This is a genomic window from Prevotella sp. P3-122 (assembly GCF_002251365.1).
In the GTDB taxonomy this organism is placed as follows: Bacteria; Bacteroidota; Bacteroidia; order Bacteroidales; family Bacteroidaceae; genus Prevotella.
Map to the genome: position 1 here is coordinate 1 of NZ_NPJH01000044.1, position 80,747 is coordinate 80,747.

The following is an 80,747-nucleotide window of genomic DNA, read 5'->3' on the forward strand; positions in this document are numbered from 1 at the left end:
CCGTTCGCTGTAGGATGCTGATAGCTCCCTCGTCGGCATCGGGTGCATCATCGTTTCCTGCCATTCCCTTTTCGAAAGCGAGAGTCTGCTCGAGTCCCGCCTGCATGTCGGTGTCGTCCTTCTGGGAGATGTCGTAGAACACGAATCCCCGTTCCCATAGTGGGCTGATAGCCTCTATTCGCTGGAACTTGTCAGGTTTCTTGCGTGTGTCGCCGGTTATGGGTAGCTGGTATCCTCTGTTTTCTCCCTCTGTTGCGAAGTCGTCGAGAATGAGGTCCTGCATGAATGACGCCTCCATGAAGAACTGTATTGCTATGGCTTTGTCTTGGCTCCACTCGAAGAGGTCGTAGCACCATCTGACGAGCTCTGCAATGGATGCCTTCCGGACGAATGCGCGCAGCTGCCATAGTTCTGTTCCGTGTTTTGCCCAGAGCTTGGCCGCCTTGGTGTCGTCGGTTCGCTTGGACTTCCATGAGGGGTCGATGTAAAGTACGAGCTGTGAGAAGCTGCTCCATGCTGGTGGCTTCTTCCACCTTATCCACTCCTGTCGGAAAACGGTACCCTCGACGATTGGGTTGTGCATCATCTCCTTGTTCCATGCGCGGTATCCGACGAAGTCCCTGTACTGCTGTGCCTCCTGCTTGTTCCACTTCTCCTTCCAGAGAGGTTCTCCTTGGTTGTCGACGGCGCAAACCTTTGAGAGATGTACTCCCTTGGTGTGGCTTATTTCGGCGAGCACAGAAGTCTTTGAGATAAGGTTTCCGACCATGATGAATCGTCCTCTTCCGACATCGAGAGCCCCGAATAGCGCTTCCTTAACCCAGTCTGTAAGCTCGCGTACCCTCCTTGGGTTGCGGCATAGCTCGTCGTCGTCGAGGTCGTCGATTACGATGTAGTCCGGCCTTGCCTCCCGTTTTCTGAGACCACGTGGTGACTGTCCGCGTCCACATGCGAGGAAGCATACTCCGTTCTTGGCTGTGAACTCTCCGTCTGTCCAGTTGCCGACTGACATCTGTATACCGAAGTCGTCGATGAGCCTTCTGTTGTACTGCAGCTCAGCCTGAATGTCGCCGAGGAGCCTTATTGCGGCATCCTCAGACTTACCGACGAGGACCATGAAGTTGATGAGCCGTTTCTGCTGGAAGATGAGGAAGAGTGGTATGAATATGTCGAAGTGTGTAGACTTGGCGTGTCCTCTGGGCCACATGAAAACCGCCTTGAGGTTGGTTGAGTTCTTGACAACACGTGCGGCATCGTTGTGGAATGGTGCGTTGTGTATGGTTCTGATGACCTCTCCTGTGACCTTGTCGCGCAGTGTGAGGAAGTGTGGGAAATAGTACTCGCAGAATGCGGCATAGTTGTTTCGGAGGCGGTATATCCTCTGCTCCTTCTGCCTTGCGGTCTCCTGCCTGAGTGACGCGGTGGCTGTGAGGTTCTGAATCTGGCGGCAGTGCTCCTGCCACTCTTCTTGTAGTTTTTTGAGTTCAGCTGTGGTCATTGAAAGTTGAAAGTTGAAGGTTTATAGAGGAGATAGAGGAGATAGATGAGATAGAAAGCCCCCTGCCCCCCGGTGGGGGGATGCTCTGTCAGAGTGCCGATGGTGTTGCCATCTTCTCCATGAGGAACTTGTTCTGGTACTTGTTGATAGCCTTGATGAGCTCTGGTGTGATTTCGGGGTCGTATGACGCCTGGTCCTGAATCCATCTGTTGAACGCCATGAAGACCTCGATAGCGTCGACGACGTTGGCCTTCTTGTCGAGCTTCTCGATGGTAGCGGAGAGTTTTGAGAGCTTGTCGGCGAGTGTTCCGATAGCGTTTGGGTCTCCGCTTTCGTTTACCTGCGTGATGAGGTTGTCGATAGCGAGCAGGAGTTTGTTGACGAGTTCGGGCCTGGTGACGTTCTTTGCCGCCCTTGCCTCCTTCCATCCGCCTTCCTTGACCCATCTTGACAATGTTACCCTTGACACATTGACCTTTTCAGCTATTTCCTGGAGTTCCATTCCTGATAGATATAGCTGTCGTGCTACTGACTTGAGCCTTTCGATGTCGGCTCTTGTTTTTTTCTGTTCTGCCATGTTGTATGCATTTTTTTGTTAGACAAATATCTGTATTTGTTGCAAAATTGCAACAAATTATGCGTGCTGACAAATAAGCGTGCAGTGGTTTCAGCGAAGTGTGCAGTGGTTTCGCGGAAATTTGGCGGCATGGAAAAATGTAATTAATATTGCATCGGAATTGAATTACTGACACTCAGAATTATGAACTATGGCAAAGAGAGTTAGACTGACAAGTGACATTTTGAACAGCTACGGCTCGCGTGTTCTGACTGCTGGCATGGACATTGAGCAGTACAAGCGCAACCCTGTGTTGCTTTACATGCATGAGCGTGGTAACGTGATAGGCTACCTGAAGGATATCGAGAAGAGTTCTGGCGAAGTTACGGCAGAGCTTGTTTTCGACGAGGCATCGGAGCTGTCGCGCCGTTGCAAGAAGCAGTGGGAAGTAGGTAGCCTGCGTATGGTTAGCGTAGGCATCGACATCCTGGAGACGAGCCGTTCGAAGGCTGTGACGCTTGAGGGTCAGACGCGTGAGACGGTGACTCGAAGCAAGCTTTACGAGGTGAGCCTTGTAGACATAGGCTCGAACGACGATGCGATACGTCTGATGCGTGACGGTAAGCAGATAACACTTGGGAGCGCCGTCGAATGCGGTCTGCCCCTTATCAATAACCCAAAAAAAGAAAAAGAGATGGAAACAAAGACCATTGCCCTGTTGCTGGGGCTGCCGGAGACGGCGAGTGAGAGTGAGTTGACGACCGCCATCAGCGGCCTGATGTCGATGAAGAAGGAGAATGCAGAGCTGAAGCAGCGTCTGAGCAAGTTGGAGGAAGCGGGCATCGAGCATGCCGTTGACGCAGCGATAGCTGACAAGCGCATCGAGCTGTCGAAGCGTGAGGAGTTCGTTGAGCTTGGCAAGAAGATCGGTGCTGGTGACCTTGTGAAGCTGTTTGCGAGCATGTCACCGCGAACGAAGCTGTCTGACATGCTGGATGGTGGTCAGCCGTGCGGCCCCGTGACCTGCGAATACAAGAAGCTGAGCGAGGTGCCTTCGGAGAAGCTTGCTGAGCTGAAGGAGAAGGAGCCGGAGAGGTACAGACGACTTTACAAGGCTGAGTACGGGATGGATATGTAGGAAGCCCCCCTGCCCCCCGGTGGGGGGTATAGAGGAGATAGAAGCCCCCCTGCCCCCCGGTGGGGGGTATAGAGGAGATAGAAAAGATAGAAAGTTTAATTAATTAATAGAAAGTTATGAGACTAAGAATTGTATCGATTATGAGTGCGCTGCTTGTGAACAGCATGATGGGCGCAATGTTTGCGAGCGGGCTTGACGTGAGCCCTGTAGCAGGAGCAGTAGTGATGAATGTTGCCGGGATGGTTCTCGGTAGTGTTGAGAGTGCGTGTTGCCTTCGTGCGGGTGTGTTCACTGAGATCTGGACTGGTGAGCTGGTGAAGCGCCTTCGCGGTAGCATGGACGGGAGCTGGCTTGACGGCGTTCCGGACAACTCGAGCATCGTGAACAATGACACTATTCACCTTGTAGACGTAGGCGTGGACCCCGGTGTGCTTATCAACAACACTACTTACCCGATACCTCAGGAGGTTCTGCAGGATGCAGACATCGCAGTCAAGCTTGACAAGTTCCAGACGAAGGTGACTCCTATTACGGACGATGAGCTTTACGCTTCGAGCTACGACAAGATGGGTCGTGTGACGGAGTCTCACGGCAATGCCATCATGGACGCGAAGTTCATGAAGGCGGCCCACTCCCTCTGCGCTACGAAGAACAGTGGTACAACTCCCGTGCTTGCGACGACTGGCGCACGTGACTCTGCTACTGGCCGTGTGAAGCTGTGCATGCAGGACGTGATTAACCTGAAGCGCAGTTTGGACAAGCTGAAGGTTCCTGTTACTGGTCGCCGTCTGGTTCTTTGCCCCGACCACGTGAACGACCTGCTGGAGACCGACCAATCGTTCAAGGAGCAGTACAACATAGACCGTGGCACGGCAGTGATAGGTCGTCTGTACGGTTTCGAGATATTCGAGTACGGTGGTACTCCGCTGTACACTACAGCGGGTGTGAAGAAGGCAGTTGACGCGAGTGCGTCGACCGGTGAGTTCGCGTGCTCTTTCGCATTCTACGTTCCTCGTGTGTTCAAGGCTACGGGTTCTACGAAGATGTACTTCTCAGCCGCGGAGGGCGATCCCGAGAACCAGGCCAACAGAGTGAACTTCCGCCACTACTTCCTGGCGATGCCTAAGAAGGAGGATGCCGGAGGCGTGCTATACAGCGCATACAAGGCGAGTGAGTAAGAAGCCCCCCTGCCCCCCGGTGGGGGGTATAGAGGAGATAGAAGCCCCCCTGCCCCCCGGTGGGGGGTATAGAGGAGATAGATGAGATAGATGAGATAGGGATTTAGGGTTAAGTTTCTTTTCATAATCATATAATGTAAGTTTGGTATGATGGGTGGCATGGAATTGGGTGATGTTCTGAACATTGTTCTTGGCGGCGGTCTGGTTGGAACAATCGTTGCGATAGCCTCTCTGCGTGAGACGCTGCGGAAGGCGAAAGCCGAAGCTGCGCGTGCAGAGGCCGAAGCCGAGACGGTGCGCATGGACAATACCGACCATGCTACCCGGATACTTGTTGAGAACATTGTCAAACCCCTGAAGGAAGAACTGAATGAGACACGTAGATACCTTGATGCGAGCAAGCGCGAGATGGCCCGGCTTCGCAAGGCCATTGACTCTGCGAACAGCTGCAAGCATCATGACAACTGTCCTGTTCTTGTCGGGATGCAGGACAAGCCTCACGGAGAGCGCGAGCGCAAGCCTATCGTGCGCAAGCCGTTACGACAGTCTGTCGAAGACGATACATGTGATGACGACGGAGCCGGTTCCGAGGGAGCAGGCAGTGCTGCGGATAGCAGCTGACAGCCTCTGGCGCTTGCCGGAGCGTGCGGTATACACAGAGAGTAGCGGCAGGGCTACTGCAACGTTGAGCCGTCATGGTGATACGATAGTGGTATATGCCGACTGCGACAGTCTTCAGCGTTTAGTGGAGTGGTACAGCGTGGAACTCTCTGCCCTGTACGCCCGACATTTGTCTGACAGCGTGTCGGGAACGACGAAAGAGCATACTAACGTCGTTCGAACACCGTTGGAACGGATGTTGGAAGAGGCTAAGGGAGTGATTTTTTGGTTATCAATAATATTTTTAATGGCGGTATGGCTGAAGCACCGCAACAAAAAAACAGAATGACATGGGAAAGAAAGTATTTGACGGTTCCGACCTTATACTGAGTATAGGCGGAAAGGCACTTGGCTACAGCAGCGGGTGCAAGATAACGACAACAGTGGAGACAGGCGAGCGTGTGACAAAGGAGTCTGCCAGCTCGAAGTGGAAAGAGAAGTACGTGAAGAGCTTCTCAGAGAGCATCAGCGCTGATGGTTTTGTGCTGCTTGACGGCGGTGCCGAGATGCCTACGTACGACCAGCTGAAGGCAATGCAGCTGGCTGGCGAGCCTGTAGAGGTGAACTACAACATCAGGGAAGGCGCAGGGCGCGAGGGTAAGTCCGAGGGCGGCTATTCAGGCAACTACCTGATTACGTCGCTGGAGCTTGACGGCCAGGCGAGCGATGACGCGAAGTACAGCGTGCAGCTGGAGAACAGCGGTGCTGTGACGAGTACGGGCTTCGGTGTGAGGGCATCGTAATGAGAGGGGAGGTTGAATGATGAAGACTTTCCATATTACGATAGGCGGCATCAGTTACCCCGTGCGTCTCGTGATGGGTGCTTTGCTGCTGTTCAAGCGTGAGACGGGTAATGACGTGAACACTCTTCAGGCCGACGACCTTGAGGGGATGGTGCGTCTGATATGGTGTTGCGTGAAGTGTGCGAGCCAGGCTGAGGGTCTGGACTTCGGCTACGACTTCGAGACGTTCTGCAACCTGATTACTCCCGGGGACCTTGAGCAGTGGAACGCGAACCTGACAGATGAGAAAAAAAAAGTGTCGGCGGAGCAGAGGGCGTAGAAACCGACGTTGAGAGCCTTTTGGGCATAGCGTTGGGGTGCATGGGCATGAGTATGGATGACTTCTGCCGTTGCACCCCTTCTGAGTTTGCGCAGGTGTGGTCTGCCTGGAACGGCATGGAGCAGTTGCGTGAGCGCGGTGCTTGGGAGCGTATGCGTATGGAGTGCATAGCGAGTCTGCAGCCTTACAGCCGCAAGACGCTGCGACCTGCTGACGTGATGCCTCTGCCGTGGGACGTTGATAAGGAAGATGAGAAGAGGAATGAGGATGAGGAACTGACAAGAGAGGAGCTGTTAAGTCGAATGGAGGAGGTCAAGAAGCGGTACGGGCTGAGGTGAGGGATGAAAGTATAAGGTTTATAGAGGAGATAGAGGAGATAGATGAGATAGAGGGGATGGCGGGTTATGGTTGGGTGTCGTCATCATCGTCGGCAAAAGAAGGAGTGTCGATGGCAACGCTGACTATATACCATATAAACATGGCTGCGAACAGGAGGAATGCAAAATCGCACACAGCCATGAGCCTGTACCATCCGGCTGAGGTACATACAAGGGATGCAATGAAGGCATAGAGCGCCATTTCTCCCGTCCAGGATCCCCTTTTCTTTATTTTCTTCATTTTCATAATGTTGTCCCTCATATGATTTGAACAGGTTGCAAATATAAACAAAAAAAGTGAGACGGCAATGGACAAAGAGGTAAAATTTACGATAAGAATGACAGTCGACGGCAGCCAGAAGATAGTGACTGCGACTGCAGACATAAACAAGTTCGCCGAGGAAATAGAGAAGGCAAGGACATTGTCTACCCGATTGCGTGATGAGCTGGTGAAGTCAGTTCAGACCGGTGAGTTATTGAAGAACGCCCTGTCGGGTCTGGAACAGGTGAGAGGCTACCTGCTTGAGCTGACAGCAGCAAGTGCGCAGCAGTCAGAGGCAGAGACGAAGCTTGCGAACAACATGCGCAACACTATGGGTGCGCGTGATGAAGAGATAGCGAGCATAAAGGCTCTATGTGCTGCCCAGCAGGAACTTGGTGTCATAGGTGACGAGGTTCAGCTGGCAGGTGCGCAGGAGCTTGCCACCTATCTTGAGGAGAAGTCGAGTCTGGAGAAACTCATTCCGGTGATGAACGACATGGTTGCGCAGCAGTACGGTCTGAGCGCCACTCAGGAGAATGCTGCTAACATCGCTACGATGCTGGGCAAGGTGATGGACGGCCAGACGGAGGCTCTATCACGCTACGGCTACAAGTTTGACGAGGCTCAGGCTCAGATACTGAAGTTCGGAACAGAGGAGCAGCGTGCGGCCGTTCTTGCTGAAGTGGTAGAAAGCGCAGTAGGCGGCATGAATGCGGAACTGGGTCGGACTGAAGCCGGAAAGGCTAAACAGGCAGCCAACGATTTGGGCGACCTCAAGGAGGCGATAGGCTCCATGCTCGTACCTCTGGAGTCGATGCTGCTGAAGGCTGGTGAGATGACTGTGGCACTCAATGCGATAGGTACGACGATTGTCGGCATAAAAGGTCTTGCTGTTGCCATAAAGAACACAAATATAGTGGTACTGGCGCATTCGGCAGCCACAAAAGCGTCGGCGTTGGCGCATGCACTGTGGTCAAAACAGCTATACTACGGCAAGGCGGCAAGCATAGCGTGGGCGTTCGGTGCCAAGGTGGCGACGGTACAGGCTATAGCCATGAGAACAGCTATACTGGGCCTGATGGCTGTGAGCGGTGTCGGCATCGCGATAGCGGCTGTGTCCGGCGTCATTTCCCTCTTCTCTTCAAATACCGACGACGCTACGGAAAGCATGTCCAAAGCCAGGAAAGAAAGCGAGAGACTGAAAGAGGTTGAGGATTCTGCCTCACAGGCATACACGAATGCGGCATCATCGCTTTCGGTCAACATGGGCAAGCTGGAAGAATTAATCAGCAAGAAGAAGAAAGGCGTAGATACCACAGCCGAGGAAAAGAAGATTGTCGAAGAACTCAACGGCACGTATGGCGCAACGATGGGCTACTTCTCCGACGTGAGTCAGTGGTACATCGCACTCGTCGCCAACAGCGAAGCCTACTGCAAGCAGATGATGTTGGAAGCGAAGACGAGGATACTGGCTAACCAGATAGCCGAGAAGGAACTTGAGCTGCACGACATACGTTACGACAAGAAAGGCAACCTGAAAAGATACAGGAAGAACGGAGAAAAGAAACTTGTCATTACTGGAGCCGATGCGAACGGCAAACCGATATACGAATACAAGGAGCAGGAAAGCGACCTTGAAAAAGCGAACAAGAAATTAAGAGAAGGATATGCTGAACTGAAACACCTGAAGAACCAAATCAAGGATGCTGCGAAGAGTACAGCACAGATTGATTTCAAGGTGAAGGGCAGCACTACGATGCCGGGCAGCGGAGGAACAGAAAAGTCAGGGAAGTCAGGGAATGAGCTGAAGCTGATAGAGAACGCCACGACATACAAGGAACTGGCGAACAACGTTGCCTACTATCAGCAGCAGCTGGAACAGGCCGATGTAAGCGACAGCGAACACATCATCACACTGACAAGGCAAAAGAAGGCGGCTGAGGATGCCGTGGCGACTTTCAAGGCACTCCTCGACGCGGCAGGGCGACCCGTGAGCCTCGACAGCCTGGAGGACATCGACAAGGAACTGCAATACCAGCAACGCCTCAGGCAGAAGGCAACGGCAGACAACATAGCCGGGATAGACTCGGAGATAAAACGGCTGAACGCACTGAAGACCGCCATCGAAGACAGCTCATACGCAGGCAAGGACACAGGCACGATAAAGACATACGAGGAACTGGCTCAGCAGCAGGCGTACTACGAGCGCAGGCTAAGGACGGCTACAGAGACGGAAAGAACCGAGATACAGAAGCGCATAAACGCTCTGGAACAGCTGAAACGGAAATGGGACGGGGCTCTGGCAGAACTGGAGAAGCCCGGAGACATAGGGACGCTCGACACCATGGAGAAGCTCGATGACGCGATAGCCTACTATACCGACCGACAGAAGAAGGCAAGCACAGAAGAGGTGACGGCGATACAGCGCACCATAGACAAGCTGCAGGACAAGCGCAATGCTCTGGCACGGCTCACGGAACTGACACGGCAGCAGCGGGAATTGGCTGATATAGGAAGCCTGGAGGGCACGGAACTGAAGCTACGGCTGGAACTGATAGGGTTGGATGGCGTGAAGTCTAAGATCCGTTCTTTGCAGGAGATGCTTGATGACACAGAGAATCCGTTGTCGGGCGATGAGCGCAAGGAGGTGGAGAAGCTTCTGAAGAGCTGGCAGGGTTACGAGAAGGTGATGAAGCGCAACAGCGTGAGCGTGAAGGACACGTGGGGTCATGTGAAGGGTGTAGGCAGCAGCGTAGAGGGTATAACGGATGCTCTGAGTGGCAACGGCAGGGCATGGGAGCGTGTGACTGGGGTTGTGGACGGGCTGATAGGTATGTGGGAGTCGGTGAAGGGCATAATAGGTATAGTTGATGCTCTGACGGGTGCTGTGCGGGTTCAGGAGTCGGCAACGATATCGAGTGCCGCGGCGAAGCAGATGGAGACTACAGCTGTGGTGGAGAACACTGCCGCGAAGAGCGGTGAGGCTATAGCAGACGCTACGTCGAGCGGTGCTAAGCTTCCATTCCCTGCGAACATAGCTGCGATAGCGGCGGGCGTTGCGGCTGTGGTAGCGGCGTTGGGCATGATAGGGGGTGCTTTTGCTGACGGCGGCATCGTAGGCGGTAGCAGCTGGCGCGGGGACCGTTTGCTGGTGAGGGTGAACTCGGGCGAGATGATACTGAATGCGCGTCAGCAGGCAGAGCTGTTCGCTCTGGCAAACGGTAGTGCGATGTATGGGGGTGCTTCGGCCGTGGTTCCTCAATGGTCGGGTATGATGTCGCTGATAGGCGGTCGTCCTTTAGTTCAGATGCCGGACATGGCAGTGGCATCTTCTCCGAGGAGTGTGGTGCTGAAGGCCAAGGGCCGTGACCTTGTGGGGGTGATATCGAACGAGCGGCGGCTGACACGGAAGAGGATATTAGGTTAATAGGTTATAAGGTTAATAGGTTATTAGGTTATAAGGTTATTAGGTTAATAGGTTATAAGGTTATAAGGTTATAAGGTTATAAGGTTATAAGGTTATTAGGTTATAAGGTTAATAGATGAGATAGATGGGATAGATGGGATAGAGGAGATAGAGGAGATAGATGAGATAGATGAGATAGAGGAGATAGAGGAGATAGATAAGACTGATTAGGCTCTGTTGTGGGGCTGTACTTAAAAAAAATATAATTATGTATATACACGGAGAATACAGGAATGCTGTTGGCGAGGTGATAGAGGTTCATCTGCTGACTGGCGGCGACAGGACGGAGGATGTGGTGATAGGTGATGAGTCGAGCGGGGTGTTCTTCACGGATGACCCTGTGGAGACGGAGAGCCAGACTTCGGACACTTTCGACGTTCTGCTGAGGACTCAGGCACGGATAAGGCTGCTGACGAGGCGGCACATGGGTGAGCTGTTTGCCGCGCGCCCGGAGGATGTGGCAGTTAACATATACCGTGCCGGCGAGTGCGTGTTTGCTGGGTATGTGGAGCCGATGGCTCTTCAGCAGGGTTACAACGAGGACCTGGACGAGGTTGAGCTGTGCTGCATCGACTGCCTGTGTGCCCTGGAATACCGCAGGTACAGGAACATAGGCGATGCCGGCACGTCGTACGCTGACGTGAAGGCATCGGCTGTTCAGCGCACGTTCGGCGCGCTGCTGCGTGAGATGGTCGATGGCGTGACGTCGGATATGGACATAAAGGGCAGCGGAGTGGTGAGGTTGCTGTATGACGGCAGCAAGTGGGCAGAGGTGACGGATGAGGAGCGTTACGGTATAATGGATCGTCTGGCAGTGAGCGAGCTGCTGTTCCTGGGTGATGACGAGGACGAGGTGTGGAAGCAGGACGAGGTGATGGAGGAGCTGCTGAAGTACCTGAACCTGCATGTGGTTCAGGAAGGCTTCACGTTCCGTATATTCGCATGGGAGACGGTGGCCTGCGGCAGCGGCAAGATGGCAGAGGAGTCAGAGTTCTGTGACCTGCTGACGATGGAGAGGTCGTCGATGGAGCGCAATGTGGTGAGGATAACGCCTGACATCGTAGACGGTTGCGACGCCACGCTGACGATAGGTGAGGTGTACAACCAGCTGCTGCTGACTTGCAGCATTGAGGAGATGGAGAACGTCGTTGAGAGTCCCTTGGACAGTGACCTGCTTGAAGACCCGTACAGCAGGAAACAGAAATACATGACGGAGCTGTCGGCTGAGGGTACGGACAAAAACGCTCTGTACCACTTCGGCATAATGGTACTGGATGAGGAAACGAATTACAGCAAGGGGAGCATCACGGACTGGTACATACGCATGAAGAGGAACTGGCTGTGGAGGTTCCCAGTAGGCGGCGACATGACGACCGACTGGCAGGACAGTTATGCTGGAGGCACGCAGCAGCATGATGTTGCAATGAGGTTAGGCTCGAAGATGGGTGGTTGCCTGATGGCTTGGGGCAAGCAGACGTTCAACACTGCCCAGACAGACAACAGCAAGTTGCCGAGCATTCCGATGACGAGCAGCCTGATGCTGTCGGTCAATGGCAACGGTGTGGACAACGACATCGCCGACTCGCGTCTTCAGCCATACCCCAATGATGATGACCTGAAGGCTTGCGTTCCTTTTGCCGTTTACGATGGCAATGCGGCAGGCGGCGTTTTCTCTCCTGTTGATGAGGACGTGAGGAACTATATCGTGATTAGCGGAACAATAGTTCTTAACCCTATTATGCACGAGAGCGGCAACTACTCTACGCTGAAAATGTATGCCGAGCGTGATGAACTTGATACTCACTGTGTGCCTGTCGCATCCCGGAACGGCGGTGGAAGGTACTACACAAGGAAATACTGGGTGGCTGACGACCCGAAGGAGGAGCCTGAGAGTGCGTTATATCATACTGGGCTGTATCCGTATACGGGTGACGGACTACAGCTATACGAGTTCAAGTACAGTGCGATAGGCGACAGTACTGACAAGGTGAGCAAGGTTGCCGTTCTGGCTTGCATGCTGATTATCGGCGACAAGTGCGTGGTGGAGAACCAGGAGAGTTCGAACGGTCTTCTAACGGACTTCGAATGGCGTAGGTACAAGAGCAGGGAAGAGTGCGAGACGGACGATGAATACTACAGCCAGTGCTTCTACATAGGCTTCGACCCGAAGATAGGGGACAAGCTCATAGGCACGGAGTTCAAGATACAGACGAACTTCGAGGATGCCGACAACGTAGGCGCCGATGAGGGCATGGCGATACCGATAACGAGGGCTGACGCTCTGAGCGGTCAGGTGAAGTTCCTGATACTGGGTCCTGTGAACACCACATGGGACGAGTACACTCGCCGGCATCCGTCGTTCTGGCGTCACACGAAATGGACGACCACATCGGTGTCGCTGCTGGCGCACACGAGCAGCATAGTAGTGAAAGACTTCGAGGTGAAGATATATGCCGGCGGAGAAGACCAGGGCGAGGACAACGACGTGGTGTACATGAGCGACACTGTTGAGCGTTTCGTAAACCGCAAGGACGACCTTGAGATGAAGATAAACTCGGCACTGACCTCGGAGGAGTGCGCAAGGCTCGGAGTGAGGAATACGGTGAAGATATCGACACCTGTTGACACAAGTACCGGCAACGGAGTGACGGAGATATACGACCGGCACCTGGGTCAGACTGCCAAGGCTGAACAGATATACGTAGACGCTTACTGGCACGAATACCACGAGCCGCGGATGATACTGGAACAGAGATTGACGGACAAGGCGGGGACGGTGGACCTGCTGAACCACTACACTGAGGGAGCATCGGGAAAGGAATTTTATGTACAGGCTATAAGCAGGAACCTGACACAGGGTACTGCAACAATGACACTGAAGGAGGTATGGAATGATTGAAGTTAAGATGATAGGAAAGCCCAAGGGCAGCACCAAGTCTGCCGGGGCAGGCAGGTCGGCATCCTACAGCGTGCAGACCGTCGCAGACACGGCACGCAAGGCTTACAGGGCAGAGAGTGCTGACTATGCCGACTATGCGGAGAAGGCCGGTGTGGCGGCAAGGGCGACATTCGCCGACCAGGCGATGGTGCTGGCTGATGGCAGCCCCATAAAGGACATGTTCCTGAGCAGTCAGGAGGATGACACGGCACAGGGAGTCATCACGTTCGCGAAGGGGCTGATCGCTAAATTGAAGTCGACATTTGTCAATATGGATGCCGTCAACGGTAGTATCAGTTATTTATCAGGCAGGGACCTGGATTACCAGTCGGGTGTGTTCGGTGGCATCGCGGCCGAGACACTGGACCTTGAGAGAGAACTGACGTCACCTGCGGCCAACATTACAAACCTGACCGCAAAGACGGTGAAAGCAGATGACACGGTGACAGAGAACCTGCAGGCTACCGTAGCCACTGTGGGCACGCTGATAGCTGACAGCGTTGCGGCAGATGTGGTGAGCGCAGAGAGTGTGACCACTAAGAGGCTTGAAGTGACGGGTGCTGCTCACTTCTTCCAGTTAGTGATTGACGAGGTGAGGAGCGTTGGCGGCAGGGTCGTGCTGTCGATGGCGAGCTGTGAGGCGAGGAGGATAGTGGAGTATACCGGGTTTTATAGGGTTTATTTCGTTGCTGAGGACGATGGCAAGAGCGTGACGAATGAGTGGGCGGTTGGCGACTTGGCGATATGCCAGTCTTTCAATGCTGGCATCGGGACGCATGAGAATGTGTCGAACAAGTACTACTGGAGGAAGGTTGTCAGTGGGTCGTGGGCGGCTACGGAGTATGCCTGGGACGGAGAGAGGAAGTATTACTATATTGACCTGAGCAGGGTTGATGGGGAGTATGATGAAAGCGCTGGCGGTTCTGGCTTGTCCGGAGATTATGGTGTGCCGGGTGTCGGGGATGTCATCGTGCAGTTGGGCAACTGGTCGGATGCGGAGAGGGCTTCGGCGATTGTCTTGTCGGCATACGATGACGGATGGTTAGACACGGAGATTGAGGCTCCGAGCATAGCGCAGTACGTGGGCGTGGGCATGGACGCGGCGGACAGGTGGAACTTGGCGAAGTGCAGGTACACGTGGTTGGCGAGGAACGGCAACCAGATTACGGGCAACCTGCGTGTGGTGACGGCTGAGGGCACCAAGGAGGTGACTGAGTATGTCAGCAGCGAGGTGGCGACGCAGACCGAGGCCATCGTCGACACCAAGGTCACGGAGAAGACGGCTGAGCTGGTGCAGACCGTGGACGGACTGTCGAGCACGGTGAGCAAGCACGAGACGAGCTTACAGGAGGTAAGGGGCAGCGTGGTTACCGTTGAGAAGCTTGTTGTCAACAACGCCACTCAGATTAGGCAGAACGCCGACAGCATATCAGCACAGGCCACGTCGTTGGAGACGGTGCAGCAGAACATATCCGACATAGAGACGCAGTTTGACAACCTTTCCGACGCTGTGGACAGCCAGCAGGCCACCATCGACGGGCTGCCGCTGAAGACTGACGTGGAGCTGGCGGAGTACAAGGGCGAGATACTGGTGGAGAGCAAGCGGATTGCGCTGGAGGTGTCGGAGATTACTGACGTGAGGCGGAACATGCTCATGGGTACGCAGTTCTGGAAAAACATCGGGTATGACGCTGACGGATATATGGTGAACGGGTCTGGTGCCACGCTGATACGGCGGACGAGCGACAGGGTGAACGGGCATAACTCGTTGGAGATTTCGTCCTCGTCGACGAGCAACACCTATGGCGGCATATACTTCCTGAATGTACCGGTGGAGGCAGGCAAGTCGTATACGATAAGCGTGTGGACGAAGAGGATGTCAAGCTCGCTGGGCAATGGGACAAGCATGATTGTCCACTACAAGGCCAACAGCGAACAGGGCACGCCCACATGGCAGGAGAGCCAGAGACTGGTAACTACCGCCGACACCATCGGCGAGTGGGTGCTGGTGAGGAAGACCATCACGCCGAAGGCCGGCGACTACTTCGTGAACGTGATATTCTGTGTGGTTTCGTCAGGCACGATAAGGATAGCGGAGCCTATGATGGAGGAGTCGGAGGAGTATACGGCATGGTCGCCGTCAGCGAGTGACTACGCCTACGTGATGGGGAACATGATACCCGGGTCTGACACGCTTGCTACGGTGAGCGACGGCGAGGGTCTGACTATTGCGAAGGGACGTGTGGCGGACGGTGATGAGGCAGGGGTGTACAAGGTGAGCGGCTCGACGACTTCCACCCTGACTCTTCTTGGTATCAGGAAGTCTTTCTCTCAGGGTTACAGCTACGTGTTGTCGTTCTGGGCGCGCAGGACTTCGGCGGCGAGCGACTACGCATGGCTTTGCGTGAACTTCGGCAGCAACGTGCTGGTTGCGGAGTACAGCAATGGCGTGAGTCCCTATTCCGCAGACCAGGGCAGGACTCCCTACAGCGGGTACATGAAGCTGAGAAACGTTCCCAGGACGTGGACGCGGTACTGGGTACACGTGATTGCTGACAGCAACGTGACTCTGACGCCGTTGATATACATTGAGGTTACGGACGGCCGCGCTGCCTCGTTCGAGGTGAAGAAGCCGAAGATAGAGTATGGTGCCGTGGTAACAGAGTGGACAGCCTCCATGGACGACCTTGCCGAGGAGGAGACGGTTGCGAACCAGCTGCACAGGACCGGCATCAACATCACGCAGGGCACGATACGGCTGAGCGCGAAGAATACCATCATCGACGGCGACCTGCACCTGAGGGGCGTGCTGGTTGAGAACTATGCCGATACGGAGAGGGGTTCGTTGGTGGTTTGCGACATGGTGCGGAACAAGTCGGTATCTGTGAGCCAGGCGCATGTGGTGCTTCCGATGATAAGTCCGCAGACGATTACGTCGTCACGTGCTGACGGTGAGGTGACTGTTGCGGCTGTCAGGGAGGCTGGCGTGAAGGTGACTATAGCGGCGAAGTATGAGGCGTACGTTGCGAAGTGGTCTATGGCCACGGCGGAGCTGTATGCCGGGAACAAGAACGCGATGGGTTATTTCCACAGCTACTGCACGAAGGTGTTTGCCGACCCGCGTATAGCATCGTGCAGCAACTACACGGCTACAGACGTTGCGAGAATACAGCCCGAAGGTAATGGTGGACATCTTGTATCTGGTTACGAGGGAGGAGTGTTTATCTGCAACGGCCGCCGTGGCAGGGTACTCCTGCTCATGCCCGGTCAGACGCTGCACCTGACATCGGCCATCGAGACCATCAACGGCAGCGACCATCTGCTGTGGTACGTGGACAACGGCAGCGAGTTTATGCCCATACAGAAGACCGTGAGCTTCGTGGGTGACAACTGGTATACGAGGCAGTTCTACAGCAACGGTGGCAGCTCGTGGCCGAACGAAACGGAGACAAGTAGCGGCTCTGAACACGCTGACTGCCTGTTTGCACCAAAACAGATTGGCGTAGAGTTCAGCGGCAGGACAGACACGCTGCAAATAGAACTGTAGGGTAATCTACAACGAAAATCCAACTCATACATTAACTATAAATCAAAAACAACTATGACAATCGACGACATTACAACGAAAATTGAGAACCAGGGAGCGACTCCACAGGGAAGGCTCTCGGCTGAGGAACTGAACACAATAGTGGAACAGGTGAAGGCGAACAGGGACACGGTGGCTGCGACAGGAATGTCGATAAGCGGCACGCTGAACCTCTCGCAGGCTGCTACTGCAGTGACGATGGCAGCGGTATATGCCGCACTGGGAAACAACCAGATGAGGTTCTACCTCGTCACCGACGCTGACGGTGGGTTCACGGGAGGAAGCGTCACGGCAGCTGGAGCGGTGGCAAAGCTCTTCGGAAAGGACTCGCTCGGTGTGTCGGTGGGTGACATCTGCGTGATAGCGAAGCTGAACTCACTGCCCGTGTACAGAATTCTGCCACTAAACGACGCAAAGGCGGCCAGCGGCGACTTCCCCGGGGCTGACGGACTGGAAACAATATGGGACAAGACACAGGTGAACAAGATACCGGGCATAGAGACAACGGCAAACGAGGCAAGGCGCATGGGCGCATCGGCATATATGCCCTCGCTCGGCGAGCAGAACATGAACAACGCCCTGCAGCCGGGGGTATACCCCTGGTGTACGCTCGGCAGACCTAACAGCTCTACGGGTGCCTACACATGTATAGTACGCAAGTCGTACAACGCCGACGGCGGCGGATATTACACCATCGAGCAGACCGCCTACGGCAGAGAGGGCGAGCTGGGACAGGTGTACAAGAGGATAATATTCCAGAAAAACGACGGAAGCGATACACAGTACGGAGAGTGGATACGCGTCAGCGGAGGGGAACCTATAATATATAAATTAGATATTGAAACAAATACTAATGGCTACGCTGAAACTACTTACGATGTCTATAATAAACTAATGAATATTGCTATTAATGAGGTTTCACATAGGCATTTTACTGTTTATCTAAAAATAAGAAGGGGCGAAGACCAAGCATTCTTTACAGGCGTACCATCTTTAATTCGAGGCTACAGCCAAGATATACTGGCATGGATGTTACCCTCTTGTAATGATGGTATTTGTATAGTGAAGTTATATATAAAAAATGAAGTACCTACTTTTGAAATGACTTTCAAATTAATTTAACAAACCCGAATATATTTCTGCAGAATATATATAAACAAACATTAGTATTAACAATTAAAAATTAAACACAAATGGGAAAAACAATCAACTACAGCGTAACAGTAAGACAGAACCCGATGAGACCGGAAATCAAGAAATGCTACGCCAACATGCAGCTATCGGGAACCATCTCGACAAAGGAACTCGCAAAACACATGGAGACACACGGGTCACAGTACGACCGAGGAGACATCTACGCCATTCTCATGAAGGTGACAAAATGCGTCAGGGAACTGCTCATCGAAGGATACAAGGTAGAACTCGGTGACCTCGGACACTTCTACCCGTCGATAAACAGCGAGGGAGCAGACGACCCCGAAAAATTCACCGAACAGAACATAAAAGGCATCAACGCCAGATGGGCTCCGGGAAAGGACTTCGAAAGCCTCATCACCGACGCTGCCTTCCAACCAGTGGCGACAAGGAAAAAACAGGCGGAAGCTCTCAAACAGGAAAAGGACAGCGCAATGGACGTCATCAACAACGCATGAACAGAATAAAACACCCCCACTCGGACTTTGCCGTGTGGGGGCATTTCACAAAAAAAAACGACAACTGACATGAGACACATCACACACATCTTCATACACTGCACCGCAACACCACAGACATGGGGATACAAAGAGCTGATGGCAGAGTTCAGAAACAAGGGATGGAAGGCTCCGGGCTACCACTATGCCATCACACCATCAGGAGAACTACTCACTCTCGCTGACGAAGATACTGTAGCCAACGGGGTCAAAGGATATAACCAACACGCCATACACATCGCATACATAGGCGGAATATCAATACGGAACGGAAAAACAACACCCCTCGACAACAGAACGACACAACAACGGCAAACCATCACCCGACTGCTCAGGCAGCTACGCACAAGATACCCACAGGCTACCATACTCGGACACCGTGACATCTGGGGCTCGAACCCGAACAAATGGCTCAAGGCATGCCCCTGCTTCAACGCAAGGGAAGAATACAGCGGAATATGACAAACTCAACACCATCACGGCTCTTCATCATGCACACCACAGCCATGAATTTCAAACGCCATTCAAACGCCATTAAAACGTCATTCAAACGCCATTCAAACACTTCCTTCAAAAATATGAAGACTCAACAAACTATAGCGAAAATATGCCGCATAGTTACGCCCATATATGCAAAAAAAATAAACGTCAAAAAAATCTATGACGTTTATCCTAAAGGGAAACCTCCAAAAAATGAACGTTTCGTTTTGTGAAAATGAACGCTTCGTTTAATTTCTCACGAACATTTCGTTTTGCGGATTATACAAGACTCTTCTGTTGCTTGCGTAAATCTAGTCTAATACTGCGTAAATCCTTGTTCAACTCTACAAATGGTTTGTTGAGATCCAATTTCTTTTTCAGCCATTGTTTGTTCTGCTCCATCATCTTGGTTTCCGACTTGCGAATACCAAGCATGCCTTCAAGAAAATCAATGTACTGAAGTAGTCCCGTGTTAAGCACCTGTTCTTTCTGCATTACACAAGGCTGGACTTCTTCTCTCAGCCATGGCAGGATGTGTTCACGATAGCTTATTGATGCATAACGAGGACCCTCTAATACTTCGCCAATAGATGAACAAATGCCTTGTTCCTGCATATAAGTCAGACTTCGTTTGTCTGGTTTTTCATCACCGTCTTTGGTAAGAAAAACAACCCATATTTTGTCAACACGAGATTTCTTATCTGTCTCTGGGAAAATATTGTTGTCATTTTGAGTACCCTCAATATATTTTTTGAGTTGCTCAGGTTGGTTGGCTGCACCATTCACCTTGTTCTCAATAATCAAGGCAAACTGATTCTGCTGATAAATAAGACCGTCAATGCGACCGTTTTTGTCATACCTTTTATAGTTCTGTTCTCGTTCAAACTTAACTATCCCAGACTTTATTTCAATGTCCATGCCAATATATGCAAAAAAACTCTTTAGGAACACATAGCCATATTGGTTCTTGTATTCCAATAGTTTCATCAGCATATTGGTGTGCGAATTCTCAACAATGTGTCCGCACTGTTCATCAAGGACATTAAAATTATAAGGTATACTTTCCTGTTGTTCCTTAAAAAACTTGAGGAAGTCACTTAAAATGTTTAATTTTGATTCCATTTTAGTTTCTGTTATCATGCACAGTAATAGAATGACGACCCAAGACCTTTCTACTACAGGATGAGAAAGCCGCCTGCCTGCCTCTGCAGCAGGTTCTATAATAATCAATTCTGCTTATCGTGAGATGTAATCAATATCTGGATTCGAGGGCAGAGAAATCACGATCTTCTTTCTCATATAGACTTCTAAGATAGATATATGTAGGAGTTTCGCACCACCTCCAATCATTGTCTATCATTCCCCTATATGACAATGCTAGTTCTTCGGCTGCATCATAATTGCCATGTTTAATGTGTGCTTTAATAACTTTTAAATAAATAGGGTCGTAGTTTTCGATATGATAAATATCTTTCAAGAATATAGTATTTACCAATTTATTGTTTGCTTTATCCAGATTACCATAATCAACTAGTTCAGAAACCTCCTCAATAAGATTTTCCATTTTGGCTTCATCCGATTCGTGAAACTGCATAAAGATACCGATTAAAACTGCAAGAATTACAGCAGCCGTTATTTTCCGATTGTAAGTCAGTATTTTAACGATGGTGTTTTTGCGTGCATTGGCCTTAGCAACTTTTTCTACTTTTGCAGACTCCATTTCCACTTCTTCAAGCAATTTCTGTATCTTGGGATTGTTGCCATAATACATTTTAGCTTTGCGCATAAAGCGCTCTACAGTTGCCTTACTCTTGGCAATGTCCTTGCCAGATTTAAAGTCAACAAGTGCTTCTTCCAAATTATCAAAGATTTCCTGAAGTTCACTACTTGCTTCTGGAGTAATGTTTTCACCACAATGCGGACACTTGTCGGTGAGTTGAGGCACACTACCTCCACAGAAGGGACACGTCTTGCCTTTCTGCTTACGCACAGCAGCATCGGTCTGCTGGTCAATTTTCTGTACTTCGGCATCGAGATAGAGGTCTATCTCATCGCGGTCGAGCCCCATCTTCTCTGCCTTGTTCAAAATCACTTGGCGTTCCTTGTCAGTCAGTACGCCGTCAGTTAAATACTGTTGGATAAGAGCTTTCAGCTCCTCAGGAATTAAATTTGCCATAAATACTATTTATATTATTATTTTATATTATTATTACTTTTGATTCTATGATGTTACACTCCCGGCATGGGCGGCATACCCGGCATCTGTGGTGGTGCAGCGTTCATAAAGAGTGGCTGCAGTTCCTGCACTTGTCCGGCAAATGCCCAGTTGGGCATACCCTGTTTCCAGACATAGGTCTGCTGGGTGAGTTGTCCCTGGCTGACAAGCTGCTGCAGCTGGTTCCAGTCGAAAGGACCTGCCTGCTGCCCGTTGACACCGACCATATAGCTTACCTGTGGCGTAGCCTGCTTCATCTGCATACCCGGCATCTGTGGAGCGCCGCCCATTCCCGGCATCTGCGGGGCTGCTCCCAATCCCATGGAAGCACCCATCTGCGTTTGCTGGCGGAAGGCGTTGATGCCGTTGTCGGTAGCATTGTTGAGCACGCCGGCACTCAAATTGGCCTGATGGGCTCCCAAGAACGTCTGCTCAGTCTGCAGGCGGCTGGCACGCTGCATCTCCTCGCGCTGAATACGCATGGTTTCGCGCTGATTCTCTAAATTCATGTCCTGTATCTGTTCCTGACCGCCCAACTGCATCTCCTGCTGACGCTTCATGGTGTCGAGGTTAAGCGTAGATTGCATCTTCAACTGCTCCTGATTGAGATCGTTCTGTAGGTTGAAGTTAGAAATCTGAGCATTATGTTGAGCCATAACGCGCTCCCTCTCCAAATCGGCAGTCAGAGCCTTCAGCTCACGATAGCCACGACTTTCCTTGTCTATATTCATGCGAGTGATGTCAAGCTGGCGAACAGTTATTCCAAAGAGCTGTTCTACCTGCGGCTTTACATACTGCTGAATGAGATTGCTGATTTCCAAAATCTTGCGTTCCAGTTGGACAACAGGAATCTGAGCATCGGTTGGAGCATTGGTTACCACGCCTTTCACAAATTTCGTCACAGTGCCACGCAATTTCTGTTGGAAGGTCTCATCGCTGAAAGCCTCATTCTTGTTTACACTATGGAAAAGATCCATATCCTCAATAGAATAGACTATGGTTCCATGAACAGAAACGGGCACACCATAGTCTTGCAGACGTGGGTCAAATACGTCGAAGAATGGAATGGCAAAATTCACTTGGCTACCCTTTGAGAGGTTACTCAGATTGGTGTAGTTCTGCTGAATCACTTCACGCTTAGCCTGTTCGGCTGCTCTCTGTTTTTCTTCTTCCACTTCTTTAGAAGACTTAAATCCAAAAAATCCCATAATTATTTTTTATTTATAGTTTTGAAATTATTTTTACTATTTAGTTTCAAACGATTGAACAATTATTCTTGAATTGTCTGATTTTGCTCTTGACACCCTGTATTTTCGGGTGATACATTTACAGGTGGCGGAGCAGAAACATTGTTGGTTGGAAATGGCGGTGGCACCATTTCGTCGGGCTTTGTCTGAATACCAGTGCCAATATTATCTATTCCTCCAGCCATACCCAGCCCCATCTGCTGTGCAGCTTGCAATGGATTGAATCCCTGCATCTGTGCCAGGTTAACGTTCTGAGCATTGAACTTAGGCACTGGCGGAACCTCCATATTGGGCATTTGCGGGGGCATCTTGGGCATAGCAGGGGCCTTGACAGGACAAAGTTCCTTCAACGTCTGTTCCACATAGAAACGGAACCACTCTTCTGGATTCTGCTCGTCGAGCATGGCTTCCTTCACAGCATACCACAGAGCACTGAGCGGCTCGCTCAGTCCCAGTTCATGTGCTTGCATGAGTTTTTCCTGCATTTGAATAAGATTGTATTCTTTTTGTCCGTCTCGTCGATATTCCGCCAGATTATCGATAGCCATGAGTAAGGCTAAGTCGCCCTGAGGCGCACCGAAACCGCCCATGCGTGGTAGCAATACGGTGGCATTGTTGTCCTGCCCCAACTTCACATAGGCTATATGTACCCAGAACAACTGCCAGTAGTTGTCAGTACGCGCATTGAGAAAGGCGATAGCTGCCGACTCTGGTTTCAGTGAAGCCTGCAACATGTGGAAGTAGAACTGTATGTTGGCATCAGGAGTGGTGCGTGCCATCTGTTCCAACTGAGGCAGTCGGCGCTGTATGATATCCACCTGATTGGAGTTTACGGCATTGAATACCTCCTCAAGCAATTGCTGTGCCAGGAACTCCGTTCCCTGTCCGCCTTTCATGGCAATAGTGCTACGGCGTACCAGATCTATCATCTGCATTACTCGTTGGGGCGTAATATTAAGTTGTGCGGCCATAACGTTCAGTTCGGCCAGTTCCCGTTGTTCAAGCACCCCGTCGGACAAGCGCTCCTGCACTGCCTTAAGGAACAGGTTCTCGTTTTCCTGCTGTATCTCCGCCTTCGTCTTCTGGGCTTCATAGACAGTGCTATTATTAACCGTGTGGCTATTGTCAACAGAACTTCTGTTGTCAATAGTGGTATTGCTGGTATTCTGAATGTTGTGCACATCATGCGAATCACTTACATGCAGCCCTCCGCTGATGGCATTGGCATCACCGAGATTCAGGCTTACACCACTTGCAGATGGCTTCTCAAACAGCTTCGTTCCGCATTCTGGACAGAACTTGCCGTCGTATTCTTGTTTACAGTTAGGACAATACATATTTTATGTGTAATAAGGTGTCACTATTTTGTTCTGAAAACTCTGGTAATCGCTCCCTTTGTTGTCACCTCCACCATGGACTTCTGTAAAAAGGGCTTGCTTCTGTCCACATACGTGTAACAGTAGCCTTTCTGGCTGAAACCTTTGCTGTCAGAAAGTTCGAACGAATCGACATGGTCGAGCCAGCGGGGCTCCAGCCCAAGAACATCGTAGAGATGCTGCTGTACCTGAGCATGAATGGCAGACAGATTAGCATCGACCAATCCCTGAACCTCTTCGAGCAGCGACTGCCCTTTAAGGCCATCCTTGACGAGCACGCGCTGCATGCGCTTCTTCTGGATGGGAGCTACGCGCTTGTTTTGTGGCAGAACGGGAAGGACATGACATTCTGCAGCCCTCTGCAGCACCTCCTCCTTTGGCTGCAGCCGCAGCATGGGGTTGCCATAGAGCGAGAACATCATCATAGTTGCCATGGAGAAGTCGTCGCGCTCCATGAAACGGAAGGTGTTGAAGTATTCGAGCTTGGCACGCATCATGGCCTCGCCGACAGGCAAGCCACGGAACTGCTCCATACAATAGATGGGCATTAAGTGCTCAGAGCCAGAGCCCTCATGTACCTCGACGCCATCGGGGACATCTAACTCAGTCATAGGTACAGGAATGAGCGAACCTGCATAAAGGAGGAATCCGTTATCATATAAAGCGGAAAGCATCATAGAATCGCAACGTTCAAAACCATGATAGCGGGCTCCGTAGCAAGCCACGGTATTGAGTACTTGTGCTTCTGTGTTCGCAAGCATCTCGGTGCTGAAAGCCTCACCACCATCGTTATAGAATCCTGACATGCCTTCGCTTCCTGCTCCATGAAGATTGAAGAGCAGCATGCCGCATTCGTCCAGGGTGTTGATAACGGGCTCCATGCTGTCTTCATCCTCCACACTGACAGGCGGACTGACATACATGCCATCCTGCACCATATCCGGATCATCGGCGTGGGAGACAAGTGGCAAGTGCTCCGACATCGTCTTGCTGGCAGGAAGCCAAGAGGCATTAGCTTCCATCATGACCGCATCGACACTGAGACCCTCATCGTAGTATTTGGTACAACGTTCGAAATAGTCTCCCAGGTCGTCGGCAAGAGACGATTCCATCTCGCCATCTTCCAAAGGCAAACGCGATACGTTGTTGCGTACATAGTCATCCGTAATTCTACGGTCACCACCATCCCACAGGTCGCTGAAGAAGTTACCACCGAAGCAATAACACATGTCGCACGGTATGCGGCCATTATCGCTACTGCCAAAGACATCTTCCACCATAGGAATGGGAATGACATCATGGCCTCCAATGATAAATACGGGGACCTTCTCACCATGAGGTAGCTCGTATTCCTGCATGAAATCCGAAATGGCCTCATTATAGTCAAGCCAGAATGGATCGTCCCTATCTTCTACATACTCTGAGGCATCAAGGAGATACCACTCCATGCCATGCTCCCTTGACTGCTCGCGGAAGGACTCGATGACAGCCTTCACCTCATCCTGTGAACAGCTGTATTTTTCGCCAAGTCTTTGGGTGTCGGTAAAGATAACGCCTACCTGTTCATCATAAGAGTTTTCACAGAAAGAATTCCTCTCTATCTGTTCTGGTTCCTCTTCTAACGAATCAAGACGGGTGCCACAGTTAGGACAAAAATTAGCACCGGCATCTACTTTTGTTCCACATTCCGGGCAGAACTTGAAACCACAAAAATAATCTTCATTCTGTTGACCAGAGGTTTGAGAACGACCGAATCCAAATTGCGACAGCTGATTGTCGAGGTCGTTCTGCAGATTGTTCAGATATTCGTCGATGTTCATGATACATGTTAATTACATCTTGTTACCACATTCACCACAGAAAGCTTCGCCTTCAGGAACAACAGCCCCACAGGCGGGACAATAGCGTAATTGCGGAGCAGCAGGCTCAACAGGTGCCTGAGGCTGTTGGTACTGTTGCTGAACAGGCTGCTGATAACCCTGCTGTGGGGGCATCTGTTGGAAGCCCTGAGGGGCACCGCCCATGGCCTGTGCGAAACTTTGCGAATCAGTCTGATGGGCACGAGTAGTATAGTTGAGCGACTGGTCGAGAGTGTGGTCCATGCGGTCCTGCTGACGATGGGCATCCTGACGATACTCGTCTGCACGTTGACGTTGGTCGTCGAAGCGCTGCTGCTGGAAGGCTTGCTGCTGCTGGCCAATACCCACCATACCCTGCTGCATCATCTGGGCCATCTTCAACATCATCTCCTGGCTCTGACCACCTTGCTGTTGCTGCATTTGTAGCATTTGCTGATAGAGTTCCTTCTGCTCCTGTTGTTGTTTCTGCAAGAGTTCATTCTCCTTGCCGGAGCCAAGCGCCTGTGCGAAGGCCACCTGCCCCTCACCGGAGAGTTCGGCCGCACGTTTCGCCATAAGTTGCTCCGCTGTCATGTTAGCCTCCACGTTGTCACGGTTTATCTCGATGGCTTCACGTGAGCGATTTTGTTCCTGTAATTCACGTAATTCCGCCTCCTTCATGGCCTGCATATTACGCATGGCGATATCGGCTTTGCGACCGAGCACATCCACATCGTCGAATTTATCTTGGCGACTTAATTCATGCTCACGCTGACGCTGTTGCCAATCTGCCTCCCGCTGACGTTCTTGGCTTTGCCATTCAAAATCGGTCTCACGGATGCGTTTCTGCCAAGCATATTCATCTTCTTGCTGTGTACGTCCCCATTGGCGATTGTACTCTTGCTCCTCGTGCATCCACTCGCGTTCGCGCTCCTCGTCTTCAATGCCCCAGTTGCGGCGGCGCTGAAGGTCTTCACGTTCCCAGTCATGGTCTTGTTTCTGGTCATCAAGTGCCCACTGGGCATGCAGACGGGCGTCATCCACGCTCTGCTGATGCTGGATACGCATAATCTCAGTCACAGAGTCGCGTTCTATCTTGTTGTGTGCGAGAGCATCTTCGAGAGCAGCTATTTCGTCATCTTTAACAAGACGGTTCTTCTTGATATCGATGAGTGCCTCATATTCTTCTTCCTGGCTCTTTGCTTCACGCAGGTGCTTCTGGGCGTTAAGCAGCAAGACGAATTGCTCCATCTCATCGTCGTGGAGCAGTTTGTCACGGTTAAGCTGTTGCAAAGCGTATCGTAGTTCCTCTTCGCTAGTAGCCTTGTCGATGGTCTGTCTGTTGGTCTCAAGTGCAAGGCGGTTGCGGAACTCGCCAGTACGCTGCAGGAAACCGAGTTCCTGCTCGCTGCAATAGAGTTCGCGTTCTACGGCACGAAAACGCTCAAAATCGGCACTGCTGTCTGTAATCTGCAGCACCCGCTCACATTGGATGCCAAAGAGTTGTTCGTTGATTGTCTGCTGGATGCGAATCTTCAGGTTGTTCAAGACAGGTTCTGGCAGACCTGAGGCTTCATAATCCAGATTGCGCAACATCTGCCGGAGGGTGTTTTCAATTAAAGGAGAAAGCATCTGCTCGAACTGCATTGTCGTTGCAACATTCTTATCGGCCAGATAGTTGGTGGCAAACTGATGGATGTCATTAATGCGGAGTTGTAGGGAAACACCTATGTTCACATCCACAATCTTCGTGGGAATCGTATAGGGGGTGAAAGCAAGATGTCCGTCAGCTTCCTTGGAACCAGCAAAGGTCATCGTGATATGACGTTCGCTCACGATATAAACGGAAAGGATGGGGGCTTGGGTAACCCGACTGAGGATTCGGGCATAGTCGATTTTGCGTCTTTCAATGTTTTCCTTCTTCTCATCTTTCTTTTCACCGAAGATGAGACGGCTTATCCAACGTCCGGCACGGCCGATTTCTCCAACAATTCCTAATTCACGGAAAGTGGGTTCTTGCTGGCGCCGCTGTTCACGGGCTTTTCGCTCTTTCTCGTCAAGTTCTTTCTCTGCCTTCTCTATTGCAGCTTTAATTGCAGCCTTTTCTTCTTCAACAGACTTAAAGAACTGATAGGCTCCGGCAGAGAGCGTGGCTACCAATTCGCCATTAGCAAAGATAATAGCTTGACAGCCTTCCTGAACGATAATACCTTTCAGCTTTTCTATTTCTTCCAATTCACGTTCGCTGATTTTACGTGCTATCTGCCCGGGTTGGATACTCCAAATGGCACGACCACGAACAACGTCGACGCCGTCAATCGCCTCTTGGTTACGACGATTGCGAGCCTGTTCAGCCTCGCGTTCAGCATTCAATTGGGCACGCTCTGCTGCTTGCAATCCCTGTTGTGCTTCTTCGATTATACCTTGGTCCGCCCGTTCCTGTTGGCGAACCGCTTGTTGCTGCTCGCGTGCAATATCGCGATTCAGCGCACCACCTGTAACTGCGTTAGCTACGGCACGTACACCGTCGGTAAACCAGCCTTTATCATTTGACGGTGTTTGTTTGGGAGCAGAAGCTACGGGCGTTCCGCACTTCATGCAGAACTTTTGCCCCGGTTTCAAGGGGTTGCCACACTTGGAACAGACAGCAGCTGTCATCTGTTTAGCTGCTGGCTGCTGAGGAATTGTACTCACGGGCGTTCCGCATTTCATACAGAACTTTTGCCCTTCCTTCAATTCACTACCACATTTAAGACACTTTGACATATAGTTTTGTTTTTAATTATTATGAGAACAAAAAAGTGTGAGCCTTCTTGACACACTTGCGAGTCAAAGCATAATAGCTCTTCTCAATGTCGCCAGTCTTTCTCAACTGACGTGATCATTGCTGTCCACTAAAAATCGCCAAGCGTTCTTTGAAATAATTGAAATATAGTTAGTTACAGAGGTTTTTGAGTCAACGGACTTGATTTTTGTATCTTTGCAGCCAAAATGGTTAGCATATGTATCAAAACAAGTACGTTTTCTCTCAACTGATAGCATTTCTCGATAGGAATCACTTCAATTATCTCGTTCGCAAATATGCTGGCAACAAATATGTGAAGCATTTCACATGTTGGAACCAACTCCTTACGTTGATGTTCGGACAGTTGAGCAATCGTGAGAGCATGCGAGACTTGATTATCGCCATAGAGGCACATCACCAGAAGTGCTATCACCTCGGACTTGGCAAACATGTGACCAGAAGTAATCTGGGCAAGGCCAATACCAACCGTGACTATCGCATCTTTGAGGAGTATGCATATTACCTTGTCAGTGAGGCCAGGCGAAAGCGGGCAACGGACATCTTCAAACTTGACGGTAACGTCTATGCTTTCGATTCCACGACCATTTCACTATGCCTGAATGTGTTTTGGTGGGCTAAGTTCCGCAAGCATAAGGGCGGCATCAAGGTACATACACTGTATGACTTGGAAACTCAGATACCTGCCTTCTTCCATATCACTACGGCATCAGTGCATGACTCCAAGGTGATGAAGGAGATTCCCATTGAGACAGGTGCTTACTACATCTTCGACCGTGGCTACAACAACTTCAAGGAACTCTATCGCATACATCGTGCGGAGTCGTTCTTTGTTGTCAGGGCTAAGACCAATTTGCAGTACAAGTGCATCAAGTGGAGACGCAGACTGCCCAAGGGAATACTGACTGATGCGGAGATAGAGCTGACCATCTATGGCAGCCAGAAAGGATATCCAGCGCATCTTAGACTTGTACGATTCTTTGATGAGGACCAAGGTCGCGAGTTCATGTTCCTGACCAACGCAATGGAACTGACTGCTCTGCAGGTTGCCGACCTCTACAAGAATCGGTGGCAGATAGAGTTGTTCTTCAAGTGGCTCAAGCAGCACCTCAAAATCAAGAAGTTCTGGGGCACTACAGAGAACGCTGTCAGGATACAGATTTACTCCGCCATCTGTGCCTACTGCATCGTTGCCATTGTGCAGCATGATATGCGACTGGATAGAAGCACTTATGAGGTACTGCAAATCCTCAGCATGTCACTTACTGACACAACGCATCTGAGAGATCTCTTCGACAAAACTATATTCAAAAATGACAAAGACCGAAGCGGTTCAAGTGAACCTAATTTATTTAATTTTTAGACTCGTCCATTTTTAGTGGACACTAGTGTTTTCATACTATTATTAATTAAATGAATAATGTGAGTCATATTTGCGTGCAAAGATAAGTATAACCCACAAAACAATAAGAGCCGAAATTGAATCATTTCGGCCACGGATTTGGACCATTTCGCTGTTGGGGAGGGGGCGGGGCGGCTATTGGCGCAGAAGGTCGAGTTGGTCGAGATGGCGCAAGTCGAGCCGCTCGGCTATGCGCTGCCATACGAGGCGCTGTGGCGTGGAGGATGGCGCCAGCTTGTAGATGCCAAGGAAGGTGTAGCCCTCGCTGGTGATGTTCTTCATGAAGGTGATGCGCAGTTCGTTGAACGAGACGGAGCGCAGGTAGTTGTCGTGGTTGCGGATGTCGGCCAAGGTGGCGTCGGCGTCCGTGGGTGTCCACCATTCAGTGATGGTGGGCATGAGGTGCGACGTGTCGCCCTGGTTGTGCCATTCGGGGTGTTGATATTCGGGACTCCAGATGATGATGCCCAGGTGGTTGGGCAGGGGCTGGCTCCAGTAGATGTCGGGCGTTTCCTGTTTGTCGCAGATGCCAAAGAGGCTGAGGTATTCGCCTACGGACTGGAACTCGTCGCCCTTGGCGAGCATACATTGGCTCAGGCTTTCGGCGTAGCGGGTGAGAAGGTCGATGGTGTAGGGGTGGGGCTGGCGCACCGAGGGAAAGTAGCCCCAGAGGCGTTTCAGCGTGCTGGGCGACAGGGTATGGTGGAGCCGGCGGAATATTTCGTCCGACAGCCACTGGAAGTCCTTCGGGGTTTGCATCTTGCGCCCCGCTTGTTCCTCTATGCTTTGCAGTATCTTTCTCATTATGACCTTCGTTCGAGTCTGCTCATTTTCTCATTTTCTCATTCTCTCGTTTCCTCAACGGAGCAGTTCAGGATTTTGCCATGTCAGATTTTTCACTTATCTTAGTGTTGCAATTCAAAACAAGCGTAAATCGTAACAAGACATGGCAAAGGTACAAATAAAATCCGAAAAACTCACACCTTTTGGAGGAATTTTTTCAATCATGGAGCAATTTGACTCCAAGCTTTCACCTATTATCGACCGGACACTTGGTCAGAGATGCCGCAGTATCATCGGCTATCAATACATCGAGATTGTCCGTTGGATTTTATCCGACCGTTTCTCGCCATGACAATGCCAGAGCAAGCTCATCATTGCGCATCTGGCTTAACGAAACCGTTCGCTGATGAGCGTGTACTTCTGTGGAGGCTCATGCGTGAAGGATGTAGTGTACATCCTATAAATAAAGGCACCTTTTCATCGCAAACGTTTGCAGGAGCGGATGCAAAGCTTTGCAAGGTCGAATGCAAAGCTTTGCGTGGGCAGATGCAAAGCTTTGCGAGGGCGGATGCAAAGCTTTGCGTCTGAGATGGGCAAAACTGGCACGGAAATCGTCAGTCCTATTCTGGATAAGATAAAAGGGAGGAACTAGTCACCATAAGGGTCACTATAGTTCCCCAAGAAATTAACCCTTAACCTTTGAGAGCGTTGTAGAAGGAAATCACTTCACCACCGTGGCCTTGATAATATGCACATCGTCGATGGGGCGGTCGTAATCGTCGGTGCGCACATAGTTTATATCTCGCACCACCTTCATTCCCTCGACAACCTCTCCAAAGACGGTATACTGTCCGTCGAGATGTGGGGTACCTCCATACTTACGGTAGTAGTCACGAATATCCTCCGTCATTTTCACCTTACCCTGCGTAGCCTCATCGATGCGTTCCTGCATGCGGTTTAGCGACAACTCGCTGAACGTAGTGCCATAGACAATGTAGAAGTGCGACGATGATGATGCCCTCTCGGGATTATCAGAGTCCGGTTCGCGTGCGGCAGCCAAGGCTCCCCTTTTGTGGAAGAATTTCGGATATATGATTTCCGCAGGAATGGTGTAATCCGGCTGATGCTCTCCCACAGAGTCTCCCGGCTTGGCATGCCTTGTTGTAGAGTCTCCGGCCTGTATCATGAAGTCGGCAATGACACGATGGAACAGTATTCCATCATAAAATCCCTCGTTGACAAGTTTCAGGAAGTTATCCCTGTGCAGTGGTGTCTCATTGAACAGCACCACCCTGATGTTTCCCTTGTCGGTCTCAAAGAGCACCTCGTGCCTGATGGTATCCTGCTGGGCGAGTCCTGCGGCAGACATCATCATGGCAAGGAATGCGAACAACAATTTTCTCATTTGTGTTTGTTTATATATATAATTTAAGTTTCGCATGTACTCAACTTAAGGAAGTTAAAAGGAGTTATAGGAAGTTATCGCTCCCTTTGGTCGCTTAGGAAGTTAAAAGGAGCCAAATGTTTCACCCCTGAAAGGGTATTGGCTTATCATAACTCCCCATCATAACTCCCCATCATAACTCCCCATCATAACTCCCCATCATAACTTCTTTCTTGCCTTCCTTTACTTGCGAAAGTTGAGTATATGTTGACAAGTTAAACGACATCAATAGCTTTCGCCTTTCGTAATCTCCTCATGGTCAATCTTCCGTCTGTCAATGGCTCTCCATGCGTAAACGATGTAGGCAAGGACAAACGGTATGAGCAGCGACACTATAGCCATTGTCCGCAGCGTGAACTCGCTGCTACAACTGTTGGCTATGGTGAGCGAGCTTTGCAGGTCGGCTGTAGAGGGATAGTAGGCAGTATTGTTCCATCCCACACACAGGAGCAGCGACAAGACAACCAGCACCACACCAATTCCCGAAGGCCATATACCTTGTATATATGTCTTGCTCACTATGGTGCGCACGATACCATAGAGAGTGAGCACTACGCCCACGAGCAGCATCACGAGCAAGTACCACATGTCGACAAAGTTGTGCCAATACTTGTTTGGCTCCATGAAAATTTCTCCTGTCTCGGGATTGTATGCAAAGCCATCCTTGAGAAGCGTGCGGATGAGGAATGCCACAAGAAGCAGGACGAACGGAGCCGCACAACCAACAAGGCGTACAGAACCACGACTGCGGATATTCTCGTCGTTGACATTGTTCATCACATACAGTATGCCCAGTACCTGCGCAAGGAACATCACAGCAAGGCCAAGCACGAGGTTCCAAGGGTCGAGCAAGGCATCGAGTCCGCACGAGGCATTTGCCCAATGGCTGATGACGGGCTGTGAGAATACCGTTAGGTTCATCTTGTCGACAATGAAATTGGAGCCATTGAAGAACGTTGCTACGGCTCCGCCAAGGAGCAGCGGTGCCACAAGGCCGTTGATGACGAGCATTGCCTGAAAGGTCTTAGGACCGAGAAAGTTGCCCATCTTGTTCTGGAACTCATAGCTTACGGCCTGCAGCACGAACGTGAAGAGGATAATCATCCAGAGCCAGTAGGCACCTCCGAAACTGGTACTATAGAACAGAGGGAATGAGGCGAAGAAAGCTCCGCCGAAAGTAACGAGTGTGGTGAATGTCAGCTCCCACTTGCGGCCAGTGCTGTTTACGAGCAGCCTCCGCTCGGCATCGTTCCTTCCAAGACTGAATAGCATGGCGTTGGCACCCTGTACGAACATCAGGAACACCAGCAAGGCTCCGAGCAGAGAGACGAGGAACCACCAGTAGTTTTGCAAGAATGAATATGTCATATCGTTGGATATTTAAAGATTGGTTCAACAATTATTGTCTTATTAGGCGTTTTGCTCCTCGCTCCACATGCCTTTCCTTATCTGCTTGAGCATGATAGAAATCTCTACGGCGAGCATGGTAGTGAACAATGCGAGGAAGAGGAAGAAGGTAAGCATCACGCTTCCGGAGCTGATGTCAGAGACAGCAGCCCATGTGGGCAGCATATCCTGAATGGTCCATGGCTGTCTTCCCATCTCGGCCACTATCCATCCGCTCTCACTGGCGATGTATGCGAGTGGCACGAGGGCTATGGCCAGCAGATGGAACCACTTGTACTTCGTAATGTCACACCTGCACACAAGATGCAAGGCCAGCAGGAAGAACAGGATGAACAGGCATCCCAGTCCCACCATAACACGGAACGACCAGAAGCACAGAGGCACAGAGGGTACCACCTGGCTTGCTGACTTTACATATCCGTAGCCGAAGTAGGGCATGTTCTCCCTGAGGGTCTTCAGATGTTTCTGAGCCGCCTCCTCAGAATTGGCCTTCTTGGCATTGCGGTATGACATCAGGGCATAGACAGCCATGCGTCCGCGCTTCATTTTCTCCTCCACCGACAGTTCCTTGGTGCCGTCGGGACGAGTATATCCGTTTATCAAGTCCTGTATTCCCGGTACATATCCGTGGATATCCCTTGTTGCGAGCATAGACAGTCCATAAGGAATGCCAAGCCGGAATGGCGGTTCCTGCTCGTTCATATAGTCGGGCTGTGAGAATGGCGACACCCATGCCACAGCAGTAAGCGACTGGTCGGTACCTCCCTTGTACAAAGCCTCCATGGCAGCGAGCTTCATTGGCTGCACCTGTGACACCTTATAGGCTGAGTTGTCACCGGTGAAGGCAGCGAGCAACGAGGCAACAAGACCTACTGACGCTCCAATCTTGATACTCTCAACAGCCAGCTTGCGCTCGCGTCCCTTGTATAGATACCAGCAGCTGACGGCCACCGTGAACACCGCTCCCACAATCCATGCCGAGGTAACGGTATGGCAGAACTTGTCGATGGCGAATGGCGATAGAGCCACCTCGGCAAACGACACCATCTCATTGCGCATGGTATCGGGATTGAACTCACATCCCACAGGATATTGCATCCATGCGTTGGCAACCAAAATCCACCATGCGGAAATGGTAGCACCCAGTCCCGTGAGCCATGTCGATGCAAGATGGAAGCCGGCCGAGACCTTGCTCCACCCGAAGAACATCACGGCCACAAAGGTAGACTCCATGAAGAAGGCTACGATACCCTCGATGGCGAGCGGTGCGCCGAAGATGTCGCCCACGAACCACGAGTAGTTGCTCCAGTTGGTACCGAACTCGAACTCAAGGATGATACCCGTTGCCACACCCATGGCAAAGTTTATTCCGAAGAGTCGCTGCCAGAAACGCGCAGCATCCTTCCAGAACAGCTTGCGCGTACGGTAGTAGCATGTCTCTACAATGCCCATGATGAGGGCCAGTCCCAAAGTCAGCGGCACGAAAAGCCAGTGATAGATGGCTGTGAGAGCGAACTGCGCCCTCGACCAGTCAATCGTGCCGGTGCTGATGTCTAACAATAGGTTTGAAGTCATGTTGTTATTATTTTAAGATGTTACGTTCAGTCTTTCCACCTCAGCTCCTGTTCATTCGGCAGTCCTCTCCTCAAGCTCCGCCGACACGAAGTCGGCCTCCTGTCCCTTGCTGGCGTTCTGGCCGATAAAGTCTTGAAAGAAGAACAGCTTGAGCACAGCAAAGATAATGATCACCTTGACAATTATCACTGCCCAAAGCGTCCTGCCAACAGTCATGTTTCTAAATCCGTCAATATAGAAACGGGCCACACGACATAAAAAGTTTGACTGCGTCATGCTGCGTATCTTTATACTTATAAGGTGAGTTTCTTAAACAGGGTGTAAATATACAAAATATAATTTAATTTTGTTCGATTTTTCCTCAAAAATGCAAAATTTTAATATATTAAAGACTTGATAGGAGAAAAATCTTTGTCATTTAAGATAAAAAGTATAATTTTGCAACGTTATTATTGAACCATTAGAACCAAAGAATATTTATGAATAAGAAAGTATTGATACCAATCATCATCGTGGGCCTGCTGCTCGTAGCAGGCATCGCCTACCTTGCCGTAAGCCTCAACAAGCAGAAAGAGGAAAACAGAGCCATGCAGGAACTGGCCGAGATGGACAAGAAGGAAATGGAGAACGAGTACCAGCAGTTCGCCAGACAATATAGCGAGATGAAGACCCAGATAAACAACGACTCCATCGTAGCACAGCTAACGGCCGAGCAGGAGAGGACACAACAGCTGCTTGAGGAGCTTCGCCGCACCAAGAGCAACGACGCAAGGGAAATCTCGAGGCTGAAGAAAGAGTTGGCCACCGTGAGGGCCGTGCTACGCAGTTACGTGCTGGAGATAGACTCGCTGAACCGCCTTAACCAGAACCTCAAGGACGAGAACAACCGCATGAGAGGACAATACGAGGAGGCAACGAGGCAGATAGAGGGTCTGAACACCGAGAAGGCATCACTCTCCGAGAAAGTTGCCATAGCAGCACAGCTCGATGCCATAGGCATCAACCTCACTCTAAAGGACAAGAAGTCGAAGACCACCGAGAAGCTGAAGAAAGCCAAGGCTCTGCAAGTAAGCTTCTCCATAGCCAAAAACGTTACCGCACCAAGTGGCATGAAGACAGTCTATGTGCGCATCACATCGCCTACGGGAGCTGTTCTCGGTGGCGGCGGAACATTCAGCTACGAGAACCGTAACCTTGAGTGCTCTATGAAGAAAACTATTGAGTACACGGGCAACGAGACTCCAATGACACTCTACTGGAACATAACGCAGTCCATGGTCGAAGGCACATATAAGGTAAGTATCTTCGCTGACGGCAATATGATTGGAAGTAAGAACTTCAGCCTTAAATAGGCGGAGCCCCTCCAGGTAACAGTCAACATTTATCTATGATTTTTATATATGAGAATTGAGCAAAACAGCAACCACGAAACGCATGCCGGAAAATATCCCTTGGCTGCAGGCAGCCGGTTTCTCATCGTCCTGCTCTGTCTAATGTGCGGCGGCGCAGGAGCGCTGGCGCAAAGGGTTCTTACCCTTGACAGTTGCCGTTCGCTCGCCTTGAGAAACAACAAGCAGCTGAACATATCGAAACTCAGCAGGCAGATGGCCTCGCAGACGAGAAAGGCAGCCAGGACAAAATACCTTCCCAAGGTTGCGGCTACTGGCACATACCAGTTTACTTCGCGCGAGATATCCATACTGAACAATGCCGACAAGACCGCCCTCAGCAACATGGGTACCAGCGTCGGCACGCAGTTTGGCAGTAGCGCTAAGGCCATCATCGGCGAGCTTACGCAAAACGGAGTTATCACCCCCAGCCAGGCACAGGTATTCGGGGATATTCTTGGCAAAGCCGGCACATCCATGACTGACGGCCTGAACAAGGTTGGACAGCACATCCGCGATGCCTTCGACACAGATACCCGACATGTCATGGCTGCCGACATACTTATAACACAGCCCATCTATACCGGAGGAGCCATCACAGCAGCCAACAACATTGCCAGACTCAGCGAGGAGCTTGCAGCCAACAACATAGACTCGCACAGGCAGCAGACCATCTACGACACCGACCAGGCATACTGGACTGTAGTATCGCTAAGACAAAAGCAGAAACTTGCCGAGAGCTATCTTGCATTAGTAAGCAAGCTGCACGCCAACGTGGAGAAGATGATTGCACAGGGTGTAGCCACTAGGGCCGAAGGCCTGCGAGTGGCAGTAAAGGTCAACGAGGCCGAGATGGCAAAGACAAAGGTTGATGACGGCCTGACCCTTGCCCGTATGCTGCTCTGCCAGCTCTGCGGACTTGACATCAGCAAGGGCATAAGCCTTGCCGACGAGGATGCCGAAGTACTACCATATCCACCTGCCGTGGTCTCTGCCGACATGCAAATAGCCATGGACAACCGTCCCGAACTGCGAATGCTTCAGAATGCCATTGACATCAGCAAGGAAAACACGAAGTTGATTAGAGCTGCCTATCTCCCCAAGGTGGTGGCAATGGGCGGATATATGATATCCAATCCCTGCCTGTTCAATGGTTTTGAGCGTCGCTTCTCCGGTATGTTCCATGCCGGAGTGATGGTGCAGGTTCCTGTATGGTCATGGTTTGAGGGACGCTACAAGATGAATGCCACCAAGGCTGCAAGCAGCATAGCACAGATGGAGCTGGAGGACACCGAGGAAAAAATAGAGCTACAGGTAAACCAAAACATATTCAAGACTACGGAGGCCGACAAAAGGCTGGTCATGGCGACCAAGAACACTGAGAGCGCAGAGGAGAACCTTCGATGCGCCAACATCGGCTTCAAGGAAGGTGTAATGAGCACTACCGATGTCATGGCGGCACAGACGGCATGGCTCGAGGCCCGCTCAAGGAAAATCGACGCAGAGATAGACGTCCGTCTCTCTCGCACAAACTTACAGAAGTCGCTCGGCACACTATGCTGCGAGCTGAACTATTAGCCCACAACAAAAATCAGGTTATTTAAAACAACAACAAATCATGTCAGAGAAAACACAACATAACAACATACTGCTTGCCGTACTTGTTTTTACGGCGGTGGTTATTATCGTCGCCCTTATAGGCTTCCTTACGTTGGGCAAGGAGGACAATGTGATACAAGGCGAGATTGAGGTAAGCGAATATCGGGTATCGAGCAAGCTTCCGGGACGTATTCTTGAGATTAGAGTCGTAGAGGGCGATTATGTCCATGCTGGCGACACACTTGCCATACTTGAGGTTCCTGAGGCAGAGGCTCAGAAGCGTGCTGCCGAGGCTACGCAGGGAGCTGCGCAGGCTGTCAGCGACATGGCAGAGGCAGGAGCCCGCAAGGAACAGATACAGGCAGCATACCAGCTATGGCAGCAGGCATCGGCGGCCTGCGACATTGCAGAAAAGAGCTACACCCGCATACAGAACCTCTTCAACGAGGGGGTGATGAGCGCACAGAAACGTGACGAGGCACTGGCTGCATACAAGGCTACCGAGGCCCAGATGCACGCTGCCAAGAGCCAGTACGACATGGCGAGGAACGGTGCGCGGCGTGAGGAGAAAAAGGCTGCGGCACAACAGGCACTTGCTGCCAGAAGTGCCGTAGACGTAGTCAGCTCGCTGCTCAGGGAAACCGTGCAGGTAGCCACAGCTGATGGCGAAGTTTCAGATATCTATCCCAAAGTGGGCGAGCTGGTAGGAACCGGAGCCCCCATCATGAGCATATCTCTTATGAATGACATGTGGGGAACCTTCAATGTCAGGGAAGACCAGTTGGGCGGCCTGAAGGTTGGCGACATTCTAACAGCATACTCTCCTGCATTCAACAAGGAGATACGCATGAAAGTATTCCACATCAAGGACCAGGGAGCCTTTGCCGTATGGAAGGCCACCAAGGCAACAGGGCAATACGACCTGAAGACCTTCGAGGTTAAGGCAAGGCCACTCGAGCCATTCGAGGGACTGCGCCCCGGCATGTCGCTTATAATAAGAAAATAGCAGCTATGCTAAGACGCATCCTGCACATATCCCGGCGTGAGGTGGGGTTACTAATTGGTAACCCCATATACATGTTCTGCATGGTGCTGCTGCCAGGCTTCGTCGTAGTGTTCTTCACCACCATGATGGGAGCTGGACAACCTAAGTCGATGCCTGTGGGCGTGGTAGATGCCGACAACACATCAACAACACGCACCCTGACGCGCAAGCTCGACTCCTTCCAGTCTACAGCCGTTACAGCCCATTATAATTCAGTGACTGAAGCCCGAAAGGCCATGCAGCGCAACGAAATCTACGCTTTTATTTATTTTCCGGCACATACTATCGACGAGCTGTTGTCTTCCCGTCAGCCAAAAATATCCTTCTATTACAGCAATGCCTGCATAACGTCGGGCTCGCTGCTGTTCAAAGACCTTAAGACTATTGCTACGCTTGGCTCGGCGGCAGTAGGCTCGGCCACTCTGTCTGCCATGGGCAAGACCGACAGCGAGATAGCCACTTTCCTGCAGCCCATCATCATAGACTTACATCCCATCGGCAATCCCACCACCGACTATAATGTCTATCTGAGCACATCGTTGATTCCAGCCTGCCTGATGCTGTTCATATTCCTCATAACGGCATACTCCATAGGCACAGAGCAGAAGTTCGGACGCTCGCGCGAGTGGCTTGCCATGGCGGGCGACAACATCGGCATAGCCTTAGCGGGTAAGTTGTTGCCGCAGTTTGCCGTATTCGCAACCGTCATGTGCTCATACCTTATATATATATATGGTAGCCTCGGCTTTCCCAACGCCGGCGGACCAGTGGTGACACTGATATTGGGCATTCTCGCCGTATTGGCAGCACAGGGGTTTGGCACATTCGCCTTTGGTGTAGCTCCATCCCTTCGCATGTCTATGAGCATCTGTAGCCTGTGGGCCGCCCTCAGCTTCTCCGTCATGGGAGCAACCTTCCCCATATCGGCCATGCCTCCTGCTGTGGAGGCCTTGACCTACCTGTTCCCTATGCGGCACTATTTCGCTATATACCAGTCGTGTGTCTTCGGGGGCAGCAATCCTGCCGACGTTTGGCCAGACTTCATGTTCCTGTTACTGTTTGCCATTAGCCCCATCGTAATGCTGCACCGCATCGGAAAAGCGACAAGGGAATGGGTATATATGCCATAAACCAATGGGCGAACTACCAATCAAAAAGATTTCATATTATGACAAACAATAGCCATACGCCACATCACCATAGCCTCGCAAGTATCATCAGCGAGGGTCTGCATGACGTTTTCCACATCTGTGTGCAGGAGCTCAGGCAGACGTTTCGTGACGAGGGTATGCTCATATTCTTTATCCTCGTACCATTAGCCTATCCCATACTCTACTCATGGATATATCAGGAACAACTTGTCAGGGAGGTGCCCGTCGTTGTTGTCGACGACAGCAACAGCAGCCGTAGCCGGGAGTTCACGCGTCTCTTCGATGCCTCGCCTGATGTTGCCGTGGTGGCCCGTTGCACAGACATGGCTGAGGCCCGTAAGGCTGTTGGCAGACAGGAAGCTTTTGGCATCATCCGCATACCATCGTCATTCGCCACAGACATCGCACGTGGCAAACAGACAGCAGTAGCCCTGTATTGCGACATGAGCATCATGCTCAACTACAAGGCCATCTTGCAGACGGCAACGGCTGTTGCTGGAGACATGAATGCTGGAATACAGATATCACAGTCGGGCAACACCACGGCACGGCAGGACGAGATAACGACCAGGCCACTCGACTTCGAAGAGGTGGCTCTATTCAATCCCACGGGAGGATATGCCGACTTCATACTCCCGGGAGTACTCATACTGATTCTTCACCAGACGCTACTGCTTGGCATCGGACTTGGTGCAGGAACAGCAAGGGAGCAAAACCGATATGAGGACCTCGTGCCAGTTAGCCGCCACTACAACGGCACCTTCCGCATTGTCATGGGCAAGGCTTGGTGCTATTTCATGATCTATCTTGCCGTAGGTGCTTACGTCATACTTGCCGTGCCAAGCATGTTCGGGTTCCTGCAGCTGCTTAGCGTAGGGCCCCTGCTGGCTCTGATGACCCCATTCCTTCTGGCCACGATATTCTTTGGCATGACCATATCATGCATTGTCCGCTACCGCGAGAACATTCTCCTTATAGTAGTGTTTACCACAGTGCCCCTGCTGTTCCTTTCGGGCATGTCGTGGCCCCAGAGCGCAATGCCTGGCGCATGGCAGGCCGTGGCGGGATTATTCCCGTCTACATTCGGCATAAGAGGCTTCATCAGGCTCAACACCATGGGTGCCACACTTCAGGACATCCGCACGGAATATATAGCTCTGTGGATTCAGACCGTAGCCTATTTCCTTGCGGCTTGCGCAGTATACCGTCATCAACTGAGAATGACAAGACGGCATGAGGCAGAGGAATGCACAGGAACGGAGGCATAATGTTAAAGTAATTTTAAACTCTCCATATAGTCTTGACTCGTCCCTTAGGGCATAGCTTATCTTTGCAGGCGAATTCAAACCAAACAGAAATCGCGCGATTGAGAAATGAGAAAAAGAACTAAGTAGGGTGTCCAGTTTGTTGTACCCAAAATGAAACCTATGTTGTTCCTGATTTACTCAGACTACTTGCTCGCAGAAAATACTGTGTCCAGCACGCGCTGTAAGCGCAGAAGCGCATAGCCCAGGGTAGAGCGAAGCGGCACCCTGGGTTATTTCATGGAATTGATGGTCGCCCTGCTAAGGGCAAAAGCGTAGATAATGGCAGGACAGATAACGCTTTTGCGCTTACAGCGCGCAGGGACAACAACCCACTACACCCAGGGTGTCGCTACGCTTTACCCTGGGCTATGTGCTTTTGCGCTTACAGCGCGACCATCACCTATATGAACTTCAGAATTAGGATATTCAATTTTTGTACATCAAACTGTACACCCCACCTATTATATATATTTTTAGTGTGTGCCAACTATTTTTGTTTTAGGCATTTCCCGGTTGCGCTTGTTCACCACCGTCACCACACTTTGCGCCAGACTCAGGAAGGCCTGTCCCATGACGGTATCGCTGTCAGCCGCCGATGGTTTTCCGGCATCGCCATTCTCGCACACGCTCTGCACTACGGGCAACTGCGCCAGCAAAGGCAGTCCCATATCCTTGGCAAGGTTCTTGCAACCGTCCTTTCCGAAGATGTAGTATTTATTCTCTGGCAACTCCGCAGGCGTGAACCACGCCATGTTCTCCACGAGGCCGAGCAATGGCACGTTCACCTTTTCGTTGCGGTACATGTCGATGCCCTTGCGTGCGTCGGCAAGTGCGACCTGCTGAGGAGTACTTACAATAATGGCTCCCGTAATGGCCAGCGTCTGCAGCAGGGTGAGATGAATATCTGATGTTCCGGGCGGTGTGTCGAGGATGAAATAGTCCAGCTCTCCCCAGTCAGCATCTGCAATAAGCTGCTTCAGAGCACTCGTAGCCATACCTCCACGCCACAGCGTTGCAGTATCGGGGTTTACGAAGAAGCCTATGGAGAGCAGCTTCACACCATATTTCTCTATTGGCTCAATGAGCTGTCGGCCGTCTTTCTCCACAGCGCATGGTCGCTCACTCTCCACTCCAAACATCTTTGGTACCGATGGACCAAAGATATCGGTGTCAAGCAGACCTACCCTATAGCCTAACTTTGCCAGTGCCACGGCAAGGTTAGCCGAAACAGTACTCTTCCCTACTCCACCTTTTCCGGAGCTCACGGCAACTATGTTTTTCACCTGTGGCAGCAGCTTGCCTACCTCTGGACGTGGCTTTGAGCGGAACTCTGTGGTAATCTCCACCTCCACATCCTTGCCCACATGATAGTGTATGGCAGCCTCCGCGGCCTTGAGGGTAGACTTCAGGAAAGGGTCTGTCTCACGCGGGAAGACAAGAACTATCCTTACCTTCATACCATCAATGGACGGTTGGTCGGCGAGCATCTCGCTCTCAATGAGGTTCTTCTTCGTACCAGGATACATCACGGTAGCCAGGGCGTCTGTAATTAGTTTTGGATATAATGTCATGATTATAGGGTTTACATTATTGGTGTTTCCTGTTAGCTTTTTTATGTTTTGCAAAATTACAACTTTTTTCGGACATGACGGCAAACTGGGGTGAAAAAAGAAAATATGTACCAGTTTACAAGCTTTTGGAGGGAAAACACAAGGCAATATGGATAAAAAACCGTACATTTGCAAAAAGAAACCAAAAACCATAAAACTAACGATTATAAACCAAACATGAATAATAGTATCCTATCACAGACTTTATTCCTAATGAAAGCAGCCCTTACAAAGGCCGCTACAATGACAATGCTCATCGTCCTACAACCCTGTAGCTCTACGGCTAAAGATATCGTATGGTACGATGGCAACGCACCCGTGGCCTACCGTATATGCGAGAAGCCATCGCCTGTGGTGGAGATTGCCCTTGAGATGTTCGAGGACGACATGGCAGCAGTGACAGGACACAAGGCGCATGCAAGGAAGACTGCCATAGTAGAGATATTCCAGCTTGACCGGCTAACCAACAAGGAGATGAGGGAACTCGACAAGCGAAAGATAAAATACACAGACATCATAACACGAAAGGATGCCTTCACCATAAGCACCTACAACGGCAAGATTGTCATCATCGGAAGCAACGGCCGTGGCACGGCATACGGCATACTGGAGTTGTCACGCATGGCAGGCGTATCGCCATGGACAGACTGGGGCGACATCATACCTGAGAGGAAATCAACGCTTTCACTGCCCGACGGCTTCCTCACCCGGCAATGGCCGTCGGTGGAATACCGTGGAGTGTTCATCAACGATGAGGACTGGTCGTCACGCGTATGGGCCAAGAACATCTCTGGCAAGCACGCCAAGGATGGTGAGATGGGACCTCCTTTCTACCGCCGTCTGTTCACCCTCCTGCTGCGTCTCCGGGCTAATGCTTTCTGGCCAGCCATGCACGAGGGTACTACAGCCTTCTTCAAAGTGAAGGGTAACAGGGAACTGGCCGACTCCTGCGACATGGTGGTAGGAACATCACATTGTGAGCCTATGCTGCGCAATAATGTCGGTGAATGGGACGAGAAAAAGCGTGGTGCATTCAATTTCATCACCAACCGACACAACGTCACCGAATACTGGAGCGAGCGACTGCGCGAGACGGCATCAATGGATGCCCTATACACCATTGGCATGAGAGGCATTCACGACGGCTCCATGCAGGGTGTGAAAACAGCCGAAGAGAAGCTCAATGGCCTGCAGAGTGTCATTGACGAGCAACGGAAGCTCATGCACAAGCACCTCGGACGCAAGCCTGCTGACATTCCGCAGGTGTTCGTGCCATACAAGGAAGTATTGGAAATATATGAGAACGGGCTCCGCGTGCCCGACGATGTAACGCTGATGTGGTGCGACGACAACTACGGCTACCTCACCCGCCTCTCCGACAGCCTGCAGCAGAAACGCAGCGGAGGCGCAGGAGTGTACTATCACCTGAGCTATTGGGGACGTCCTCACGACTACCTGTGGCTTACCACCACACAGCCAGGACTGATATGCAATGAGATGAAGACAGCCTACGACCACAACGCACGCCGCCTGTGGATACTGAATGTCCATGACCCGAAAGTTGCTGCCTACGGAATGAGCCTGTTCCTCGATATGGCATGGAACATCAACTGCGTCTCGCCATCGACCGTCGGCAACCATCTGCACGCATGGCTCGCACAGCAGTTCGGACAGGCTGCCGCCAGCAAGCTGTTGCCGGCCATGAAATCCTTCTACCGCCTGTGCGGCATACGCAGACCGGAATTCATGGGATGGAGCCAGGTGGAGCTGGACAAGAAGAAATACAACCGCGGCCTGTCACCGATGTCCGACACTGAGTTCGCTGCCGACGAGTTCGGCAACGAGCTTGAGCGTTATCTTAACAGCTATGAGGACATAAAGGCACAGGTGGCAGAGGCTGAGAAGCTTATACGCCCCGAACTGGCCGACGCCTTCTTCGCTGCCATCAAGTATCCCGTATTCTCTGCTGCAGCAATGGCTACCAAGACCCTGCAGGCACAGGAGGCACGCCACATAGGCCGTCCTGACTCGTTCAACAGCGACGAAGAGGCTCTCGACGCTGCCCTACGCAGCTACAACGCCTATCAGGAGATACTGTCGCTGACAGAATACTATAACAACCGCATGTCAGGAGGCAGATGGCGGGGCAGCATGAGTTGTGCGCCACGCAAGCTGCCAGTCTTCGGCGAGCCACTCTTTCCTGCCCCACTTAGCGAGGACAACAAGAACAGCCATGCGCCAGCAGCTCCTATAGAGACTAAGCTGCAGACAGACGGATGCATAGTCCGTAACGCCTGCCAATGGCATTCGGCATCAGCAGGAGCATATGTAGTGGATTTGCTCGGCCACAGCAACAAAGCAGTGGCTCTGCCAAAGGGAGAAAGCCTGACATACCAAATAAACACCACACGCACCGACTCCTGCGTGCTGAGAATAGCAGCCATCCCCACCCAGCCCAACGACAAAGGTGACTTGCGCTACTCTGTAACCATTGACGGCGGCGCACCAACGACATTCAGTCTGAAAGAGAAATTCCGCTCCGAGGGCTGGAAACAGAACGTCCTGCGTGGACAAGCAATCAGAACAATAGACACCAAACTCAATGCCGGTCCGCATACCATCACCATCACGGCACTTGACGACCACATCATCATAGACCAGTGGATGATTGACTATAAGCCAGAACGACAGTTCTATATGTTCCCGATAGAAATGCAGACTGGCTATTCTGCGGGGAAACAATAGAGGTAGGTTCTATAAATTATTCGGCAATAATGTCACTATGCGATTGAAGTTGGACGCGCGGCTTTCCAGAAGCCAAGGGCAAATTGGATTTTCCCCTGTATTCCTTAGGTAATACACCAAAAAACTTCTTGAAATGTTTTGTGAAGTAACTTGGAGAGGAGAAACCGGTTCGTTCTGAGATGGCAGAAGCCGAGAGCGAAGTAGTGCTTAGCAGGTGAGCAGCATGCTTCAGTCTAATAGTGATGATGAAGTCGCTGGGTGACAATCCTGTGATGCTGTGTATCTTTCGGTAAAGCGTCATGCGACTGGCGCACATGTCGCTACTGAATTGGTCTACGTTATAATTCTTGTCGGCAAGATGTTCCTCGACGAGTTTCTTCGCACGGGTAATAATTTCCTCGTCAATGGGCGAATAAGTCAATTGTGCCACCTCCTTGCTATCGTCATGCTGGAAATGTTGCATGGTGACCCTACGCTGTTCCTGTAGATGCCTTATTCGATTGAGCAGAACGGCAGGGCTGAAAGGTTTGGTGAGGTAGCAGTCTGCTCCCATCTTGTAACCTTCGAGTTGGTCTTCATCGCTGGTCTTGGCTGTAAGTAGGATTACGGGGATGTGACTGACATTCTCAGTGCCCTTGATACGGCGGCATAGCTCAAAACCATCCATGAGCGGCATCATGACATCGCTGATGATGAGTTCCGTATCGGGCTGTGCGGACAGTTGTTCCCAAGCCTCCTGCCCGTTACTGGCTTCGTTTACGTCAAACCCCTCGTCACGTAGTTGTTCGGCGATGAGTAAACGCAGTTCGAGGTTATCTTCTACAAGAAGTATGCTAGGGGTTATGCTGGTGTTGGATGTTTCTTCTTGCGCTGTAACAGAATCATCTTCAGCCCCATGCCCAGAAATTGAAGTTTGTGCAGCAGAGTCCTCGTTGATGCTGTGTTGCTCACACACCAAGGGTATCTCAAACCAGAAGTCGGAGCCCTTGCCCTCCTGACTCTCTACCCCCACATCTCCACCATGCAGACGCACCAACTCGCGAACCATGTGCAGGCCGATACCGCTTCCACCCTTTGAATTGATGTTGTCCGACTGGAAATAGCGGTCGAATATATATGGCACGTCGTTGGCCTTTATGCCTATGCCATCGTCTTTGACGTGCACTGTGAGTCGGTTGTTGTCTTCGGGTTTTATTTGCAACTCCAGCCAGACGTGTCCCCCTTCAGGTGTGAATTTCATTGCGTTGCTGAGCAGGTTCCATACGATGCGGTGCATCTTCTCATGATCAAATGCGGCATAGAGTGCCTTTTTGGGATGTATATAACATAGTTCAATATGTTTGCGTTGCGCTAAAGGTTGGAAAGTCTCTACGGCAGCCGATAGGAATTGCACCATGTCTGCATTGCGTGGCGAGATGTGCTCTGCACCCAATTCCATGCGACGGAAGTCAAGCAGCTGGTTGATGAGTTGTTGCAGTTCCAAAGCGTTACGCTGAATGCTCTCAAGTCGGTTGCGGTCTCGTTCTGAGAGCGATGATGCCGATGCCAACATCTGTTCTACGGGAACCAAAATGAGGGTAAGTGGCGTGCGCAGTTCATGGCTGACGTTGGTGAAGAAGCGGAATTTCAGTTCCGTGAGCTGCTCCTCCATTTGTGTCATGCGCTTGCGTTGTACGTGTTTGGAATATTGCTTGAATATTTCAATGATGACAGACAATGTCAATAGCAAGTATAGCGTGTAAGCCCAGCCTGATTCCCACCACGCAGGCAGACGGTGTAACCTGAAGACCTCATGCTCCACGTTCCAGATGCCCTGTCCGTTAGTCGCACGAACTTCCACTGTGTAGTCTCCTTTGGCGGGAGAGGTCAGTACGATGATGTTGCTGCCTATGGGCAGTTCCACCCAGTCCTTCGAACTTGAGCCGAAAAGACTCTTCCTCGTCAGACGGTAGGCAAACGGTACCTGTTCGGCCAGATGCTGTTGCAGCGTGGTGAGATGTAGTTCTACTACGTTGGCTTTGCTGTCAATGTCCATGTCTGACTGTTCAGGGCGGACGAAGTGCTTCTGTCCGTCAATGACAATGGTCGATACGCATGGTTTCGCGAGGCTCTTGTGCGATGCGCTGAAGTCAGTTGGAGAGATGTGGCAGTAACTATTCTCTTCGAGGATGCATATCGAGTCGCCTGGTGCAGACATCAGCTGCGTGAAATGATCCATGCGTATCATGGGATGGTTGCAGTACAATGTACGGTAGCCCTGAGTGGTCCGGTCCCATTCCTTAACATTGTCGCGTGTAAGAACCCAAACGTGTCCCTTGCCGTCCTGCCTGATATCGAGGATGCGCTTTCCGTTGGCATTGCTTACTGCGGCTATATATCGTGGAGCCTTGTCGATGATGCAGTTGTAGGTATAAACACGCCCGATGCTGGTACCTATGATGAGTGTGCCGTCGCTAAGAAGTGACATCGTCGAGCAAGTCTCGTATTCCTGCAACAGGGGGACAGCCTTTGTGTCACCTCGTCGTATCATGCAAAGTCCTTTCTGCCGGCTTTGGAAGAAAATGTTGCCTTGTCTGTCCTGTACGGCTCTAAGCACGTCTGGATGTTTCTGTCGGATTGTCTCCAGCAGATTGTCTTCGTCATGCGTCAGCACCTTGTGGCCAGCATATTTGCGGATGCCATTCTGGTATCTGGGTAGCATAAATGAATGACGCGATGCGCCCGACACCCATAGATTTCCGTGTTTGTCACTTGTGATATTAGTATAGTAATACTTGCCCTTTGGGAGTCTGTCGCTGATGGAGGAGAGGCGCAAGTTATTGTCAGCATCGATTTCATAGGCAAAAACACCTCCAGTGGTGACCACCCATAGGATGTTGGCATGACTGTCCAGTTCTATATCCATCACCTTGTCCATCCCGTCAAACTCCAAGCTCATCGTGGCAGGCTGAAGTTCTGTCGTAGCGCGGTTGCCTACCATGTTGGGGATGAATTTCACTATGCCCTTCCCCCATGAGCCAATCCAGTAACAGCCGTGGTCAACATCCTCGACCATACATTGCGGATCGACATCCTCCTGCATGACATAGGGGATGAAATCTTTTTTGTTAATGTCGTAGCGCCACATGCATCCGTTGCTCTGCGCCAACCATAAAGTGTGCTGACTGTCCTCCATGAACGCATTGACAAACTTGGGGCTTTTGCCACGTCCTCTGACATCAATCCTCTGCTTTTGCCGTCCGTCAGCATCAAGGTGAAACAAGGCTGTGCTGGTGGATAGCCAGATGGTGCCATCGGTCAGTGCGATAAGGGACTGTATGGGCACACGCTGCGTCTCCTCCACAGCGATACTGTGTATGCTGTAGTCCTTTTTGTCGAGCATGTACGCTCCTTGTGAGGTCGAAAACCAGATGTGTCCCTTGCCGTCCTCAGCAATGTCCATCACGTAGTTAGAACGTATCAGTTTCGGGTTTTGCTCATTCGCACAAAATGCATCAGTCTGGTAGCCGTTGTCACGACACAGGCCCTCCTCTGTACTGTACCATAGATAGCCTTCGCTGTCGAAAAAGAACATCGCAACGCTACCCCATGGAATGTTCTTGATACTGGGAATGTAGGTAACGATGTCATTCTCTTGTGCTTTGCAGCAAATGCTCATGAGCATACAGACTGACACCCATAACGCTCTTGTCCAACGGTTGGAAAACGATGCAAACATGTAGACAGATAACTTTTTAACCCTTTTGACGGTGGGAATTTATAGAACACCCCTTTACAACTTCAGTACTTTCTTCTCGTATGGCTTGAGGGCAGGAACGCTCACGCTCACCTCCTTGTTCTTTACATTCTTTATCGTGATGGTTTGTGGCTCACTCTCCGTAAGTCCGAAGTTCTCCACCTCCACCCACTGCAGCCCGTCCTTCTCGTAGGCAGCAGATGGCGAGAGGATGGCAGGATTATAGTTGACGTATTGCAGGCGGGCATAGCCCCACAGCAACTTGCCAGTCTTTGAGCGGCCAATGAGCTTTGGCGCCCATTCGTTGGCATCGATGCCACTACCCTTGCCGCTGAAAGTCACGATGAGGTCGCCGCCCTCCTGACGCGCCTTGATGGCCTTGGCGCCACGGCCGTAGTTCACCTCCTTGTAGCTGCCCAGTATAAGACTCTTCACGTCAACCTCCTTGGCAGGGTCGAAATCCTTCTCACCCCTGATGCGCAGTTCTATCTTCTTCGTCTTGGCCGTAATGGGCCCGGTGTTCAGCACCTCAAGCAGTAAGCCCTTGTTCATCGTGATGCAGATGTTCTTGCTGCTGTGCGTGTCGTTGGGCCGGTCCTCGTTCTTCAAGGTGTCTATCACGGCGAAGTTCATTTGGACGACACGCCCCTGCCCGTCCTGAAAGACCTTGGCACGCTCATATTTGAACCAAGGTTCGGCAACACCATCCTCATGACGTGAGAAGGCATAAGTGTAGGCCTCGCCTGGCTCTACAATCCAGTGGATGCCATCCAGCGAACGCTCGTACCAGGCTACGCGCCCCAGCCAGTCGTTGACTATTAGGTGGTACTGCAGTGAGTCGCGCCACACGACGGGGTCTTCAAAACGTCCCTCCACCTTGGGATAGACCCGCTCAGAGGTAATCTGCCGCCAGGGCTTAAGGCCGTCACGGCTTATCCACACACCGCCGCCACGGCACACCATCAGTCGGCTGCCGTCCTGACGGCGACAGAAGGTCAGGTTGCTTAGTCCCTCGATGATTCTGTGTCCACGCTGGTCAAACTCGAACTTGCCGAACATCCAAGGTCCTTCGGGCCTGTCGGCGATGTAGTAGCCGTCGATGGTATAGACTACAATGCGCCCGTCGTCCAGCACGTATGCCTCAGGGTTATGTCCCTTGCCGATGCTGTTCTGCACCTTGTATGGGCCGCCCAGCTGCTGACTCGTGGCGTGAAACACCGTGCTGTTCGGCCAGAACATGTGGCCCTTGCGGCTGTTCTCCGGCCATCCGCATACGTACATGTGGTACAGCCCGTCCTTACCCTTCAGGATGTTGCCACCCCAGAAGCTGACGTCATCCTGCTCGATGCCGTTGTCCACATAGCGCTGGCGTACCGCCTCGGCTCCCCAGTTGGCTCGTGCCGTGCGGCTCGGAGCCATAGCCTCGAAGCGGTCCATGTATCGTCCACCCATCACCAGCTTCTCCCATTCAGCAGGACGTTGGCGTTCCTCCACCTGAGCCTTGGCAATGCCAGATGTCATTATGCCAAATACAAGTAACAAAGCAAATCTTTTCATATTTCTTGCCACATTCTAATGTGTTTCTAATATTATTATGCAAAAATAAGCATTTATTTCTTTTTCATAAACACTTTTCTTCCTTTTTTTATTATGATTTGACTACTTGTGACCTGATAGTTGCTTATATTTCGGCCAAGCAAATCATACACCCTAACTGATTCATCATTCAGTTTGTCATCGGTTGCGGAAACAATGCCATTAATATCATCGACTACACAGACACGAGCCTCGGTCATGCTGTTCCATGTGCTCGTGCTAGCGCAATTGCAATAGATGCGTACGTAGCGAGCCTTGGTGACATCGAAAGTGTAGCGTTCCACCTCGTTGGTCATACCACTGCTTGTTTCGTCCATGTCGAGTTCTGTCCATGTCATGCCATCTATGCTGCATTTGATGTCGAAGTAATTCACTCGGGTATTGCCAAGATACCATGCCAAGTCAACGGCATAGATATATTGCACGCTGCCCAGGTCGAACTGTATCCATTGCATCTTGCCCTCCTGGCTCCAACGTGTGCTCAGCTTGCCGTCAATGACATTTACTGCCGGATTACCACTCTGTGCACCTATTGCCGTTACACTCTTGATAGTCTTGTTGGCATAGAAGGGCACGGTATTGACAATCATGTTGTTGTAGTCATCCGTCATCGCCACGCCATCCACACTTAGCAGGCCGGTCACGGTCAACGTGTATCGTCCGTAGTCGAGAGGTTCGCTCAGATTTATAGTGACGGTACCCGTTCCGTCGTGCGTAACAGAGGCAATGTCCATCGGTGCGCCATCGAGCAGATAGTGATTCTCGTACTGCAGCTCCTTTTCGTCAGGAAGTTGGTTCAGTCGGAACTGTATCGTGCTGGCATTCGCCATCGTTGCTGTAGTGACGCGTAGCGGCAATGCACTCTGCTCGCCCACAGCGTAGCGGCTCATCTCGGCTGCAGCCAGCAGGAAGGCACCCACGCCAAAGTCTGCCGTCTGACTTTCACTGATGTATGTGCCTGGGGCCGCGTTCGAGCCGATGGGTTGTACATAACCTACCAAGCCATTGTCTTTCAAGGCAATGTTCGTGAGATACTGCCAAGCATGCTGTAACACGGCACCATACTTGCTTTCGTCGAGCAGGCCGTTGTTAATGCCCCATGCAAAGCCAAAGGTGTTGAGCGCAGTTCCGCTTGTCTCGTAGCCCGGGGCGTATGGTTCGTCGAGAAGCGAACGGCACCAGTAACCATTGCCCTGCTTGTCCATACGCTGGCAGGAAGCCAGACTCTCGGCAAGTCTACGATAATAGTGTATGTACTCCTCACGGTGAGCATCCGTCTCGGGCAGTTCGTCCAGCACGCGAGCCAGAGCGGCAAAAATCCATCCGTCTCCTCGTGCCCAGAAGTCCTTATTGCCAGAAGCAGTCGTATGCTCAGGGTAAATATAGTGGCGGTCGCGATAGTAGAGGCCTGCTTCTTCATCCCACATAAGGTCGGTGCCCCATCGCCAGTACTCATACATCTTGTCCAGGTATAGCTGGTTGCCCGTGATGTTGTAGAGCTTGGTCATGATGGGCAGTACCATGTAGAAACCATCCACCCACCATAGGTAGCCGCTTTCGTCGGTGCTAATCTGGTATTCCATTACTTCTCTGGCACGTGCTATCTTTTCCTTACCACCCAACAGATTGTAAAGATCGGCATAAATCTGGAAACAAATCTGGTTATCTCCGAAGAGTACATAGTCGGCCGACTCGCCATATCCGAATTTCCAAAGGCTCTTGTCCGTACCCGTCTGTCCCCAGTAGTTGTTGCGTTCCGCCCATGCCACCGAGTAGTCCAGATACTGCTGCTCGCCCGTCACCTTGTAGGCCTCCATGTTGCCGGTGTGGTACACGGCACGATTCCAGAAATGGTCGCCATGTGTGGGATGCCCCTGTTGCCAATACATGTTGGCTTTGTTGAGCAGAGCTATAACATCGTCCTTCAGCGGCAGATCTTCCTTCCACGATGTCTCTACGATGGGATGGTCTATGGTTTCCTTGAAACGGTCGAGTGCATCGAACCAATCTTCATCGCAAGTATACGTGCCTTGTGGAAAGACACTCCATCCACCACCAAAGTAATAGGTCAGTTCTGTGCCTGGCTGATAGTCCACCGTCACGCAGAGATGGTGGTCGATGACCTGCGTCCTGGTCCCTTCTGCCGGCACGTAACAGCCTTGATAGAAGCGGGCTCCTGTACTCGTCACCGAGCCTTCGCTCTTATTCTCGGCCCATCCTGCCACGCCGGGTGTCTCCGTATAGGCTATGCCGTCAGTTTTTACACTCGACATATCGGTGTGCTGGTAGAGCGCTACGGCCAGCGTCATGGGTTTCCCCGTACCCGCCTTGACGGGGGTATAGCACACCGTAGCCTTATTGAGCAGACTTCCTGCAGTGGTGCTGACGGTCAGCGTTTTGGTATAGCTAACGCCGTCTACCACGATGTTGTTGTAGGTCAGCGTGAACGAACTGCCCAACGCTCCATTTTCGTTTACCACACATTTGTCGTGAGGTGCATGTACCACCAGTTTGCCGCCAACGACATGGCTTACACCACCAGCGCCAAGGCGCTTGCCATTCACACTGAAGGCATCCACGCCATACTCGCTTTCGCTGTGGTAGTTCGACAGACTGTACATTGCATCCACAATATTCTCGCTCTTCTTCTTGGCCCAAATGTCCACTCCATTGCCCGTGTTGGGTTCCTTCTGTAGAAGTACCGACGAGTACATACGATAGGCGCTGCGGTCGTTCTCCCACGCTATGTCGCTCCGACTCGATGGCGACTTGATGGCTGCATAAGTCAGCTTCTTGGGTGCCTTCCGCGTACCGTCTGTCAGTTCGTACCCCATTGTGCTACCATGTGCTATTGAGCACTGGAAGCGTATGCCGTGTTGCCCGCACAGCTCGAATGGAATTACTTTTCCGTCTTCACTACTCAGCGTCATGGCGTTGAGTTTGTCTGTTCCCGGAATCTGCACCTCCACCGTCTCGTTCTGCCGGGCAAATCCCAATGCGTTTTTCAGACGAAAACTATAAACGTTGGCCAGCACCTGCTGAGCCGGTGCACAGGTCAGTACGACAAATGAAAGTAAAGAATAAATGCGTTTCATTATTATGTATCAAATATGTGTCAGAATGTTGGTGTGCGCGCTCTTCCCACGTCAATACCTGAAGGGCTCGCTCTTGACGTAGACCTTGTAATCCTTGATGCTCTCCGGTGCTCCTTCCTCCATACGAGGCAAAATCTGGAAGCCAGTGACCGTCTGGTCCTGATTCATGTCGATGATGATGTGATGAGGGAAGGGCACGCCACGGTTGGTGCTCCAGAAGGTGCTCTCCTGCAGGTCGAAGACCTTGTCGGCATTCTTGTTGCCTGTCGTCACATCCTCGTCGTCAGCATAGGCCACTGACCATGGCTCACGAGAAAGCCGTTTCCCATTGGCATCAAGCAGATACAACTCAGATATGCAGCAGTATTCGCGATTCCAATGACTGTTGAGCGCCTCTATACAGAGGTATCTTCCGCTCACGGGTTTGTCGAATCTTACCTCCTGCCATCCGTTTCCACTCTTCAGCGTTCCTGCATGTATGGGCTGTTCTCCAGACAGGTCGAGTGTCTGTCCCTGCAGTCGGTGAGTCTGTGGTCCTTCCAGTTTGAGCCTGTCTATGACTGGTTGCCGCAGCCCCTCTATGACAGGCTCACGTGGTCCGGTTACGTCCGTCACTATGATTTCGTTCTCCCCCTTCTTCAACCAGCATCCTGGCATGTAGAGTGTCTGTTGTGGTCCTATCTGCCAGAAACGGCCAATGGCATGTCCGTTGACATAGACTTGTCCCTTGCCAAACTTCTCCATGTTGATAAAGGTGTCGCCAACCTTGTTCAGCCTGAAGGTTGCACGGTAGTTGCCACGCACACCTTGATTTTTTTCGCTGACAGGCTCGTACTTCATCTGAGCTTGCGCCCGATAGTCATCGGGCAGACAGAATATCTGCCAGTCACGAAGCTCTATATCTACAAGTGAGTTGTCAGACAGCGTATATCTCAGTTCCACTTTTTCGGTGATGCCTTTGAAGTCCTTGATGGCGCGTCCGAAGTTGATGCGTCCCAATGCCTCCACATAGATATCAAGCACGTCACCCACGTGAAGGGTTGGCATGTGCACGGTCGATTCCCGGCGGATGCGGTCTATTTTGCCTATATATCTGCCATTGACAAAGACCTGCGCATAGTCGTGTGCCTCGGTCACTTTCAGTATACTCTCGCCATCTATGGCCTGTGGTATAGTGGTGCGATAGAGTAAGCATCCCCACCCCATGTCCATATCCTCGAATGTCTTCAGCGGGCCGCTCTTCTGCGATGGTTCAGGAAGATTGCTGTACAGCGGAGCTACCTCGCTGAATTTCACTTTAGGGATGCTGATAGTAGGATATGCCTTGGGTAAGGGCGGAAGCCTTCTCCCCTGGTTGTATTTTGCCATCACGTCGCGCAGTTCATGGTATTTCGGAGTGGCCTGTCCCGCCTCGTTGATAGGTGCATCGTAGTCGTAGCTCGTCACGTCGGGCGCGAAGCCAGGCGAGTTGGCACCCGCCCAATGACCCCAGCTCGTTCCGCCATGGGTCATGTAGAGCGAGAAGCTGATGTCTCGTTCCAGCATCTGGCGTATGCCCTCAACCATGGCATGTGAGCCTCGAGTCTCATGGCGTCCGCCCCACTTGTCAAACCATCCGCTCCAGAACTCCGAGCACATCAGTGGCCCATCGGGACGCAACTGGCGAAGTGCGCGAAACTCATTGTCGATGTTGGCACCAGTGCCAAAGTTCATAGTCCACAGGAGGTCGTCCAGTCCGTTGCGGGTGAAATTGGAACTCCAGTCGCACTGGAAGAGCTTCACCTTGTCGAAGCCGCTCTCACGGATGATGTCCCTCACCTGGCTGACGTAAGCTTTGTCTTCGCCGTAGCTGCCGTATTCGTTCTCGACCTGCACCATGATGATAGGTCCTCCCTTGTCTATGGTAAGGTCGCCAACCTGTTCGGCTACCTTCTGCTCAAACTTTGTCAGTCGTTCGATGAAAAACGGATCCTGCTCGCGCAACCGTATGTCCTTCTTCTTGAGCAGCCACCATGGTAGTCCGCCCATTTCCCATTCGGCACAGATATAGGGGCCTGGGCGCAGTATGACCTTCATACCATTCTTTTGTGCCAACTTGATGAAGGCACGCAGGTCGTTGTTGCCAGTGAAGTCGAATTCGTCCATGCGTTGCTCGTGGATATTCCAGAACACGATGACACAAAGCGTATTCATGCCTAACGCCTTGCACATCTTGATGCGCTGTTCCCAATACGGACGCGGTATGCGAGGATAGTGCACCTCGGCAGCCTTCACCACAAAGGGTTTGCCGTTCAGTAGGAACGCCTTGTTCCCGAACTCAAAACTACCCGACTTATTGTCTGGTACAGCCGTAGCGCAGAACAATTGCGACGAGATGGTCAGAAGTGCTGCAAGCAGCAAAATAGAACGTTTTATCATTGTTGTAATACTGTCTTATCTACTTTAGCAAGTAGTAAAGAGGAGATAAAGAGGAGATAAAGGGAGATAAATGACGTATGCTTTACTATTGTCTTCGTCGATTCTTTAGCTGCACTCGGCATAGCTCAAACGAGTTTGGCTCTGCTCTCGTTTGCAAAAGAATTGTCTTTAAACTCCCTAAATCTCCTTATAAATTCTTCTAACTCCCTATAAAATAACTTCTCATATCTCCTTTTTACTACTTTTGAAAATTTGAGTTACTTTACAAGAACCTTTCGTCCGTTGACGATATTGATGCCCTTTCTGAGTTTGCTCAGCTTGCGGCCATTAAGGTCATAGATGCTTGTTTTGCCGCTGACAAGTGCCTCAATAGGTTCGATGGCTGTGTGATTATCGTCGAGGTAATATGTCTGCTTGGCATCCTGTCCCGCCAGTGTAAGGTAGGCCGTATTGGCATCCAGGTTATAGATTGTACCCTCACACTGGTGGAATGCCGTCACGCCATCCACGGTTGTAAGCGTATAGTTGCTGGTGCCCAGTCGCAGGCTCGTAGCAGAAAGCACTCCCGTCAGATAGTCGGCAGAGTAGGTGTTCTGCGAAGCTGTGCCGTAATCCTCGAGCACGATGCTCTGTGGCGAGTTGCTATATATTATATAAGGTGTATTGGCTTCGATGACCGTCTCCTCACGCAGCGTCAGCATGTCGCCCTCTGTGCCAGCCACGCTGTATGCCGTAAGGCCTTCGGGAATTTTGGCCTTGAAGGATACTATGATTGTGCTGTAGCGCTCAGTGCCGTCTGTTTTCACGTCAACCACGGCTTTCTGTGCATCGGCAATGGACATCTTGTAGAACGAGCCTGAGGTATACACCCCATTGTCCGAATTGCTGCTGTTGGCACTCACATAGTTATTGGCCGCAACGTTCCACAGGTACCAGTTGCCCTCGGTGCTCATCGCGTTTACGATGTATTCGCCTGCCTGTGCCTTGACTGTGGTGGTACGTATCTGCTGGCTGTTGCCACCATACACTGTACCGGGACAGAGATAGCGTACCTTGCCGTCCTTGTCCGTCTGGCTGAGGTTGTAGCAATCCTTCTTGCCGGCTACGGGAGTAAAGCAGAATGCCTGGGCATAGTTGGCATTGGCTGCTGCAAGGTATCGAATGCTGTAATTACCCTCATCCTCACGGTCGTTGATGTACGTCACAGCCTTGCCTCGTGCATTGAAGCCATCCGTCACATTGGTGATGGTAAAGCGCATCGTTGCTTCAGGCTGGTTCAGCTCAGGCATGGGCAGTATTGCTATCTGCATGATTGCTTCGTTGAGTTCGTCCAATGTGGCATCCTCCTTGTCAGCAATCTCCTTGTACGACTCAATACTACTCTTGAGCGTCTCAACGCTCTGGGCGTTGTATTGGAACGGCTTGTTGCCGATGTTCGCAGTGGGCACCTTATAGGCATTGGCCAACTGCCTCAGTCTGGCTTTGGCACTGGCAACATCCTCCTCGACAGTCAGCGTAGTAGGCTCATTCAGCAGATTTGTGTTGAAGAAGCGTACCCTGTAGGGCCACTGTTCGTGTGTGAGGTTGTCACCCCATCCACGGCACCAGTATGTGGTGGGCGCACCCGATACGATGAGCCACAGGTTTTTTGTTCCGGCAGGACATTCAAACTCCACTCGTATTTTGTTGTCCTTGAGCGTGGCGCGAGCCATATCGCCATATACACGTGTACCGTCGGTCTTCAGTGCCACAAAGCCAACTCGCCATCCGGCCGCCTCGGGCTTATAGCTGCGGTAGCCGCTTGTCTGTCCCATTCCCTCAAACTCGGCCACCAGCTTCTTCTGTGTGGCCGGCACGTTCAGCTTTATGGCATTGTTGCCGAAGTTCTCGGGGGCATTGCTCGGGCTAATGGTCCAGAACAGGTCATCCCCCTTGATCATATTCGCCTGGTTGCGCTTACCGATGGTGCCTGCACCTGCCGTGCGCAGGTGGTCGAAGTCGAATGTCGCCATGCGTGCGCCCATTTCCCACATCTCGTCTCCGAGCAGGCTCAACTTCTCGGCCGCCGTTCCTGTCATAGTGATGCGCATGTAGGTCTGCAGTGGATCCTCGGGGTCCTTGCACTCATTCCACAGGCGGCCTATGAAAGTCATATCCTTCTGCTTGTCCACCAGATAGTCCTGCATGAAGTAGTTCTCATAGCGCATGCCAACGTCCAGCACATGCTTGTGCATGTTGTTGAGTGAATTGTTGAGCCACTCGTTGCTGAATTTCTGCCCAGTATAGTATTGGTAAGCCATCCACTGTGCACACATCTCCCAGAAGCAGTTGCCGCCAGGACTGTTTGTCCAGTTGTACATCCATCCGTTCCAGTCTCCCTTGTCGCAGTGTACCTGATACTGGAAGCAGTGCCCCACCTCGTGAGCAGCCGTTTGTCCGCCACGAGAGCCGAAAGCCCAGCGCGAGAGCGTCAGCATGCCAATCTGGTTGTCGATGCCACTGCCATTGGCCTCCCATTCGTCCTTGTATTTCAACCTGATAATCATCTTGTACTTGTCTGTCTTCGACTTGCCCTCGTTCACTTTGATGAAACCCAGCTTGTCGGCATACAGTTCGAAATACTTGTCGCAGTTTGCAAGCACTTCTTCTACGTTTGAAGGTACGCTGCTGCCATAGCCTTTCTCCCAGTACACAATCCAATGCTTCGACTGCATGCTGCGCTCGTTGCACCACGTGTTGTCCGGATTGTTCAACGCATCTCCCTTACCCACGGCACTGCCGCTTTCGTACACACTTTTGTCAACAGCCTTCGTGGCCGTGGTGAGTGCGCTAAGGGCAGAGGCCAGTGCCTCGTCGCTCAATGCCTCGTCGTTCACTTGCGAGTCGGCCGTTGTGATGGCAGTCTGCAACTTGTCCCAGTTGGTCTGTCGGTAGACCACACCCTTCCACCAGCCAAGCACCTTTTGGGCGTAAGTCAATTGCTTGTCAAGTGCCTCATAGCGGGCTGCCGATGCCGTAGCCAGGGCGTTTGTCTCCTTAAGGGCTTTTGTAGCCTGCTGTATGGCCTCGTCGGATGCTTGTTTGTCGGCCAGCACATTCTTGGCCTCGGCCAGTACACTCGTGAGCTGAGCGCGCACCGAACTTTGCATTCTGCCCATCAGCAGTTCGTCAGCCACATTGCATTCTGCCTCTAAGTAACTGCGCAGGGCATTGGCATCAACACTGCCTAAATAATACAACGTGAAGTTGTCACACGTCAGCCAGTTGCCCGTAGCACCTTCGCTACGTACACCCACAGCCACTTCACCATCTTCCTGACCTACCGTGAAGTCAAGCGAGTAACTGTCCATGCGCGTGATAGCCGTCTTGTAGTTGCCAGCATAAAGCCAACCGCCCGTCTGTGCGCTTCCTGTGTTCTGCACGCTCCCGCTTCCGCTCTGCTGTATATGCAGGGCGTTGGCCGTGAGACGATACTTTCCTGTGGGCATTCCGCTTAGCTTCTGGTTCAGGTCTACATCCGAGATGCGACTGCCAATACCCGTCCACTTCTCCATATAATATGTACCCTGTTTCTTGGTGAAATTGCTATTCGATTGTCGTGACATGCCGCCCGTCGCCCATCCCTTCGTACCGTCCTCAAAGCTGGGATTCACTATGTAGCGGTCTGTTATATTCAGTGGATTCGTGGACGAAGCGTTTGCCCACTGGTACTGCTCCGTAGCAGCCAACAGCCTGTTGCGCATTGCCAATTGTTCAGTGAAGGAGGCAGTGCCGCCATCATATACGGCTTGTGCCTCGGCTATCAGCCCTTGCAGTGCGTCAAGACCGACACCCGCACCCGTGCCAGCTACCTTTTTGGCCTCGGTTAGAGCCTTGCCCAGGTAGTTGTGTACGAGGGTCAGTGCCTGAGCGTCGTCCGTCATGAATATCTTTACATAGTCCAACACAACCTTGGCCGTGTTGGCACTACCGCCATCCACAGCCTGCAGGCCCAGCTGCACCTTGCCGCTCGTCTGAGACGTCAGCGTGAAGGCTACCTTCTCAGTAGTCCACTTATTAAGGGGGAAACTGGAGACTTTCGACGTAGCTCCAGTGCCCGATGCCGGTATCCATGCCAGTTGGCTCTTGCCAGCAGTCTTGTCGCTGCCATTGTACCAAGCCGCACTGAGGTAGTAACTGCCATTGGGTAACGTCACCTCCTGACTGTAGAGGAGCGACACGCCCCACCCCGTACTCAGTGCCAGACAGCCCGCTGACCCGTCGTAGCCCGTGGCGGGTATACGTCCGCTGCCGTTGAACGTTTTCTTCGTGCCAAACGCATACGTACCCACGATGGTGTAGTCCACGTCGTGGTCCTGTGTCCAGCCTGGCACTTGTTTGATTTCCTTAACCACGTTGCCCGTAGCCTCCGCACCGTAGTTCAGTTCTGTGTCGAAGCCCCAGTTCTCGAGAAAGAGTTCTGTAACATCGGTGTCGGCCCAACTGTTTTGGCAGCCAATGGCTGCTGTCAGCCACAAGGCCAAGCGTAATAGTCCTTTTCCTGTTTTCATGTTAATATCTGTTTAGTTCGTTCTGGTTGCAAAATTAAGGTATTTCTTCTATTTGGACACTGTTCTTTTGTATCAAAGAATGGTAATATGGTATCATTTGGCTATATGCGAAAACACAATAAATGGTTGCCATAGGCAACTTTGCAGCACTATGACAACCATGTTGTTCTCACTTAGGTTTTAAGCGTAGTTTCCCTGACGGGAATGCCGCTTGTTACCACTCCTTGTCCCAGATGCTATGAGCCTTCACGTAGCTGTCTGTTCCATCGTCACCGCCAGTTCTGTCGTAGGTGGCATTGCCGTTGTTAACTATATTAGGTGCACTTGTGCACAACATGGCAGACTCTGAGATAACGCAGATGCGCAAAATGGGTGCTTTATACGTCTTTTTCATTTTTATTTATTGTGTTATTTGATGATTACTTTTTTGCCATTCACGATGTTGATGCCCTTCTCGAGCTTCCACAACTTGCGGCCATTGAGGTCGTAGATTTCAGCCTTTCCATTCATCAGTTCGCTGAGGGTTGTTATGGCTGTCGTTTGGTTCTCCTCACCGAAGAAGAAGGCCTTGACACCTGCAGAAGGCTCGTTGTCGTACTTCAGGTAGGCACGGTTGGCGCCCAGCTTGTAGCTCAGGGCTGGATCACACTGGTAGAAGCCAACCACACCCTTGTTCTTTTGCAACAGATAGCAGTCTGTGCCAAGAGTCATCTCGCCACCAGGCAGAGTACCTACGAGCAGGCCTGCCTCATAAGTATCTTTATAAGCTGTGCCGTATCCTTGGAGAGTCACGCTGATAGTATTCTCGTCATCTGCGTATACGATGTAAGGAGTATTGGCAGCAATTTCATAAGCCTCTTCCAATGTCAACGTGGAGCCATTCACCGCTTCAACGCTGTAAAGTGTTACGTTCTCAGGTTTATTTGCCTTGAAGGGGGCGATGAATGTACCATACTTAACGCCCGTAACGACCTTCAATGTAGCTTGTGCCTTTTCGGCTGGGGCGATAACCATACGATAATAATTGCGAGTAGTATACACGCCATTGTCGTTGTTGCCATTAGCTCCTAATTCAATATTAGCTTCAACATTTATTATTCTCCAATTGTTTTCTTCATCCATAGGAATTACACGGAATTCGGCGGCATCATCCTTGGTGGTTGTGGTACGAATTTGAAATATGGTACCTCCATCATATTTGCTTCCTAAACAAAGATATCGAGTATTCCCGTCCTTGTCTGTCTGACTAAGATAGTATGTGTCTTTTTTATCAGGGACAGAAGTGAACTCAAACGCCTGTCCATAGTTGCTGTTTGGATCCGCAAAGTAACGCACATTATAACCGCCAGCGTCATTGCGATCATTTGTCAACGTCATGGCTTTATTTGGAAGTTGATATCCCAAAGAGACATTTTTAATAGAATAACGAGTATTTGCAGCAGGGCTATTCAATGCGGGAATGGTGAGGTTCCTGACAATGGCAATCTGTTCATTGACATTACCTATCGTTGCATCATTATCATCGTAGACCTGTTGCGCTACCTGAAGAGCGTCGTTAATTGTTTTTATTCCATCTGTGGGATATTTGAAAGCATCATCACCGACGTTCGTTGTAGGCACTTTGAAGCCATCTATTATAGCTTTTAGTTCTTCTTTTGGCGCTACTTCGACAATAGATAATGCAGAAAGTGCAATCATGCAGTCGCCAGTTCTATTGCAAGTAAATGAAACAGAAAAAGAAGTTGCATCAACATCATCACTCACCTTGAAAGTCTTTTCTATTAGATACAAAGTTTGCTTTACACTAATAGAGTTGCTGCTAACTGTTGCCAGTTCTTTGTCGCCAGCCTTTATCTTTGTTGTCAGTGTTGGAGCACTGGAATTATTATGCCAACCGACCAATGCACTATATTTGTAGGTATGACCTGCTTCGAGCTTATAGGAATTCGTTGTATATGTGAACGACTCACCACTCGTATTGTATCTAATCCAGAAGATTTTGCTGGGATTTGAATCTGCGTCGTAAGTGTATGACGTTCCGTCAGAGAGTTTGTAATCTTTATAAGTAGTTGTGAAACGGATGCCTCCACCAGCATTTTCTTCTCGAAATGTTCTGTTTTCGCTCGATGTCCATCCAAACTGACTTGGTATGGGATTCGCTATTTCACACCCTGTACCATCCCATCCTTGTAATAGGTTCTCGGTCTGTCCATAGACGTTTTCTGTCAAGACTGCGATTGCCGTCAATGTGATAAGTTTTTTAAGATTCATAATGATTTAGATTTATAATGATTTAAATTTTTAATGATGTTTTTTCTGATAGAGCTCTTAGGATTGCAAATGGAATGCAGAGCCAGGGTGGCTCATGCATCCCATCCAAACAAAAACCTAAATTATCTAACTTAACCTTAACTAATTATTATATTTTGAGGAAACAATTAAAAACGCTGCAAAGATAGAAATAAATATAATATAAAATGATAGCGCTTCGTAACATAGAATGGTAGTCTTGTAACAAATGAGCCAAAAGACTGTTGTTAAGGGCAGAAAAAGGGTGCAATTCGCTTTGAATTGCACCCTGAAGGATTATTCCAGATCAAGTACAAAAATGATTTACTTCACTATGACCTTCTTGCCATCGATGATGTAAAGTCCCTTCTGCACTTTACCAACCCGGCGACCGCTGAGGTCATAGATGCCACTACGGGCGATAGGAGCCGTGGCTGTTACCTCATCGATGCCAGTGGGAACTGCGGTGCCCATGTAGAAGAGCCGGAAGTTGTCGGCCTTGTACCATGCGTTAGTGGTAGAGAGTCCCAGGTTGATGGTCTCCCCCTTACTGTCGAAGACCAACATAATCTCCTGACCGAGCGTCTTCGATGTTACGGAGTTGCCCTCTTCATCTGTACCATCGGCAAAGGTCAGTTCGCTTATAGCCTCTCCGGCATGCATACGGATAGTCTTGTCAGCATCGCCTGCAACGGTACACTTCAGTGTATAATAACCTTCGGGCAGGAAAACGTCTTGTTCGATGGCATAGCCACGATTGGGACCGTCCCAAGTGTTGAAGAGATAGTGGCCATCAGAGCCCTCCATCATGTAGCTGTTGGTCTCGTTTGAACGGATACCCGTATCGTTGTTCATCGACTCTACGTTCCAAACACTCAGTCCGATACCATCCTCATCGAGGTTCTCGAAACTGTTGTTGACAATGACGTAGGAAACGTCAAAGGGATTGTTCTCCGTAGCAGCAGCGATGCCATCCTGTGCAAAGACGTAGTTACTCCATGCCTTTGGGAATGAGGCGATAATCTGCTCAGCCTCCTCAATGCTATATGCACCGTCCTCGGGATCGCGGTCGAGTAGCGCTTGGAGAGTCTTGTCGTTGCTGAGGAAGTCGCCATCTTCGTCAGCCCACGCCTTGATGTTCTGGTACAGGGTGCATATCTCAATCCATTTGTTGAGAACAGACTCGCAGCGTCCGGCATATTCAACAGATGATTTCAATACCTCTACTGCCGCAAGTTTGTCAGCCATGGCGGTGGATTCGATGGCATCCTCACCTGCCTCAACAGCCTTGTCGAGCTTGTTGCAGGCTTCGTCGATGAGGGTAACGTAGTCGTTGACTCCCAGTACGCTGGCCTTCTCGATGAGCGAGGCCAACTCCTCATTGACCAGTTGCGAAGCGATGTCAGCGTCGTGCCCCAAGTAGGTGATGGTCAGTGCGCCCCAGCATACCCACGAACCGCCATCATCGAGGTTGTCGGCCGTGGTGCCGATGGTGAGTGAACCATCCTCATGCAGTACCGTTAAGACGGTGTTGTCGAGGTCGTAGTCATTGCTATAATAGAAGAGAGCTTGTGCCATGGCCTGTCCGTTGGGCAAATAGACGTCGCCAACTGTGGTGTTGTGCAGGTCGTCCGGCTCAACGGCAGCCATCTCGGCTTGGTTGTGGAGCTTCACACGATTTCCACCTGCAAAGAGGTAGGCAGGTTTGATGGGTTCCTCATTTGCGTATGCCTCATAATTGGCTGTGATGCTACCATTGCGGTAGAAGCCAGGAGCGCTGATACGGTAAACACCAGCAGGGAGGTTGTCAATGACGGTGTAGGCGGTGAAGCTGAGTGGTTGCGTACCCCATACCTCGACAACGCCAGACTGCTGGCTCGCAAACTTACCACTGGTACCTTCAAACTGCCAGCCCTCAATGCTCATGTCCGAGAAACTGAGGTTTTGGGCGATAATAGGTGTGATATCTACGTCGTGACCTCCATCGCCAGCGGCTACAGCAGCGTCGAAGGCGTTCTTGACAGCCTCTTTCACGCGGCCGTTGAATGCCGTTATGATATCATCGATTTGCTGTGCCGTGTAGGCTCCGCTCTCGTAGTTGGCCAGATATTCGCTCTTGTCGCTGGCCAGTTGCCCGGCGAAGTCCTGCATGTCATGCGTACCACTGTAGCGGTTGATGGCGTCGGTCATCTCGCCTTCTATGAAAGCATGCAACTTGGCATACTTGTCAATGCTGGTGCGAATGCTTCTGACGATGTTGTTGATGGATGTAGTGGCAGCAATGTTTGACTCGACATCGGCGCTCTGTGCGTTGACCAACTGTTGTCCGTCATTGATGGCTTTCTCGAGTTCTGTCTGTAGGGCTCTCTCGTACGGATCTTCACTCTGCAGGGTGTTCTTGGCATTGATGATGGCACCACGTAGGGCGACGAGGCTGGGATTAATGTCAGTAACACCGTTGAAGGTTAGCGTGAACTCGTCGATGAAGAGGTGAGGCATAGAGCCAGAGCCATTGTTGCTGGCCGTATATCCAATGGAAATTATTCCTGAGGTCTCCTCCTCGAGGGTGAACTTGATGATCTCTTTGGTCCACTTGTTGATGGGGAACACGGTGGTTTCCGCCAGATACTCCTCACCGTTATCGCCGATAAATCCGCAAAGGTTTTTGGCGATGGCTGTGGTGCCGCCTACGGAGTTGTATGTGGGAATGGTGATGGTGTAGGAACCGGCAGGGAGTGTGACCTGCTGGCTGTAGTATGCCGTAGCTCCCCAGCAACTTACTAAACCCAAGACATTGCCCTGCGTATCGCCGTTGGCTTTCGTTGCAGGTGGCACGAACCCCTTGCCCTTGGCACCCAGCCATGCTGTCTCGCCAGAACCCACGGCAAACAGACCAGAGGCAATGCCATCTGCGTCTGGCGCATTGGGAGTCCAATCAGGTATTGGCTGCATGCCAGAATAGGGGGTGCTGTTCGCATTTTTATCCTTGGCATAGGTGCATACACCATTATCGAGCGGAGTGCCGTTGGTGAAGTGTGCGTTGCTGATGAAGAAGTCGGTGAAGTCGGTCATCTTAGAGGCATTGGCTGCCTTTTGGTCCTCAATGGCCTGCTGCACCTGTTCCATGGTGGCGTTGGGGTTGTCATAGACGGCCTGTGAGGCGCTGACATCGACTCCAAGTTCTTTACCTGTCTCGATGAGGGGCAGCAGCTGCTCTTCCTTGACGGCATCAATCTGCGCCTTAATGATGGCAGCGGCATCCGCCTCGATAATCTTGATGTAATCGAAGAATAAATGAGGCATCGACCCGGAACCCTTGTTGAGATCAGCGGTATAGCCCAGCGAGATGACACCTGTGGTAGGCTCATCGAGCACGAATGTGACCTCGTCGGTCATCCATTCGCTGTTGGCTTCCCATGACGTTCTGTTGACTACAAACGCTTTGCCTCCCTCGGCAATGAAGCCGCAAAGATTAGCAGCCACCTCGCCTGTGCCGCCTGCATTCCAAACAGGAATTTGAATGGTGTAGGCACCGGCAGGCAGCGTGACGCTCTGTGTGTACTGCTGGCGCGAGCCCCACACAGCCACCATGCCGAGGGCATTGCCTGTGCCTTCCTGTCCGGAAGAATTGGAGTCGGGCGCATAGTATGCGCCACCCAGCTCGGCCTTATGGTTGCCCTGTTCATTGTAGGCACCGATGGCGAAGACACCGGCGGCTCGGGCATTGCAATCGTCTTTACGATCGGGGTTATTGGTGTTGTCACTCAGAGTGGGGGCTGTCCATCCTGTCACGGCCTGCTGACCATAGAGCGTGTAGCCTCCCTTCTCCATGTCGTAGTCGTAGGTGCAGATACGCCCCTCGACGGGTGTGTCCTGGCTGAAATCGGCATTCTTCAGGTACTTGCCGGTGATGTCGTCACCAACAGCACCCTGTACGGATGTTCCCGCAAGCAGCATGACACAAGAAAAGAGTAGTTTCTTCATAATAATGAAAAATATTAATTGTTAACTGACGAGAATTACTTCACTACTTTGCGGCCATTCACTATATAAATGCCGTGTCGAGGAGAGGCTGTATTTACCTTGCGTCCCTGCAGATCATAGATATCTGTGGAATGCGTGGATTCGGTTGCCTTAGGTGCCTCTTCGATGGATGTGGTCAGGGTCTCCAGCTCGTCGGCGGTGAGGATGAACCATTGCTGTGCCGTGGCTTCGTTACTGGCATCGTACTTGCTCTCGGTTATCGCCTTGGCTGTGGCAGTGAGGGCTGGAGAACTGTACTTGTTGGGGTGCAGGAGCCAGTAGGCCGTCTTGGTGAGGGGTATATCTTCGGAGCCGAGTTGAGAGTCGATGCGTGCGGGCAGAACGTGGAAGAGTTCTGCAAAGGTGGGAGTGTCAGCGGTAGTCACCTTGAAGCCCGAATTGTAGGTCAGCATCTTGCCCGTGGCTGCGTTTTGGAAATAGTAATAGCGCTTTTTGGCATCGTAGCGTACGTACCATGCATAGCCATCGTTGGCGAGAACCTCGTCTTTCGTAGCTTCTTGGTATTTCACAGTGAGCTTGCTGCCGTAGAGATATCCGTCTGTAAACTGGCTGTTCTTAAGGTAGTACTTGATAGTGTCGCGCTGCTCGAAGAGGTAGGCTGGCGACGCAAAGCCCACGGAACTGGTACAGGGCACTCCGTCCTGATGCAAGGCATGGGTGATTAGGATGTTGTAGAAGTAGAGCGATACATTGGAGGGCTGATAGGTGTCTTCGTGGGCACCATTGATGCCGTAGGGCCACATGTGCGACTTGTCTCCGTCCATAAGCGAGGTATTGTTGTTGTTGATGAAGCGTACCATCTTGGTGGCCATGGGGCCGAGCCACTTTCCACGACTGACGTTGGAACGCAGGTTGGCGTTGTTGTTCCACTCCCAGGTTGTGCCCACACCTACGCCGTGGTTGGTCTCGTGCAACATGGTTCCAGTCTGCTGGTAGGGTGTGTTCTGGCTCACGCGCATCCAGCCACCGTAGCTGCAGTCGGCTGTGCCGTCGCCCGCTCCTGCTCCACGGTTAAAGTGTACGCTGAGGTGGAAGCCAGGGATGTAGCTCAACTGATTATACATCCACACGCACTCGGCCGAAGCACTTTTGATGCGGGCATTGGCATCAATGGCCTGTTGCTCGGTGTATTTGGTATCCTTCAGTGCAGCATCGTCGTAGCTCCAAGTCATGACACCTTCTGGCAGGGTGACAATTTTACGTTCCTCACCGTAGGCTACGTATCCGCCACTTGTCATGGCGTATGCGCGCATATAATAAGGTGTGGCGGGTGTGAGGCCACGCATGACATAGATGCTGGTGCCTTCGAGAGTCTCTGTGGTGGACTCGTCGAAGATGGTGGGATTCGGCTTGGTGCTCCAGCAGAATCCCTTCTCCTTGCACGTACCGCTTATCGTGCTACGCCCCAGCGCAATAGTGTTGCCTGTGGGGATGAACTCGAATGTGCTGACCGTGAGAGAAGTAGGGGCGGCACTTTCCACTTTCTCGCGCAAGGTTTGTCGTTCTGTCTCGATGCGCGCCTGCTCGGTAGAGAGGCTGTCGGCATTCACACCGTTGTAGTAGAGACGCAGATTGTCGATGCAGACCCAGTTACCGGTACAGTCCTTGAGGCGTATGCCCACGTTGGCCTTGCCGTTGGCCACGGTAAAAGTGACGCTATAGTCGCCTGGGGCATTGATGGCTGTCTGTTCCTGTCCGGCATAGAGGTAGGCACCTGTGCAGATCTCCGAGCTGTTGACCTGGTTGACATTCTTGGCAGCAGCCACAAGAGTATAGGTGCCGTCGGGCAGATGATAGAGAGTCTGGTACATACCTGTATTGGTGCCCAGCTTGCTGCCACGCGATACCCATTTTTCCATCCACACGCGCTCGTTCTTTCCCTCGAAGGTGTTGGCTATGTTATAAGTGAACTTTCCCGGATTGATCCAAGCGGCAAAACGGGCTTCGAAATCAGGGTTTTCGATGTACTTTTTGGTAACATCCTCTGGCTGGGCACAGATGCACAATGTGCAAAGCCAGATGCTGGTTGTAAGTGATAATTTTTTCATGTTTTATATATTTTCAATCTTTAATCTTCAATTTCCAATTATAAAAAAGCTGTAGTGGTGCGGTTTGCGGCCATCAACGGTATACTGTGGGAGTGTGCGTGCGCCCCACGAATCGACTCCGCCTACGCCATGTATGTTGAGGTCTATATTGACTGTGACTCCGTCGCCACGATGCATCTCATTTGGATGGGCGGCCTGCAACTCCTCTTCAACGTAGTCCCAGGCACGGATGCAGAGTGGTTGGCAACCCAGAATAGTGAGCTTACGCTGGGTGGTGACGGAAGACAGAGTAAAAGAACGTACATCGCAACGGTTGCCGTTGTCTTGAGGATTGACGTACTCCACCTCGTAGTCGGAGAGTGGCATCGCATAGCGTCCGACGTGCTGTGACAGCTTGCGGTCGGGGTAGTTCTCTAACGGGCCTCGACCGTACCATGACACCTGGCTGAAATCCGCTGGCAGGCGCATCCTCATGCCGAACTTTGGCATTGTCTTGAGGGCTTCTGCCAATGATTTGTCGCTGACATTCCCTTGAGGCTGGTAGTCGGCGTCGACCTTGATAGTGCCGTCAGAATGAATGGTATATACGAGGATGAGTTTTGCTGCCACGGGCAGGGTGAATGTGGCTGTGACCTCGGCGACATCCTTGTGCTGACTGACGTGGAAGGCCTGCAACTGCCGCTCCTCAGCAGCGCTCTGCCATATGGCAAGACGCTGAGCGAACTTGGCAGCATGCTGGTTGTCGTTTTCGGGCTTCCAGAAATGGGGCTCGAGAGGAGCAATGAGCCATTGTTTGCCATGCGCGGTAATCTGCGTTATGGCTCCTGTACTGTCTATCTCTACCTGCCCATGCCGCGTCAGGATGGTGACACCGTGCGCTGTACGCTTCACCTTAGCAGCTTTGACCTTGCCGTGCGAGGTGGATCCAGATAGGAGAGGTGATGTGAATTCGTTTGTTGAAATGTCTCCAAACGACTGCGGGAAGGCATACTGCCCCTCGACAAATTGCTCGTGAGCCACCACAAAGCCACGTTTGGCCCATGGCGTGTCATGCTTCAGCAGGGCTTTAATGTTGATGAGCCGTTCTCCGCCAACCTGCAAGGTGTCCAAAATGTAGTCGAAGTCATCAACATGCACAAAGGGGTCCATGCTCTTCTTCTCGATGCGTCCCTCGTGCATGGAGAAATGGATGGGCTGGTACACGTATTGCACCTCATAGTAATGGGGGTGTGGCTTTCGGTCGGGCGCCACCATGCCGTTGATGCAGAAGGTTCCGTTGTTTGGTTGGTCACCAAAGTCGCCTCCATAGAGATAGGTTGGATTTGCGGATTGTGAGCTACCAACTGCTTCCAGTCCCTGATCTACCCAATCCCACACAGCTGCGCCACAGATGCTGGAATCTGCGTAGATGATGTCCCAATAGTCCTTGAGATTTCCCATGGAGTTGCCCATGGCATGACCATATTCGCGCATCATGAAGGGGCGATTATTGACACGCTGGGCTACACGACGCATATTCTCGGGGGTGAGGTAGCTGTCATCGTAGATGTCGGAGAGGCTGCGGTCGCTGTCGTAGTAGATGACGCGTGTGGTGTCGATGGAGAGGATGGCCTCACGCATGGCTTTAGGATTCAAACCCGCACTTGCTTCGTTGCCAAGCGACCATATGAGCACAGAGGGATGGTTCTTGTCGCGCTCCACAAGCGATTTGGCCCTATCCACATGGGCGGCTCGCCAAGCAGGGTCGTCGCCAAGGGTATGGTTGCCAATACCGTAGTCGTGGCTCTCGTTGTTGGCCTCGTCCATTACGAAGATGCCATAGCGGTCGCAAAGTTCGTAGAGGTAGGGATCGCTGGGATATACGGCCACACGCAGCAGATTGATGTTGCATTGCTTCATCAAGGCAATATCCTGCTCGTATGTGGCAGGGTCACAGTATCGGCCGGTTCGAGGATGGTGGTCGTGACGGTTGACGCCCCTCAGCTTGACATTTTGCCCATTCACTTTCAGCACCTCGCCAATAATCTCCACTTTCTTGAATCCGACGTGGCTTTCGAAGTGTTCGCCATCGCAAGCGAGCGTAACTGGATAGAGATTTGGTGTGTGTGGTGTCCAGAGCCTGACTCCAGAGAGATGCCCGTCGAAGCGTACTGCTAAGGTGTCGCCCGCAGCAATGTGCTTGACGTTTTGTGTGAAGAGCTGCCCATCAATGGTGACACTTACGGGAATGTTTCTTGCTGCGTTCCGACCCCGATTGCACACCTTGACGGTAGCGACGAAATCGCCATCTTTCCAGTTGTCGCAGGGTTGAGCCTGAAGGTGATAGTCTGCAATATGCACAAGGGGGCGCACCAATAGCTGCACGGGGCGGAATATGCCAGAGAGTCGCCACATGTCGATGTCTTCGAGGTAACTGCCGTCCGACCAGCGGTACACTTCCACGGCCAAACGGTTTCTGCCCTTTATTATATAAGGAGTGATGTCAAACTCGGACGGTGACATTGAGTTCTGGCTGTATCCGACTTTCTGTCCGTTAACCCATACATAGAAAGCAGACTTCACGCCTCCGAAATGGAGGATATAGGAAGCATCCTCTATGCTTCCATAAGGGGAGACCTGAGGCACATCGAAAAAGGTGACATAGGACCCAACCGGATTGCGATGGTCGAAACTGTAGTATGTGCTATCGGGGACTCCTGTCACGTAGGGAGCATCTTTCTTGAAGGGGTATTTTACGTTAGTATAGATGGGTTTGCCATAGCCTTGCAACTGCCAGTTTCCGGGCACTTGTATGGTGGGCCATGACGAAACATCGAAAGTAGACTTGTAGAAGTCGGCAGGACGCGAGGCAGGGTCTTTCGACCAATGGAAATACCACTGTCCATCGAGCGAGACAATCTCTTTACACTCTGCCTCTTTGCTGGGCAATTGCAGTGTGGCATGATAGGGCAGTTTGCCTCTCGACACAATGGTAGCATCCTCCCAGTCATGGTGCTCCTGGGCCAGTACAGGCATGGCGGCCCACATGGCCATCCATAGTAGCGTCATCATCTTTTTTCTCATAATCGTTTTGTTGTTTATTTCCGAATGCAAAGTTCTGAAAAACTGAGTAAACAACAGAAACAAGGTGTATCAAAAAATGGTAACATGGTAACAAATTGGACACCATAGTATACTACACAACTTTCGGAAGTTATTTTAAACCACAGAGTTTAAAATAACTTCCGAAAGTTGAGTTACTGATATTTGTACATCAAACTGTACACCCTAATTAATGATTAATGATTATTGATTTCTCAATAATTCAAGCATGGCTTAAACATACGTCATTTATCTCCTCTTATCTTCATTTTTCTCCTTTTTACTACTTGCGAAGTTTAAATCATTAATAGAACTCGTAGTCTTCGTCAGTGTCTTGCTGTTCTTTATTTGCAGGTTTGGGCTGTATCTTCAGCTTTCCGTTCTCGTCGAACATGCCATATGTTGTTCTAAGGACGGTAAATTCGGTGCGCCTGTTGATGGAGTTGCATATCTCCTGCCTCTCCTCGTTGTCTATGGCCTTTATGAAGTCCTCTGTCAGCTCGTCTCCCTCCTTGAGCCATGAGTATTTCTTTGCCAGTTTAGCCCTGACCTTCTTCGGTCTGTCCTTTCCGTAGCCTACGGGGGTGAGCCTTTCGGCCTCTATGCCATGTTCTACGAGATAGTTCACCACGCTTTCTGCCCGTCTCTGCGACAGCCGCTTGTTGTATTCGGCAGAGCCTTTGTAGTCGCAGTGGGCACTCAGCTCAATGGTGACGTGCGGATTCTGGTTGAGCAGCGTGACAAGCTCGTCGAGAGCCTTCTCTGAGTCCTTGGTAAGCTCAGCCCGGTCGAACTCGTAGAAAATATTGTCGATGAGCACGGGCATTGAGATTGGGGCAAGAGGGAACTGCAGCACGTCCTCGTGGCTCTCGTCAGTGGCCATGACGGTAAGTTCCTCCATGTGGTTGAGATATCCCTGGCAGGTTGCCATGACGAGATAGCTTACACCGGGAGTTACAACCTTGGTAAAGGAGCCGTCGCTGCGAACGCCCACAGTCTCGTTAGTGCCGTCGTCTGCAACGATATGCACTTCGGCCGCCGTAAGCTCATAGCCGTCCATCTCGTAGACATAGCCCTTGATGGTATTGACAATTTCGGGATTGTTGAAGGAATAGATATGGTCCCATCCCCGTCCGTCATTCCTGTTGCTTGAGAAGAAACCACGGTTGTACGGTCCCTCGAAGGTGATGCCAAAGTCGTCGCCCTGGGAGTTAAGCGGATATCCCGGATGCTCAAGATGGTATTTATGGTCGTTGCCCACCCTTGCGATAAATATATCGTAGCCGCCGAGTCCCTGATGGCCATTGCTTGAGAAATAGAAATCGCCGTTAGGACGGAATGCCGGGAACGCCTCGTCTCCAGGAGTGTTTACAGGCTCCCCAAGGTTCTCCACTCCCCCTACTCCTGCTGCTGTGAGCCTTACACGCCAGATGTCGAGTCCTCCCTTGCCTCCCGGCATGTCGGAGGTGAAGTAGAGCCATTCGCCATCGGGCGAGACGGCAGGATGTGCAAAGCTGGAGAGTGTGTCGTTGGAAAGCTTCAGCTCAGATGCCTTTCCCCATGAGGCATCACTGCGCGATGCCGTCATTATCTTGGCATAACGTGGATAGGAGGGGTCGGTAGAGCATTGAGTAAGATACATTGTCCGTCCGTCGGTAGAGAAGGCGCACGCCCCCTCGTCATAGTCGGTATTCAGTCCGCCCACAACAGGCTCAGGCCTTGACCAGTGTCCCTTGTCATCTTTCTCGCTTAGGAATATGTCGGCAGGTTTCGTTCCCGTAATGCCGCTAAGCTCATCGCCTTGCGCCTCGTTGCGCGAGGAAGTGAAATAGAGCTGGTCACTCTCGTCGCCAAGGAGCATGGGACAATACTCCGCCCTACGTGAGTTGAATATATCCATCTTCTTCACGGTATACCTGCTACCCTCATTCTTGATGGCAGGTGCCTGACGTGCGGAGAGCAGTCCGTTGCGGGCCAGAACGTTGCCGGGCATGGAGTCGAGCACCTGCGTGAAAGCAGCCTCGGCCTCCTTGTAGTTGCCGTTCTTGAGCAGAAGCCTCGCATAAGCCAGCAGGTCATCGGATGTAGCCTGATTATACCTTATGGCATTGCGGTAGGCGGCGATAGCTTTCGCCGTCTGCAGGCTGCGGTCGTAGCAGTAAGCCATCTTCCGTGCCCTCTGTCCCCTCTTGTCCCTTTCCTTGGACGGAGTCTTCTGGTAGGCCGTCTTGAACTCGTTGGCAGCATCATAATACTCACCAAGGGCAAGGTATTTCTCACCCCGCTTGAGGTTTTTGTCTGCACCACACGATGACAAGACGAACACAAGAAGCAACGACAAGACGAGGCATGAGGTTGCCATAGGCATAAGTCCCTTATATTCTTTTATCTCCATTATAGTTTCTTTGTTGACGGGCGAGCGAGTAGACGGGAGCTCGGACCTCAATGATAAAACGCAGAAAAAGCCGATTTATTATCCGAACGGCAACTTGAAGGCGCATCCCTCACGCCACAGGCTGCATCCGTACGCCGTGCGTCCCTTGATGACTACTCCCTTTCCGCATAGCGGGCATGGTTTTCCTATAAGGTCATCGGATGGCGCAATGGCTGGCTGCTGGCCGTCAGATGACTTTGCGGAATTTGGTTTTGGCTTGGTCGCCTTTGGAGCAGCCTTCCGCGACTTGGGCTTTTTGGCAACCTGCTCGGTAGCATCATCGGTTATGACGAGCTTTCTTGGAGAGGCATCCTGCAACACATCCTTCACAATATCCGTTATCTGCTGCTTCAGCTCTGCCACAAACTGTGCGGCATCGTAGCGCTGGTGTTCTATGTCACGGAGTTTCTTCTCCCAAATGCCAGTAAGCTCGCAACTCTTGAGCAGCTCCTCCCGTATGATGTCAATAAGTCCTATGCCGGTAGGCGTAGCCACAAGGTTCTTGCGCTCGCGGCGTATATACCTGCGCTTGAACAGAGTCTCTATGATGCCCGCCCTGGACGATGGACGGCCGATACCGTTTTCCTTGAGCGCGGCGCGCAGCTCCTCGTCCTCGACAAACTTTCCTGCCGTCTCCATGGCTCTGAGAAGTGTGGCCTCGGTATAATATTTCGGTGGTGTGGTATGCTTCTCGGTAAGGGTAGGCTCGTGGGGGCCGCTCTCGCCAACCGTGAACTGAGGGAGCACACGCTCCTCGTCGGTCTTCCTGGCCTCGTCGTCTGTCTGCTGTTTGGCCTCCTTGCCATACACCTTGCGCCATCCGGGGTCGAGAATTTCTTTTCCGCTAACCTTGAATGTCACATCCTCAACCTTGCCCAGAACGGTAGTAGTAGAAAAACGGCAGTCGGGATAGAACACCGCTATGAAGCGGCGTGCTATTAGGTCGAAGACGTTCTGCTCAATATCGGTGAGTCCGCGTATAGGCACCCCTGTAGGGATGATGGCATGGTGGTCAGTAACCTTTGAGGCATCGAAGACCTTCTTGGTCTTAGGCAACGGCTTGCCTCCAAGGGGCTTCACAAGCGGAGCGTAGACGCTCTGTCCGGCAATGAGCGACTGGTAGACGCCGTTGAGTATCTGGGGACACTTGGGATAGACATCGTCCGGCAGATACTGGGTGTCCACACGCGGATAGGTGGTGAACTTCTTCTCGTAGAGCGACTGCACGATATTGAGCGTCATCTCGGCAGAATATCCGAACTTGCTGTTGCAGTCCACCTGCAACGATGTGAGGTCGTAGAGGTGTGGCGGTGCCTCGGTGCCTTTCTTCTTCTGTACGGCCGTCACCACGAACGGCTTGCCGGCAATGGTGCTGAAAGCCTTCTCACCCTCTTCCTTGGAGCTGAACTTGCCCTGCGTTGCCGTGAAGACAACGTCACGATATAGCGTTGCCAGCACCCAGTAAGGCTCTGGCTTGAAGTTGTCTATCTCCTTCTGCCTGTTTACGATGAGCGCCAGCGTCGGTGTCTGTACCCTGCCTATGGACAGCACCTGACGGCCCTGCCCGTACTTCAGGGTATAGAGTCTCGTGGCGTTCATACCCAATATCCAGTCACCGATGGCACGCGAGAGTCCTGCAAGATACAGCGGCTGATAATGGCTCTGGTCCTTGAGGTTGCGGAACCCTTCCCTGATAGCCTCGTCAGTCATGGATGATATCCACAACCTCTTGACGGGGCATTTGGCACCGGCCTTCTGCATAACCCATCGCTGGATAAGCTCTCCCTCCTGACCGGCGTCACCGCAATTGATAATCTCGTCAGCCTTGCTGTAGAGCCGCTCAATGGTATCGAACTGCTCCTTGATACCACGGTCCTCAATAAGCTTAATGCCAAAACGCGGAGGCAGCATCGGCAAGGCAGCCAGGCTCCAGTGGCGCCAGTTCTCTGTATAGTCGTTAGGCTCCTTCAGACAACAGAGGTGTCCGAAGGTCCACGTAACCTGATAGCCATTGCCCTCCATGTATGTCTTATGGTCGGCAGTGGCACCTATAATTCTGGCAATGTCTCTTGCCACACTGGGTTTCTCGGCTATGCAAACAATCATTGAAAATGGTTTTGAGTGGCAAAATTAAGTAAAAAAAACGAGACTTATACAACAAAGAAACAAAAAAGAGACTTAGCCATGCAAGATTAATGAACTATTCCGTTTAATACTATAGGAAGCACATGAATACAGAAGAGGAAATCCTCAAAGCAATAAAACATGGCGACAGGAAGGCTATGAGGGCCTTGTACGACAGCTATGCCGGATATGCCACAGCCGTTGGGCTGAGGTATATCCCTGACAGGTATCTGCTGAAGGACGTGCTGCAGGAGAGCTTCATAAAGGTATTCACAAACATTCGTGACTTCAAATACCGAGGGGAGGGGTCGCTTAAGGCCTGGATAATCAAGATTGTCACCAACGAGGCCATAAACTTCCTGCGCGACCATGGCCGCTTCTATATTACCGACGAGTTGCCAGAGGAGCCAACCGACGAGGAGCCACCAGACATCGACGGCATTAGCAACGAGAAACTGACAGAGCTTATAGGACGTTTGCCCGACGGCTACCGCACGGTGCTCAACCTCTACGTCTTCGAGGGATTGACGCACAAGGAGATTGCAAAACGGCTTAACATAAAGGAGAATTCCTCGGCCTCGCAATACGCAAGAGCAAGGACTATGCTCGCAAGGATGATTAGGAAAGTAATGAATACAGAATAATATATATAGTATGAGAAACAAAGAAGAATGGGTACAGAAACTGCGCTCACGAATGAGCAACCATCAGGAGCCTGTGCCCTCCGACCTTTGGGGCAGCATAGACAAAGCCCTCGACAACAGCGGTAACAAGAAAACCATACCACTGTGGCGATGGGTGGCGGCAGCATGTGTGGCCGCAGTGGCCGTATCAACATGGATGGTTATGGGCAATAGCCCCGACGAACCGGACATGATAGCGGACAATAGTGTAAGGACATACGCCACACAGCCATCGGAGCATAGGGCCAATACGGATACAGAAAATCAACATGCACAAAGCCCATCGAGCGACAAGACGCCATCGTACAATAACGAAAAACTTGTAGCCCAGACCAACGCAAGACATGATGAAAACGACTACAGCCATGGCATGCAAGCCGACGCCAATGTGGAAGAAAGCATGAACCATAAGGGCAGTAAGCCAACAGATAACAACTCCATAAGGAATGAAGACTACGAGAACAAGCAAAAACCTGCTTTGGAAAAACCTCTTGAGCGTAGTCAGGGCGAGCTTCTGATAGAGGAGTTAGAGGAAAACTTTGCAAAAGACAAAAAGGGCTACAGAAAAGCCAAAAGCGGCATAAAGCTATTCGCACAAAACAGCTTTCACAATAACAGCTCGACCCCATCAGCAATGGTTATGGCAAGCAATGCGCCAACCGTCGACCTTATGGCTGGCTCACTCGCAGAGAAAATAGAAAGTCCAATGGTCTTGGACAGCTACAGGGAGACACACGACTTTGACAAGCCCGTCACCATAGGACTATCATTCAGCTACGGACTTACCGACCGCATAGCTCTCACTACTGGAGTAGCATATACAAAGCACACTGACCATGCCACAAGAGACAACGAGATGACTACCGTCAACATGAAACACACCTTATATTATATAGGCATCCCCGTAGGTGTTTCATACAAGCTGCTTCAAACGGGCAGGCTGACTGCCTACACGATGGCAGGAGCACAAGCCGATTTCAATATAAAGGCCTCAACAACTGTCAATGGGCAAAAAACCGATGCTGATAAAGACAATATCCAGCTGTCCGTGAACGGAACATTGGGTGTAGAATACGACTTCCTGCCCCAAGCAGGACTCTACATAGAGCCAGGAATAAGATACAACATTGACAACGGCAGCAAGGTGAAAACCTACTTCAAGAAGCACGACTTGGACTTCAACCTACAATTGGGTATAAGGGTCAATTTTGGCCATAACGCCAAGTAAGTTTAGTGGGTGCCCCGCTCTTCTTTGACATCCGTCAACCATTCTCGTTAAAAAACGACAATTTTAATACTTTCACAATTTTCTTCTATTTACAATAGAAATATTTAAGATATATTTCCTATCTTTGCATCGGATTTCACAGCCATTTGATATGGCAACCCACGCCGAGCCGAGTTACACTTCAGGCATCTCGATGCCGAAAGAACAATAAGGCGGGTAGTTGGGTGGGACGTGATTTCCATGACATAATAAAGGCGTTTACTCTACGCTGTGTTTGAGACAACCTGAAATTCTCGCAAAATTTCCAGTCAAAGTCTTGAACTTAGCAACGGTAGATGCCCCGGGTGTGATTTTATCACTCTCCCGTGAGACCTTGTAAGCAAGTTTTGCGCCCTTATTGGGCGCAAACCCATTGTTTATATAGGTCTCTAAGGGATTAGTGCATAGTTCATATCGGCGTGGGCTCTGACGTTGTCTGTTCAACTTTGATGGGCAATGCGAGAAGCCTCAGGTTGTGGAACGGACAACAGGACGATTCCACGCTTTTTTTATGTCCTTAACCGAGTTCATTGTTGAATAGGTTAGGCCATCGATATGAATTCAAATAATACCGATGACAAAATCACCCCCGAGGGCACATCTTTCCCTCCCCGCACCGGGCTTACCCCCGATGCCCTCCCCGAAGTTCAGAAGCCCATTCTGGCCGAGAATTCACCAACAGGGGTGTCCACCAATTGTGTTCAGCCTGAAACGGAGTCACAAACTGCTTCTGAGGATTCTAAGAACCAGAATCCCAATGTCCATTGGTATGCCCTCCGCGCCACCTACGGACGGGAAAGCAAGTGCAACGATTATCTTGTCAGTCAAGGAGTCGAGACCTACTATCCCACCATCAAGGCGTTCAAGATGGTCAACAACAAGCGTAAAAAAGTCACCCAATCTTGCATGCTCAATATCTTCTTCGCCCGTGGCACGGAAGAAGAGCTCAAGACATACGTTTACGACAACGCCAACCTTCCCTACCTCCGTTTCTATTGTCGTCGTGTCGGCATCGGCGATAAACTCCGACATGAGCCCCTCATCGTCCCCGACTATCAGCTGGAAAATCTCCGTCTGGTCTTAGCCGACCAGTCTGGCGGGCTTGTCGTCGTTCCCAATGACGAGCACAAGTTCGACAAGGGGGCAACAGTCCGTGTCACCGATGGCACATTCAAGGGCGTTGTCGGCAAGGTAGCGCGCTACTGTGGTCATCAGCGTGTCGCCATCATTATCGATGGCATCGTCACCATAGCCACCACCTATATCCCCTCGGCATATTTGGAGAAAATAGATTAAGCAATATCCTCAATGTGCTGCCCTTCTTATTGGCCGAGCAATGCACGATAATCAAAGATATATTGGGTCATCCGACATTTCGAGTGATTACCATTTATAGCAGTGTGCTCTGTATTTGTTACCTTCATTGCCGATAAGGTTATAAATCTTGTCTGTGGCGTATTCATATTTGCGGTTCATGCTATATCTCGAGTGACAATATATTGTTGCGTGGTCTATGCATATATATATCATTGCCGATAAGGTTAATAACCTTCAT

50 protein-coding genes and 2 pseudogenes are annotated in these 80,747 nt (G+C 51.2%); 24 read left to right on the forward strand and 28 right to left on the reverse strand.

All coding sequences use genetic code 11. The features are described 5' to 3' along the window. Both CIL02_RS08275 and CIL02_RS08280 read right to left on the reverse strand, forming a co-directional pair. A partial coding sequence (locus CIL02_RS08275; RefSeq protein WP_141210172.1) for a hypothetical protein occupies positions 1-1,498 on the reverse strand: 1,498 nt, incomplete at its 3' end. A gap of 88 nt (positions 1,499-1,586) precedes the next feature. Next, complete coding sequence (locus CIL02_RS08280; protein WP_094400796.1) at positions 1,587-2,075, reverse strand: terminase; 489 nt, start codon at positions 2,073-2,075, stop codon at positions 1,587-1,589. Positions 2,076-2,265: 190 nt separating this feature from the next. Here CIL02_RS08280 and CIL02_RS08285 point away from each other — a divergent pair, with 190 nt between their 5' ends. The 7 genes from CIL02_RS08285 to CIL02_RS08315 all read left to right on the forward strand — a co-directional run bounded on the left by CIL02_RS08285 (position 2,266) and on the right by CIL02_RS08315 (position 6,430). Then, the gene (locus CIL02_RS08285) at positions 2,266-3,192 is read left to right on the forward strand and encodes an HK97 family phage prohead protease (RefSeq protein ID WP_094400798.1); all 927 of its coding nucleotides are present in this window, start codon (positions 2,266-2,268) and stop codon (positions 3,190-3,192) included. 140 nt (positions 3,193-3,332) lie between these two features. Next, complete coding sequence (locus CIL02_RS08290) at positions 3,333-4,370, forward strand: hypothetical protein (protein ID WP_094400799.1); 1,038 nt, start codon at positions 3,333-3,335, stop codon at positions 4,368-4,370. A gap of 159 nt (positions 4,371-4,529) precedes the next feature. Beyond that, positions 4,530-4,991, forward strand: a complete 462-nt coding sequence (locus CIL02_RS08295; protein WP_094400885.1) for a hypothetical protein — start codon at positions 4,530-4,532, stop codon at positions 4,989-4,991. Continuing rightward, positions 4,939-5,319 (forward strand): hypothetical protein, encoded by a 381-nt coding sequence (locus tag CIL02_RS08300; RefSeq protein ID WP_141210173.1) that lies wholly within the window; start codon positions 4,939-4,941, stop codon positions 5,317-5,319. Before CIL02_RS08295 ends, CIL02_RS08300 begins: the two co-directional genes overlap by 53 nt. A gap of 1 nt (position 5,320) precedes the next feature. Beyond that, positions 5,321-5,773, forward strand: coding sequence for a phage tail tube protein (locus tag CIL02_RS08305; RefSeq protein WP_094400803.1), 453 nt, complete (start codon positions 5,321-5,323; stop codon positions 5,771-5,773). 16 nt (positions 5,774-5,789) lie between these two features. Continuing rightward, entirely contained in the window at positions 5,790-6,092 is a 303-nt protein-coding gene (locus CIL02_RS08310) for a hypothetical protein (RefSeq protein ID WP_094400805.1), read from the forward strand. A 41-nt stretch (positions 6,093-6,133) separates the two neighbouring features. Beyond that, positions 6,134-6,430 carry a hypothetical protein gene (locus CIL02_RS08315; RefSeq protein ID WP_094400807.1) on the forward strand — a complete coding sequence of 99 codons (297 nt, stop codon included), beginning with the start codon at positions 6,134-6,136 and terminating at the stop codon, positions 6,428-6,430. A 64-nt stretch (positions 6,431-6,494) separates the two neighbouring features. Here the strand turns inward: CIL02_RS08315 and CIL02_RS08320 are convergent, their stop codons facing one another. Further along, positions 6,495-6,716 (reverse strand): hypothetical protein, encoded by a 222-nt coding sequence (locus CIL02_RS08320; RefSeq protein WP_141210174.1) that lies wholly within the window; start codon positions 6,714-6,716, stop codon positions 6,495-6,497. A gap of 61 nt (positions 6,717-6,777) precedes the next feature. On the opposite strand from CIL02_RS08320, the gene CIL02_RS08325 reads away from it, so the two are divergent. From CIL02_RS08325 to CIL02_RS08350, 6 genes are all read left to right on the forward strand, one after another. After that, positions 6,778-10,158: a hypothetical protein gene (locus CIL02_RS08325; RefSeq protein ID WP_094400812.1), complete on the forward strand. Its 3,381-nt coding sequence runs from the start codon at positions 6,778-6,780 to the stop codon at positions 10,156-10,158. 247 nt (positions 10,159-10,405) lie between these two features. Next, on the forward strand, positions 10,406-13,096 hold the full coding sequence (locus CIL02_RS08330) for a hypothetical protein (protein ID WP_094400814.1): 2,691 nt from the start codon (positions 10,406-10,408) through the stop codon (positions 13,094-13,096). Further along, a complete protein-coding gene (locus tag CIL02_RS08335; RefSeq protein ID WP_094400816.1) occupies positions 13,089-16,682 on the forward strand; it encodes a carbohydrate binding domain-containing protein in 3,594 nt (1,197 codons plus the stop codon). The genes CIL02_RS08330 and CIL02_RS08335 overlap by 8 nt, the downstream gene beginning before the upstream one ends. A 54-nt stretch (positions 16,683-16,736) precedes the next feature. Further along, complete coding sequence (locus CIL02_RS08340; RefSeq protein ID WP_094400818.1) at positions 16,737-17,843, forward strand: hypothetical protein; 1,107 nt, start codon at positions 16,737-16,739, stop codon at positions 17,841-17,843. A 71-nt stretch (positions 17,844-17,914) separates the two neighbouring features. Beyond that, on the forward strand, positions 17,915-18,373 hold the full coding sequence (locus CIL02_RS08345) for a DNA-binding domain-containing protein (protein WP_094400820.1): 459 nt from the start codon (positions 17,915-17,917) through the stop codon (positions 18,371-18,373). 69 nt (positions 18,374-18,442) lie between these two features. Beyond that, the gene (locus tag CIL02_RS08350; RefSeq protein WP_094400822.1) at positions 18,443-18,874 is read left to right on the forward strand and encodes an N-acetylmuramoyl-L-alanine amidase; all 432 of its coding nucleotides are present in this window, start codon (positions 18,443-18,445) and stop codon (positions 18,872-18,874) included. A 297-nt stretch (positions 18,875-19,171) separates the two neighbouring features. Here the strand turns inward: CIL02_RS08350 and CIL02_RS08360 are convergent, their stop codons facing one another. The 7 genes and pseudogenes from CIL02_RS08360 to CIL02_RS16955 form a co-directional block, all read right to left on the reverse strand. Continuing rightward, positions 19,172-20,122, reverse strand: coding sequence for a PD-(D/E)XK nuclease family protein (locus tag CIL02_RS08360; RefSeq protein WP_094400826.1), 951 nt, complete (start codon positions 20,120-20,122; stop codon positions 19,172-19,174). Positions 20,123-20,144: 22 nt separating this feature from the next. After that, entirely contained in the window at positions 20,145-21,068 is a 924-nt protein-coding gene (locus tag CIL02_RS08365) for a hypothetical protein (RefSeq protein WP_094400828.1), read from the reverse strand. Between the two features lie 53 nt (positions 21,069-21,121). Continuing rightward, positions 21,122-22,282, reverse strand: a complete 1,161-nt coding sequence (locus CIL02_RS08370; RefSeq protein WP_170935050.1) for an SPFH domain-containing protein — start codon at positions 22,280-22,282, stop codon at positions 21,122-21,124. A 95-nt stretch (positions 22,283-22,377) separates the two neighbouring features. Beyond that, a complete protein-coding gene (locus tag CIL02_RS08375; RefSeq protein ID WP_094400832.1) occupies positions 22,378-23,691 on the reverse strand; it encodes a zinc ribbon domain-containing protein in 1,314 nt (437 codons plus the stop codon). Positions 23,692-23,714: 23 nt separating this feature from the next. Next, complete coding sequence (locus CIL02_RS08380) at positions 23,715-25,550, reverse strand: zinc ribbon domain-containing protein (protein ID WP_094400834.1); 1,836 nt, start codon at positions 25,548-25,550, stop codon at positions 23,715-23,717. 12 nt (positions 25,551-25,562) lie between these two features. Continuing rightward, positions 25,563-27,803 (reverse strand): zinc ribbon domain-containing protein, encoded by a 2,241-nt coding sequence (locus CIL02_RS08385; protein ID WP_240513597.1) that lies wholly within the window; start codon positions 27,801-27,803, stop codon positions 25,563-25,565. Positions 27,804-28,151: 348 nt separating this feature from the next. Next, positions 28,152-28,334, reverse strand: a pseudogene (locus tag CIL02_RS16955) (zinc-ribbon domain-containing protein); the annotation flags it as partial. 236 nt (positions 28,335-28,570) lie between these two features. On the opposite strand from CIL02_RS16955, the gene CIL02_RS08390 reads away from it, so the two are divergent. Then, the gene (locus tag CIL02_RS08390) at positions 28,571-29,734 is read left to right on the forward strand and encodes an IS4 family transposase (RefSeq protein ID WP_094400838.1); all 1,164 of its coding nucleotides are present in this window, start codon (positions 28,571-28,573) and stop codon (positions 29,732-29,734) included. A gap of 174 nt (positions 29,735-29,908) precedes the next feature. On the opposite strand, the gene CIL02_RS08395 is transcribed toward CIL02_RS08390, so the two are convergent. Next, positions 29,909-30,424 (reverse strand): hypothetical protein, encoded by a 516-nt coding sequence (locus tag CIL02_RS08395; protein WP_141210175.1) that lies wholly within the window; start codon positions 30,422-30,424, stop codon positions 29,909-29,911. Between the two features lie 295 nt (positions 30,425-30,719). On the opposite strand from CIL02_RS08395, the pseudogene CIL02_RS08400 reads away from it, so the two are divergent. Further along, positions 30,720-30,899, forward strand: a pseudogene (locus tag CIL02_RS08400) (IS1380 family transposase); the annotation flags it as partial. Positions 30,900-31,277: 378 nt separating this feature from the next. Here CIL02_RS08400 and CIL02_RS08405 read toward each other — a convergent pair. The 4 genes from CIL02_RS08405 to CIL02_RS08420 all read right to left on the reverse strand — a co-directional run bounded on the left by CIL02_RS08405 (position 31,278) and on the right by CIL02_RS08420 (position 35,258). After that, positions 31,278-31,961, reverse strand: a complete 684-nt coding sequence (locus tag CIL02_RS08405; RefSeq protein WP_094400840.1) for a peptidylprolyl isomerase — start codon at positions 31,959-31,961, stop codon at positions 31,278-31,280. 264 nt (positions 31,962-32,225) lie between these two features. Next, complete coding sequence (cydB, locus tag CIL02_RS08410; RefSeq protein WP_094400842.1) at positions 32,226-33,368, reverse strand: cytochrome d ubiquinol oxidase subunit II; 1,143 nt, start codon at positions 33,366-33,368, stop codon at positions 32,226-32,228. A gap of 42 nt (positions 33,369-33,410) precedes the next feature. Beyond that, complete coding sequence (locus CIL02_RS08415) at positions 33,411-34,982, reverse strand: cytochrome ubiquinol oxidase subunit I (RefSeq protein WP_094400844.1); 1,572 nt, start codon at positions 34,980-34,982, stop codon at positions 33,411-33,413. A 51-nt stretch (positions 34,983-35,033) separates the two neighbouring features. Continuing rightward, positions 35,034-35,258: a DUF4492 domain-containing protein gene (locus CIL02_RS08420; protein WP_094400846.1), complete on the reverse strand. Its 225-nt coding sequence runs from the start codon at positions 35,256-35,258 to the stop codon at positions 35,034-35,036. A gap of 203 nt (positions 35,259-35,461) precedes the next feature. On the opposite strand from CIL02_RS08420, the gene CIL02_RS08425 reads away from it, so the two are divergent. The 5 genes from CIL02_RS08425 to CIL02_RS08445 all read left to right on the forward strand — a co-directional run bounded on the left by CIL02_RS08425 (position 35,462) and on the right by CIL02_RS08445 (position 41,433). Continuing rightward, positions 35,462-36,334 (forward strand): hypothetical protein, encoded by an 873-nt coding sequence (locus CIL02_RS08425; protein ID WP_094400848.1) that lies wholly within the window; start codon positions 35,462-35,464, stop codon positions 36,332-36,334. Positions 36,335-36,475: 141 nt separating this feature from the next. After that, positions 36,476-37,948 (forward strand): TolC family protein, encoded by a 1,473-nt coding sequence (locus CIL02_RS08430; RefSeq protein WP_094400850.1) that lies wholly within the window; start codon positions 36,476-36,478, stop codon positions 37,946-37,948. Between the two features lie 40 nt (positions 37,949-37,988). Further along, positions 37,989-38,975 (forward strand): HlyD family secretion protein, encoded by a 987-nt coding sequence (locus CIL02_RS08435; RefSeq protein ID WP_094400852.1) that lies wholly within the window; start codon positions 37,989-37,991, stop codon positions 38,973-38,975. Positions 38,976-38,980: 5 nt separating this feature from the next. Continuing rightward, positions 38,981-40,144, forward strand: coding sequence for an ABC transporter permease (locus CIL02_RS08440; RefSeq protein WP_094400854.1), 1,164 nt, complete (start codon positions 38,981-38,983; stop codon positions 40,142-40,144). A 38-nt stretch (positions 40,145-40,182) separates the two neighbouring features. Next, the gene (locus tag CIL02_RS08445; RefSeq protein WP_094400887.1) at positions 40,183-41,433 is read left to right on the forward strand and encodes an ABC transporter permease; all 1,251 of its coding nucleotides are present in this window, start codon (positions 40,183-40,185) and stop codon (positions 41,431-41,433) included. 512 nt (positions 41,434-41,945) lie between these two features. On the opposite strand, the gene CIL02_RS08450 is transcribed toward CIL02_RS08445, so the two are convergent. Then, complete coding sequence (locus CIL02_RS08450; RefSeq protein ID WP_094400856.1) at positions 41,946-43,043, reverse strand: Mrp/NBP35 family ATP-binding protein; 1,098 nt, start codon at positions 43,041-43,043, stop codon at positions 41,946-41,948. 216 nt (positions 43,044-43,259) lie between these two features. Here CIL02_RS08450 and CIL02_RS08455 point away from each other — a divergent pair, with 216 nt between their 5' ends. Continuing rightward, complete coding sequence (locus CIL02_RS08455) at positions 43,260-45,827, forward strand: glycosyl hydrolase 115 family protein (protein ID WP_240513599.1); 2,568 nt, start codon at positions 43,260-43,262, stop codon at positions 45,825-45,827. A 16-nt stretch (positions 45,828-45,843) separates the two neighbouring features. Here the strand turns inward: CIL02_RS08455 and CIL02_RS08460 are convergent, their stop codons facing one another. From CIL02_RS08460 to CIL02_RS08515, 12 genes are all read right to left on the reverse strand, one after another. Next, positions 45,844-49,545, reverse strand: coding sequence for an ATP-binding protein (locus CIL02_RS08460; protein ID WP_094400858.1), 3,702 nt, complete (start codon positions 49,543-49,545; stop codon positions 45,844-45,846). Between the two features lie 54 nt (positions 49,546-49,599). Next, complete coding sequence (locus tag CIL02_RS08465; RefSeq protein WP_141210176.1) at positions 49,600-51,120, reverse strand: glycoside hydrolase family protein; 1,521 nt, start codon at positions 51,118-51,120, stop codon at positions 49,600-49,602. A 53-nt stretch (positions 51,121-51,173) separates the two neighbouring features. Continuing rightward, the gene (locus tag CIL02_RS08470) at positions 51,174-54,254 is read right to left on the reverse strand and encodes a glycoside hydrolase family 88 protein (RefSeq protein ID WP_094400862.1); all 3,081 of its coding nucleotides are present in this window, start codon (positions 54,252-54,254) and stop codon (positions 51,174-51,176) included. Between the two features lie 51 nt (positions 54,255-54,305). Next, a complete protein-coding gene (locus CIL02_RS08475) occupies positions 54,306-56,672 on the reverse strand; it encodes a beta-galactosidase (RefSeq protein WP_094400864.1) in 2,367 nt (788 codons plus the stop codon). A 257-nt stretch (positions 56,673-56,929) separates the two neighbouring features. Continuing rightward, positions 56,930-61,222, reverse strand: a complete 4,293-nt coding sequence (locus tag CIL02_RS08480; RefSeq protein ID WP_141210177.1) for a DUF6055 domain-containing protein — start codon at positions 61,220-61,222, stop codon at positions 56,930-56,932. Positions 61,223-61,436: 214 nt separating this feature from the next. Continuing rightward, positions 61,437-61,616, reverse strand: coding sequence for a hypothetical protein (locus CIL02_RS08485; protein ID WP_094400868.1), 180 nt, complete (start codon positions 61,614-61,616; stop codon positions 61,437-61,439). 14 nt (positions 61,617-61,630) lie between these two features. Then, positions 61,631-63,493, reverse strand: coding sequence for a hypothetical protein (locus CIL02_RS08490; protein WP_094400870.1), 1,863 nt, complete (start codon positions 63,491-63,493; stop codon positions 61,631-61,633). A gap of 342 nt (positions 63,494-63,835) precedes the next feature. Continuing rightward, on the reverse strand, positions 63,836-67,495 hold the full coding sequence (locus tag CIL02_RS08495) for a hypothetical protein (RefSeq protein WP_141210178.1): 3,660 nt from the start codon (positions 67,493-67,495) through the stop codon (positions 63,836-63,838). 35 nt (positions 67,496-67,530) lie between these two features. Next, on the reverse strand, positions 67,531-69,603 hold the full coding sequence (locus CIL02_RS08500; RefSeq protein WP_094400874.1) for a hypothetical protein: 2,073 nt from the start codon (positions 69,601-69,603) through the stop codon (positions 67,531-67,533). A 27-nt stretch (positions 69,604-69,630) separates the two neighbouring features. Further along, on the reverse strand, positions 69,631-72,666 hold the full coding sequence (locus CIL02_RS08505) for a glycoside hydrolase family 2 TIM barrel-domain containing protein (protein WP_094400876.1): 3,036 nt from the start codon (positions 72,664-72,666) through the stop codon (positions 69,631-69,633). 322 nt (positions 72,667-72,988) lie between these two features. Then, entirely contained in the window at positions 72,989-75,046 is a 2,058-nt protein-coding gene (locus tag CIL02_RS16905; protein WP_094400891.1) for an OmpA family protein, read from the reverse strand. 111 nt (positions 75,047-75,157) lie between these two features. Continuing rightward, positions 75,158-77,224 (reverse strand): DNA topoisomerase 3, encoded by a 2,067-nt coding sequence (locus CIL02_RS08515; RefSeq protein ID WP_094400878.1) that lies wholly within the window; start codon positions 77,222-77,224, stop codon positions 75,158-75,160. Positions 77,225-77,346: 122 nt separating this feature from the next. Between CIL02_RS08515 and CIL02_RS08520 the strand changes: the two genes are divergently transcribed. From CIL02_RS08520 to CIL02_RS08530, 3 genes are all read left to right on the forward strand, one after another. Continuing rightward, complete coding sequence (locus CIL02_RS08520; RefSeq protein WP_094400880.1) at positions 77,347-77,886, forward strand: RNA polymerase sigma factor; 540 nt, start codon at positions 77,347-77,349, stop codon at positions 77,884-77,886. Between the two features lie 10 nt (positions 77,887-77,896). Beyond that, positions 77,897-79,153, forward strand: coding sequence for a porin family protein (locus tag CIL02_RS08525; protein ID WP_094400882.1), 1,257 nt, complete (start codon positions 77,897-77,899; stop codon positions 79,151-79,153). A gap of 594 nt (positions 79,154-79,747) precedes the next feature. Beyond that, a complete protein-coding gene (locus CIL02_RS08530; protein ID WP_094400884.1) occupies positions 79,748-80,488 on the forward strand; it encodes a UpxY family transcription antiterminator in 741 nt (246 codons plus the stop codon). Positions 80,489-80,747: the final 259 nt, after the last annotated feature.

Bases quoted from the DNA above. Each gene is read 5' to 3' on its own strand.
- CIL02_RS08345 (WP_094400820.1), top strand. From the start codon at position 17,915: ATGGGAAAAACAATCAACTACAGCGTAACAGTAAGACAGAACCCGATG.
- CIL02_RS08430 (WP_094400850.1), top strand. From the start codon at position 36,476: ATGTGCGGCGGCGCAGGAGCGCTGGCGCAAAGGGTTCTTACCCTTGAC.
- CIL02_RS08380 (WP_094400834.1), bottom strand. From the start codon at position 25,550: ATGAACATCGACGAATATCTGAACAATCTGCAGAACGACCTCGACAAT.
- CIL02_RS08495 (WP_141210178.1), bottom strand. From the start codon at position 67,495: ATGAAGAAACTACTCTTTTCTTGTGTCATGCTGCTTGCGGGAACATCC.
- CIL02_RS08315 (WP_094400807.1), top strand. From the start codon at position 6,134: ATGGGCATGAGTATGGATGACTTCTGCCGTTGCACCCCTTCTGAGTTT.
- CIL02_RS08455 (WP_240513599.1), top strand. From the start codon at position 43,260: ATGAATAATAGTATCCTATCACAGACTTTATTCCTAATGAAAGCAGCC.
- CIL02_RS08320 (WP_141210174.1), bottom strand. From the start codon at position 6,716: ATGAAAATGAAGAAAATAAAGAAAAGGGGATCCTGGACGGGAGAAATG.
- CIL02_RS08465 (WP_141210176.1), bottom strand. From the start codon at position 51,120: ATGAAAAGATTTGCTTTGTTACTTGTATTTGGCATAATGACATCTGGC.
- CIL02_RS08300 (WP_141210173.1), top strand. From the start codon at position 4,939: ATGACGACGGAGCCGGTTCCGAGGGAGCAGGCAGTGCTGCGGATAGCA.
- CIL02_RS08445 (WP_094400887.1), top strand. From the start codon at position 40,183: ATGACAAACAATAGCCATACGCCACATCACCATAGCCTCGCAAGTATC.
- CIL02_RS08375 (WP_094400832.1), bottom strand. From the start codon at position 23,691: ATGTATTGTCCTAACTGTAAACAAGAATACGACGGCAAGTTCTGTCCA.
- CIL02_RS08425 (WP_094400848.1), top strand. From the start codon at position 35,462: ATGAATAAGAAAGTATTGATACCAATCATCATCGTGGGCCTGCTGCTC.
- CIL02_RS16905 (WP_094400891.1), bottom strand. From the start codon at position 75,046: ATGGCAACCTCATGCCTCGTCTTGTCGTTGCTTCTTGTGTTCGTCTTG.
- CIL02_RS08420 (WP_094400846.1), bottom strand. From the start codon at position 35,258: ATGACGCAGTCAAACTTTTTATGTCGTGTGGCCCGTTTCTATATTGAC.
- CIL02_RS08405 (WP_094400840.1), bottom strand. From the start codon at position 31,961: ATGAGAAAATTGTTGTTCGCATTCCTTGCCATGATGATGTCTGCCGCA.
- CIL02_RS08330 (WP_094400814.1), top strand. From the start codon at position 10,406: ATGTATATACACGGAGAATACAGGAATGCTGTTGGCGAGGTGATAGAG.
- CIL02_RS08500 (WP_094400874.1), bottom strand. From the start codon at position 69,603: ATGAAAAAATTATCACTTACAACCAGCATCTGGCTTTGCACATTGTGC.
- CIL02_RS08325 (WP_094400812.1), top strand. From the start codon at position 6,778: ATGGACAAAGAGGTAAAATTTACGATAAGAATGACAGTCGACGGCAGC.
- CIL02_RS08280 (WP_094400796.1), bottom strand. From the start codon at position 2,075: ATGGCAGAACAGAAAAAAACAAGAGCCGACATCGAAAGGCTCAAGTCA.
- CIL02_RS08340 (WP_094400818.1), top strand. From the start codon at position 16,737: ATGACAATCGACGACATTACAACGAAAATTGAGAACCAGGGAGCGACT.
- CIL02_RS08305 (WP_094400803.1), top strand. From the start codon at position 5,321: ATGGGAAAGAAAGTATTTGACGGTTCCGACCTTATACTGAGTATAGGC.
- CIL02_RS08285 (WP_094400798.1), top strand. From the start codon at position 2,266: ATGGCAAAGAGAGTTAGACTGACAAGTGACATTTTGAACAGCTACGGC.
- CIL02_RS08335 (WP_094400816.1), top strand. From the start codon at position 13,089: ATGATTGAAGTTAAGATGATAGGAAAGCCCAAGGGCAGCACCAAGTCT.
- CIL02_RS08365 (WP_094400828.1), bottom strand. From the start codon at position 21,068: ATGGCAAATTTAATTCCTGAGGAGCTGAAAGCTCTTATCCAACAGTAT.
- CIL02_RS08485 (WP_094400868.1), bottom strand. From the start codon at position 61,616: ATGAAAAAGACGTATAAAGCACCCATTTTGCGCATCTGCGTTATCTCA.
- CIL02_RS08505 (WP_094400876.1), bottom strand. From the start codon at position 72,666: ATGAGAAAAAAGATGATGACGCTACTATGGATGGCCATGTGGGCCGCC.
- CIL02_RS08475 (WP_094400864.1), bottom strand. From the start codon at position 56,672: ATGATAAAACGTTCTATTTTGCTGCTTGCAGCACTTCTGACCATCTCG.
- CIL02_RS08460 (WP_094400858.1), bottom strand. From the start codon at position 49,545: ATGTTTGCATCGTTTTCCAACCGTTGGACAAGAGCGTTATGGGTGTCA.
- CIL02_RS08490 (WP_094400870.1), bottom strand. From the start codon at position 63,493: ATGAATCTTAAAAAACTTATCACATTGACGGCAATCGCAGTCTTGACA.
- CIL02_RS08310 (WP_094400805.1), top strand. From the start codon at position 5,790: ATGATGAAGACTTTCCATATTACGATAGGCGGCATCAGTTACCCCGTG.
- CIL02_RS08520 (WP_094400880.1), top strand. From the start codon at position 77,347: ATGAATACAGAAGAGGAAATCCTCAAAGCAATAAAACATGGCGACAGG.
- CIL02_RS08415 (WP_094400844.1), bottom strand. From the start codon at position 34,982: ATGACTTCAAACCTATTGTTAGACATCAGCACCGGCACGATTGACTGG.
- CIL02_RS08390 (WP_094400838.1), top strand. From the start codon at position 28,571: ATGTATCAAAACAAGTACGTTTTCTCTCAACTGATAGCATTTCTCGAT.
- CIL02_RS08470 (WP_094400862.1), bottom strand. From the start codon at position 54,254: ATGAAACGCATTTATTCTTTACTTTCATTTGTCGTACTGACCTGTGCA.
- CIL02_RS08450 (WP_094400856.1), bottom strand. From the start codon at position 43,043: ATGACATTATATCCAAAACTAATTACAGACGCCCTGGCTACCGTGATG.
- CIL02_RS08440 (WP_094400854.1), top strand. From the start codon at position 38,981: ATGCTAAGACGCATCCTGCACATATCCCGGCGTGAGGTGGGGTTACTA.
- CIL02_RS08295 (WP_094400885.1), top strand. From the start codon at position 4,530: ATGGAATTGGGTGATGTTCTGAACATTGTTCTTGGCGGCGGTCTGGTT.
- cydB (WP_094400842.1), bottom strand. From the start codon at position 33,368: ATGACATATTCATTCTTGCAAAACTACTGGTGGTTCCTCGTCTCTCTG.
- CIL02_RS08525 (WP_094400882.1), top strand. From the start codon at position 77,897: ATGAGAAACAAAGAAGAATGGGTACAGAAACTGCGCTCACGAATGAGC.
- CIL02_RS08290 (WP_094400799.1), top strand. From the start codon at position 3,333: ATGAGTGCGCTGCTTGTGAACAGCATGATGGGCGCAATGTTTGCGAGC.
- CIL02_RS08435 (WP_094400852.1), top strand. From the start codon at position 37,989: ATGTCAGAGAAAACACAACATAACAACATACTGCTTGCCGTACTTGTT.
- CIL02_RS08515 (WP_094400878.1), bottom strand. From the start codon at position 77,224: ATGATTGTTTGCATAGCCGAGAAACCCAGTGTGGCAAGAGACATTGCC.
- CIL02_RS08350 (WP_094400822.1), top strand. From the start codon at position 18,443: ATGAGACACATCACACACATCTTCATACACTGCACCGCAACACCACAG.
- CIL02_RS08530 (WP_094400884.1), top strand. From the start codon at position 79,748: ATGAATTCAAATAATACCGATGACAAAATCACCCCCGAGGGCACATCT.
- CIL02_RS08480 (WP_141210177.1), bottom strand. From the start codon at position 61,222: ATGAAAACAGGAAAAGGACTATTACGCTTGGCCTTGTGGCTGACAGCA.